At 64.7% G+C, this 114,353-nt stretch carries 104 protein-coding genes and 2 pseudogenes (1 of these 106 cut by a window edge); 55 read left to right on the forward strand and 51 right to left on the reverse strand.

Translation table 11 applies throughout. The features are described 5' to 3' along the window. The 8 genes and pseudogenes from DOM45_RS20250 to DOM45_RS00040 all read right to left on the reverse strand — a co-directional run. Positions 1 to 642, reverse strand: a pseudogene (locus tag DOM45_RS20250) (tripartite tricarboxylate transporter permease); the annotation flags it as partial. Beyond that, positions 642 to 1,088 carry a tripartite tricarboxylate transporter TctB family protein gene (locus DOM45_RS00010; RefSeq protein WP_110597473.1) on the reverse strand — a complete coding sequence of 149 codons (447 nt, stop codon included), beginning with the start codon at positions 1,086 to 1,088 and terminating at the stop codon, positions 642 to 644. The gene DOM45_RS00010 and the pseudogene DOM45_RS20250, both read right to left, overlap by 1 nt. Continuing rightward, positions 1,085 to 2,068, reverse strand: a complete 984-nt coding sequence (locus DOM45_RS00015; RefSeq protein WP_110597474.1) for a Bug family tripartite tricarboxylate transporter substrate binding protein — start codon at positions 2,066 to 2,068, stop codon at positions 1,085 to 1,087. The genes DOM45_RS00010 and DOM45_RS00015 overlap by 4 nt, the downstream gene beginning before the upstream one ends. A 161-nt stretch (positions 2,069 to 2,229) precedes the next feature. Further along, complete coding sequence (locus tag DOM45_RS00020) at positions 2,230 to 3,114, reverse strand: LysR family transcriptional regulator (RefSeq protein ID WP_110597475.1); 885 nt, start codon at positions 3,112 to 3,114, stop codon at positions 2,230 to 2,232. Positions 3,115 to 3,144: 30 nt separating this feature from the next. Next, positions 3,145 to 4,305: an Ldh family oxidoreductase gene (locus DOM45_RS00025; protein ID WP_205909352.1), complete on the reverse strand. Its 1,161-nt coding sequence runs from the start codon at positions 4,303 to 4,305 to the stop codon at positions 3,145 to 3,147. Positions 4,306 to 4,465: 160 nt separating this feature from the next. Further along, a complete protein-coding gene (locus DOM45_RS00030) occupies positions 4,466 to 5,977 on the reverse strand; it encodes a tripartite tricarboxylate transporter permease (protein WP_110597476.1) in 1,512 nt (503 codons plus the stop codon). 2 nt (positions 5,978 to 5,979) lie between these two features. Then, on the reverse strand, positions 5,980 to 6,438 hold the full coding sequence (locus DOM45_RS00035) for a tripartite tricarboxylate transporter TctB family protein (RefSeq protein WP_110597477.1): 459 nt from the start codon (positions 6,436 to 6,438) through the stop codon (positions 5,980 to 5,982). Then, positions 6,435 to 7,439 carry a Bug family tripartite tricarboxylate transporter substrate binding protein gene (locus tag DOM45_RS00040; RefSeq protein ID WP_110597478.1) on the reverse strand — a complete coding sequence of 335 codons (1,005 nt, stop codon included), beginning with the start codon at positions 7,437 to 7,439 and terminating at the stop codon, positions 6,435 to 6,437. The genes DOM45_RS00035 and DOM45_RS00040 overlap by 4 nt, the downstream gene beginning before the upstream one ends. Positions 7,440 to 7,626: 187 nt before the next feature. Here DOM45_RS00040 and DOM45_RS00045 point away from each other — a divergent pair, with 187 nt between their 5' ends. From DOM45_RS00045 to DOM45_RS00075, 7 genes are all read left to right on the forward strand, one after another. Further along, positions 7,627 to 8,319, forward strand: a complete 693-nt coding sequence (locus tag DOM45_RS00045) for a response regulator (protein ID WP_110597479.1) — start codon at positions 7,627 to 7,629, stop codon at positions 8,317 to 8,319. Then, positions 8,319 to 9,725 (forward strand): sensor histidine kinase, encoded by a 1,407-nt coding sequence (locus tag DOM45_RS00050; RefSeq protein WP_110597810.1) that lies wholly within the window; start codon positions 8,319 to 8,321, stop codon positions 9,723 to 9,725. Before DOM45_RS00045 ends, DOM45_RS00050 begins: the two co-directional genes overlap by 1 nt. After that, complete coding sequence (locus DOM45_RS00055) at positions 9,722 to 10,777, forward strand: ABC transporter substrate-binding protein (RefSeq protein WP_110597480.1); 1,056 nt, start codon at positions 9,722 to 9,724, stop codon at positions 10,775 to 10,777. The genes DOM45_RS00050 and DOM45_RS00055 overlap by 4 nt, the downstream gene beginning before the upstream one ends. 134 nt (positions 10,778 to 10,911) lie before the next feature. After that, positions 10,912 to 12,213, forward strand: coding sequence for a shikimate transporter (gene shiA, locus DOM45_RS00060; RefSeq protein WP_110597481.1), 1,302 nt, complete (start codon positions 10,912 to 10,914; stop codon positions 12,211 to 12,213). Positions 12,214 to 12,425: 212 nt separating this feature from the next. Then, on the forward strand, positions 12,426 to 12,662 hold the full coding sequence (locus tag DOM45_RS00065) for a hypothetical protein (protein ID WP_110597482.1): 237 nt from the start codon (positions 12,426 to 12,428) through the stop codon (positions 12,660 to 12,662). 2 nt (positions 12,663 to 12,664) lie between these two features. Further along, positions 12,665 to 14,164 (forward strand): sodium:solute symporter family protein, encoded by a 1,500-nt coding sequence (locus tag DOM45_RS00070; RefSeq protein ID WP_110597483.1) that lies wholly within the window; start codon positions 12,665 to 12,667, stop codon positions 14,162 to 14,164. Between the two features lie 116 nt (positions 14,165 to 14,280). Then, entirely contained in the window at positions 14,281 to 15,222 is a 942-nt protein-coding gene (locus DOM45_RS00075) for an AEC family transporter (protein ID WP_110597484.1), read from the forward strand. A 15-nt stretch (positions 15,223 to 15,237) separates the two neighbouring features. Here DOM45_RS00075 and DOM45_RS00080 read toward each other — a convergent pair whose 3' ends face one another. Next, complete coding sequence (locus DOM45_RS00080; RefSeq protein ID WP_110597485.1) at positions 15,238 to 16,053, reverse strand: sugar phosphate isomerase/epimerase family protein; 816 nt, start codon at positions 16,051 to 16,053, stop codon at positions 15,238 to 15,240. 103 nt (positions 16,054 to 16,156) lie between these two features. Here DOM45_RS00080 and DOM45_RS00085 point away from each other — a divergent pair, with 103 nt between their 5' ends. The 3 genes from DOM45_RS00085 (at position 16,157) to msrQ (ending at position 19,364) form a co-directional block, all read left to right on the forward strand. Then, entirely contained in the window at positions 16,157 to 17,539 is a 1,383-nt protein-coding gene (locus DOM45_RS00085; RefSeq protein WP_110597486.1) for an SLC13 family permease, read from the forward strand. 167 nt (positions 17,540 to 17,706) lie between these two features. Continuing rightward, the gene (gene msrP, locus DOM45_RS00090; RefSeq protein ID WP_110597487.1) at positions 17,707 to 18,726 is read left to right on the forward strand and encodes a protein-methionine-sulfoxide reductase catalytic subunit MsrP; all 1,020 of its coding nucleotides are present in this window, start codon (positions 17,707 to 17,709) and stop codon (positions 18,724 to 18,726) included. Next, on the forward strand, positions 18,726 to 19,364 hold the full coding sequence (gene msrQ, locus DOM45_RS00095; RefSeq protein ID WP_110597488.1) for a protein-methionine-sulfoxide reductase heme-binding subunit MsrQ: 639 nt from the start codon (positions 18,726 to 18,728) through the stop codon (positions 19,362 to 19,364). Before msrP ends, msrQ begins: the two co-directional genes overlap by 1 nt. Positions 19,365 to 19,393: 29 nt before the next feature. Here msrQ and DOM45_RS00100 read toward each other — a convergent pair whose 3' ends face one another. Beyond that, on the reverse strand, positions 19,394 to 20,665 hold the full coding sequence (locus DOM45_RS00100) for an NAD(P)/FAD-dependent oxidoreductase (protein WP_240612237.1): 1,272 nt from the start codon (positions 20,663 to 20,665) through the stop codon (positions 19,394 to 19,396). A gap of 240 nt (positions 20,666 to 20,905) precedes the next feature. Between DOM45_RS00100 and DOM45_RS00105 the strand changes: the two genes are divergently transcribed. The 9 genes from DOM45_RS00105 (at position 20,906) to DOM45_RS00145 (ending at position 29,044) form a co-directional block, all read left to right on the forward strand. Continuing rightward, positions 20,906 to 21,892, forward strand: coding sequence for a 2-hydroxyacid dehydrogenase (locus DOM45_RS00105; protein WP_110597489.1), 987 nt, complete (start codon positions 20,906 to 20,908; stop codon positions 21,890 to 21,892). Between the two features lie 189 nt (positions 21,893 to 22,081). Next, entirely contained in the window at positions 22,082 to 23,104 is a 1,023-nt protein-coding gene (locus DOM45_RS00110) for a LacI family DNA-binding transcriptional regulator (protein WP_240612238.1), read from the forward strand. After that, entirely contained in the window at positions 23,101 to 24,102 is a 1,002-nt protein-coding gene (locus DOM45_RS00115) for a TRAP transporter substrate-binding protein (RefSeq protein ID WP_240612239.1), read from the forward strand. The genes DOM45_RS00110 and DOM45_RS00115 overlap by 4 nt, the downstream gene beginning before the upstream one ends. A gap of 10 nt (positions 24,103 to 24,112) precedes the next feature. Beyond that, on the forward strand, positions 24,113 to 24,691 hold the full coding sequence (locus DOM45_RS00120; protein ID WP_110597491.1) for a TRAP transporter small permease: 579 nt from the start codon (positions 24,113 to 24,115) through the stop codon (positions 24,689 to 24,691). Further along, complete coding sequence (locus DOM45_RS00125) at positions 24,688 to 25,995, forward strand: TRAP transporter large permease (protein ID WP_110597492.1); 1,308 nt, start codon at positions 24,688 to 24,690, stop codon at positions 25,993 to 25,995. Before DOM45_RS00120 ends, DOM45_RS00125 begins: the two co-directional genes overlap by 4 nt. Positions 25,996 to 26,220: 225 nt before the next feature. Next, a complete protein-coding gene (locus tag DOM45_RS00130) occupies positions 26,221 to 26,901 on the forward strand; it encodes an HAD family hydrolase (RefSeq protein WP_110597493.1) in 681 nt (226 codons plus the stop codon). A gap of 165 nt (positions 26,902 to 27,066) precedes the next feature. After that, positions 27,067 to 27,441: a translation initiation factor Sui1 gene (locus tag DOM45_RS00135; protein WP_110597494.1), complete on the forward strand. Its 375-nt coding sequence runs from the start codon at positions 27,067 to 27,069 to the stop codon at positions 27,439 to 27,441. A 103-nt stretch (positions 27,442 to 27,544) separates the two neighbouring features. Next, a complete protein-coding gene (locus DOM45_RS00140) occupies positions 27,545 to 27,964 on the forward strand; it encodes a YbaY family lipoprotein (RefSeq protein WP_110597495.1) in 420 nt (139 codons plus the stop codon). Positions 27,965 to 28,051: 87 nt separating this feature from the next. Beyond that, positions 28,052 to 29,044 (forward strand): aldo/keto reductase, encoded by a 993-nt coding sequence (locus tag DOM45_RS00145; protein ID WP_110597496.1) that lies wholly within the window; start codon positions 28,052 to 28,054, stop codon positions 29,042 to 29,044. Between the two features lie 22 nt (positions 29,045 to 29,066). Here the strand turns inward: DOM45_RS00145 and DOM45_RS00150 are convergent, their stop codons facing one another. Beyond that, a complete protein-coding gene (locus DOM45_RS00150; RefSeq protein ID WP_110597497.1) occupies positions 29,067 to 29,960 on the reverse strand; it encodes an NAD-dependent protein deacetylase in 894 nt (297 codons plus the stop codon). A gap of 85 nt (positions 29,961 to 30,045) precedes the next feature. Between DOM45_RS00150 and DOM45_RS00155 the strand changes: the two genes are divergently transcribed. The 3 genes from DOM45_RS00155 (at position 30,046) to DOM45_RS00165 (ending at position 33,170) form a co-directional block, all read left to right on the forward strand. Beyond that, positions 30,046 to 31,131: a diguanylate cyclase gene (locus DOM45_RS00155; RefSeq protein ID WP_110597498.1), complete on the forward strand. Its 1,086-nt coding sequence runs from the start codon at positions 30,046 to 30,048 to the stop codon at positions 31,129 to 31,131. Positions 31,132 to 31,175: 44 nt separating this feature from the next. Further along, positions 31,176 to 32,090 carry a nuclease-related domain-containing protein gene (locus DOM45_RS00160; RefSeq protein WP_110597499.1) on the forward strand — a complete coding sequence of 305 codons (915 nt, stop codon included), beginning with the start codon at positions 31,176 to 31,178 and terminating at the stop codon, positions 32,088 to 32,090. Positions 32,091 to 32,195: 105 nt separating this feature from the next. After that, on the forward strand, positions 32,196 to 33,170 hold the full coding sequence (locus DOM45_RS00165; protein ID WP_110597500.1) for a sugar kinase: 975 nt from the start codon (positions 32,196 to 32,198) through the stop codon (positions 33,168 to 33,170). Here the strand turns inward: DOM45_RS00165 and DOM45_RS00170 are convergent. Together DOM45_RS00170 and DOM45_RS00175 are read right to left on the reverse strand one after the other, a co-directional pair. Next, positions 33,167 to 33,751 (reverse strand): hypothetical protein, encoded by a 585-nt coding sequence (locus DOM45_RS00170; RefSeq protein ID WP_110597501.1) that lies wholly within the window; start codon positions 33,749 to 33,751, stop codon positions 33,167 to 33,169. The genes DOM45_RS00165 and DOM45_RS00170 overlap by 4 nt on opposite strands. Further along, complete coding sequence (locus DOM45_RS00175; protein WP_110597502.1) at positions 33,744 to 35,369, reverse strand: sodium:solute symporter family protein; 1,626 nt, start codon at positions 35,367 to 35,369, stop codon at positions 33,744 to 33,746. Before DOM45_RS00175 ends, DOM45_RS00170 begins: the two co-directional genes overlap by 8 nt. A 192-nt stretch (positions 35,370 to 35,561) precedes the next feature. Here DOM45_RS00175 and DOM45_RS00180 point away from each other — a divergent pair, with 192 nt between their 5' ends. Then, positions 35,562 to 36,416, forward strand: a complete 855-nt coding sequence (locus DOM45_RS00180; RefSeq protein ID WP_110597503.1) for an ATP-grasp domain-containing protein — start codon at positions 35,562 to 35,564, stop codon at positions 36,414 to 36,416. Positions 36,417 to 36,498: 82 nt separating this feature from the next. Here the strand turns inward: DOM45_RS00180 and betT are convergent, their stop codons facing one another. The 3 genes from betT to DOM45_RS00195 form a co-directional block, all read right to left on the reverse strand. Then, positions 36,499 to 38,562: a choline BCCT transporter BetT gene (gene betT, locus DOM45_RS00185; RefSeq protein WP_110597504.1), complete on the reverse strand. Its 2,064-nt coding sequence runs from the start codon at positions 38,560 to 38,562 to the stop codon at positions 36,499 to 36,501. A 589-nt stretch (positions 38,563 to 39,151) separates the two neighbouring features. Next, positions 39,152 to 40,486: a deoxyguanosinetriphosphate triphosphohydrolase gene (locus DOM45_RS00190; protein WP_110597505.1), complete on the reverse strand. Its 1,335-nt coding sequence runs from the start codon at positions 40,484 to 40,486 to the stop codon at positions 39,152 to 39,154. A gap of 195 nt (positions 40,487 to 40,681) precedes the next feature. Continuing rightward, positions 40,682 to 41,545, reverse strand: coding sequence for an isocitrate lyase/PEP mutase family protein (locus tag DOM45_RS00195; RefSeq protein WP_110597506.1), 864 nt, complete (start codon positions 41,543 to 41,545; stop codon positions 40,682 to 40,684). A gap of 298 nt (positions 41,546 to 41,843) precedes the next feature. Here DOM45_RS00195 and DOM45_RS00200 point away from each other — a divergent pair, with 298 nt between their 5' ends. Next, on the forward strand, positions 41,844 to 42,953 hold the full coding sequence (locus tag DOM45_RS00200) for a cobalamin-independent methionine synthase II family protein (protein WP_110597507.1): 1,110 nt from the start codon (positions 41,844 to 41,846) through the stop codon (positions 42,951 to 42,953). A 27-nt stretch (positions 42,954 to 42,980) separates the two neighbouring features. On the opposite strand, the gene DOM45_RS00205 is transcribed toward DOM45_RS00200, so the two are convergent. The 10 genes from DOM45_RS00205 to glnA form a co-directional block, all read right to left on the reverse strand. Next, a complete protein-coding gene (locus DOM45_RS00205; protein WP_110597508.1) occupies positions 42,981 to 44,729 on the reverse strand; it encodes an alpha-amylase family glycosyl hydrolase in 1,749 nt (582 codons plus the stop codon). A 195-nt stretch (positions 44,730 to 44,924) separates the two neighbouring features. Further along, on the reverse strand, positions 44,925 to 46,427 hold the full coding sequence (locus DOM45_RS00210) for a tripartite tricarboxylate transporter permease (RefSeq protein ID WP_110597509.1): 1,503 nt from the start codon (positions 46,425 to 46,427) through the stop codon (positions 44,925 to 44,927). A gap of 13 nt (positions 46,428 to 46,440) precedes the next feature. Next, positions 46,441 to 46,914, reverse strand: a complete 474-nt coding sequence (locus tag DOM45_RS00215; protein ID WP_110597510.1) for a tripartite tricarboxylate transporter TctB family protein — start codon at positions 46,912 to 46,914, stop codon at positions 46,441 to 46,443. Next, positions 46,911 to 47,906: a Bug family tripartite tricarboxylate transporter substrate binding protein gene (locus DOM45_RS00220; RefSeq protein ID WP_110597511.1), complete on the reverse strand. Its 996-nt coding sequence runs from the start codon at positions 47,904 to 47,906 to the stop codon at positions 46,911 to 46,913. The genes DOM45_RS00215 and DOM45_RS00220 overlap by 4 nt, the downstream gene beginning before the upstream one ends. Positions 47,907 to 47,956: 50 nt before the next feature. After that, positions 47,957 to 49,162: a CaiB/BaiF CoA transferase family protein gene (locus DOM45_RS00225; protein ID WP_110597512.1), complete on the reverse strand. Its 1,206-nt coding sequence runs from the start codon at positions 49,160 to 49,162 to the stop codon at positions 47,957 to 47,959. 2 nt (positions 49,163 to 49,164) lie between these two features. After that, a complete protein-coding gene (locus DOM45_RS00230; protein ID WP_110597513.1) occupies positions 49,165 to 50,115 on the reverse strand; it encodes a hydroxymethylglutaryl-CoA lyase in 951 nt (316 codons plus the stop codon). 172 nt (positions 50,116 to 50,287) lie between these two features. After that, positions 50,288 to 51,697: a nitrogen regulation protein NR(I) gene (gene glnG, locus DOM45_RS00235; protein WP_110597514.1), complete on the reverse strand. Its 1,410-nt coding sequence runs from the start codon at positions 51,695 to 51,697 to the stop codon at positions 50,288 to 50,290. A 93-nt stretch (positions 51,698 to 51,790) separates the two neighbouring features. Continuing rightward, positions 51,791 to 52,834: a nitrogen regulation protein NR(II) gene (glnL, locus tag DOM45_RS00240; RefSeq protein WP_110597515.1), complete on the reverse strand. Its 1,044-nt coding sequence runs from the start codon at positions 52,832 to 52,834 to the stop codon at positions 51,791 to 51,793. Between the two features lie 178 nt (positions 52,835 to 53,012). Next, complete coding sequence (locus DOM45_RS00245) at positions 53,013 to 53,582, reverse strand: DUF4124 domain-containing protein (RefSeq protein WP_240612240.1); 570 nt, start codon at positions 53,580 to 53,582, stop codon at positions 53,013 to 53,015. A gap of 193 nt (positions 53,583 to 53,775) precedes the next feature. Then, complete coding sequence (gene glnA, locus DOM45_RS00250; protein ID WP_110597517.1) at positions 53,776 to 55,182, reverse strand: glutamate--ammonia ligase; 1,407 nt, start codon at positions 55,180 to 55,182, stop codon at positions 53,776 to 53,778. 425 nt (positions 55,183 to 55,607) lie between these two features. Here glnA and DOM45_RS00255 point away from each other — a divergent pair, with 425 nt between their 5' ends. Further along, the gene (locus DOM45_RS00255) at positions 55,608 to 56,597 is read left to right on the forward strand and encodes a polysaccharide deacetylase family protein (RefSeq protein ID WP_110597518.1); all 990 of its coding nucleotides are present in this window, start codon (positions 55,608 to 55,610) and stop codon (positions 56,595 to 56,597) included. 6 nt (positions 56,598 to 56,603) lie between these two features. On the opposite strand, the gene DOM45_RS00260 is transcribed toward DOM45_RS00255, so the two are convergent. Further along, positions 56,604 to 57,173 carry a nucleotidyltransferase family protein gene (locus tag DOM45_RS00260; RefSeq protein WP_110597519.1) on the reverse strand — a complete coding sequence of 190 codons (570 nt, stop codon included), beginning with the start codon at positions 57,171 to 57,173 and terminating at the stop codon, positions 56,604 to 56,606. 519 nt (positions 57,174 to 57,692) lie between these two features. On the opposite strand from DOM45_RS00260, the gene typA reads away from it, so the two are divergent. The 5 genes from typA (at position 57,693) to DOM45_RS00285 (ending at position 63,727) form a co-directional block, all read left to right on the forward strand. Further along, positions 57,693 to 59,546 carry a translational GTPase TypA gene (gene typA / locus DOM45_RS00265; RefSeq protein ID WP_110597520.1) on the forward strand — a complete coding sequence of 618 codons (1,854 nt, stop codon included), beginning with the start codon at positions 57,693 to 57,695 and terminating at the stop codon, positions 59,544 to 59,546. 284 nt (positions 59,547 to 59,830) lie between these two features. Next, positions 59,831 to 60,601: an ABC transporter ATP-binding protein gene (locus DOM45_RS00270; protein ID WP_110597521.1), complete on the forward strand. Its 771-nt coding sequence runs from the start codon at positions 59,831 to 59,833 to the stop codon at positions 60,599 to 60,601. Between the two features lie 55 nt (positions 60,602 to 60,656). After that, a complete protein-coding gene (locus DOM45_RS00275) occupies positions 60,657 to 61,361 on the forward strand; it encodes an ABC transporter ATP-binding protein (protein ID WP_110597522.1) in 705 nt (234 codons plus the stop codon). A gap of 63 nt (positions 61,362 to 61,424) precedes the next feature. Further along, positions 61,425 to 62,423 (forward strand): branched-chain amino acid ABC transporter permease, encoded by a 999-nt coding sequence (locus DOM45_RS00280; protein WP_110597523.1) that lies wholly within the window; start codon positions 61,425 to 61,427, stop codon positions 62,421 to 62,423. Further along, positions 62,423 to 63,727 carry a branched-chain amino acid ABC transporter permease gene (locus tag DOM45_RS00285; RefSeq protein WP_110597524.1) on the forward strand — a complete coding sequence of 435 codons (1,305 nt, stop codon included), beginning with the start codon at positions 62,423 to 62,425 and terminating at the stop codon, positions 63,725 to 63,727. The genes DOM45_RS00280 and DOM45_RS00285 overlap by 1 nt, the downstream gene beginning before the upstream one ends. 125 nt (positions 63,728 to 63,852) lie before the next feature. Here the strand turns inward: DOM45_RS00285 and DOM45_RS00290 are convergent, their stop codons facing one another. Then, positions 63,853 to 65,055, reverse strand: a complete 1,203-nt coding sequence (locus tag DOM45_RS00290; RefSeq protein WP_110597525.1) for an ABC transporter substrate-binding protein — start codon at positions 65,053 to 65,055, stop codon at positions 63,853 to 63,855. A gap of 235 nt (positions 65,056 to 65,290) precedes the next feature. On the opposite strand from DOM45_RS00290, the gene DOM45_RS00295 reads away from it, so the two are divergent. After that, on the forward strand, positions 65,291 to 65,593 hold the full coding sequence (locus DOM45_RS00295) for a hypothetical protein (protein ID WP_110597526.1): 303 nt from the start codon (positions 65,291 to 65,293) through the stop codon (positions 65,591 to 65,593). A gap of 137 nt (positions 65,594 to 65,730) precedes the next feature. Here the strand turns inward: DOM45_RS00295 and DOM45_RS00300 are convergent, their stop codons facing one another. Next, complete coding sequence (locus DOM45_RS00300; protein ID WP_110597527.1) at positions 65,731 to 66,105, reverse strand: hypothetical protein; 375 nt, start codon at positions 66,103 to 66,105, stop codon at positions 65,731 to 65,733. Between the two features lie 225 nt (positions 66,106 to 66,330). Here DOM45_RS00300 and DOM45_RS00305 point away from each other — a divergent pair, with 225 nt between their 5' ends. Then, positions 66,331 to 67,038 (forward strand): SIMPL domain-containing protein, encoded by a 708-nt coding sequence (locus DOM45_RS00305; protein WP_240612241.1) that lies wholly within the window; start codon positions 66,331 to 66,333, stop codon positions 67,036 to 67,038. Between the two features lie 106 nt (positions 67,039 to 67,144). Here the strand turns inward: DOM45_RS00305 and DOM45_RS20440 are convergent. From DOM45_RS20440 to DOM45_RS00320, 3 genes and pseudogenes are all read right to left on the reverse strand, one after another. Continuing rightward, positions 67,145 to 67,390 (reverse strand): annotated as a pseudogene (locus DOM45_RS20440) (GNAT family N-acetyltransferase); the annotation flags it as partial. 270 nt (positions 67,391 to 67,660) lie between these two features. Next, positions 67,661 to 67,894, reverse strand: coding sequence for a hypothetical protein (locus tag DOM45_RS00315; protein ID WP_110597530.1), 234 nt, complete (start codon positions 67,892 to 67,894; stop codon positions 67,661 to 67,663). Positions 67,895 to 67,990: 96 nt separating this feature from the next. After that, positions 67,991 to 69,088 carry a TIR domain-containing protein gene (locus DOM45_RS00320; protein ID WP_167404607.1) on the reverse strand — a complete coding sequence of 366 codons (1,098 nt, stop codon included), beginning with the start codon at positions 69,086 to 69,088 and terminating at the stop codon, positions 67,991 to 67,993. A 446-nt stretch (positions 69,089 to 69,534) separates the two neighbouring features. On the opposite strand from DOM45_RS00320, the gene DOM45_RS20150 reads away from it, so the two are divergent. The 9 genes from DOM45_RS20150 to DOM45_RS00360 all read left to right on the forward strand — a co-directional run bounded on the left by DOM45_RS20150 (position 69,535) and on the right by DOM45_RS00360 (position 78,204). Then, entirely contained in the window at positions 69,535 to 69,681 is a 147-nt protein-coding gene (locus DOM45_RS20150; RefSeq protein ID WP_167404608.1) for a hypothetical protein, read from the forward strand. Further along, positions 69,681 to 70,403, forward strand: a complete 723-nt coding sequence (locus DOM45_RS00325; protein ID WP_110597532.1) for a metal ABC transporter ATP-binding protein — start codon at positions 69,681 to 69,683, stop codon at positions 70,401 to 70,403. The genes DOM45_RS20150 and DOM45_RS00325 overlap by 1 nt, the downstream gene beginning before the upstream one ends. Beyond that, positions 70,400 to 71,284 carry a metal ABC transporter permease gene (locus DOM45_RS00330; RefSeq protein WP_110597533.1) on the forward strand — a complete coding sequence of 295 codons (885 nt, stop codon included), beginning with the start codon at positions 70,400 to 70,402 and terminating at the stop codon, positions 71,282 to 71,284. Before DOM45_RS00325 ends, DOM45_RS00330 begins: the two co-directional genes overlap by 4 nt. Before the next feature lie 40 nt (positions 71,285 to 71,324). Beyond that, the gene (locus tag DOM45_RS00335) at positions 71,325 to 72,374 is read left to right on the forward strand and encodes a metal ABC transporter solute-binding protein, Zn/Mn family (protein ID WP_110597534.1); all 1,050 of its coding nucleotides are present in this window, start codon (positions 71,325 to 71,327) and stop codon (positions 72,372 to 72,374) included. Between the two features lie 103 nt (positions 72,375 to 72,477). After that, positions 72,478 to 73,731 carry a winged helix-turn-helix domain-containing protein gene (locus DOM45_RS00340; RefSeq protein WP_110597535.1) on the forward strand — a complete coding sequence of 418 codons (1,254 nt, stop codon included), beginning with the start codon at positions 72,478 to 72,480 and terminating at the stop codon, positions 73,729 to 73,731. A 193-nt stretch (positions 73,732 to 73,924) separates the two neighbouring features. Continuing rightward, on the forward strand, positions 73,925 to 74,560 hold the full coding sequence (locus DOM45_RS00345) for an OmpW/AlkL family protein (RefSeq protein WP_110597536.1): 636 nt from the start codon (positions 73,925 to 73,927) through the stop codon (positions 74,558 to 74,560). A gap of 393 nt (positions 74,561 to 74,953) precedes the next feature. Continuing rightward, entirely contained in the window at positions 74,954 to 77,041 is a 2,088-nt protein-coding gene (locus DOM45_RS00350) for an FUSC family protein (protein WP_157958310.1), read from the forward strand. Further along, positions 77,031 to 77,246 (forward strand): DUF1656 domain-containing protein, encoded by a 216-nt coding sequence (locus DOM45_RS00355; protein ID WP_110597538.1) that lies wholly within the window; start codon positions 77,031 to 77,033, stop codon positions 77,244 to 77,246. Before DOM45_RS00350 ends, DOM45_RS00355 begins: the two co-directional genes overlap by 11 nt. A 13-nt stretch (positions 77,247 to 77,259) precedes the next feature. Continuing rightward, positions 77,260 to 78,204, forward strand: a complete 945-nt coding sequence (locus DOM45_RS00360) for an efflux RND transporter periplasmic adaptor subunit (RefSeq protein ID WP_110597539.1) — start codon at positions 77,260 to 77,262, stop codon at positions 78,202 to 78,204. Positions 78,205 to 78,355: 151 nt separating this feature from the next. Here DOM45_RS00360 and DOM45_RS00365 read toward each other — a convergent pair whose 3' ends face one another. Further along, entirely contained in the window at positions 78,356 to 79,558 is a 1,203-nt protein-coding gene (locus DOM45_RS00365) for a pyridoxal phosphate-dependent aminotransferase (RefSeq protein ID WP_110597540.1), read from the reverse strand. Further along, positions 79,555 to 80,361, reverse strand: a complete 807-nt coding sequence (locus tag DOM45_RS00370; RefSeq protein WP_110597541.1) for a LamB/YcsF family protein — start codon at positions 80,359 to 80,361, stop codon at positions 79,555 to 79,557. Before DOM45_RS00370 ends, DOM45_RS00365 begins: the two co-directional genes overlap by 4 nt. Before the next feature lie 200 nt (positions 80,362 to 80,561). Here DOM45_RS00370 and DOM45_RS00375 point away from each other — a divergent pair, with 200 nt between their 5' ends. Both DOM45_RS00375 and DOM45_RS00380 read left to right on the forward strand, forming a co-directional pair. Beyond that, on the forward strand, positions 80,562 to 81,545 hold the full coding sequence (locus DOM45_RS00375) for a hydroxyacid dehydrogenase (RefSeq protein WP_110597542.1): 984 nt from the start codon (positions 80,562 to 80,564) through the stop codon (positions 81,543 to 81,545). Further along, positions 81,542 to 82,795, forward strand: coding sequence for a Zn-dependent hydrolase (locus DOM45_RS00380; RefSeq protein ID WP_110597543.1), 1,254 nt, complete (start codon positions 81,542 to 81,544; stop codon positions 82,793 to 82,795). Before DOM45_RS00375 ends, DOM45_RS00380 begins: the two co-directional genes overlap by 4 nt. Before the next feature lie 27 nt (positions 82,796 to 82,822). Here the strand turns inward: DOM45_RS00380 and DOM45_RS00385 are convergent, their stop codons facing one another. The 7 genes from DOM45_RS00385 to DOM45_RS00415 all read right to left on the reverse strand — a co-directional run bounded on the left by DOM45_RS00385 (position 82,823) and on the right by DOM45_RS00415 (position 89,660). Beyond that, on the reverse strand, positions 82,823 to 83,500 hold the full coding sequence (locus DOM45_RS00385; protein ID WP_110597544.1) for a GntR family transcriptional regulator: 678 nt from the start codon (positions 83,498 to 83,500) through the stop codon (positions 82,823 to 82,825). A gap of 57 nt (positions 83,501 to 83,557) precedes the next feature. Next, positions 83,558 to 84,568 (reverse strand): 5-oxoprolinase subunit C family protein, encoded by a 1,011-nt coding sequence (locus DOM45_RS00390; protein ID WP_205909354.1) that lies wholly within the window; start codon positions 84,566 to 84,568, stop codon positions 83,558 to 83,560. After that, the gene (gene pxpB / locus DOM45_RS00395) at positions 84,565 to 85,302 is read right to left on the reverse strand and encodes a 5-oxoprolinase subunit PxpB (RefSeq protein ID WP_110597545.1); all 738 of its coding nucleotides are present in this window, start codon (positions 85,300 to 85,302) and stop codon (positions 84,565 to 84,567) included. The genes DOM45_RS00390 and pxpB overlap by 4 nt, the downstream gene beginning before the upstream one ends. Before the next feature lie 22 nt (positions 85,303 to 85,324). Next, a complete protein-coding gene (locus DOM45_RS00400) occupies positions 85,325 to 86,629 on the reverse strand; it encodes a TRAP transporter large permease (protein WP_110597546.1) in 1,305 nt (434 codons plus the stop codon). Beyond that, the gene (locus DOM45_RS00405) at positions 86,626 to 87,168 is read right to left on the reverse strand and encodes a TRAP transporter small permease subunit (protein WP_110597547.1); all 543 of its coding nucleotides are present in this window, start codon (positions 87,166 to 87,168) and stop codon (positions 86,626 to 86,628) included. Before DOM45_RS00405 ends, DOM45_RS00400 begins: the two co-directional genes overlap by 4 nt. A 91-nt stretch (positions 87,169 to 87,259) precedes the next feature. Beyond that, positions 87,260 to 88,261 (reverse strand): TRAP transporter substrate-binding protein, encoded by a 1,002-nt coding sequence (locus tag DOM45_RS00410; RefSeq protein ID WP_110597548.1) that lies wholly within the window; start codon positions 88,259 to 88,261, stop codon positions 87,260 to 87,262. Positions 88,262 to 88,520: 259 nt separating this feature from the next. After that, positions 88,521 to 89,660: a M42 family metallopeptidase gene (locus DOM45_RS00415; RefSeq protein WP_205909355.1), complete on the reverse strand. Its 1,140-nt coding sequence runs from the start codon at positions 89,658 to 89,660 to the stop codon at positions 88,521 to 88,523. Positions 89,661 to 89,783: 123 nt separating this feature from the next. Here DOM45_RS00415 and DOM45_RS00420 point away from each other — a divergent pair, with 123 nt between their 5' ends. Then, positions 89,784 to 90,677, forward strand: coding sequence for a polysaccharide deacetylase family protein (locus DOM45_RS00420; RefSeq protein WP_110597549.1), 894 nt, complete (start codon positions 89,784 to 89,786; stop codon positions 90,675 to 90,677). A 15-nt stretch (positions 90,678 to 90,692) separates the two neighbouring features. Here the strand turns inward: DOM45_RS00420 and DOM45_RS00425 are convergent, their stop codons facing one another. Beyond that, complete coding sequence (locus DOM45_RS00425; RefSeq protein WP_110597550.1) at positions 90,693 to 92,054, reverse strand: Na+/H+ antiporter family protein; 1,362 nt, start codon at positions 92,052 to 92,054, stop codon at positions 90,693 to 90,695. A gap of 363 nt (positions 92,055 to 92,417) precedes the next feature. Here DOM45_RS00425 and DOM45_RS00430 point away from each other — a divergent pair, with 363 nt between their 5' ends. The 4 genes from DOM45_RS00430 (at position 92,418) to DOM45_RS00445 (ending at position 96,144) form a co-directional block, all read left to right on the forward strand. Beyond that, a complete protein-coding gene (locus tag DOM45_RS00430; RefSeq protein WP_110597551.1) occupies positions 92,418 to 93,755 on the forward strand; it encodes an arylsulfotransferase family protein in 1,338 nt (445 codons plus the stop codon). A 5-nt stretch (positions 93,756 to 93,760) separates the two neighbouring features. Then, complete coding sequence (locus DOM45_RS20190) at positions 93,761 to 94,108, forward strand: hypothetical protein (protein ID WP_205909356.1); 348 nt, start codon at positions 93,761 to 93,763, stop codon at positions 94,106 to 94,108. A gap of 141 nt (positions 94,109 to 94,249) precedes the next feature. Beyond that, complete coding sequence (locus DOM45_RS00440; RefSeq protein ID WP_110597552.1) at positions 94,250 to 94,966, forward strand: hypothetical protein; 717 nt, start codon at positions 94,250 to 94,252, stop codon at positions 94,964 to 94,966. Beyond that, entirely contained in the window at positions 94,963 to 96,144 is a 1,182-nt protein-coding gene (locus DOM45_RS00445; RefSeq protein ID WP_205909357.1) for a sulfotransferase family protein, read from the forward strand. The genes DOM45_RS00440 and DOM45_RS00445 overlap by 4 nt, the downstream gene beginning before the upstream one ends. Before the next feature lie 135 nt (positions 96,145 to 96,279). On the opposite strand, the gene DOM45_RS00450 is transcribed toward DOM45_RS00445, so the two are convergent. After that, positions 96,280 to 97,932, reverse strand: coding sequence for an OpgD/OpgG family glucan biosynthesis protein (locus DOM45_RS00450; protein WP_110597553.1), 1,653 nt, complete (start codon positions 97,930 to 97,932; stop codon positions 96,280 to 96,282). Between the two features lie 255 nt (positions 97,933 to 98,187). Here DOM45_RS00450 and DOM45_RS00455 point away from each other — a divergent pair, with 255 nt between their 5' ends. Next, positions 98,188 to 99,444: an alpha-hydroxy acid oxidase gene (locus DOM45_RS00455; protein WP_205909358.1), complete on the forward strand. Its 1,257-nt coding sequence runs from the start codon at positions 98,188 to 98,190 to the stop codon at positions 99,442 to 99,444. Here DOM45_RS00455 and gloA read toward each other — a convergent pair. After that, complete coding sequence (gene gloA, locus DOM45_RS00460; RefSeq protein WP_110597554.1) at positions 99,441 to 99,974, reverse strand: lactoylglutathione lyase; 534 nt, start codon at positions 99,972 to 99,974, stop codon at positions 99,441 to 99,443. The two genes, DOM45_RS00455 and gloA, sit on opposite strands and share 4 nt — an antisense overlap. 226 nt (positions 99,975 to 100,200) lie before the next feature. Between gloA and DOM45_RS00465 the strand changes: the two genes are divergently transcribed. Next, positions 100,201 to 100,770 (forward strand): C40 family peptidase, encoded by a 570-nt coding sequence (locus tag DOM45_RS00465; RefSeq protein WP_110597555.1) that lies wholly within the window; start codon positions 100,201 to 100,203, stop codon positions 100,768 to 100,770. A 157-nt stretch (positions 100,771 to 100,927) separates the two neighbouring features. After that, entirely contained in the window at positions 100,928 to 101,620 is a 693-nt protein-coding gene (locus tag DOM45_RS00470; RefSeq protein WP_280951297.1) for a peroxiredoxin, read from the forward strand. Between the two features lie 204 nt (positions 101,621 to 101,824). On the opposite strand, the gene hutI is transcribed toward DOM45_RS00470, so the two are convergent. The 4 genes from hutI to hutU form a co-directional block, all read right to left on the reverse strand. Further along, the gene (gene hutI / locus DOM45_RS00475) at positions 101,825 to 103,030 is read right to left on the reverse strand and encodes an imidazolonepropionase (protein WP_110597557.1); all 1,206 of its coding nucleotides are present in this window, start codon (positions 103,028 to 103,030) and stop codon (positions 101,825 to 101,827) included. Positions 103,031 to 103,060: 30 nt separating this feature from the next. Then, positions 103,061 to 104,620: an HAL/PAL/TAL family ammonia-lyase gene (locus DOM45_RS00480; RefSeq protein WP_110597558.1), complete on the reverse strand. Its 1,560-nt coding sequence runs from the start codon at positions 104,618 to 104,620 to the stop codon at positions 103,061 to 103,063. A 4-nt stretch (positions 104,621 to 104,624) separates the two neighbouring features. Beyond that, complete coding sequence (locus DOM45_RS00485) at positions 104,625 to 106,226, reverse strand: BCCT family transporter (RefSeq protein ID WP_205909359.1); 1,602 nt, start codon at positions 106,224 to 106,226, stop codon at positions 104,625 to 104,627. Between the two features lie 108 nt (positions 106,227 to 106,334). Continuing rightward, positions 106,335 to 108,002 carry a urocanate hydratase gene (hutU, locus tag DOM45_RS00490; RefSeq protein WP_110597560.1) on the reverse strand — a complete coding sequence of 556 codons (1,668 nt, stop codon included), beginning with the start codon at positions 108,000 to 108,002 and terminating at the stop codon, positions 106,335 to 106,337. Positions 108,003 to 108,259: 257 nt separating this feature from the next. On the opposite strand from hutU, the gene DOM45_RS00500 reads away from it, so the two are divergent. Together DOM45_RS00500 and DOM45_RS00505 are read left to right on the forward strand one after the other, a co-directional pair. After that, positions 108,260 to 109,630, forward strand: coding sequence for a formimidoylglutamate deiminase (locus DOM45_RS00500; RefSeq protein WP_110597562.1), 1,371 nt, complete (start codon positions 108,260 to 108,262; stop codon positions 109,628 to 109,630). Positions 109,631 to 109,677: 47 nt separating this feature from the next. Next, positions 109,678 to 111,009, forward strand: coding sequence for a YjiH family protein (locus DOM45_RS00505; protein WP_110597563.1), 1,332 nt, complete (start codon positions 109,678 to 109,680; stop codon positions 111,007 to 111,009). A 69-nt stretch (positions 111,010 to 111,078) separates the two neighbouring features. On the opposite strand, the gene hutC is transcribed toward DOM45_RS00505, so the two are convergent. Further along, positions 111,079 to 111,795 (reverse strand): histidine utilization transcriptional repressor HutC, encoded by a 717-nt coding sequence (gene hutC / locus DOM45_RS00510; protein ID WP_110597564.1) that lies wholly within the window; start codon positions 111,793 to 111,795, stop codon positions 111,079 to 111,081. A 51-nt stretch (positions 111,796 to 111,846) separates the two neighbouring features. After that, a complete protein-coding gene (locus DOM45_RS00515; protein ID WP_157958311.1) occupies positions 111,847 to 112,512 on the reverse strand; it encodes a HutD/Ves family protein in 666 nt (221 codons plus the stop codon). Between the two features lie 205 nt (positions 112,513 to 112,717). Here DOM45_RS00515 and DOM45_RS00520 point away from each other — a divergent pair, with 205 nt between their 5' ends. Continuing rightward, a complete protein-coding gene (locus tag DOM45_RS00520; RefSeq protein ID WP_110597566.1) occupies positions 112,718 to 113,578 on the forward strand; it encodes a glycine betaine ABC transporter substrate-binding protein in 861 nt (286 codons plus the stop codon). A 73-nt stretch (positions 113,579 to 113,651) separates the two neighbouring features. On the opposite strand, the gene DOM45_RS00525 is transcribed toward DOM45_RS00520, so the two are convergent. Next, a complete protein-coding gene (locus DOM45_RS00525; protein WP_110597567.1) occupies positions 113,652 to 113,858 on the reverse strand; it encodes a hypothetical protein in 207 nt (68 codons plus the stop codon). Positions 113,859 to 114,014: 156 nt separating this feature from the next. On the opposite strand from DOM45_RS00525, the gene DOM45_RS00530 reads away from it, so the two are divergent. Then, positions 114,015 to 114,353, forward strand: the 5' portion of a protein-coding gene (locus DOM45_RS00530; protein ID WP_110597568.1) for a flavin reductase family protein. It continues 216 nt past the right edge of the window; only the first 339 of its 555 coding nucleotides appear in the window; the start codon lies at positions 114,015 to 114,017; its stop codon lies beyond the right edge, outside the window.

Raw genomic sequence — 114,353 nt, forward strand, 5'->3', positions numbered from 1 at the left:
ATCTCCCGCCACTTCAGCTTGAGCGGATTGACCTTGATCATCTCGCGCCCCTTGCCGGCCTTCTCCTCGATGAAGAACAGCAGCTCGGAGACCGCGAACAGACCGACGATGGCGATGATGAAATCGACCCCTTCGTAGAGCTCCAGCACGTTGAAGGTGTAGCGCTGGGTGCCGGTGGAGAGATCGATCCCCACGGTGGCGATGATCAAGCCGATGGCTGCCGCCATCAGCGTCTTCATCGGGTTCTTGCCGGTGATACCGCCAAGCGTCGCGAAGGCCAGTACGAACAGGGCGAAGTACTCGGCCGGGCCGAACGTCAACGCGAACCGGGCCAGCAGCGGCNNNNCCGTCGAGGCAGGTCATCATCGCCGGTTCGTCACCGGGGATGTTCAACAGGATCGACGAAATTCGTCCGCCGTACATCGCCCCGGCGTAGACCGCGGTGAGCATGATCAGGGCGGTCTCGGGCTTGAGCCCGAGGGTGAAGGCGAGCGGAATCAGGATCGCCACGCCGTTGGCCGGGCCGAGACCCGGCAGCGCGCCGATCAGGGTGCCGATGAAACAGCCCATCAGGGCGAACATCAGGTTCTCGGGCTGCAGCGCCACGCCGAAGCCGAGCGAGAGATAGTGCAACGTCTCCATCAGTGGATCTCCAGCAGGCCGAGCGGCAGCGGCAGTTCGAGCCCGTAGGTGAACAGCACGAACACCACCACGCCACTGATCAGTCCGGTGAGATAGGCCTTCACCGGGCGCGCGCCCATGCGCCAGCACAGCGTGCCGACGGCGAGCATGGTCGAGAGGATGAACCCGAGCGGCTCGAGCAGCAGCGCGTAGGCGATCAGCACGACGACGGCAATGCCCAGCTCCAGGAAGGTCCTGGCCACCGGCCAGTGGTTGTCCGGGTCGGGCTTGACGATCATGTACAGGCTACAGATCGCGAGGATGACGGCCAGCAGCTTGGGAAAGGTCTCGGGACCCACGGCTTCCGATCCCCCGAAGGGGACCGGAAACTGGGTGGCGCCGTAGTAGTAGGCGACGGCGATCACCAGCATGACCAGGCCGAAGACGCGGTCGTTGAACTTGCTCATTGAATCAGCCCGATTTCCTTGGAGAGCGACTGGATATCCTGGATCTGCTGCTTGACGAAGGCTTCGAACTCGCTGGAGTCCGGGTGGAACGGCATCAGGCCGTTACTCTTCATGACCTTCTTCCACTGGTCGCTGGCATAGAGCTTGTCGATGGCATCGACCCAGTACTGCTTGGCGTCGTCATCGATGTCGGCCGGCATGTAGAAGCCGCGCCAGTTCGCGCCGATCGCATCGATACCCTGCCCCCTGGCAGTGGGAATCGTGGAGAACGCTCCTGGAAGGCGATCCTCGGAGAGCACGGCCAGCACGCGGATGTCACCGGACTCGAAGAACCCCTTGGCTTCGGTGATATCACCGGTGAACGCGCCCACATGACCACCGACAAGCTGGGTCAGCGCTTCGCCGCCGTTGTTGTAGGAGAGATAGGGAATCCGCGGCAGGTTCTCGACCCCGGCCGCCTTGGCCGCGATCAGCACCTTGAGGTGATCCCAGCCGCCGTTGGCGCTGCCGCCGGCGAACTTGACCGCTCGCGGATCCTGCTTCATCGCGTCCATCAGCTCGTTGAGGTTATGGTAGGGGGAGTCCTTGGAGACCGCGATCACGCCGTAATCGGCGCCGATCGTTCCCAACCAGTTCACCATGCTCGCATCCATACCCGGAAACTGACCCTGAGCCAGACGCGTCACCGTCGATGTGGAAGCCGCAACGAGCAGGTCATCGTCTCCACGGCGCTTGCTCACGGTGTGAGCGAAGGCAACGCCACCCCCCGCCCCTGCCATGTTGATAGTCTGCATGGTCTTCGGCATGAGCCCGAGCTCTTGGAAAACGTTGGCTGCGTTTCTGCAGGTGAAGTCCCATCCTCCACCCGGATCCGCTGGCGCAATGCACTCCGTCTTGCTGCCCGGCTCGTAAGCCAGGGTCAGCGAGCTGAAAATCAGAAGGGGAAAAATAAGAAACGTTTTAATGATGGCGTGCTTCATTGTCGAACCCTCAGTTAATTATCTGCACCAACACGATCATTACCGCACCGAAACATTGGAAACAGAGAAAAACTAAACACTCGAAAACCGCCTGAGAATTCTCTATCAGATAAGCCTGTCTTTCCCAAACAGAAAACTAAAAAAAGACAAGATCTTAGCACTCAATGTTGGGTCAGGTGTTCCACTAAAGACTTAACCGCCGGGTCAAGATATCGATTGGTCTTGACGCCGACGACGAGGTCGCGCTCGGCCCAATCCTCATTCAGCGAAACCGCAACGATGGGTATGGATTTCGCATAGACCTCGATGGTCTCTCTTGGCATTATCGCCAGGCCGTATTGACAGGCAACCAGTTGGCACATGCAGTCGAAACTGCTGACTCTGACGCCAATCTTCAACTGGAAGCCGCGGATTTCAGCCTCTTTTTCCAGGTGTTCGTACAATAGACTATCGACGTGCTGAGCGACCATCGAATACTCGGCCAGCGCCTCATATCGTATGGGCGAACCATTGGCCAGCGGGTGGCCCACGGGAACTGCCAACGCCAGCTCATAGGTTCGATACCGAAAGATCTCGATATCGGGAGGAGTGGATTCCGCGGAAAAAACGCCTAGATCCGCTTCACCCTCTCTCAAGGCGCGAAGGATGGCGCCCCCCACCCTCCCTTCGATATCCAGGTTGATTTTAGGGTACTTATGTCGAAAAGAAGCGATATCGAATGGTAGAAACTGCGAGAGGGCGGAGGTGGTAGCGCAAATCCTGACATTCCCACGAATCTCTTCGGAAAAGCTCGCCAGCTCCTCGTCCATTTCTTCGATTCGGGCAAAGACACGGCGCACGTGAACCAGCAGCGCCTCTCCCGCCGTGGTCAATTCCACCCCGCGCGCAAAGCGCACGAACAGGGGCGTTCCGACCCTGCCTTCGAGTTCGGCTATCCTCTTGCTGACTGCGGAGACGGCGATATGGGCTCTCACGGAAGCCCGGGTCAGGCTTTTCTCCTCCGCCACACAGAGAAAAATATTCAACGAGGCAAGGTCGTGTTTCACCGGTTCCTCTAGACGGTTGATCGCTCCTGACTAATAGGCCCGAAGCGCGTTCAGCTGTAGAGCATCGTAATCCAGACCATGCTCGAGATGATGCCGGAAGGCTGCAAGCTCCCTCTCACCCGGCAACTGCACGGGCCTTTCGTCATCGATAGCCGGCGTATCGTGGATGATATCGAAAAAGTCGCTCATCCTCTCGCCAAGCCAGCCCTCTCCGCCCAATCCTTGAGTATTGATGGTCAAAAAGAAGTGGCCCAGATTCTGTGGCTGGTCGGGCTGCTTGTCCCAGGCTTTGACATGATTGAGATAGGCCGCCCCTGACAGAACCCCCGCCAGCATATCCACGGCGAGTGCCAGGCCGTAGCCTTTATGCCCCCCGATCGTCTGCAGCATACCGGCAAGCGCTTCGTTGGGGTCGCTCGTCGGAGCACCGCTGGTATCCACCGCCCAGTCGAGCGGAATCGACTCTCCCCGGTCCCTCGCGGCTCGAATCTTCGCTCGGGCGACCGTGCTCAGCGCCATGTCCAGCAGAAAGTGCTCCCCGCAGGGATTGGGAAAACCGAAGCCGAGCGGGTTGTTGCCCAACTTTGGGGAAGTGCCACCATAAGGAGCTATCGTCGTCGTGGCATTGCTGGCGATGAAGCTCATGAACCCCTGCTCGGCGGCCATGAACGAGTACGGCATGACAGGGCCGAAGTGATTGCTTCCCCTGACGAAAACCATGCCGACACCGAACTCCGAGGCCATCTTCATGGATTGAGAAAGTGCCCTCTTGCCGAGCAATGGGCCAAGCGCATTATCCCCGGCGAGCGTAGCGACGGTAGGGTAGGATTGGTGCCATTCGATCCGAGGATTGGCGTTGATCCCGCCGACTTTTATCCTCTCGCCATAGGACATGATGCGCGCCACGCCATGGGTGTGAATCCCCATCATGTCAGCCATGACCAGCACATCCGCCACGTCCTCGGCTTCGTCCGTCACGAGACCGAGGCGCACCAGTGCCTCGATCGCGATACCTTTCAATTCTGCCTGTCCAATCTTTCCCTTGGGCATATCCGCCATCGCCATTTCCCCTATCAAAGTGCCAACGAGAGCTGGCAGATTATCCCCCGCATCGGACAGGGAGAATTTCTTTCTGGGAAAGGGAGCTTTCTCGTAATCACAAGCAGCGTCAGGAACGTCGACCGTCGGCAACCGCCCTCGTGGTGACCAGCGGTTTATCGATAGCTCGACCGTTTCCCGTCGCGGGCGTTTCGACCCGCCCGAGTCGCGCCTTCCCATCCCGACCCGAATGAAAAAGGCCCCGCCAAAGCGGGGCCATCCAGTGCTGCCAGCGCGTCACGCCATCCCGACATCAGGACGGCCTGGCTGCCGGCAGAAATTTCGCCTTGAGCTTGCCCGCGAACATCGGCACCAGCACCACCAGGGCGGCGGCGATCCAGAGCCCGATCGACAGGTTGGACTGGAACAGGATGCCGACGTCACCACCGCTGATCGAGAGCGCCCGGCGCAGGTTCTCTTCCATCAGGCCGCCCAGCACGAAGCCCAGCACCACCGGTGCCAGCGAGAAGCCGAACTTGCGCAGCAGATAGCCGAAAACGCCGATGACCAGCATCAGGTAGATCGCCATCAGATCGGAGTGCAGCTGGTAGACGCCGACGAAGGCGAGAATCGCCACGCTCGGTACCAGCAGCCAGCGCGGCACCTGCAGTACGCGGGCGAACACGCCGGCCAGCGGCAGGTTGAGCAGCAGCAGCATGACGTTGCCGATATAGAGCGAGGCGATCAGGCCACCTACCACCACCGGCTGTTCGCGGAACATCATCGGGCCGGGGTTGATGTTGTAGAGCATCAGCGCGCCCAGCAGGATCGCGGTGGTGCCGGAGCCGGGAATGCCCAGCGTCAGCATCGGCACGAAGGAACCGGCGGCGGAGGCGTTGTTGGCCGCTTCCGGCGCCGCCAGGCCGCGCATGTCACCGGTTCCAAAGGTATTGTCGCGGTCACTGATGCGTTTTTCGGTGGTGTAGGCCACGGCACTGGCGACGGAGGCGCCGGTGCCCGGCAGCACGCCGATGACGAAGCCGATCACGCTGGAGCGCAGGATCGCCCACTTGCAGTAGAGGACCTCGCTCATCTTGACCATCACGCGGCCGATTGGCGCCATCTCGCCATCCTGGTCGTGGCGGAAGGCGTGCTCGAGCATCAGCAGAATCTCGCTGACCGCGAACAGGCCGATGATCATCACCACGAAATCGATGCCATCGTAGAGTTCGGGCATATCGAAGGTGAAGCGCAGCACGCCGGTGCCGGAATCGACACCGACGGTCGAGATCAACACGCCGAGCACGGCGCCGATCAGCGTCTTGATCGGATCCTTGCCCATCATCGCGGACATGGAAGCGAAGGCGAAGATCATCAGGCCGAAGAATTCGGCGGGACCGAACTTGACCGCCACGATCGCCAACAGTGGCGCAAACAGGGTCAGGCCGATGATCGCGATGGTCGCTCCAATGAACGAGCTGACGGCGGAGAGTCCCAGGGCCGGCCCAGCCAACCCCTTTTTGGCCAACGGATGGCCGTCCAGCGTGGTCATGACCGCGCCGGCATCGCCGGGCACGTTGAGCAGAATGCTCGACATGCGCCCGCCGTACTCGGAACCGGTGTAGATGCCCGCCAGCAGGATGAGTGCGGATTCCGCCGGCAGGCCGAGGGTATAGGCCAGCGGCATCAGAATGGCGATGCCGTTGATCGGGCCGATACCCGGCAAGGCACCGAACAGGGTGCCGAGCAGCGCGCCGAGGAAAGCGAGCCCGAGATTGAGCGGCGTCAGCGCGACGCCGAAGCCCTGGATCAGAAAATCGAACATGGTTAGTTGCTCCCCAGCAGCGGCTCGATCCAGCTACCGGTCGGCAGCGAGATTCCCAGTCCGTAGGTGAATAGCAGATAACTGCCCACCGCCAGCAGCAGGCCGCCGACGACCGCTTTCAACGGCGCGGCACCGAACAGCCAGGCGATGATGATGCTGACCAGGGCGGTCGTCACCAGGAAACCGAGGTTAATGAATAGCGCCGCATAGAGACCCAGCACCGCCATGGTGAAGAGCAGGCGCAGCAACAGCGCGCCGGTCGGCCACTCACCGCTGGCGCCCGGGCGCACGAACAGCACGACGGCCAATACCGCCAGCAGACCCGACAGTATCAGCGGAAAGGCTTTAGGCCCGACCGGGTCGTAACTGAACGGCACTTCCAACTGCCAGGCCTGGACGGCGACGAACGCCGCCAGACCGAGCAACAGCAAACTCAGGATTCGGTCGGCGGCGAGTTTCATTGGGTCAGACCCACTTCTTTGGCCAGTTGCTGGAAGTCGGCAACCTGGTCTTTCACGTACTGATGGAAGTCTTCACCGAACTTGGCCATCGGGAACAGACCGCGCCCTTCACGCAGCTTGGCGAAGCTCTCTGTCTCGCTCAGCGCTTTCAGGCGGTCGGCCCACGCCTGATAGTCTTCGTCGCTGACATCCGGCCCCATGTAATAACCGCGCCAGATCGGCCATTCGACGTCGTAGCCCTGCTCCTTGGCGGTGGGGATGTCCGCGTAGGGCCCACCCATGCGCTCTTCGGAGAGAGACGCCAGAATCCGGATCTCACCGCTGTCGAGCTGTGGTTTCAGCTCGGCCAGGTCGCCGGTGAAGACCTGAATGTGCTCACCCAGCAGTGCGGCCAGCGCTTCACCGCCACCCTCGAAGGAGACGTAGCGCAGCTTGCGTGGATCGACGTCGTCGGACTTGGCCATCAGCGCCGCCTTCATCCAGTCCTGGCTGCCGACCGTACCACCGGCACCGATGACCACGCTGGAGGGGTCCTTCTTCAGCGCTTTCATCAGTTCGTCAAGGTTGGTCCACGGCGCATCCTGGCGGACGACGACCGCGCCGTAGTCCACGCCCAGCGCACCGACCCAGCGCACGTCGTCGACAGTGTGCTGCTGCCCGAACTTGCCCAGCGCCAGGTTGAGCGCGGCACCGGTGCTGGCGGCCACGATAAGGTTGGGATCGTCGTCACGTACGCCGGTAACGTGGTTGTAGGCGACGGCACCGATACCGCCCGGCATGTAGCTGACCATCATCGGCTCGTCGATCAACTTGGCTTCCTGCAGGCCATTGGCTGCCAGCCGGCATGTCAGGTCGTAACCGCCCCCCGGTTTGGCCGGCGCGATGCACTCCGGCGGCTTGGCCTGGGCCTGGACGGCACCGGCCAGTAGCGCACCACCGGTAACGGCGGCGACCAGCCAGCGATGAAAGCCTTTCGCTTTGGACACGTGATTGTGAGGCATGCTGTGCGTCTCCTACCTGGGTTGTTATGCTCGCAACGCTCATGGCGGGCACCGGACTCGGGCCGGTTTTGCCCACCGACAGCGCGATGCTAGAGCGCTAACCTTTCATCAACCTGTCATCTAAACCTTTGTCGTATAGAACATTAGTCGCATAAGGCATGGGGATCCGATGACGCGAGACACCGTCATGCATCTGCTCGTGATCGAGGATGACCCGCTGCTGTCGCGCTCGCTGACCCAGGCGATGACCCGCCATGGCTATACCGTCGATGCCCTGGCCCGCATCGACGATGCCATCCAGGCGTTGCGCCAGGGTCGTTTCGATCTGGTACTGCTCGACCTCGGCCTGCCTGACGGCAGCGGCCTCGACGTGCTGGAGTGGATGCGCGCCCATACCGACTCGACGCCGGTGATGATTCTCACCGCGCGGGATGCACTGGCGGATCGGGTACGCGGGCTGGACCTCGGCGCCGACGACTATCTGGCCAAGCCGTTCTCGATCACCGAACTCGAAGCCCGGGTGCGGGCCCTGCTGCGCCGCAGCCAGCAACGGCTCGACAACAACGTTCGCTTCGGTGGCCTGGTACTGGATACCCGGTCGGCCAGCGCCTGGCTGGACGGGACGGCACTCGATCTGCCGAGGCGCGAGTTCAGCCTGCTGGAAGCGCTGATGCTCAACGCGGGGCGTATCGTGCAGCGCGAAGCCCTGGAGAACCGCCTGTTCGGCTTCGAGGCGGTGGGGGCCAACGCCCTGGACGTCTATGTCAGCCGGCTGCGCAAGCGCCTGGCCGGCTCCGGCCTGTCGATTCGGACGCTCCGCGGCCTGGGGTATCGGCTCGAGGAGCCGCGGGCGCCCTTCGAGAAGGGGCGGCCCGAGTGATGCCACCTCGCACCTCGCTCAAGCGGCGGCTGACGCTATGGCTCGTGGTGATCGTCGCCGGGCTGGGAACGCTGCTGCTGATCGAGGCCTACACCAGCGCCCGCAAGGCGGCGGACCGCGCCATGGATGGCCAGCTCGAGGCTGCCAGCCTGACCATCGCCGAGTCGCTGCAGTGGCCGGAAGGCAATCCCACCCTGGAGATGCCCGCCTCGGCGCTGCAGATCCTGGCCACCCGCTGGCAGGAGAGGGTCTTCTACTGGTTGCAGGCGGATAACGGCACCACGATCACCCAGAATGCCGACCTGCCGATCACCGAGGCGATGCGGGCCGAAGCCCGGCAAGGACCGGTCTATCTCGATGCCCGCTACGACGGCCAGCCGATTCGCCTCAGCGGCCGCGAGGTGGACTCCGCCGGCTGGGATACCCAGGAGCCGGTGCAGTTGTGGGTGGGCCACACCCGCCATGGGCGCGACCTGCTGGCGCGGGAGCTGTTCCGGAAGAGCGCGACCCGCTTCGCCGCGATGGTGCTGATCACCGCGGCCCTGGTGGGGATCGCGATGCACACCATGCTGGCGCCGTTGCGACGCCTGCGCCAGGCGCTGCGCGATCGTCGCGCCGAGGAGAACAGCCCGTTGATGCTCGACGTGCCGCGGGAGATGCAGGAACTGGTCGAAACGCTCAACCGCTTGTTCGCCGACCAGCGCCATCATCGAGACGCGCTATTGCGCTTCATCGCCGACGCCTCGCACCAGCTCAAGACCCCGCTGGCGGGGCTCCAGAGCACCAGCGAGCTGGCGCTGACCAGCCACGAGCCCGGCGTCTGGCACCAGGCCCTGGTCACCGTCCACGACAGCGCCGGGCGTACCAGCCGCCTGGCCGGACAGATGCTGAGCCTGACCCGCCTGCAGCATCTGGGGCCATTGCATGAATGTCAGCCGCTGGCACTGGATCAGTTGATGCGCGAGATCACCGTCGACTGGGCCGATCGCCAGGACAGCCGCGATCACGACCTCGGGCTCGCCATCGAGGCACCGGCTCCGGTCTGGGTCGAGGGCGAGAGCTGGGCCCTGCGCGAACTGCTCAACAACCTGATCGACAATGCCTTTCGCTACACGCCACCCGGCAGCGAGATCACGCTGGCGCTCCGCGGCGATGATGCGTGGGTGACGCTGGCCATCGAGGACGACGGCCCCGGCGTCGACGCCGAATCCCTCGACCGTCTGACGCGACCCTTCGAGCGCGGACATCGCCAGGACACCCACGGTTCCGGGCTCGGCCTGGCCATCGCCGACTCCATCGCCGGGCGTCACGGCAGTCGGCTGGAGGTATCCAACCGCGCTCCTCGAGGGCTCAGAGTCTGCCTGACGCTGCCTCGCTGTCAGCCGCCCGAGGGGGGCGCGGGATGACCAGACAGCTCCACCTCGGCCTAGGTCTAATGCTGTCGCTCTGTCTCGGTGTCGGCGGCAGTGGCACGGCCCGCGGGGCCGAAAGGCTGATCATCGAAGCGGCCCTGGATCGGCAGATCGTCGAGCCGGTGCTGGCCGCCTTCGCTGCCGAGAACCCGCAGATCGACCTCGACTACCGCGATCGCTCCACGCTGGAGGTCGACCGCCGGGCTCGGGATCCAGAATCGCCGCCGGACGTGGTGATCAGCTCGGCCATGCCGTGGCAGCTGGCGCTCAGCAACGACGGGATGGCCCAGCCCCTCGACGCCCCGGAGGCCGATCAGTGGCCGGCGTGGGCCAAATGGCGCAACGAGGTGTTCGGCTTCACCTTCGAACCGGTGGTGATGGCCTACCGGCTCGAGCTCGCCTCGCACATGCCGCCGCCGGAGACCCACCGCGACCTGCTCGACCTGCTGACCCACTATCGCCAGTGGCTCGACGGCCGCGTGGTCAGCTATTCACCGCGCGAGAGCGGCGTGGGCTACACCTTGTTTCAGCAGGATGCCCGCTACACGCCCCGCGCCTGGGACCTGATCGCCGCCATGGGCGCCGCCAATGTCGACTTCGAAGCCACCACCCAGCGCATGCTGGAGGGGCTCAGCGACGGTCGCTACTGGCTCGGCTACAACCTGCTGGGCTCCTATGCCATGGTCTGGGCCCAGAGCCATCCCGATATCATCGTCCAGGTCCCCAACGACTACTCGCTGGTAATGATGCGGATGGCGTTCGTCCATCGCGACGCCCCTCATCCGGCGGCGGCCAGGCGCTTCGTCAGCTTCCTGCTGAGCCAGCGGGGCCAGCACATCCTGGCCGGCCAGACGCCGCTGTTCAGCGTGCGCGACGATGTCGTCGGCCCCTACACCGCGCAGCGGCTGCGCGATCAGGTGGGCGATCACCTCTATCCGATCCCGATCAACGCCACGCTGCTGGCGTTCGTCGATCCGCTGCGCCGCCAGGCCTTTCTGCGCCGCTGGGATCGCGAACTTCAGATCCTGGAACCGCCGGAACAGTAGTCGTCTCGCGCCAAGGGGCGCGATCCACCCGCCGAGGTCTGTGTCCGGCAGCGCAATGCCGTAAGATATGCCGCCGCGACGTCGCAGCGCCTGCCAGCGCTGCGATCAAAGACATAGATCACCGAGAGTTCCGGATGAGCACGCCAGCCACGACCACCGCCCACTCGACAAGCCAGGCCCGACGCGCCGCCATCGGCAGTTTCGTCGGCGCCGTGGTCGACTGGTATGACTTCCTGCTCTACGGCATCGTCGCTGCGCTGGTCTTCAACTCGCAGTTCTTTCCCAACGTCAGTCCGGCCGCCGGCACCCTGGCAGCACTGGCCACCTTCGGCGTCGGCTTTCTGTTTCGTCCGCTCGGCGGTCTGGTATTCGGTCATTACGGCGACCGCCTGGGTCGCAAGCGCATGCTGATTCTTACCGTCATCCTGATGGGCGGTGCGACGGCGCTGATCGGTCTGCTGCCGACCTATGCCCAGATCGGCGTGTGGGCGCCGATCCTGCTGGTGACGCTGCGCGCGGTGCAGGGCTTCGCCGTCGGCGGGGAGTGGGGCGGCGCCGCCTTGATGGCAGTGGAGAGCGCGCCACGCGGTCGCCGCGCGTTCTACTCCAGTGGCGTCCAGGTCGGTTACGGCGTGGGCCTGATCCTGGCCACCGGCAGTGTCTCGCTGCTCAGCTACTGGCTGAGCGATGCCGATTTCACCGCCTGGGGCTGGCGCCTGCCGTTTCTGTTCAGCGTGGTGCTGGTACTGGTGGCGCTGAAGATCCGTTCGAGCCTGGAAGAGTCGCCGGAGTTCGTCGAAGCGGTCGAGCACAACGACCAGACGCCGGCCAGACCGCCGATCCTCGAGGCGCTTAGACGCCACCCCAGCGCTTTCGTCACCATCATCGCCATGCGCCTGGCCGAACTGTTCACGATGTACATCGTCACCACCTTCGCGCTGAGCTACTCCACCGGCTATCTCGACCTGTCGCGGGATCTGTTTCTCCACATCGGGCTGCTGGTCGGCGCGATCAGCTGCGTCACCATCCCGCTGTTCGCGTTCCTCGCCGACACGCTGGGGCGTCGGCGCGTCTACATCACCGGCGCCATCGTCGGCGTGCTGGCCGCGTTCCCGTTCTTCATGGCGCTGCAGGCCGGTTCGATCCTGTGGATCGTGGTATTCGCCGTGGCGCTCGCCAACCTCGCCCACGACATGGTGGTCAGCGTGCAGCAGCCGATCTTCGCCGAGCTGTTCGGCACCGCCTACCGCTACAGCGGCGCCGGAGTCGGCTACCAGGTCGCCAGCGTGATCGGCGGGGGGTTCACGCCGTTCATCGCCGCCGCGCTGGTGGATTTCTACGCTGGCAGCTGGACGCCGGTCGCGATCTACCTGGCCGCCGGCTGCCTGCTCTCCGCCGTGGGCGCGGCGTGGATGCTGCGAAAGCGAGGGGCATGACGCGATCGAGCCCCGGCCGCTGACCATCGCCCGCCCCGAAACCCCTTACGACCAACGTCGCACTGCTTCGCCATAGACGAAGCCTCGCTTTGCCAACCGGTAATGGCCAGCCGTCGCCGCGGCTGGCTATAGTCCTTCGTTTGCTGCCGCGCCATGTCGGCCGTGCCGCGCCGAATTCGTGTCGCCATCGTGCACGCCATCGAGGTGCCTTGATGAAAAGAAGAATCAGTGAACCGGTCAAGAAGCCGCTGGTCTGGATCGGCTTCGTCATTCTGTTCGCCCTGATCAATCCCTGGTATTTCCCCGCCGGCTCCTGGTCGCCGCTATTCTTCGGCGTCCCCTACTGGGCCCTGATCATCCTGCTCGCCTCGCTGGCGTTGTCGATCTTCATCACCTGGGTGGTGAAGACGCAATGGGAGACCGGCGCCGACGAAGACGAGGAGCCCTGACGATGGAAGTGGAACTGGCCTTCAGCGGATGGTCCGGCATTCTGGTGCTGATGCTCTACGGCGGCCTGATGCTGGCCGTGGGCATCTTCGCTTTCCTGCGCAATCGCAAGGTTCGTGAAAGCCTCGACGAGTACTACCTGGGCGGACGTGGCCTCGGGGTCATGGTGCTGTTCTTCACCTTTTTCGCCACTCAGTACAGCGGCAACACCGTGGTCGGCTACCCGCCCACGGCCTACCGGCTCGGCTACCAATACCTGGTTTCCGTACCGTTCTTCATCATGATCATCATGGTCTACCTGCTGTTCGCACCCAGGCTCTATGCGCTGGGCCGACGCTTCAACCTGCTGACGCCGGTGGACTGGATCGATCTGCGTTTCCGTTCGAAGAAGGTCACGATCCTGGCCGCGATCCTGATGCTCTACGGTCTCGGCAACTATCTGCTGGAGCAGTTCGTCGCCATCGGCCAGGGCGTATCCGGCCTGACCGGTGGCACGATTCCCTATCAGGTCGGCGTGGTGTTCTTCATCGTGATCATGGTCGCCTATAGCTGGCTGGGTGGCATGCGCTCGGTGGCCTACACCGACACGATCCAGGGCATCGCCCTGCTGTTCGGGGTGTTCACGCTGCTGATCGGCTCATTGATCTACCTCGGCGGGTTGCCGACGGCAGCCGAGACGATGATCGCCGAGGCGCCGGAGAAACTGGGTGCGCCAAGCGGGGGTAGCCTCACCACCTGGTTCTGTCTGCTGGTGCTGGTGGGTATCGGCGCGGCGATCTACCCGCACGCTTTCCAGCGGATCTTCGCGGCTCGCAGCGAGCGTACGCTCAAGCGCTCCTTCATCCGCATGGCCTACATGCCGTTTCTGACCGCCGGGGTGGTGTTCATGGTCGGGATCATCGGCATCTCCGCCTTTCCCGACCTGACCACCGCGGAGTCCGAGCAACTGGTGGGTATGATGGCCAACGCGCTGGCCAACCAGAACGCCTTCTTCTATTGGGCGATGGTGCTGCTGTTCGGTGGCGTGATCGCGGCCATCGTGTCGACGGCCGACTCGGTACTGCTGACGTTCTCGTCGATCGTCTCCAACGACCTCTACGGACGTTACATCGCGCCCGGCGCCGATGAGTCGCGCAAGATCCTGGTAGGCAAGCTGGTGGGCGTGGCCGCCGTCGTCGTACTGGTACTGATCGCCTGGTATCCACCGGGAACGCTCTATCAGATCTTCGTGCTCAAGTTCGAGGTACTGATCCAGACCGCGCCGGCGCTGATCCTCGGCCTCTACTGGAGCCGACTCAATACCCAGGCCGTCTTCACCGGCATGCTCGCCGGCACCATCCTGGCCGCCGTCTTCACCTTCGCCGGCTACCGTCCGCTGGGCGTCTACAGTGGCCTGTGGGGATTGCTGCTCAATCTGATCGTGTGCGTGGGCGGGAGCCTGCTCAGCCAGGCCACCGAGGCAAACCGACAGCGGGCACTGGAGGTGATCGGCTGGCAGCGCTGACCGGGGACATCCGCTGATCGCGGAGGACGGGCACCCTCGAGTGAATCCACTTGCCGGTGGCCCGTCCGACGCTCATGCTACTAGACTTAAGTCTAATTCGTAGTGATCAGAGCCTCGTGAATACCATCCTCGGCGCCATCATCCCTATCTTCATCCTGCTGGGCATCGGCTACCTGGCCGTGCTCAAGCGGGCCGTGAACAAGACGCACATCCAGGGCATGGGCCGCTACGTGATCAACATCGCCCTGCCCGCGCTGGTGATCCAGGCACTGCTGCAGCGCCCGCTGGACGAAGTCTTCAACGTACCCTACCTGCTCGTCTATGGGCTCGGTTCCGGGCTCGCCTTCGCCATCACCTTCCTCCTGGTGACGCTGCGCGGCGATGCGCCGCTGGAGCGCCGGGCGATGTATGCACTCGGCACCTCGGCCTCCAACAGCGGTTTCATCGGTTATCCGGTGGCGGTGCTGGTCATCGGCCCCGCGGCGGGTATCGCCCTGGCGCTCAACATGCTGATCGAGAACCTGCTGGTGATTCCCACGGCGCTGGTGCTCGCCGAGCTCGGCCGTCAGGCCCGCAGCGGCATTTGGGAGACGGTGAAACCGGTGGTCGTGCGCGTTCTGCGCCACCCCCTGATCATCGCCATCGCCGTGGGCACGCTACTCGCCTCGCTGGACCTGCATCCGCCGGCACCGATCGCCCGGGTGCTGGAGATGCTCGCCGCGTCATCGTCACCGGTGGCGCTGTTCGTGATCGGCGGCACGCTGTGCGGCCTGCGCGTGCGCGGCATGGTCAAGCGCGTGACCCGAGTCGCGCTCGCCAAGCTCACCCTGCACCCACTCTGCGTACTGCTGATGATACTGCTGGTGCCGGGGCTCGATCCGGTCTTCGCCACCGCCGCCATCGTCTTCGCCTGTGCGCCGATGCTCTCGATGTACCCACTGCTTGGCCAGCGCTATGGCTTCGGCGAGCTGGGTACGGCGGCGATGGTGATGGCGACGATACTCTCCGCGCTGACTCTGGCGCTGGGTATCTGGCTGAGCCATCTGTGGTTCGTCTAGCGCGAGCCCGCTCACCTAGCCCCTCGGGGAGCGCAGCGACTCCAGCGCCTGCTTGCCCTGCAGGGCAGCCATGCCCGTCGGCGTGACATCGAGCGTGTCGCTGAAGATTTCCAGTGACAGCGGCCCCGAGTAACCGGTCCGTTCCAGTGCGGTCATGAAGGCGTCGATGGGCAGCTCACCGTCGCCGGGGAAGGCGCGTCGATGGCGACTCAGCGCCTGCAGGTCCTGCCCTCGCGGCCACGGCGAGTCGGCCAGTTGCACCAGGCCGATCCGGTCGCCCGGGATCGTGGCGAGGGTTTCCAGTTCCAGCTCCCGGGCAAGAATGTGGTAGCTGTCGAGCACGATGGAGAGCGCCGGATGATCCGCCTGACGGACGATCTTCCAGGCATCGCGATAATCGAAGAGATGGCGCGCCCAGGCCAGCGCCTCGAACCCGATCCGCATCTCTCTTGCGGCAGCCAGCTCGGCCAGTTCGTGCAGGGTTTCGGCTGCCCGGCCATGATCGTGATCGGCCTCCTCCCGCGTGTTGCTGCAGGCAAGCAGAAAGTCCCCACCGAGTTCGGCCAGGGTATCGAAGTGGCGCTTGGCCTGGTCCAGCCTCTTTCGATGCAGCTCGGGCGGCAGCGCCTCGGCATCGCGAAAGGGCTGCAGCGCCACGACCGTCAAGCCGAGTTCGCGGCAGCGATCGCCGACGGCCCGCGGCGACAGCCCGCTCGACCGCAGGTCGTCGACGAAAATCTCCACGCCATCGAACCCGGCCCGCGCGATCGCCTCGAGCTTGTTCATCAACTCGCCACTCAGGCAGAGCGTCGCCATCGCTCCCGTCGTCATCTCTCCTCCCGATCGTTGCCAGACGGCCCCCGCTTAGCGTAGTCGATCCGCCACCCTCTCGAGGCGCTGGTATACTGCCGCCTCGCTCGTTTCTGGAACCGCCATGATCTCCTCCTCGGTTACCGCTCCTCCCTGGCGTCAGGGCGTGTCGTTACTGGCCCTGCTGGGCGCCCTGGGCTGGCTGTTGCTGGGAAGCGCCGACGGCTCGGTACTGCAGGCCGGTATCGTCGTGGTGCTCTGCATCGGCCTGTGGGCCACCGGCTGGCTACCGCAATGGCTGACCGCACTGATCTTCTTCACCCTGTGCACCGTGGCCAAGGTGGCCCCGGCCTCGACGGCATTCGCCGGTTTCGAGTCGGCTGCGACCTGGCTGGTGTTCTCGGGCATGGTGATCGGCGCCGCGATCAATCACACCGGCCTGGGTGAGCGCGTCGCTGCCAGGATCGGCCCCCACCTCGCCTCGGGTTATCCACAGGCGGTCGTGGGGATCGGTCTGCTAGGATTGATCGCGTCGTTCTTCATGCCGTCGGCGATGGGCCGGATCGTGCTGCTGGTGCCGATCCTGCTGATGCTGGTCGACCGCTTCGGCTACGCGCCGGGCGATCCAGGCCGCATCGGCATCCTGCTCAGCGGCATCATGTCGAGCTTTCTGCCCACCTTCACGATCCTGCCGGCCAACGTGCCCAACAATGTGCTGATGGGCGCCAGCGAAGCGGTTCTCGGGTATTCGCCCAGCTACGGCGAATACCTGCTGCTGCACTTTCCCGTGCTGGGGCTGCTCAAGTGGGCACTGATCATGGCGTTGATCCTGTGGCAGTTCCGCGCGGCGCCACCGTCACCGTTCACGGCCGAGGCACCTTCCCGGCTGGGGCGCGGCGGCAACCTGATGGGCGTGCTGCTGGGCTTTGCCGTGCTGATGTGGATGACCGATGCCTGGCACGGCATTTCTCCGGCCTGGATCGGCATGCTGGTGGCCCTCGCCTGCCTGTTCCCCGGTAGTGGCCTGCTGCCGGCCCGTCCCCTCCAGCAGATGAATCTCGAGCCATTCATCTACGTGGCGGGGATCGTCAGCCTGGGGGCGCTGGCGCATCAGAGCGGGCTGGGCGAGGCGATCGCCGGTCGGCTGCTCGACGTGCTGCCGCTGTCACCGCAATCGACCGCCGGTAACTTCACCTGGCTCGCCGTGATCGCCACGATACTGGGCATGCTGGTCACGCTACCCGGCGTGCCCGCGGTGATGACACCCCTGGCGCCGCAGCTGGCCGACGTCACCGGATGGTCGCCATCGGCCGTGGTGATGTCCCAGGTGATCGGCTTCTCGACCGTGGTATTCCCCTATCAGTCGCCACCCCTGATCATCGGCCTGCTCACCTCCGGCGTGACCATTCGTCAGGCCATGCGGATCACGGTGCCGCTGGCACTGATCACCATCGTGCTGCTGTGGCCGCTCGACTTCGGCTGGTGGCGCTGGCTGGGCGTGATCTGAGCGGGCCGCGATTTTTTGCTCCGGAGCCGGGAATAGATCACCTAGACTGAACGTCATACGAGACGCGAGCTGCAACTCGCGGCGCGCGGCGAGTGAAGCGATACGCATCCAGCCGCGCGCTGCCAGCGTATCCACAACATGCCACTGTTGGCGGTTGGAGACTCATCATGTTGATCAAGATTGCCAAGCCCGGCGACCTGCGCGAATCGGACGTCACCCCGGAATCGGTCTATCTCTCGCGTCGCCGCTTCATGGGCGGCGTGATCGGCGTCGGTGCGGGGCTGGCACTGGCCGGCCGCGCCCAGGCCGCCGCTTCCGACTACCAGGACGTACCGGCCGGCAATCCGCCGGACTGGTTCGGCCCCAAGCTCGAGAATGCCGAATGGGACAGCGTGGTTCCCGCTGACCCGAAACTGGACAAGCTGACGCCCTTCGAAGACGCCACCCACTACAACAATTTCTACGAGTTCGGCACCGGCAAGAGCGACCCTGCCCGCAATGCCGACTCGCTCGAGACCCAGCCGTGGAGCGTGGTGATCGACGGCGAGGTCAACAACGGCGGGCGCTTCGCCCTCGAGGATATCGTCAAGCCCTCTCGACTGCAGGAGCGCATCTACCGGCTGCGCTGCGTCGAGGCGTGGTCGATGGTGATCCCGTGGCTGGGCATTCCGCTGGGTGACGTGATCCAGCGTGCCGAGCCGACCTCGAAAGCCAAGTACGTCAAGTTCGAGACCCTGGTCGCACCGCAGCAGATGCCGGGGCAGAACTCCTCGTTCGCGCTGATCGACTGGCCCTACACCGAAGGCCTGCGCATGGACGAGGCGATGCATCCGCTGGCGATTCTCGGCCTCGGCATGTATGGCCGCGAGCTGCCCAACCAGAATGGCGCGCCCTTCCGGTTGATCGTGCCGTGGAAGTACGGTTTCAAGAGCATCAAGTCGATCGTGCGCATCTCGCTGGTGGAGCAGCAACCGGTCAACTCCTGGCAGGCGATCGCCCCGAACGAGTACGGCTTCTATGCCAACGTCAATCCGCAGGTGGATCACCCGCGCTGGAGCCAGGCCACCGAGCGCCGGCTGCCCAACAGCCTGTTCAATCCCAACATCATCGATACCCGCATGTTCAACGGCTACGCCGACGAGGTCGCGAGCCTCTATCAGGGCATGGATCTGAGGAAGAACTTCTGATGGCGATGCCGCGCTATACGCTGACGCTCTGGCGCATCATGGTGTTCATCGCCGCGCTGGCGCCGCTGGGCTGGTGGAGTTACCAGGTCGCGATCAACGCGGCCGGGCCGGAGCCGGGAAGGTACCTGTTGCTCAATATCGGTCAGGGCATTCTATGGATGCTGCTGCTGACTCTTTCCCTGACGCCGCTGACCAAGTTGACGCGCTGGAAAGGCTTCACCCTGATCCGGCGCCAGCTCGGCCTGTGGACGCTCGCCTACGCCGTGCTCCACCTGTTCTGCTATGCCGTCTTCATTCTCGGCCTGGATCTGTCACGCCTCGGCAGCGAGATCGTTCGCCGTCCCTACATCATCGTCGGCATGCTCGCCCTCGCCGGGCTGATCGTGATGGGCGTGACCTCCAACAAATGGTCGATGCGCAAGCTCGGCAAGCGCTGGAAGACCCTCCACAAGATCGTCTATCTGGTGCTGGGCCTGGGGCTTTTGCACTTCCTGTGGGTGGTTCGGGCCGACCTGGAGCAGTGGAGCCTCTATGCCGCCGTCGGCGCGCTGCTGATGATTCTGCGCATTCCGCCCATCGCCCGGCAGTTGCCGAAATTCCGCCAGTTGATCAAGCGACCCCACCGCGCGCACGCCTGACCTCTTGGGTGTACGCTTGCGGCCTGCGCTCAGAACCGCGTCGCGGCGTAGGGCGCGGGATCGACATAGGGTGTCTCGCCGCAGATCATTTCCGCCAGCAGCCGCCCGGACGCCGGCCCCAGGGTAAAGCCCTGATGGGCGTGCCCGAAGTGCAGCCACAGCCCCGGGTGCCTTGGCGCCGGGCCGATGATCGGTTTCATGTCGCTGGTGCAGGGGCGAGCCCCCAGCCAGGACGCGGCTTCGACCGCCTCGCCGAGCTCGAGAATCTGGCGCGCCGCGACCTCGGCCCTGCCGGACTGCAGCGGGGTGGCGCGGGCATCCAGACGTGCGAATTCGGCGCCCGTGGTGATGCGCAGCCCACGGTTCATCGGCGCCAGCATGATGCCGTTTTCCGCATCCAGCATCGCCATGCTGAGCGGCTTCCGCATCGTGTAGTGGCGATGATAACCGCGCTTGACGAACAGCGGCAGGCGATAGCCCAGCCGCCGGGTCAGCGTATCCGCCCAGGGGCCGAGCGCAATGACCGCCTGTTCGGCATCGATCACACCGTCCTGGGTGGTAACGCGCCAGCCCTTACCGTGTTGCGCCAGCGTCGTCGCGTCACCGTTGACGAAATGGCCGCCACGCTGCCGGAAAAGGTCGGCATAACTGGCGACTAGGGCACCGGGATCGCGTACCGACCAGGGTTGGGTCCAGTGCACCGCCCCAGCCATGGGATGTCTCAGCCCCGGTTCCAACCGACCGAGCTCGGCGCCGTCGACGACCGTATGCTCGACGCCATATTCCCGCTGCAGCCGTTCGGCGTGCGCGATGCCCTGGGCCATGGCGCTCGGTGTCCGAAACGCCGTGCGCCAGCCGGTCTGGCGCACCAGCGCATCGGCACCCGCCTCTCGAATCAGGCTATCGTGCTCGCTCAGGCAGTGCTCGATCAGCCGGCTGTATTCACGTGCGACCCGGGCGTAGCGAGACGGCGACGACCACCACCAGTACTGCGCCAGCGGCGAAGCCAGCCTGGGCAGCGCCAGCGGGTGATAGTTGACGTCGATGCCGCCCTTGCGCATGACCTTGAAGATCATGCGGCTGTCGTGGGGAAACGGGTAGGGCTCGACGGCCTCGCGCTGAATCAGTCCGGCGTTGCCATAGGAAGTCTCCTCCCCCGGCGCCCGCCGATCGATCAACGCCACCTGCCTGCCACGGCGCTGCAACTGCAGCGCCGTCGACACGCCGATCATGCCAGCCCCCAGCACCAGAACATCCGCTTGCATCACCACGCCTCGCGTCATCACCAACAGTGCTTCCACATTACAACGTTCCGTCGCCAGCGCCACCCGTCAACCCCACTTCGATGCCTCCAGGCGACGCCGCTCAAGGCTTTCGGCCACACTCCCGGTCCCGCCTCCCCTGGCTCACTGGTCTAGACTTTCGTCGAAGCGCCGCCTCGGGGAGCCGGATTTGTCGGTAAGCTCGTCCGTCCCCCACCGTGGCAGACATCGACATCGTCGCCCGTGGACATCATCCATCCTTCAGCCGGAGAGTCTTTCATGAGCAAGCGCATCCTGGCGTACCGCCGCCTCAACGACCAGCAACTCGAGCAGCTACGCGAACGCTTTCACGTCGACTACTTCGGCAAGCTCGAGTCGCCCGACGATCCGGCGTTTCGCGAAGCCCTGGGCGAGGCCCACGGTCTGATCGGTGCCGGGGTCACCCTGACGCCGGCACTGCTCGACGCCGCCCCCAACCTGGAGGCGGTCGCCAGTATCTCGGTGGGCGTGGACAACTACCCGGTCGATGAGCTGACCCGGCGCGGCATTCTGCTCTGCAATACCCCGGACGTGCTCACCGAGACCACCGCCGATACCGGCTTCTCGCTGATCATGTCGACCGCTCGGCGGGTGGTAGAGCTGGCCGAATTCGTCAAGCGCGGTGACTGGAAAGCGAGCATCGGGCCCGAGCAGTTCGGCAGCGACGTCCATGGCAAGACGCTGGGCATGGTCGGTTTCGGTCGCATCGGCCAGGCCGTGGCTCGCCGCGGCGCCCTCGGCTTCGGCATGAAGATTCTCTACTCCAACGCTTCGCCCAAGCCGGCGCTGGAGGCGGAACTGGGCGCCCGCCACTGCGAGCTGGACGAACTGCTGCAGCAATCCGATTTCGTCTGCGCGATCGTGCCGCTGACCCCGGAGACCCGCCAGCTCATCGGCGCCCGCGAGTTCGGGCTGATGCGCGAAAGCGCCATTTTCATCAATATCTCCCGCGGTCAGGTGGTCGATGAGGCGGCGCTGATCGATGCCCTGACCAGCGGCCAGATCCGTGGCGCCGGTCTCGACGTGTTCGAACAGGAACCGCTGCAGGCGGACTCTCCGCTGCCCAGGATGTCCAATGTCGTCGCCCTGCCGCATATCGGCTCCGCCACCCATGAGACGCGCACGGCGATGGCGCAGCGTGCCGTGGACAACATCATGCTGGCGCTGGATGGCAAGCGTCCGCTCAGCCCGTTCAACGAGGAAGCCTGGGCAGGCCGCTTCGACTGACCTCACGACCACGTTCTCGATGGCGCCTCGACTATTCGACCGGGGCTTTCCATCGGGGATCCCGACTGCCGGTAAGGCGATATACCACCAAAGGGGGATAGGCGACATCGTCGTGGCGCACTAGTCTTTCCGACACTTTTGGATCGATCCAAAAACGGGGCCACGATGGTATCCACTGCTCGAACTCGCGTGACGCTCAAGGACATCGCTGCCCATGCTGGCGTGTCTCGCTCGACCGTATCGCTGGTGATGCAAGAGAGTGAACTGGTGGCGGGGGCAACCCGCAAGCGGGTGCAGGAAGCCGCCGTCGCGCTGGGCTACGTCTACAATCGCGGCGCGGCGACCTTGAGAAGCTCGCGCACCGCCACCGTCGGCGTCGTTGTCCACGATATCGCCAACCCGTTCTTCGGTGCCTTGATGGCGGGGATCGACGAAACCCTACAGGCCGCCGACTACATCCCCTTTCTGGCCAGCAGCGGCGACAGCCTGGATCGTCAGGCGCGTTTTCTCGCTCGCATGCGTGAGCATCGCGTCGACGCCTTGCTGTTATGCCCGGCAGAAGAGACGCCGGCGTCTTCGATCGAGGCGATCGCCGACTGGGGCATGCCTTGTATCGAGGTCATGCGCCACGTCGGCCAATCGCCGCTCGGAGACTATGTCGGTGCCGACCTCCGCGCCGGCGTCATCAATGCCGTCCGTCATCTCGTCACTCAGGGACACCGCCGCATCACGCTGCTCGCGGGCATTGCCGATCACTCCGCCGATCGGGAGCGCCTCGCGGGCTATCGACACGCCATGCACGAAGCCGGTCTCGACGAGCTGGCGAGCGTCGACCGCGGACCCTTGACCCGTTGCGCGGGACGCGAGCGAGCCCTGGCGCTGCTGCGCGGCGACACTGCGCCTACCGCACTGATCTGCCACAACGACCTGGTCGCGCTCGGCGCCCTGCTGGCGCTGTCGCATCTCGGGCTTCACGCGGGACGGGATTGCGCGGTGATCGGCGTCGACGACATCGAGGAAGCCGCCCTCGCCGAGCCCGCGCTGAGCAGCATCGCGACGCATCCTCGCGCGATCGGCCGGAACGCTGCCGAACTGGCCATACAGCGAATAGCCCATCCCGAAGGCGAGCGACAGCGCATCGTGCTCGAGGCCCCCCTGGTGATTCGCGCCAGTTCCCGAATTTCATCCGCTGTCACGCAGGAGTCGACATGAACCATCGCCCCCCGGCCTTTCGCGGGTTAGCCACCGTTCTGCTGACGACAATGGCGCTGACGGCGCTCGTCGCCATCGTTCCCGCCGCCCAGGCTCGCGAGCTGATCTTCGGCCATGGCGCCACCGAGGATACCGCCTATCACCTCAGTGCGGAGCGCTTCAAGCAGCTGCTGGAGGAGAAGACCGGCGGTGACCTGACGGTCAGTATCTACAGCAACTCGGTGCTGGGTCACGAAACCGAGATGTTCGAGCAGCAGACCGCGGGCGCGCTGGACCTCTCGATCGTCAATCCGGGCCTGATCTCGGAGTTCTCGCACACCGCCACCATCTTCTCGATTCCCTTCCTGTATCGCGATCTCGACCACTGGCGTCACGTGCTGGATGGCGAGCCGGGCCGGGAAATCGCCCGGCGTATCGAAGAGGAGACCGGGGTCAAGGTGCTTGCCTACTACGGCGGGAGCACGCGCCAGATCGTCAGCACGCGACCGCTCGAGAATCTCGATGCGCTCCAGGGCATGAAGCTGCGCACCAATCCGACCCGTCCGGTCATCACCGCCTGGGCGGCGCTGGGCACCCAGCCGACGGTGATGGCCTACAAGGAGATCTACACCGGCCTGCAGCTCGGCGCCATCGACGGCCTGCTCAACGAAGCGGAGTGGATCTACCGCATGCGCTTCCACGAGGTCGCGCCCTATATCGGGCTCTCCGAGCACGACATCACCGTACGCTTGCTGACGATCTCCGACGACACCTGGGAGTCGCTGACACCGGACCAGCGGCAGGCGGTGCAGGCGGCTGCCGACGAGAGCGAGCAGTACGCGCGCAACCTGCAGATCCGGCTCGACAAGGAGTCCCGCGACAAGCTGAAAGAGGAAGGTGCCACTTTCTATCCCATGGACCGCCAGCGCATGCAGCAGATCGTCGCCGAACCGCTGGGGCGGGTCATCGACGACATGGGGCTACGCGATCTTTACGAACTCATCATCAACACGGATTGAGGAGCACCTCATGGCATTCGCAATGACCCTGGGCCGCGTCAACCGTCAGTTGGAGCGCTTCCTCAATGGCGTGTTGCTGCTGCTGCTGGCCAGCTTCATCGTGCTGATCGTCTATCAGATCGCGAGCCGCAATCTGGGCTTCATGCCGCGACTCTACTGGACCGAGGAGATGAGCCGTTTCGCCTTCCAGTGGATGATCATGCAGGGCACCTCGATCGGGGTGCTGCATGCCGACCACTTCGTGCTCGAGGCATTTCCGCGCGGTTCCCGACCGGACCGGATAACGCGAGTGATTCGCGACGTCGCCTGTCTGCTGGTGGGCATGATCTTCGTCGTCTTCGGCTTCGGCTTCCTGCTCTCCGGCTTCGACCGCATCGCCAGCGCCTCGCAGTTGCCGATGGTGGTGACCTATTCGACCTTCTTCGTCAGCGGCGTGCTGATCGTGCTGTTCAGTCTGCAGCGCCTGCTGTTGACGATGCGCCACGGCGTCGACGCCATGGAACGCGAGCTGGACACCCCTTCCGAGATAGATGAGCTGGGGGCCGCCCCCCCGACGCAGACACTCGATACCCCGGAGAACCGATCATGATGCCCACCGACTGGTTACCCCTGCTGCCGTGGCTCCTGTTCGTGCTGCTCGGCGTATTCATCATTCTCGGCGTCCCCATCGCCATGTCGCTGGTGCTGACGTCATTCTCGATCATCGTGCTCGACCCACGTCTCGTCCCCTGGATCATGTTCCAGCGCATGTACTACGGCATGGATTCGTTCGTGCTGCTGGCGGTCCCGCTGTTCCTGCTCGCCGGCAACCTGATGAATGCGGCCCGGATCACCGATCGCCTGATCACGCTGTGTCTCAATCTGGTCGGCCACGTCAAAGGGGCACTGGCCCATGTCAACGTACTGGTGAGCATGCTGTTCGCCGGGGTTTCGGGATCCTCGACGGCGGACAGTGCCGGCATCGGTACGGTGCTGATCCCGGCGATGAAGAAAGAGGGCTACCCGACCCATTTCAGTGTCGCGGTCACCGCGGCCTCGTCGGTGATGGGCATCATCATTCCGCCGTCGATCAACATGATCGTCTGGGGCGCGCTGACCAGCACCTCGATCGCCGGCCTGTTCCTGGGGGGCATCGTTCCCGGGGTCCTGATCGCGGTGGCACAACTGCTGCTCAACCTGGGCTACGTGCGCCGCTACGACGTGCCGACGCGCAAGCGGGCCACGCTCAAGCAACTGGCCAGTTCGGGCAAGGATGGCCTGCTCGCCGCTGGCATCCCGGTGCTGATCATCGGTGGCATTACCCTCGGTATCGTCACGCCAACCGAGGCGGCGGTGATGGCGGTGCTCTATGCCCTGCTGCTGGGTTCCATCGTCTACCGCGAGCTGACCTTCAAGAGCGTGCTGGACGCCTCGACCGACACCGTCCGGCTCTGCTCGCTGTCGCTGTTCAGCCTGGTGGGCGCCGCGATCTTCGGCTACCTGATCAGCTTCTACCGCATCCCGCCGCAACTGATGGCTGGCGTCGAGATCACCGACCCGACCACCCTGCTGATCATCGCCACCATCGTCATGCTGCTGGTCGGCACCTTCATGGATTCGCTGCCGGCGATGGCGATTCTGGCCCCGATCTTCCAACCGCTGGCGGCCCAGGCGGGCGTCGATCCGCTGCAGTTCGGCGTGATCAGCGTCATGGCGCTCGGCCTTGGCCTGATCACGCCGCCCTACGGCCTGTGCCTGATGATCTCGGCCAAGATCGGCGGCATCCCCCTGCTCAAGGCACTGGGTACCACGATGGTCTATCTGCTGGTGATGCTGGTGGTGATCGGCCTGCTGATCGCCTTCCCAGACCTGGTCCTCTACCTACCCCAGACTTTCGGCCCGGACGCGGGCTGAGACAGGGCGATCAAAAAGTGTGCAATTTCTGGGGACTCGTTCGCTCCGGCTTGTGATTTCCAGCCGGGGCGACTAAAGTTGCAAGATAGATTAAAAACAGTGTTCCGTAATCCTACAGTCTTCGATCACGGGGCCGATAATCAGAGAACTGGAGTCAACCGCAGCGGCCAGTTTCACCCAAGGCCGGCGTCACATCCACTGACAGCGCCCTCGAGGCGACCCACCATGCCCGATCCCCTCTGCCTGCTTTTCGATTGCGACGGCACTCTGGTCGACAGCGAACCCCTCCTCGCCGAGATCATGGCGAAGTATCTCAATCAGGCGGGCCTACCCTTCCAGCCCAATGACTATCTGACGGAATTTCGTGGCGCGCGTTTCGCCAGCATCGTCTCCCATCTGGAACGACTGCACGGACGCCTCGAGGATTCCGTTCGCCAGCGAATCGAGACGGCGATGCGCCAGGAGATGCACGAGCGCATGGTCGACGAGCTCGTGCCCATCGCTGGCGTACCGGAAGCGCTCGACGCGCTCGGAGCCCTGCCGCGCTGTGTCGCCTCCAACGGGCCCGAGGCCAAGATTCGGCGAGCGCTGGACAGCACCGGATTGCGTGGCTTCTTCGGCGATCATATCTACAGCGCCTACACCGTGGGCAGCTGGAAGCCGGCACCGGGCCTGTTCCTGCATGCCGGCCGCGACATGGGCTTCGAACCCGCCGACTGCATCGTGATCGACGATGCCCAGGTGGGCGTCCGCGCCGCGCTGGCCGCGGGCATGCGGGTCGTCCATATCAATCGCTTCCCCGACCTCGAGCCCTCCCCGTCAGAGGCCATCGAAATTCGCGACATGCGCGAATTGCCGGCGGTGATCGACAAGTTGATCCCGGCCCTCGCGGTCGGCAACCTCTAGCGGCTCGACCGAGCGCACTCGGCGACGGCCACTACTGGAGGTTCCACCGCCTACGGCGATGATCGCGGCCCGAGCCCATGGCTCGGGCCGCGATCGTTTCGGATCGCTCGTTACCGGCCGGATGGCCGCGTTATCATGTGTTTTTCACGTCTTATCGGAGTTCCCATGCCTTCGTTACAGGATCAACTGCGTGGCCTGGTCTATTCGACCGAACATGGCGAGACCTGTCCCGACTGCCGTCGGCCTGTCGCCGAGTGCGAATGCCGGGCCCGGGAGGAGGCCGAACGGATCGCCGCGCTCGACGGCATCGTTCGTATCCGGCGCGAGACCAGCGGCCGCAAGGGCAAGGGTGTGACGACGATTCAAGGCGTGCCGCTGGACAGCGAAGCGCTGAAGATGCTGGCCAAGACGCTCAAGAAACGCTGCGGGACGGGCGGTGCGATCAAGGATGGGGTGATCGAGATCCAGGGCGACCATCGCGACGTACTCAAGCGCGAGCTGGAATCGCGAGGCTACAAGGTCAAGCTCGCCGGGGGGTGAGCCCGAGGGACTCCCGCACCTTGTCCGGCGCGTGGAATTTAGGCCGTGTTCCCTTGTCACACCCTTATCGCGCGCTTCAACGCTCAATCTTCGAGGGGATTCGATGTTCTCGTTCAACGCTTCACGCTCGCTCCGACTCGGCACTGCCGCACTGGCACTCGGGATGCTGGCAGGCTGCGCCAGCGGCCCCCAGTTCGACACGCTGGCGGCTCGCGTGGTTGCCGACAAGCCGGTCACGTTGCCCGAATCCGCGGTACTGGAGGTTCAGCTGAAGGACATCTCCACCGGCGACGTCCTGGCCAGCAGTCGCTACGAACAGCTGGGGCGACTGCCGATTCCGGTCACGCTGCAGTACGCAGCCGAGGCGATCGATCACGACGATCTCTATCGTCTCAGCGCGCAGATTCGCGACGACGACCGTATTCTCTACCTGAATCCCGAACCGGTCTCGGTATTCGGCGACGGTGACGCCGCCGAGCCCGATATTCCGGTCACGACCACCGGCGCGGCACCGACGCACTGAAGAGACCACCCACCGAAGGTACGGCTTGTGGCGGTCGGGCTGGCGCCTCACTCTGTAGGGCTTCGCTTCGCCACCAAGGAGGGCAGGATGGAAACACTGACATTACCGGGCACGGACATCGTCACCTCGCGCATCGGCCTCGGCACCTGGGCCATGGGTGGACGCATGTGGGGCGGCACCGACGACCCCAACGCGATTCGTACCATCCACGCCGCCATCGACCGGGGCGTCAACCTGATCGATACCGCTCCGGCGTACGGCTTCGGCCATTCGGAGGAGGTCGTCGGCAAGGCGGTTGCCCAGTCGGACCAGCGCGATAAGCTGGTGCTGGCGACCAAGGCCGGTCTCGAGTGGTACGACGACAACACCCTGGCCCGCAACGCCACCGCCAAACGCCTGGAGAAGGAGCTCGACGACTCGCTGCGGCGACTGCGAACCGATCATATCGATCTCTACCAGATTCACTGGCCGGATCCACTGGTCGACCTCGAGGAGACCGCCACGGCGATGGCGCGCTTCCACCGCGAAGGCAAGATCCGGGCGATCGGCGTGAGCAACTTCTCCCCCGAGCAGTGCGACATCTTTCGCCGCTCGGCGCCGCTACATACGCTGCAGCCGCCCTATAACCTGTTCGAGCGCGACATCGACGGCGAGATCCTGCCTTACGCAGAGAACAACGACCTGACGCTGCTGACCTACGGCGCGCTCTGTCGGGGGCTGCTCACCGGCAAGATGCACTCGGACTACCGCTTCAGCGGCGACGATCTGCGCAACAAGGATCCCAAGTTCCAGCCACCGCGCTTTGCCCAGTATCTGGCCGCCGTCGACGCGCTGACGGAGCTGGCTCGCACCCGCCACGACAAGAGCGTGCTGGCACTGGCGGTGCGCTGGATCCTGGATCGTTCGCCCAACGTCGTCGCGCTGTGGGGCGCACGCAAGCCGGACCAGGTCGATCCGCTGGGCGACATTACCGGCTGGCAGCTGAGCGAGGAGGACATGGCGGATATCGACGCGATTCTGTCGAAACAGGTGAAGGATCCGGTGGGCCCGGAATTCATGGCACCACCGACGCGCCAGTGAACGTCCGATACCACCTGCGATATCAGAACCCGGCCGAGGCCGGGTTCTCTCGTTCCGGAATCATGCCACCCCGCCGCCGTTCCAGTGCATCGACCAGTGCCATCAGCGTCGGCCCGATCGGCGCCGCGATCTTGAGCGCGAACAGCTCGTCGGCCCGGGTGACGCCGAGATTGACGCAGGCCATCGGCTTGCCGTCCCTAGCCGCCCGACGAGCGAAGCGGAACCCGGAATAGACCATCAACGACGATCCGATCACCAGCATCCCCGCCGCCGCCTCGAGGGCAGCCAAGGCCCGTTCGACCCGTGGCTTGGGGACGTTGTCGCCAAAGAACACCACGTCCGGCTTGAGAATGCCGACATGACAACGATGGCAACCGGGTACCTGGAAGGTCGAAAAATCGTGGCCGTCGAGATCGGCGTCGCCGTCCGGCCCCACCTCCGCGGGCAGCGACAACCACTGCGGGTTGAGGCGGGCCAGCTCATCATGGAGCGCATGGCGCATCATCGTCGCGTCGCAGCGCATGCACTTTACCACGTCGGCCTGGCCGTGCAGGTCGATGACGCGGCGGGCACCGGCGCGCTGATGCAGACCATCGACGTTCTGGGTCACCAGCGAAGTGATCCGCGACTGCTCCTCCAGCGTCGCCAACGCCCGGTGCGCCTGACCCGGATGAGCCCCGGCGAGGGCACGAAAGCCGACCAGACTGCGCGCCCAGTAGCGCTGGCGCACGCCATGACTCGCCATGAACGCCTGATGGCTGACCGGCGGCGGCCGTTTCCAGTCGCCCCGCGCATCGCGATAGTCGGGAATACCGGAGTCGGTGCTGACACCGGCACCCGTCAGCACGAACAGCCGCGGATGGCGCTCGACGAAATCGGCCAGCGCCGCGACGTCCGGAATTGAGTCGTTGGGCATACTGTTTTCCACCGATCGATGTTAGATATGAAAGCTACCATTCATGAACACAACATAGGCGTCCTGAACGCCGGTGGCTTCCGATATGCCCGATACGCCTCTGGATCCTGTGGTCGAAAAGCGTTTGAGAGGCATCCGTCTCGCTAGACGGATCTACGCACCACGGACCCTGGGTCTCCTGATTGGCGGGCTGTGTATTGGCAGCGCGCTCCACGAATTGCCGACCCCGCCCTGGGTCTGGACGCTGTGGGCCCTGCAGATCCTGTTCTGGTCCCATCTCGCCTATTGGCGGGCGAGGTATCACGCCTCACCCTATCATGCCGAACGCTGGAATCTCGGCGCCGACAGTCTGCTGGGCGGTTTCTGGACGGCGGCCATGCATTTCAATGTACTTCCCTCCGTGGTGGTGTTGACGATGATCAGCCTCGACAATATCGCGGTTGGCGGGATACGCATGCTGCTGCGGGGTTTCGCTCTGCTGGCCGCCGGTGCGGCGATCGGCATGTGGGTGATCGTGCCGGGTTTCCCCAACGTCGTCCCGTCGTCGACCGTGCTGCTCTGCAGCCTGCCGATGATCATCATCTATCCCCTCGCGATCGGCTACATCACCTATCTCCAGGCTCGCAAGCTCAACCGCCAGAAGACGACGCTGATGGAGCTGAGCCGCGCCGACGGCTTGACCGGGCTGTTCAACCGCCGCTTCTGGGAGGGCCAGGTGGCGACCCACCTGCCAACCGATTCGCCCGCCACCATCGCGCTGCTCGACCTCGACCACTTCAAGCGCATCAACGACGAACATGGTCACGGCATCGGCGACCAGACACTGCGTACGCTGGCGGCTCTGCTGCGCCAGTCGTTCGGCGATGACGTGCTGCTCGGCCGGTACGGTGGCGAGGAGTTCGGCCTGCTGATGCCGTCGACCACCCTGGAGCAGGCCATGGCCAGGCTTCAGCATTTCCAGCAACGGCTGGGGCGCTACCCGCCACCGCCGCCGCTTCTCAGGATGCCCACCTGCAGTATCGGCGTGGCCGCCAAGAGCCCGCTGATGATGAACCACGAACAGTGGCTGCTGCAGGCAGATCAGGCGCTCTACGCGGCCAAGCATGCCGGACGCAACCGGATCTGCGTCGACGGCGTTCCAACATCGCAGACCACGCTCGACCTCGGCTAGAATGGAGCCTCTTCCCGCCCACGCCACTGCAAGGACAACCGCTCATGGCCTGGTTGGAGTACGTGCTGCCGCTGATCTTTCTCGCCCCGCTGGGCGCCGCCGCGCTGGTGGCGATCACCCTGCGCGACGTGCAGACCGTCGGTCTCCGCTCCCCGCACGACGGCAAGCCGATTCGTGAAATTGCCCAGGCCCACCGGGACCGGCTGGAAAAGGCCCGCATGGTGTTCTTCCTCGACGCCACGCTGGCGCCGACGCTCACCCTGATGCCGCTGGTCTACGGCATGGGCCGGATGCTGTTCGCCGAGGAGCAGAGCTGGCTGGAGTGGTCGCTGTACGGCGTGGTCAGCACCCTGCTGGCGATGCTGTTCTGCTTTTTGATCCTGCGCGACGTGCAGCGAGTGCGCCGCCTGACCCGCAGCCTCGCCTGTGAACTGGCGGTGGGCCAGGCGCTGGATCACCTGATTCGCCCGCTGGCCAAGCCCTACTTCGTGTTCCACGACTTCCCCGCCGACTCCTACACCATCGACAACGTGCTGGTGACGCCGCAGGGGGTGTTCGTGATCCAGACGGTGGCCCGCGAATTCCCGCTCGATCTCGAGGGCCGCCCCATCAATACCGTCTCGGTGGAGAGCGAACGCCTGCGCTTTCGCGGCTGGAACGAGCGCCAGGTCCTGCGCAAGGTCCGGCTTTCGACGGTCTGGTTGCGTCAGTGGCTGGCTCGTCACGCCAAGTTGAGCGTGCCGGTGAGTGGCATCCTGGTGCTGCCCGGCTGGGAGATCGATGACGAAACCGAGCATCTCGGCGACAGCCGCGACGTCCGGGTGGTCGATGGCGTCGATCTTGCCACCCAGTTGGGTACGGCCCAGGGCGAAGCGATCGACGACGCCCAGCGCCAGCACCTGGTGGAGATCCTGAACCGGCGCCACCAGTGCGGCGTGAACAAGCCTCCAAGCCAGTGACATCGCCGGGGCGACGTTTCGCGCCGGCTTCCCGGACGCCATCTTCCCACTCTTTTTCCACATCACGTTCTTGACGAAGCGTGCTTGCACCCAACAGGAGACGCCATGCCCCGTTCCGATTCCCGCACCGCCTACGATGTCCTGACCTTTGGCGAGGCGATGGCGATGTTCATCGCCGACGATCAAGGTCCGCTCGACCAGGTGACGAGATTTCATCGCCGCACCGCCGGCGCCGATACCAATGTCGCGATCGGACTCTCGAGGCTGGGCTTCGACGTGCGCTGGCTCAGCCGGGTCGGCGCGGATCACAACGGCACCTTCCTGCAGCGGGCACTGGAGGCCGAAGGTCTCGACTGCCGGCATGTTCGACGTGATGCAGCGAATGCCACCGGATTGATCTTCAAGGAGCGTGCCGTCGACGGCGCCGACCCTCACGTCGAGTACGTCCGCCGGGGTAGCGCCGCCAGCCACCTGAGCATCGCCGACGCCAGCGATGTCGAGTTGGAAGCGGCCCGCCACCTCCACGCCACCGGCATCCCGCCCGCCATTTCCGAATCGGCGCGCGAGCTCTCCTTTCATCTGCTGCGACAGGCCCGCCGCGACGGGTTGTCGGTCTCGTTCGATCCCAACCTGCGCCCCAGCCTGTGGCCCAGCGAAGCGGTCATGATCGAAACCCTCAATGCGCTCGCCGCCGAGGCCGACATCGTCATGCCAGGTCTGAGCGAAGGCCGCCTGCTGACCGGCCGCGAGACGGCCTACGACATCGCCGGCGACTACCTCGACCGCGGCGCCAGGGCGGTGGTGATCAAGCTCGGCCCGGAGGGTAGCTACTTCCGCACCGCCGACAGCGAGGGCACCGTCGACGGCTCACCCGTCGAGCAGGTCGTCGACACCGTCGGTGCCGGCGACGGCTTCGCGGTGGGCATCGTCAGCGCCTATCTGGACGGGCTGGACTGGCACGCGGCGCTGCATCGCGGCAACTTGATCGGCGCCCGCCAGGTTCAGGTGATCGGCGACATGGAGGGCCTGCCCAACCGGGAGCAGCTGGTCGCCATGGAGCGCGGCGGCGACGCCCGCTAGCCGGGAACGCGCTCGTCGTCCCGCGCCGCCGGACCGCTGGCGGCCTCGGCGCGCGCTCGGTGGCGAAGTCCGGCCAGCACCGCCGGCTTGAGTGCTCCCAGCGCCTCGCCGGAGAGGCCGCTGAGAACGATCAGCCGGGCATGGCGACGCCCTGGCGAATACCCCAGCCACAGCGGGAATTCGACCGCTCGCAACGTCGCGGGCTGAACCCGCAGCGACCAGCGGCGCGGCCGGGCCAGTCGCTCCCATAGCCACCAGCGCTCGAACTGCGATAGCGTCGGCGGTCGACCGCCTTCGAGGGCCAGCACGCCGTCGTGGTCCGCCGAATGGAGGGGCAACTCCCCCGCCATCAGCATGGCTCTCGGCAGATTGTCGGCCGCCAGCAGCCAGGCCATTGGTGGCCCCGTCTCGCGACCGATCGCCACTGCCCACAGCGACAACCACGCCGGTTCGAACCGTTCGGCACCGTAGCGCCGCAGCCTCGGCTCGGCGGCGACGGCGCCCAGCCGCCGAGGCAGCCTCGACGCCGGCGCCGTCTTATCCACCGCCATCATCCGCCGCTCGCCTTCGCGATCAGCCATTGGCCCACCCCTGCAGCAGCGCCAGTGCGGCCAGCGACACGAAGAACCACACGACCAGGCCGATGCAGCGACGCCGTGTCAGGCGCGCATCGCGACCGATCTCGGCGGCACCTTCGCTACGTCCCTTGAGGATCGCCTGCATGTCGGGCGCGGTCTCGTCGATCACCACGTCCGAGAGCTGCACGGCCGACGGCGCCGGCGCGGTCAAACTCACCGCATAGCCGACCACGACCGAGACGATCAGCCCGACGAAATTCTGGTAGAGCCAGGAGACATCGGTCTGGGAGACGGCCCATACCGCCGCCATGCCGACGATGATCCCGCTGACCGCCCCTCTGCCGTTGCTGCGATGGCTGAGCACGGCCAGCAGGAAGGTTCCCAGCAGCGCGCCGTAGAACCAGGAACCGATGCGGTTGACGGCTTCGATGACCGGGCCGAGATTACCGGCGAAGAACGCGAACGCGGTGGCGTAGAGCCCCCAGAAGATGGTCGCCCAGCGCGACGCCTTGAGGTAGTGCTTCTCGTCGGCATCGGGCCTGACGTAGCGGGCGTAGAAATCGCGCACCGTCACCGCGGACAACGAGTTGAGCGCGGAATCCAGGCTCGACATGGCGGCTGCGAAGACCCCGGCGATCACCAGCCCGGTCACCCCGACGGGAAAGGCGTTGACCACGTAGCGCGGGAACAGCTCGTTCAGGTTCTCCGGCGCGGTGAGGCCGTGCTGCTGGTAGTAGGCGGCGAGCATCACGCCGATGAACAGGAACAGCAGCATCTGCGGCACCAGCAGGTAACCACCGATCAGCAGCGAGCGCTGCCCCTCGGCGATCGAGGGGCTGGTCAATACCCGCTGGATCTGGCTCTGGTCGGTGCCGAAATAGGCCACGTGCATGACCACGCCGCCGATCAGCCCCGCCCATAGCGAGTAGGTCACGGTGGGATCGAGCGACAAATCGATGGTGTCGAACATGCCGTTGGCGGCGCCGTAGGCGAACACGTCGCCCCAACCGCCGGGCAGGCTCGAGACCATCAGCACCATGCTCAGGATCGCGCCCAGCCACAGCACGAACATCTGGATCACGTCGGTCCAGATCACCGCGCTGATGCCGCCGAGCACGGTATAGCTCACCGCGATCACCGCCATCAGCACGATGGTCAGGTTGACGTCCCAACCGGTGACGACCGAGAGCACCAGCGCCGGTGCGTAGAGCACCACGCCCGTGGCGAGGCCGCGCGCGACCAGGAACAGCAGCGCCGCCAGCGATCGGGTCAGCGCCCCGAAGCGACGCTCGAGCAGCTCGTAGATGCTGTAGATGCCGGCTCGATGGAAGATCGGTACCAGCACCAGAATCAGAACCGCCATCGCCAGCGGCACGTTGATGAAGGTCGCCAGGCGCTCCAGGCCGCCCTCGAACCCCCAGCCGGGTGCGCCGATGAAGGTGATCGCGCTGGCCTGGGTCGCCATCACCGACAGGCCGATGGCCCAGCCGGGAATCTTGCGGCCACCGAGAAAATAGTCCTGCGTGCTCTCCTGATCCTTGCCGAAGCGGGCGCCCACCCAGGCAATGCCCACCACGTAGACGATCAGAACCGCGGTATCCCACCAAGTGAAAGCGCCCACATCCCGTCCTCGCTTTTTTGTTATCGACAAAAATGAGCGTAGCACGTCGTTGATATGTCACCCCGGCGCCGGCGGCGGGGGATTGTTCCCATCGCCCGGTCGCGAAGGACTTGCCAAGCCCCCCAAACGGCCCGATGATAGCGCGCTTTTTTCTCCCTCCCACCAGCGGGCTGGTATTTCAAGAGGCATCCGATGCGTCTGATCTCCTTCGACGTTTCTCGCACCCTGCACATCCCCGGCGTTCGCTACATCAAGCCCGAGCGCATGTTCGAACATCTCGACGAGATCCAGGCCGCCGACTGGCTGCTGTTTCCCAGCTACTGGCAGGTCAGCACGCTGCTGCATGCGATGCACAAGCGCATCTTCCCGTCGCCTGCCACCTACTACCTGGGCCACGACAAGGTGGAGCAGACCCGCGCCTTCCAGGCCATCTGCCCGGACAACCTCCCGCGGACGACGATTCAGGCCAGCACCTGCCACGGTATCGATATCGCCGAGGCGGAAGTCGGCTACCCGATGATCGTCAAGGAGATCCGCAGCGCCCGTGGCCAGGGCGTGCACCTGATCGAGAGGCGACGCGAACTCGAAACGCTGGCCGCGTCCCAGGAGGTGCTGTACGCCCAGACCCTCCTTCCCATCGACCGGGACCTGCGCATCGTCCTGATCGGCGATCGGATCCTCGCCAGTTACTGGCGGGTGACACCGGCGGGGGGATATCGCGCCAACGTCGCCCAGGGCGGCACGATCGATCACGACGACATCCCCCCTTCCGTGCTGGCGCTGGTCCAGCGTGTGGCCGCCAGACTGGGCGTCGATCACGCCGGGTTCGACGTTGCCATGGTCGGGGATCACCCCTTCCTGTTCGAGTTCAACCGCCTGTTCGGCACCCAGGGCATCGCCGACCCCGGCAGGACGACGGCCACGGCCATCCTGGAATGGCTCAACCGCAGCCAGGGAACGCCCGCCGCGAACGACGCCGGTATCGCGGCGGAGCCGATCGAGGGCTTTCCGGAAGGGCTTCTTGACGTCGCGCCAGCGATGGTCTGAATGACGATCGCCAGGGATGGCGGGCACAAAAAAGACCCCGGCCAGATGGCCGGGGTCGTGGTCAGCGAGAAGCCGGGCGATCTCAGCCCGGCGGCTGTTCCGGACTGTCAGGCATGTTGATGCTGCCCGGCTCTTCCCGATTGAGGTGCAGGAACTGCAGGTGGCGCTCGTACTGGTCAAGGATGTCATCGATGACCTGCTCGCGGGTGTAGCCCATCAGGTCGTAGCCCTGGCTACCTTCCAGCAGATACACCTCCAGACGATAGTACCGACTGCTGCTACGCGGTGTCCGCATGGCGAAGGACGGCGTCGAAAACGGGTGCGTCCAGATCTGGTAGGCGAAGTTCTGCTCGCTGCCGAGATCGACGTAGAGCGACAGGTAGTCGTCATCGTTCTGCGTGCCAGTGCTGATGTCGACCTCGACGCCCTGCTTCATCAGCTCCTCGCGCACCGCCTCCATTGCCGGCCGCCCGGTCTCTTCCAGGAACTGCTGGGCCTGCTGGCGATTGGGGAACGACATGGCACGCTTGAGCCGGGTCTTCCAGTCGTGAGCGCGATCGCGCCCGCCGGCGGACATGCGTCCCGACAGCGAGCCGGACAGGCTGAGGCGGTGACTGTCCTCCTTGAACGCCTCGACCTTCAGCGCCTTGTAGAGCCCCGCGATCATGAAGAACAGCACGATCGAGAAGGGCAGCCCGGTGATGACCACCGCGCTCTGCAGCGTCGACAGGCCACCGGCCAGCAGCAGTGACAGGGTCAGCACCCCGATCACCGCCGACCAGAGGATGCGCATCCAGATCGGCGCGTCGCTGTTGACGTCCTTCAGCTTGGAGGTGAAGTTCGACAGTACCAGGGCGCCCGAGTCACCGGAGGTGACGAAGAACACGATCGCCAGGATGCTGACCGCGATGGTCGAGAAGACCGGGAACGGATACTCCTGCAGGAACAGATAGATACCCGCCGGCGGCGTATTCATGACCTGCTCGCCGAAGTCCGTCGCGCCATTCATCGCCATGTCGAGGGCACTGTTACCCAGGATCGACATCCAGATCATCATGAAGGCGATCGGCAGCGTCAGGGTGCCGGCCACGAAGGTTCTGATGGTGCGGCCACGCGAAATCCGCGCCAGGAACAGACCGACGAACGGGCCCCAGGCGATCCACCATGCCCAGAAGAACAGCGTCCAGGCGTTGAGCCAGTCCGTCGGCTGATCGAAGGCATAGGTATCGAACGACATCGAGATGAAGCCGGAGAGGTAGTCGCCGATGTTCATCACCAGCGCATTGAGCAGGAACACCGTCTTGCCGGCAAACAGCACGAACAGCAGCAGCGCGATCGCCAGCAGAATGTTGAACTCGGAAAGGCGACGAATCCCCTTCTCGACACCGGTCACCGCGGAGATCGTCGCGAACAGCACGATCAGCAGTACCAGGATGGTCTGGGTCCAGGCACTTTCCGCGATGCCGAACATGAAGTTCAGCCCGTAGTTGAGCTGGATGACGCCGATGCCGAGACTGGCAGCGATACCGAACACCGTGCCCAGTACGGCGGCGATGTCCACCACGTGACCGATGGGGCCGTAGATCTTCTTGCCGAAGATGGGATAGAGCGCGCTACTGATGGTCAGCGGCAGGTTGTGTCGATAGCTGAAGAACGCCAGCGACATGCCCACCAGGGTGTAGATCCCCCAGCCCGAAAGCCCCCAGTGGAGGAAAGTCAGTTGCATCGCGTGACGGGCGGCCGCCACCTGGTCGCTCGGCGCGTTGGGCGCGTTGTAGAACTGGGTCAGCGGTTCCGCCAGGGCGAAGAAGATGACCCCGATGCCGATACCGGCGGAGAACAGCATCGCCGACCAGGAGAAGATATTGAAATCCGGCCTCGAATGCTCCGGCCCGAGACGAATCTTGCCGAAGCGGGAAAAGCCCACGAACACCACGAAGGCAAGGTAGATGACGACTGTGAGAAAGTAGTACCAGCCGAAAGTGTTGGAGATCCAGCCCAGCAGCGCGTTGATGATGCCATTCGCTTGCTCGGTAGCGATCATCGCCCACAGCGAAAAGGCGACGATGCCGATGACCGACCCATAGAAGACGACTGGATTCAGTCTGTCCTGGGTCGTGGAATTATTATCGGGGCTTGTGCTCATGCGGCTCCCATCATGGTCAGATAGTTTGCGTTGACGAGCAGCGACGCCCCTGGCGGCTGACATGACCTGTAGAGGCGCAGGGCGTTTGAGACCCTTGGCTCGTTCCCGTGTTCCCGCCGCGAGGTCATCTGACCTCGAGTTGAGTTAAGTCGACTTCAGTCGTTGAATCCAGCCATGTGTTCAACGGAAGACTCGACCCACTCCGTAGCCCTGACGCTTGGCTGTCATCTGCCGATCCCGGCGTCAGGTCGTGGAACCGCCGGCCCACGCGTCGCGCGTTTTTGCCAGCCTGGCGATGCCGGCTGGCGTCTGAAATATGGCTCATCGCCGGGTAAAAGCGAGAATGGTTTTTCCCAGCGGGCAGTGGCGACGTTGGCCGGCGGCCTGAATCGGCGATCGAGTGCTCGCTCTCGACCCTGGCGTGCGGTCGAACCGATCTTTATTGATTGACCGTTCAATTAAAATACGGAGTTGTGAGTCTGGTTTCAACAGCCATACCCGACACTCGCCCGAGGCAATGGTCTAATGGGTGCCAGATACGACGACGCCGGGAGCGGGCCCGGCGACGAGAGGAGAAGCGGGAGAGCGTTCAGTCTCCCTTGAGGCGGCCACCCATCTCCTGGGCCAGCTCGACCGCGTAGTGATCGGTCATGCCGCCGATGAAATCGAGCATCCGACGATAGCTGTCGTAGAGCGGCCAGTTCGGCTTCGGCGTGTTCTCGCCGATCAGCGCCAGCACGCGCTGGTGCTTGAAGGAAGAGTGCCCGGTGTGATGCAGCTCATGCGCCGCACCGATGAAGGCCTCCAGCAGAATACCGAGCGTGGTGTAGGCGCCGATCTCGAGCTTGGCCTTGCGCTCGTTCTGGAAGATGCGCTCGCGAGCCAGCTGCTTGGCCGAGGAGACGCCCCAGGTGAGATCCGGGTGGCAGAGCTCGAGCAGATCGTCGTTGAGGGTGCCGTTGAGCAACGCTTTCTCGTGTTGAACGAAGACATCGCCGACTTCGTTGACCGCCCTCTCCATCGCCGCGCCGCGCAGCGCCGCGATCCGCCGACGCTGCGACACACCGTCGGCGGCCATCTGTTCATAACCCCTCGGCGGCTCGCCGGCAATCTGCAGCAGTACCTGAGCGACCTCCTCGTAGCGCAGGATGCCCATCTCCAGACCATCCTCGAGATCGAGCAGCGCATAGCAGATGTCGTCCGCCGCCTCGACCAGATAGGCCAGGGGATGCCGGCACCACTTGGAACCATCGACCGACTTGAGACCGAGCCGCTCGACGACCTCGACCAGCAGGTGCTTCTCGGACTGATAGCAGCCGAACTTGCCCATCTGGCCACCATGCTCGACCGTCCACGGATACTTCAGCAGCGTACCCAGCGTCGCGGCGGAGAGCCGCATGCCGCCGCGAAACTGGTTGTACTCGATCTGGGTCACGATCCGGAAACCCTGGGCGTTGCCCTCGTAGGTCAACAGATCCCGGCGCTGCGCCTCGTCGAGCCCCTCCAGCAGACCGCTCCCCTGGGCCTCGGCCCACTTGAACCAGTCGCGAATCGCGTATTCGCCGGCATGCCCGAACGGCGGGTTGCCGATGTCGTGCCCCAGGCAGGCCGCCTGGACGATGACGCCGAGATCGGCGGGCGTGACCCAATCCGGCAGGCTGTCGCGCAGCTGCTCGCCGACGATCATGCCCAGGCTGCGACCGACGCAGCCGACCTCGATCGAGTGGGTCAACCGGGTGTGGATATGATCGTTGTCGGTCAGCGGATGGACCTGGGTCTTGCGCCCCAGACGCCGAAACGAGCCGGAGAAGACGATGCGGTCGTAGTCCTTGTGAAACGGACTCCGGCCGATTTCGCCGCGCGACGTCCGGGCATCGTGCAGCCGGACAGGATCGAGCAGGCGCTCCCACTGCATGACAGTCATCGTGATCTCCGTTAACACTAAAGGCAGCTTCGGGCTTCGGGCTTCGGGCTTCGGGCTTCGAACCGACTAGAATGCCGTCCGGGTCGCGGAAAGAAAAGCATCCACCTCCCGCTCGCGAGCCCATCGCCCCTGCTCTCGGCTCGTAGTTCGTAGCTCGTAGCTCGTAGCTCGTAGCTCGTAGCTCTTGGCTCGTGGCTACTCTTTCACATCCATGTATTCGCGGGCCCAGATTCGATACTCCTCGAGCGTCGAGTAGCGCGTCGACAGCTTCGAAGCATCCAGGTCGTTGGTCGCGATATCGCGCTGCTCGCGCAGGCAGTCGTAGGTCGCCTTGATCGCGGCGAAGTAGGCAGCGTGACCGTTGACGACGATGCGCACGCCCAGTGCCGCGAGGCGCGCGCGATCCCGCAGGGCCGGGTTGTCGTAGGTGACCAACATCAGCGGCACCGTCAACGGTGCCGCCAGCTTCTCGAGGTGCTCGAAGTCCCGGACCCCGACCAGGCAGATGGCGTCGACGCCGGCCGCCTGGTAGGCGCGAATGCGGGCAATGGCGGCATCGTCGTCGAGCTGGCCGGCGTTGGTTCGGGCGATGATCGACAGCGCCGGGTCGATCCGGGCCTCGAGTGCGGCGCGCATCTTGCCGACGCCCTCCTCCACGGGAATCAGGTCGGTCGACTTGTGGCCGTACTGCGCCGGCAGCAAGGTGTCCTCGATGGTCAGCGCGGCGACACCGGCCCGCTCCAGTTCGGTGATCGTGCGCATCACGTTGAGCGCGTTGCCGTAGCCATGGTCGGCATCGGCGATCACCGGCAACCGTGCCACCCGGCCGATCCGGGTCGCCTGTTCGACGAATTCGCTCAGGGTGATCAAGGCGAAATCGGGCGCCGCCAGCACCTGCAGCGAGGCGACCGACCCTCCCAGAATGCCAACCTCGAAGTCGAGGTCGGCGGCGATGCGAGCCGACATCGGATCGAACACCGAGGCCGTGTAGTAGCACTCGCCACTGGCGAGCAGTTCGCGGAAGGCGTTGCGTAGATCATGCTGAGAGGGGGTCGTCACGGGACACTCCTGTTCTTTACCCCGGCGTTCGACGTTGGGGCGCGATGGAAAAAGACTCCCGGCCGATGCCGATGGCACGTCGGTGAATGCGTCGGCGGGGGCCGACAATCCTACCACTAAAGTTTGAGGGCGCGACGCCGGTCACATCGGCCACCCACCTCACGATGAACGATACACATGCTCAGCTTGAACTCGCTTCATTGGTCGAATGGCCGCCCAGCCCGCATCATTGGCGACCTCGCCATCGCCAGCCGCCGATGACACCGCATGGCGAAGTCCCAGCACAGGAGGCAAGTTCATGTCGCAAGCGCATCCCCCATTCCGAGCCGATATCGTCGGCAGCTTTCTTCGCCCGCAGGCGCTGAAGGAGGCCCGGACCCTCTTCCATCGAGGCGATATCGACGCCGCCGCGCTCGCGGCCGTCGAGGATCGCGAGATCCGTCAGGTGGTGGAGCAGCAGGAAGCCGCCGGCCTCGAGGTGGTGACCGACGGCGAGTTCCGTCGCGCCTGGTGGCACTTCGATTTCCTCGAACGGCTCGCTGGCGTCACCGGTTTCACCGGCGACCAGGGCATTCAGTTCCAGGGCGTGCAGACGGGCGCGAAGCAGATCCGGGTCGACGGCAAGGTCGGCTTCGACGATACCCACCCGATGCTGGATCACTTCCGCTATCTGGCCAGCGTCGCCAGCGTCATGCCCAAGATGACGATCCCGAGTCCCAGCGTGCTGCACTTCCGCGGCGGTCGCAAGAAGATCGACAGTGGCGTCTACCCCAGCCTGGACGCCTTTTTCGCCGATACCGCCGACGCCTATCGCGACGCCGTCCGCGCCTTCTACGATGCCGGCTGCCGCTATCTGCAACTGGACGACACCGTGTGGGCCTATCTCTGCTCGGAAAAGGAGCTGCAGGCGGCCCGGGACCGCGGCGACGACCCCGACCGCCTGCAGGCGATCTACGCCGAGATGCTCAATCATGCCCTCGCCGGCAAGCCGGACGACCTCCATGTCTCGCTCCACGTCTGTCGCGGCAACTTCCGCTCCACCTGGATCAGCGAAGGCGGTTACGAGCCGGTGGCCGATACCCTGTTCGGCCGCGTCAACGTCGATGCCTGGTTCCTGGAATACGACAGCGACCGTGCTGGCAGCTTCGATCCGCTGCGCTTCGTCCCGGAGGGTCACCAGCAGGCGGTGCTGGGGCTGATCACCACCAAGGTGGGCGAGCTCGAGGAGCCCCAGGCCGTCAGAGCGCGTCTCGACGAAGCCACGCGATTCGTCGACCGGCAGCAGCTCTGTCTGAGCCCGCAGTGCGGTTTCGCCTCCACCGAGGAGGGCAACGAACTCGCCGAACGGGCACAGTGGGACAAGGTGCGGCTAGTGGTCGACCTGGCCCGCGACTACTGGGGCGGGTGAGCCGCCGGCCGGTCTTGGGGCGCGGGCTCAGCCCTGCCGCGCCCCGCCCTCGTCCTGCCCCATCAGCGACCCCAGCAGCCGGCTGAGAAAGCCCTTGCGCTCGGGGTCGGGCTCCTGGTCGATCAGCGCCCGGGGGTCGATGCTAGCCCGGTCGACATGCACGAACGCCGCCTGGAAGGCAGGCAGAGTCAGCTCGCCGTTCTCGAGGTGCGCCGTGAATCCCGCCTGATAGACGATCTCGCCAGCACCGTCCGGGAGACTGGTGTGGCGCGTTTCATCGGTGAGATTGAAGACCGCCAGGATCGCCTGGTCCCGGGAGACCCGCAACCAGCCCAGCAAGTCGTCGTCGAAGTCGCCCAGAATCAAGGTGCCGTCGACCATCGCCGGCTGCGACTTGCGCCAGTGCAGGAACTCGCGCGTCACGCGCAGGGTGCTGTCCGCGTCGGCGAGCTGCCGCTCCACCGACAGCTGACGGTGATGGCCGTCCACCGGCAGCCAAGGCTCCGTCGAGGTGAACCCCCCGTACTCGCCGCTCGTCCAGGGCATCGGCGTGCGGCAGCCGTCGCGCCCCTTGTAATCCGGCCACAGCGCCAGCCCGTAGGGGTCGACCAGACGCTCGTAGGGGACGTCCGCTTCCGGCAACCCCAGCTCCTCGCCCTGATAGAGGCAGAGGCTACCGTAGAGCGAACAGAGCATGACCGTCGCGAGCTTGGCCACCAGCGGCCCTTGCTGCTCCAGGTTCTCGTGCTGGGTCCAGCGCGAGACGACACGCATGACATCGTGATTGGAGAGCGCCCAGCAGGGCCAGGCGTCGCCCGCGTAGTACTGGAAATGCTCGATGATGTCGCGCAGCCGCTGGGCGCTGAACTCGGCATCGAACAGGTCGAAGGTGTAGGCCATGTGGAGCCGGTCTTCGCCGATGGTGTACTCGACCATGCGCTCCAGCGGGCGATCGTCGGATATCTCGCCCACCGTCATGGTGCCGGGGTACTCGTCCATCAGGGCGCGCAGTTCGCTCAGGAAGCCGAGATTCTCCGGCTGGCTGATATCGAACTGGTGGCGCTGCATCGAATAGGGGTTCGATGCCGGGACGCTGGGCGTCTTGAGCTCGCCGCTGCCGAGCGCGGGGTTATCCTGCAGCGCCAGGCTGTGGAAGTAGAAATTCGAGGTATCCAGGCGAAAGCCGTCGACCCCGAGATCGAGCCAGAAGCGGGCGTTGTCGAGCTGCTCCTTACGCACCGCCGGGTTGTGAAAGTTGAGGTCCGGCTGGCAGGAGAGGAAGTTGTGCAGGTAGTACTGGCGGCGCCGACTGTCGAAGGTCCAGGCGCTGCCGCTGAAGAAGGAGAGCCAGTTGTTGGGCGGGGTGCCATCGGGCTTGGGATCGGCCCACACGTACCAGTCGGATTTCTGGTTTTCCCGCGAACTGCGACTCTGGACGAACCAGTGGTGCTGATCCGAGGTGTGACTGAGCACCAGGTCGATGATCACTTTCAGCCCCAGCCCGTGGGCCCGCTCGAGCAGCATCTGGAAGTCGTGAAAGGAGCCGAACATCGGGTCGACACCGCGATAATCGGTGACATCGTAGCCGAAGTCCTTCATCGGCGAGGGGAAGAACGGCGAAATCCAGATCGCATCGACACCCAGTTCGGCGACATAGTCCAGCTTCGCGGTGATCCCGGGCAGATCGCCGATGCCATCGCCACGCGCGTCCATGAAGCTTCTGGGATATATCTGATAGATGACGCTGCCACGCCACCATTGGGTCGAATCGGACATGCGAGTCCCCGTGTTGGTGTCATCTATTTCACGCCGGTAACGATCAGCCAGCGACGACGACGCCCGACCTGGCATGGAAGCCAGCGCCGGGCGTCGTGTCAGACTAGCGGTTTTTGTGATCGAGGTTAAATTCGGGAGGCAGCCGAGGCCACTGCCTGGCCCGCCGACGTCCCCAGCGGGCGGTGCCGGCAAGGGTCAGCGCCCGGCTTCCTCCCGCTTCAGCCACCAGGCGAAAAGCAGCCCGGCCGCCATCAGGGCGACGGCGAACGCGTAGATGCCGATCGAGATACCGCTGGAGACCAGAATGCTCCAGTCGCCTCCCGAGATGGACATGGCCCGGCGCAGGTTGAACTCCATCTGCCCGCCCAGCAACAACCCCAGCACCACCGGCACGGAGGGAATGTCCAGCTTGCGCAGCACGTAGCCCAGCACCCCGAAGGCGAGCATGACGTAGAGGTCGAAAGCGCTGTTGTTGAGCGAATAGACGCCCACGAACGCCACCAGGATCACCACCGGCATCAACAGCCAGGTGGGGGCCCGCAGTACGCGGGCAAACAGGCCTACCAGCGGTACGTTCAGTACCAGCAGCATGATGTTGCCGATGAACAGCGCCGCCACCAGTCCCCACACCATGTCGGGCTGCTGTTCGAACAGCAGCGGCCCAGGGGTGATGTTCATCGACAGCAGCAGCGCCAGCAGGATAGCGGTCGTGCCGCTGCCCGGAATGCCCAGCGACAGCATGGGAATCAGGGCACCGCCGGCGGCGGCATTGTTGCCCGCCTCGGGCGCGGCCACGCCGCGCGGGTCTCCGTTGCCGAAATCGCCCTTGCGTCCCAGCCAGCGCTTCTCCAGCGTATAGGAGAGAAAGCTGCCCAGCGAGGCCCCGGCCCCCGGCAGCACGCCGGCGACGAAGCCGATCAGCGAACCGCGCGCGATGGTCGGCGCGCACTGTCGGGCGCTCTTCATCCCGGGAATGGCCGATCCCAGCTCCTGGTTGGTGGCGGTCTCCCGGCGGCGATCCTCGAGCAGGATCAGGCATTCCGAGATGGCGAACAGCCCGACCAGCGCGGCGATGAAGTCGATGCCGTCGTAGAGTTCGTAGAGGCCGAAGGTGTAGCGCGACACGCCGGTCGCCGGATCGAGGCCTACCGTGCCCAGCAGCAGCCCGAGGCCGGCGGCGATGAAGCTCTTGGTGAAGCTGCCGCTGGTCACCCCGCCGATGGTAGCGAACGCCAGCATGAACAGCGCGAAGTACTCGGCAGGCCCGAACCGGATGGCGAACCCCACCAGTAACGGCGCAAAGAGCGTCAAGCCGATGGTCGCCACGGTCGCGCCGACGAACGACGCCACCGCGGACAGCCCCAGCGCTTCGCCGCCCCGCCCTTTCAGCGCCATCGGGTAACCGTCGAGCGTGGTCATCATCGCCGGCTCGTCGCCGGGAATGTTGAGCACGATCGAGCTGATGCGCCCGCCGTACATGGTGCCGTAATAGACACTGACCAGCAGGATCAGCGCGGCTGTGGGCGACAGCCCGAAATTGAACGCCAAGGGGATCAGCAGCGCCACCCCGTTGACCGGCCCCAGCCCCGGCAAGGCACCGATCAAGGTGCCCACGGCGCAGCCGATCAGGGCCAGGAAGAGATTCTGGGGTTCGAGGGCGATCGCGAAACCGTGCAGGAGAAAGGCGAGAATATCCATGGCATGTCGGCCCTCAAACGCCGAGTCCGGGGACGGCGGGCAGCGGAATGCCCAGCGCGTACTCGAACAGCAGGTAGAGGATCACCGTCAACGACAACCCGCTGACCAGCGCCTGTCGCCACGCGGCATCGAACAGCCGAATCAACAGCACGCTGCAGACCAGCGTTGCCGGCAGAAACCCCCAGGGCTCGAGGAAACCGGCATAGCCGCCGAGCACCACCAGCAGTCCCGCCTGCCGCAGCAGCGCCACGCCGCGCGGCCAGCGCTGATTGAGCCCGGGCCGGCACATCAAGTAGAGCGCCAGCACACCCAGCGGCACGCAGACCAGACGCGGAAACAGGTCCGGCCCCACCGGCTGGCGAAAACCGGAGACAAAGGTCTGGGCGTGCCACCAGGCGGCCACCGCCAGCACGGCCAGCACGGCCCCGGCGATACGATCGCCGAGCGCCGCCGTGGAGGGCGCGGCGCCCGATGCTTCCGCCGTCACTGGATGACCCCGATCTCCTGGGAGATGCTCTCGACCTTGTCGGCCGTGTCACGAACGAAGGCGTCGAACTCGTCACCGCCGCGCCACAGGGGTACCAGGCCGTTGCGCTCGGCGACCTGCTTCCATTCCGGCGAGTCGTAGAGCGTCTTCAGAGTCTCGACCATCGACTGGTAGTCGGCATCCGAGACCTCGCCGCCGGTGTAGAACCCCCGCCAGTTGTAGCCGGTCACGTCATAGCCCTGGGAGATCGCCGTCGGCAGGTCGTCGAAGGGCGGAGCCAGCGGCTCGTCGGCGAGCACCGCCAACACCCGGACGTCGCCCGAGTTGATGAAGCCGGCAATCTCGCCCAGGTCCGTGGACACCGCGTCCACGTGCCCGCCCATCATCTGGGTCACGGCGGGGCCGCCGCCATCGAACTGCACCCAGCGCACGCTGCCGCTCTGCTCGCTCGACAGGCCCGCGGCCTTGGCCAGCATCAGGGCGCGAACGTGGTCCCAGCCACCGATCCCGCTGGATCCGGCGATGACGACCGAAGTGGGATCGTCGACCATCGCCTCGAGCAGCTCGTCGAGGCTCTGGTAGGGGCTGTCGTCATCGACCAGGATCACCCCGACGTCAGTGCCCAGCATGGCCAGCCAGCGCATGGTATCGACATCTCCCGGATAGCGCCCCTGGGCAATCTGGGTCACCCCCACGGTGCTGGTGGCCACGATCAGGTTGCTGTCGCCTGCACGCTTGCCGGCCACGTTGGAGAAGGCCACGGCGCCGACGCCACCCGGCATGTTGATCACTCGCACGGGGCTGTCGACCAGGCCGAGTTCGTGGAGCAGCTTGCCCACGGATCGGCAGGTGAAGTCCCAGCCACCGCCCGGGTCGGCCGGTGCCAGGCAATCGCTGATCGGCAACGCCTGACTCGGGGCACTGACCGTCAGGCCCCCCGCCAACAGGAGCGAGACCGCCAGGGTGTGCAAAGGTCGCAGAGAGATAGCCATGTTGTTGTTCCTTGTGTCGGTGTCATGCCTTCGCCAGCGTGTCGGGGAGGTCAGACGACCCCCTCGTCTTGAAGTCGTTGCAGCTCCGTCTCGTCGATGCCCAGTTGGGTCAGAATCTCGCGGGTATGCTCGCCCAGGGCCGGCACGTGGCGATAGATCGCCGCCGGCGCTTCGCTCATCTTCACCGGGAAGCCCGTGGTCGGCACCCGGCCGTGTTCGCCCTGATCGAGCTCCAGGCGCATCTGCTGGGCCTGGACCTGGGGGTCGTCGAAGGTGTCGCGCAGGCTGTGGACACGGCCGCAGGGGACCCCGGCCTCGTTGAGATGCGCGATCCACTCCGCCACGCTGCGAGTGCCGATCACGGCATTGAGGCGATCGCGCAGCGCCTCGCGATGGATCATGCGGCGGCGATTGTCGGCAAAGCGCTCGTCCTGAAGCAGTTCCAACCGGTCCAGCGCGCCCAGCAGTCGCGCGACCATGGCGTCGTTGCTGGGGGCGATCGCCACGTCGCCGTCGCTGGCCTGGAACAGGCCGTAGGGATAGACCATGGGATGGTCGTTGCCGGTCCGGGCTGGCATCTGGTCGGTGGCGAAATACTCGGCGGCGAGGTAGCCCATCATCCCGATCAGACCATTGGTCAGGGCGGTCTCGACGATCTCCCCCCGACCGGTGCGCTCCCGCCGCACCAGCGCGGCGCAGAGCCCGAAAGCCAGATTCTGGCTGGCGACCATGTCGCTGAGCGGCGGGGCCGCCCGCATGGGCTCGCCATCACTCGTGCCGTTGACGCTCATGAAACCGCTCATCGCCTGGGCGATGAAATCGTAGGCCGGTCGATCGCGATAGGGCCCCTCGGAGCCGAAGCCGTTGATTCGCCCGACCACCAGGCGCGGAAAACGCTCGCGGAGCGTGGTGTCGTCCAGCCCCATCCTGGCCAGCACGCCGGGACGGAAATTCTCCACCAGCACGTCGGCATCCTCGAGCAGTCGCCAGAGCACCGCCTTGCCGCTCTCGCTGCGAAGGTCCAGGGTCAAGGAGCGTTTGTTGCGGTTGAACTGGGCGAAGTACCAGCTCAAGCCCTCGACGATGTTGCCCTGGGCGCGCACCACGTCGCCGCGCCCGGGCGGCTCGACCTTGATCACGTCGGCTCCGTGATCGCCGAGCATCTGGGTACAGAAGGGGCCGGAGATGACCCGCGTGAGGTCGATGACGCGGATGCCATCGAGTGAGCCGGCGGTCGGGAAGGACAACGGTGGCATGCTCACCCCCGTGCCGTGGCGACGGTGTCGCTGCCGTTGAGCGCGAGTCGCCGTCCGGCCTTGGTAACCTGCGCGGGCAGCGGCCGCCCTATCAACTGGGTGGCCAGTTGACCCGCCTCGATCAGCGCCGCCAGCTCGATACCGGTGTCGATGCCCATCTCGGTGAGCAGATAGACCAGGTCCTCGCTGGCGATATTGCCGCTGGCGCCGGGGGCGAAGGGGCATCCGCCCAGCCCGCCGATGGCGCTCTCGTAGCGGGCAACACCGAGCGACAGGCCCTGCATCACATTGGCTAGCCCGATGCCCCGGGTATTGTGGAAATGCAGCGTCGGGGAGAGGGAGGGTGCCACCTCGCGCAGGTTAAGAATTCGCTCGCTGACCAGGGGCGGCGTCGCCATGCCGGTGGTATCGCCCAGGGCTACGCGGCGAGCGCCCAGATCGGCAAAGGCGCGGGCGATGTCGCCAACCTTGGCGACGTCGATGTCGCCCTCGAACGGGCAGCCGAAGGCCGTGGCGATGGCGCCGCGCAGTTCGACCCCGCTACCGTCGAGCAGACGCCCGATCTCGGCGAAACCCGCTAGCGAGGTGACAATGTCGCGGTTGACGTTCTTGGCGTTGTGGGTCTCCGAGGCCGACACGAACAGCACCACCGAGTCGATACCCGCCTCGAGCGCGCGCTCGGCGCCGCGGACGTTGGGAACCAGCGCCGACCAGTGCACGTTGGGGATGTCGGCCAGCGCCCTCACCAGTTCCGTGGCATCAGCCAGTGCCGGTACCGCTCGCGGGCTGACGAACGAGGTCAGCTCGAATTCGCGCACCCCGGCGGCGACCAGCGACCGTACCAGGGCCACCTTCTCATCGGTGCTCAGTCGTCTGGCTTCGTTCTGCAGCCCATCGCGGAGTCCCACCTCGGTGACCTGCACCCGGGCGGGTATCGACTGATACGGATCCATGGCAGGAGCGGCCTCGTCAAACCAGTTTTCAGTTGGTTACGCGAGCCTACTCTGGCCAAGCCATGTCGAAAAAGCGCGACTTTGGTCGCTCCTGGTCCCATCGGCCCCTGACGTCAACGCCGACGGAGTTCACCCTCGGGCGCTCGATCGAGCGCGCTGGCCAGCACTGGGCCTATTCGTCCGCTAGCGCCGGCAGGAGCACTTTCACCTTCCGAGTCAAGGTGTTGCGGCCCCAGCCCAGCAGCTCGGCGGCCTCCCCCTTGCGCCCGCCGGTATGCTTCAAGGCGGTCTCGATCAGGATCCGCTCGAAATCCGGCATCGCCTCTTCGAGCAGATGCGTGTGGCCCGAGGCCAGGGCCCGATCCGCCCACTCGCGAAACGCGTTGCGCCAGTCTCCGCTGGGCGCCTCGGTCCCCTCGAGCTCGCGCAGCTCCGGCGGCAGATCGTCGACCAGCACTTCCCGACCGGAGGCCATGACGGTCAGCCAGCGACAGGTGTTCTCCAATTGCCGCACGTTGCCCGGCCAGGGGAGATGCGTGAGATGCGTCTCGGCTTCGCGGGTCAGAACCTTGGGCTCGGTGGAGAGCTCCTTGGCGGCCTCGGCGAGAAAATGCTGGGCCAGCCGGGGAATGTCCTCGCGTCGCTCCGACAGCCGTGGCAGATGGACGCGAATGACGTTCAGCCGGTGGAACAGATCCTCGCGAAAACGGCCTTCCGTCACCAGTTTTTCCAGGTTCTGGTGGGTTGCGGCGATGATCCGCACATCCACCTTGACCGGCACGTGGCCACCGACCCGGTAGAATTCACCATCCGCCAGCACGCGCAGCAGCCGCGTCTGCGTATCGGCGGGCATGTCGCCGATCTCGTCGAGGAACAGCGTGCCGCCGTCGGCCTGCTCGAAACGCCCGCGGCGCTGGGCGGCGGCGCCGGTAAAGGCCCCCTTTTCATGACCGAACAGCTCCGACTCCATCAGGTCCTTGGGAATCGCCGCCATGTTGAGCGCGATGAACGGGTGACCACTGCGCGGACTATGCTGGTGCAGGGCCTGGGCGACACGCTCCTTGCCGGTGCCCGACTCGCCGTTGATCAGCACCGTGATATGCGACTGCGACAGCCGGCCGATGGCGCGAAACACCTCCTGCATCGCCGGCGCCTCGCCGATGATCTCGGCCGAGAGCCCTTCCGGCATCGCCGCCGGCGAGCGCCGCTCCCGGGCATGGGCAACGCCGCGCCGCACCAGCGCCAGTGCGTCGTCCACGTCGAACGGCTTGGGCAGGTACTCGAAGGCACCGCCCTGGTAGGAAGCGACCGCACTATCCAGATCCGAGTGCGCCGTCATCACGATCACCGGCAGATCGGGATGCATCTCGCGCACCTTGGCCATCAGGTCGAGACCGTCGAGCCCCGGCATGCGGATATCGGTCAGGAGCACGTCCGGGGGCTGTCGCTCGATCGCTTCGAGCGCCGCATCGGCACGCTCGAAGGACTGCACCTCGAGATCCGGTTGTGCCAGCGCCCTTTCCAGGACCCAGCGGATAGCGCGGTCATCATCGACGATCGCGATACGGGCGACTTCAGTCATGGCAGTTCTCCAGCAGAACGGTGAATCGTGTGCTTGGCGGCGTCGATATGGGCCACTCGCCAGACTCGGCAGCGATATAGCGAGCCGACACGCTCACTGTGGCGCCTCGAAGGGGATCAATAACCGGAACTCCGTGATCCCCGGATGGGAGTCGCACTCGATCAGGCCTTGATGCTGATGCAGGATCGACTGCGCGATGGACAATCCCAGACCGCTGCCCTCGGCACGCCCGGAGACCATCGGAAAGAACAGCGTTTCGCGGATGTGCTCGGGGATGCCGGGGCCGTTGTCGATCACCGCGACCTCGCATACCAGCCGGTGGCGCTCGGCGCCGAGGGTGAACTGACGGCGGACGCGAGTCCGCAGCAGCAGCCGCGGCTCGGGCGTCCCGAACTCCTCCATCGCCTGGACGGCGTTGCGCGCGATGTTGAGAACCGCCTGGATCAGTTGCGCCTCGTCGCCGACCAGATCCGGCACGCTGGGATCGTAGTCGCGTTCGAAGCTCAACCGGTGATGCTCCACCTCGAGAAGTGCACGAACGCGCTCCAGCACCTTGTGCACGTTGAGCGGCTCGTGACGCACCAGCGTGTTGGGGCCGAGCATGCGGTCGACCAGGTCCCGCAGGCGATCCGCCTCCTCGACGATGATCCGGGTGAACTCGGTGAGCTGCGGGTCGGGAAGATCACGCTCCAGCAACTGGGCGGCGCCACGAATGCCGCCCAGCGGATTCTTGACCTCGTGGGCGAGTCCTCGCATCAGCACCTTGACCGTCTCCTGTCGCGCGATCAGGGCCTCCTCCCGCGAGATGCGCAGCAGTCGATCCCGCGGTTCGATCTCCAGCAGCAGTTCCCGACTGGTGATCGGTGTCGCGGTGAAATCGACCGTGATCACGTCCCCCGCGGCCAGCACCAGTGCCGCTTCCCGTTGTGTATAGGGATGGAACTCCTGCATGGCCTTGTGCAGCACCTGACGCACACTGCCATCCTCGCCGTTGAGGCACTCCAGCCACTGACCGACCACCCGGGGCCGGCTAGCCGCCAACAGTGCTTCGGCCGCGGGGTTGAGCCAGCGCACGTGAAGCCGCTCGTCGAGTAACAGGACGGCGGTCGTCAGATGCTCCAGCAAACGTTGATACATGCGTTGTTCCATCGTGGTGATCCGGTACGTGCTTATACAGTGCAAAAACCGCGCCACTCCCCGATTTCGCCCATGGACAGGGAGGTCCGGATAAAAATTGGAAATTCATTCACCAAAATAGTGCAAACGCTGGAGGCTGTGGCTACCGATTGGAGGCACGACGCCGCTGCAGACGGAACTACTTGCCACGATTGGGATTGTTGGGATTGGCCGGCAGGTTGATGCTGGCACGCTGCACGTAGAGCGTCACCGATGGCGTCGAAAGCCTCACCTGCCCCTGGGCATCGACCAGGTCGGCCTGAAGCTGATGCTCGCCTCGCGGCAACTGAGTCAGCACGAAGACGCTGGTGTGCATCGGCGACTGGCTCACCTTGCCATCCACCCTTAGCTGGACACGGTCGCCCCGCTGCAGCGCGGGCTCGATCGCCAACCTGACCTGGACATTTCCCGCCTGTCCTGTCGGCAGCGTCTGCTGGTTCTCCGGACGGGTGATCACGAAACGCTCGTACTCCACTGCCGGGGTCTCGGGCGTGATCGACTGGCGCGAGTCCGCACGTGGCTCGACCTCGGTGGGATCGACCACCGTGATCGGCTTGAGATCGACGCGCGTGCCCGTTCCCGGCTCGTCGCTGTAGACCACGTTACCCTCGGCATCGACGTGTCGATAGACCGATGCCGCCATCGCGGGCAGGACGGCCCCGGCCACCAGGCAAATCGATATCACCGATACCACCATCCTCGTGCGCATCCGTTGGCGCTCCCTTGTCGATCACCCTGTTATCGGCCGGCGGCTTCGATCCTTCACCTGGCCGGTATCTCCTGCCACTCGCCCCGCTTTCCAAGGTCCGCTTCATGGCCACCATTCCGGGAGACGGCCCCACGAAAAAGCCCCACCGAAGTGGGGCTCTCTTTCTGCAAGGCATCGGGCCTGGGCTCGAGCTTCAGACGCTGTAGTAGAGATCGAATTCGACCGGATGCGTCGCCAGACGCAGGCGCTCGACGTCCTCGCTCTTCAGCGCGATATAGGCATCGATCATGTCGTCGGTGAACACGCCACCTTCGGTCAGGAAGGCGCGATCGGTGTCGAGCGCTTCCAGGGCCTGATCGAGGCTGGTCGCCACGGTCGGGACCTTCTTGCCTTCTTCCGGCGGCAGGTCGTACAAGTTCTTGTCCATGGCATCGCCAGGATGAATCTTGTTCTTGATGCCGTCGATACCGGCCATCAGCATCGCAGAGAACGCCAGGTACGGGTTGGCGGTCGGGTCGGGGAAACGGGTCTCGACGCGCTTGCCCTTCGGGCTGGCGGTGTACGGAATTCGAATCGACGCAGAGCGGTTACGCGCACTGTAGGCCAGCATGACCGGCGCTTCGAAGCCCGGCACCAGACGCTTGTAGGAGTTGGTCGAAGCGTTGGTGAAGGCGTTCAAGGCACGTGCGTGCTTGATGATACCGCCGATGTAATACAGCGCCATCTCGGACAGGCCGGCGTACTCGTCACCCGCGAACTGGTTGGTGCCGTCCTTCCAGAAAGACTGGTGAACGTGCATCCCGGAACCGTTGTCGCCAACCAGCGGCTTGGGCATGAAGGTTGCCGTCTTGCCGTAGGCATGCGCGACGTTATGGATGACGTATTTCATCTCCTGAACTTCGTCGGCTTTCTTCACCAGCGTGTTGAACTTGACGCCGATTTCGTTCTGACCGGCGTTGGCCACTTCGTGGTGATGCACTTCGACGCTCTGGCCGATCGCCTGCAGCGTGTTGCACATCGCGCTGCGAATGTCGTGGAAGCTGTCGACCGGCGGCACCGGGAAGTACCCACCCTTGACGCGCGGACGGTGTGCCAGATTGCCACCTTCGACCTGACGGTCGGTGGACCAGGCGCCCTCTTCGGAGGAGATCTTGTACATGGAGCCTTCGATATCGGTCTTCCAATGCACTTCGTCGAAGATGAAGAACTCGGGTTCCGGACCGAAGAACGCGGTGTCGCCCAGACCGGTGCTGTTCAGATAGGCTTCGGCGCGCTTGGCGATGGAGCGCGGATCACGCTCGTAACCCTGCATGGTCGCCGGCTCGATGATGTCGCAGCGCAGGATCAGCGTGGAGTCTTCGGTGAACGGATCGAGAAAGGCGGTGCCGTCTTCCGGGCGCAGAATCATGTCGGACTCGTTGATGCCCTTCCAGCCTTCGATGGAAGAGCCATCGAACATCTGGCCGTCTTCGAAGAATTCCGCATCGATGGCGCTGGCAGGAATGGTGACGTGCTGCTCCTTGCCCTTGGTATCGGTAAAGCGCAGATCCACCCACTTGACGTCGTGTTCTTCGATAAGGGCGAGGGTTTTCTCAGACATGTTGTCCTCCACTGTGAGCCATGGCTCGATTCGTTGGCGAATATCCAACACCGTTTTGTGGCATGCGTGTTTTGTAGCACGAAGTCGACGCTCTTGCCCACGCGCACACCGTTTTTACATAACTATGCAGAGAATGTGCCAAAATGAGGCAAGGACCGTACGCCCGATAATAAGTATTTGATTGAAATTGCTTTATCGAAAATCTGCCTGACGCCCCCAGACGTCGTTTCCGCCTCTTCCTTCCCAAGGGAACAGCTCAAACCTCTTAGACGCACCAACTTGGAGCACATAAACGCCTCGTTGCACCAAAAAAGAAAGCTCGCGAATCCGCTTCGCAACCTTTGCCGAAAATCGATAGGCAACGGATACTGTAGAGAGAAGCCATGTGTTGATGGCGATCGACGACTCGAGTAATGGAATGGCCCATGTCTAGGCTGGATCGCACACAGGATGTGGTACAGCGTCTACGCGGTCACTGGCGTCTCAGCCTGAGTGAGCCGTTGTGGGGGCGGAGCGCCATTCTCGCGCTGAATCGCGTGCTGGACGATGAAGCCGAGGCACGCTTGCCCCACAGGGCCGACTGGTGCCTGGGGCCGGACAGCTTTCGTCATCTGCTGGAGAGCCTCAGCGAGAGCGCGCAGATCGTCAGCCTGGAGAGCGTGTTGCAGTTGCATCACGACCAGTTGCCGCGCATTGCCCTCACCTTCGACGGTGGCTGGCGCGATACGCTGAAACAGGTGTCGCCGACCCTGGAGCGCCTGACGTTGCCGGCCAATGTCTTTCTTCCCGGCCCGGTCACCAGAAGGGCCTGGAGCTCATGGCACGAAGCCATCGGCGAAGCCCTCTGGAGCCAGGAGACGGCCGACCACGCGAAGCGCCTGCTCGCCGAGGCCGGCCTGCCGGCGCCGCCCGCCGCCGGAGCGCAGCGTGACGAGCGCTACAGCCAGGCGATCAGGAACTATGTCGCCGAACTCGATCACTCGCAGGACGCCATCACCTTGCATGCCGTCGCCTCGGCGCTGGATAGCGATCCGGCGTTCGCCGACGAAACCCTGGACGCCTTCAGTATCCGCCGTCTGGAGCAGGGCGGCCTGTTCCGCTTCGGCAGCCTGCTCCCCGCGCACGCCACGAGCGGAGACGCTTCCGCCCTCGTGCAGCTCCGCGAGAGCCAGCACCAGCTGGCGGTGCTGTGCCGCCATCCGCTTCGCATCGCCACCAGCGCCTCGACAGAGACAGACGAAAGGCTGGCGCGGCTGGCGACCAGCGCCGGCATCGAACGTGTGCTGACGCACCGCACGGGCTGGCTCGAACCCCCGATCGACACGGTGCTATTGCCGCGCTTCGTCATTACGCAGCCGGTCGCCAACAGCCAGGGGAGACTGTTCGACTGGCTGCTGGGCAACCTGCCCTCGTAGCGCCTCTCAAAGTCCCCGGATCTCGAGTTCCGGCCAGCGGCGCTGCCACCCCTTGGCAACGACGCGGCGCCGAAACACTTCGCTATCGCCATGCCGCGGGTTGGGCGTCACCTGACCCGTCAGCAGCGAGGCGGTGCCAAGGGGGGCCGTCAGGCGAATGCCGTCATCGTCATCGAGGGTCACCGCCACCGCCGTTTCACACTCGACCCACACGCTCAACGCTTCCTCTATAGAGGTGTAGGGGCGATGCCCATGGCGCTCGTGCATCCGCGCCTGGTTCTTGATCGACCAGGGCAGCGGGGCGACGCGCCGGAGTTCGCGCTCGAGGGCCCGGTCGACAGAGGTATCGACGTGGGTCGCATCGAAGTAGACCAGATCGATATCGTTCAGCGGCGTCGATGACGAATAGCCATGCAGGCGATCCCAGACCAGGTTGCGCACGAAACCGGCGGCCAGCCACCAGTCGGGGAGACGCAACGCACGCGCCTGGCGCAGCGCATTCAGGCGCCAGGCGTCGGCACGGATCCATCCGATGATTCGTGCCGCGCGCTCCCGCTCTCCTTCCTCCGACGACATGAAACCCTCGCTTTTCAATGGATTGGCTCGCCGCTTTCGAAGTCGTCGAGGCGCACGGGCGGCGACGGGATCGTCGTCGAAAAAGCCCGCGAATGGCACCGATAGACTAAAGTAGCCAGTGTCGCGCGCTTGCCTGTACAATGCGCGCCCGACCCTCCTACTCAGTGCCCAGGGGACTCGTCGATCCAGCGCTAGAGCGCGGATCATCGACTTAGGGGCTGTCGGCGTTTCATGCACGGCCGCGCCGGAGCCAGTGATTGTGCGGGGCAAGGCGTGAGGAGCGTAGTTTGGTCATTCCGAATGAATGACGAATAACGCAGCACCACGCAAACACTGGCCCGGCCCTTCGGGTTGCGCGGCAAATGGCGCCATGCGGCGTTGCGGGATTGAAAAAAGGGAACCACCCTTCTCTGCATCCCGCGCCTGGCCTGGCGCCACTTGGCGCAGCACCGCGGTTCGCGCTGAAACGTCAACAGCCCCTAGACATGGGCGCACACATTTTACGATGGAAACCGCCCCATGAGTGACAACGCCTCTAACGCTCGCATCGAGAGCATTAGGAACATTGCCATTATCGCCCACGTCGACCATGGCAAGACGACACTGGTCGACAAGCTCCTGAGCCAATCCGGCACCCTGGACCGCAAGGCCGAAGGCCAGGAGCGGATCATGGACTCCAACGACCAGGAGAAGGAACGCGGCATCACCATCCTGGCCAAGAACACCGCGATCCGCTGGAACGACGGCAACGGCCGCGACTACCACATCAATATCGTCGACACCCCGGGACACGCCGACTTCGGTGGTGAAGTCGAACGCGTCATGTCCATGGTCGATTCGGTACTGCTGCTGGTCGATGCCGTCGACGGCCCGATGCCGCAGACCCGCTTCGTGACCCAGAAGGCCTTCGCCCAGGGTCTCAAGCCGATCGTGGTGGTCAACAAGGTCGACCGTCCCGGCGCGCGCCCGGATTGGGTCGTCGATCAGATCTTCGATCTGTTCGACAACCTCGGCGCCACCGACGAGCAGCTCGACTTCCCGATCATCTACTGCTCCGCGCTCAACGGCATCGCCGGCATGGAGCCGGACGACATGGCCGAAGACATGACGCCGATGTTCAAGAGCATCGTCGACATCGTCGAGCCGCCCAAGGTCGAACTCGACGGCCCGTTCCAGATGCAGATCTCGGCGCTGGACTACAACAGCTACGTCGGCGTCATCGGCCTGGGCCGCATCAAGCGCGGCAGCGTCAAGCCGAGCCAGCAGATCAGCGTCATCACCAAGGAAGGCGCCGTTCGCAAGGGCAAGATCGGCCAGGTCATGACCCATATGGGCCTGGAGCGGGTCCAGACCGACGAAGCCACCGCCGGTGACATCGTCTGCATCACCGGTATCGACAACCTGGCGATCTCCGACACGCTGTGCGACGTCAACAACGTCGAAGCGCTGCCGCCGCTCTCCGTCGACGAGCCGACCGTCTCGATGACCTTCCAGGTCAACGATTCGCCGTTCGCCGGCAAGGATGGAAAGTACGTCACCAGCCGCAACATCAAGGATCGCCTCGAGCAGGAGCTGATCCACAACGTCGCGCTGCGCGTCGAGCAGGGTGAGTCCTCCGAGAAGTTCAAGGTCTCCGGACGTGGCGAACTGCACCTGTCGGTGCTGATCGAGACCATGCGTCGCGAAGGCTTCGAACTGGCCGTCGGCCGCCCCGAGGTCATCATCCGCGAGATCGATGGCGTCAAGCAGGAGCCCTACGAAGAAGTCATCATCGACTGCGAAGAGCAGCACCAGGGCGCCGTGATGGAAGAGCTCGGCTACCGCAAGGGCGAGCTCTCCAACATGAACCCGGACGGCAAGGGCCGGGTGCGCCTGGACTTCATCATCCCGGCTCGCGGCCTGATCGGCTTCCGTGGCCAGTTCCTGACGCTGACTTCCGGTACCGGCATCCTGACCAGCCGCTTCGATCACTACGGCCCGCTCAAGCCGGACGCCGCGATCGAACGTCGTAACGGCGTGCTGGTGTCGATGGTGCCGGGCAAGGCGCTGGCCTATGCGCTCTACACCCTGCAGGAGCGCGGCAAGCTGATCGTCGACCACGGCACCGAGGTCTACGAAGGCATGCTGATCGGCATCAACAACCGCGCCAACGACATGGTGGTCAACCCGACCAAGGGCAAGAAGCTCGACAACATGCGCGCCTCCGGCAACGACGAGAACATCGTGCTGACGCCGCCGATTCGCTTCACCCTGGAGCAGGCGATCGAGTTCCTCGACGACGACGAACTGGTCGAGATCACCCCGAGCTTCATTCGTCTGCGCAAGAAGCACCTGACCGAAAACGAGCGCAAGCGGGCCGGCAAGAAAGGCTGATCGCCCCGCGAGCCTCCCCTGCCGTCAGATCGCAGTGGCAATAACGACGACACCCGCCCTTCGGCGGGTGTCGTCGTTTGGGCCAGCGTAGCGTTGATTAAGAAAGACTACTCATGGCGACCGACGGCTGTACAATCGGCAACATCAAGGCTACAAGACACCGGCATTCCGTCTCTCCACGCACGCCGCCAGCGGGCGCAACGAGGTCGAGATCGCGGTAGACAGAGACAGGCGCCCCCAACGGCGCGCCAGGACAATATCAATAAATGCTCGGGGGAGACGCGATGACGCCGATCATCGATGTCCGCAACATCCGCAAGTCGTTCGGCGGCCTCACGGTCATCGACGACTGCTCCATCCAGGTCGCCAAGGGCTCCATCACCGGCATGATCGGTCCCAATGGCGCCGGTAAATCGACGCTGTTCAACATCATCGCCGGCAGCCTCGCGCCCGACAGCGGCGAGGTCCTGCTCAACGGCCAGGCGATCACCCATCTCTCCGCCAACCAGCGCTTCCACCGCGGGCTGCTGCGCACCTTCCAGATCGCCCACGAGTTCAGCCACCTGACCTCGCTGGAGAACCTGATGATGGTCCCGCCGCGGCAGGAGGGCGAGAACCTGTTCAGCACCTGGCTGAAACCCGGCGAAGTGCGGCGTCAGGAGGCCGAGGTCCGCCGTCGCGCCCTCGAGGTGCTCGATTTCGTCGGCCTGTCCCATGTCCGCAACGAGCTGGCCGGCAACCTCTCCGGCGGCCAGAAGAAGCTGCTCGAACTCGGCCGGACCATGATGACCGACGCCGAGGTGGTGCTGCTCGACGAGATCGCCGCCGGGGTCAACCGCACCCTGCTCGGCGACCTGATGGGCAATATCGAGCGGCTCAATCGCGAGCTGGGTTATACCTTCCTGGTCATCGAACACGACATGGACATGATCGGTCGCCTGTGCGACCCGGTGATCGTGCTGGCCCAGGGCCAGGTGATGATGGAAGGCTCGATCGGCGAGATCCAGAACAATCCGGAAGTGATCGAAGCCTATTTTGGTTCCGAGACCGCCTAGGCCAGGACCGAGACACGACGGCAACCCATTGCCAAGCAATAACAAAGAGCACCCAATGCCACTACTCGAAGCAGTTGACGTTCATGGCGGCTACGGCGGCATGAACATTCTCAACGGGGTCAACATGACGATTGAAGCCGACGAAATCGGCGTCATCGTCGGCCCCAACGGCGCCGGCAAGTCGACCATGCTCAAGGCGGTCTTCGGCCTGCTGACGATCACCCAGGGCGAGATCCGGCTGCGCGGCAAGCCGATCACCAATCTTTCACCGCACAAGCTGGTGGAGATGGGCATGGGGTTCGTGCCGCAGGAGAAGAACATCTTCCCGAGTCTCTCCGTCGAGGAGAACCTGGAAATGGGCGCCTTTCTCAAGCCCGCCACCGTCTCGCGGCTCAAGGCGCAGATCTACGAATTCTTCCCCCCGCTACGGGAGAAGCGCCGCCAACCCGCCGGCGAGCTTTCCGGCGGCCAGCGCCAGATGGTGGCCATGGGGCGGGCGCTGATGAACGAACCCAGCGTGCTGCTGCTCGACGAGCCCACCGCCGGGCTCTCGCCACGCTACATGAACGAGATATTCGACCGGGTGAAAACCATCAGTGCCGCCGGCGTCGGCGTGCTGATGGTGGAGCAGAACGCCAAGCAGGCGCTGCGCATCGCCCACAAGGGCTTCGTGCTCGCGGCCGGCCAGAACCGGTTCAGCGATACCGGCGAAGCGCTGCTCAACGATCCTCAGGTGGCCAAGAGCTTCCTCGGTGGTTGAGCGCCGTCGTCCCGCTGGCGAGCCAAGGCTTGCGAGAGCCCGTCTTCAACAAGAGATTTCGTCGTGAATGAGCTGATCTACTTCTTCAACTATGTGGTGGTGGCCGGCAGTGTCACCGGCTGCATCTACGCCATCGGCGCCGTCGGCGTGACGCTGATCTACAGCATCCTGCGCTTCGCCCATTTCGCCCACGCCGACATGATGACGCTCGGCACCCTCGCCGTGCTGCTGCTGACACTCGCATTCCCCCACGCCGGTGATCCCCTCGGGCTGCCCACCGCGATCGTCATGCTGCCGGTGGCGATGGCGTTCACCTCGCTGGTGGCCGTGGGCATCGATCGCGCCTTCTACCAGCCGCTGCGAAGCCATGGCGTCAAGCCGATCGTGATGGTGATCGCCTCGCTCGGTGTCACGCTGATGCTGCAGGGGCTGATCCGGCTGTTCGCCGGCACCGGCTCGCAGAACCTCTACGTCGATGCGCGCAAGGAGATCTTTCGTATCGACGTGCCCGGCGTGACCCGGCCGATCATCCTCACCGAGCCGCAGATCATCCTGTTCGTGATCACCATCGTCGCCGTGGTGGGGCTGCACCTGTTCCTGACCCGGGCCCGCCTGGGCAAGGCGATGCGGGCGATGTCGGACAACCCCGACCTGGCACGCGCCTCCGGCATCAATACCAAGCTGATCATTACCCTGACCTGGGTCATTGCCGGGTCGCTGGCCACCATCGCCGGCACGCTGCTGTCGCTGGATGTCGCCTTCAAGCCGGACCTCAGCTTCTTCCTGCTGCTGCCGATCTTCGCCGCCGCCATCGTCGGCGGCGTCGGCCATCCCTACGGCGCCATCGCCGGCGGCTTCCTGGTCGGCTTCGCCGAGACACTGGCGGTCTTCAACTGGTCGGTACTGCTCAGGCCGCTGAGGGACAGCCTGCCGACCTGGCTGGAACTGCCCAACAACCTGGCGCTGGTGGGTACCGAGTACAAGATCGTGGTGCCCTTCTTCATTCTGGTGGCGGTGCTGATCTGGCGCCCGACCGGCATCTTCAAAGGGAAGGTGATCTGATGACTGCCCCCTCAACGCAACGCCCCTCAACTTCCGATCGTCGCACGCTCCCGATCCGCGAGCTGGTGCTGTTCGGCGGCCTCGCCCTCGTGGTTCTCGCCGTTTTCGCGACCATGGGTCCGGCCTACTCCACCCGCATGCTGGTGGAGGCCTCCTGCTACGCGATCCTGGCTCTCGGCCTGACCATCCAGTGGGGCTACGCCGGTCAGTTCAACGCTGGCATCATGGGCTTCGTCGCCCTGGGCGGTTTCTCGGCGACGTTCTTCAGCATCCCGGTCAATCATGCGTTCTGGTCAAGCGACCTTCCCGGTCGGCTGGGCTGGGTGCTGCTGGCGATGGTCGTGGTCACCGCGATCGTGTTCGCCATCAGCCGGCTCGACCGCATCGGCGTCCCCAAGTTGCTGCGCACGATCCTCGCCATCGTCGCCGGGCTCATCGGCTACCTGGTCGTGATCAGCTGGTTGCGCAGCGTCACCGGCGATATCGAGTCCCAGGTGGAGTTCATCGGCGGGCTGGGGCTGCCGGTGTGGCTGGGCTGGATCGTGGGTGGCGCCCTGGCCGGCGGTGTCGGCTACTTCATCGGCCATATCTGCCTGGGCCTGCGCAGCGACTATCTGGTCATCGCGACCTTGGGGATCGCCGAGATCATCAAGGCATTTCTCAAGAATTCGGACTGGCTCACGCGCGGCACCGCGACCATCTCGCCCCTGCCCTGGCCGGTACCGGACCCCGGCCAGGTCGGCTTCCTGACCGCCCGCTCGCTCTACCTGTCGGTGACCGTGGTCATGATCGCGGTGATCTTCTTCCTGCTCCATCGCGCCTATCACGCCCCCTGGGGGCGCATGATCCGCGCCATCCGCGACAACGAGGTTTCCGCCGCGGCCATGGGCAAGTCGATCAATCGTCGCCGTCAGGAGATCTTCGTCTTCGGCTGTATCCTGATGGGGATCGGTGGCGCGGTGCTTACCAGCTTCAACGGGCTGTTCGACCCGCAAGGCTACCTGCCGCTCAACCACACCTTCCTGGTGCTGGTGATGGTGATCCTCGGCGGCCCGGGCAACAACCTGGGCACGCTGTTCGGCGCGGTGCTGGTCTATGTGATCTGGATCATGTCGGGGCCGATGGCGCTGGCCGTGATGCACGCCATCGTCGCACTGGGCGCGCACTGGTTCGACTGGCAGCCGGGAAATCTCGACAGCCGCGCCCTGCAGGCGAGAGTATTCGTGATCGGGCTGCTGATCCTGCTGGTGCTGCGCTTCGCCCCGCGCGGGCTGATCCCGGAGAAGGTCGCGCACCACCATTGAAGCCCACCGCACCTAGACCTGCCGATTCGGCAGGCCAGAACGCAAAATCCCGAGCCAAGGCTCGGGATTTTGCTGAGTGGACGCCGATAATGGTCAGTCGGCGATCAACCCTTGGGTCACACTAGTCATTCACCAATAGGACCCTTGGTCACGAACTTGCCATCCTCGACCGCCATTTCGACCACGATGCCCGGCACGTCGCCGTTGTCGTCGAACTCCGCGCTGCCGGAGGCGCCTTCGTAGTTGATCTCCTTGCCTTCATCGATCAACTTCTTGGCCTTCTCCCACTCTCCCGGCAGGATCGTCTCGCCCGGCGCCGTGGCAACGTCACGCAGCGCCTCGGAAAGGCCCTCACGGTCGGCACTGCCGTTCTTCTCGATGGCAAGCGCCAGCAGGAACGCGGCATCGTAGGCCTGCGCCGCGAACACCGCGCTGGGGTCGATGCCGGCCTTCTCGGCCAGGTCGTTGAAGATATCCGAGCCAGGCACGTCCGGCGAGCCAGGACGCGTCGCGATCATGCCCTCCAGCACGTCGGCGCCCACCGCATCGACCAGCGCGTTCCCGACCATGCCGTCGCCGCCGGCATATTGGGTGAAGGCGCCGCTCTCGTAGGCCTGGCGCAGGATCGTCTGGCCGGACGTATCGGCGTAGGCCAGCACCACCAGCGTCTGCGAGCCGCCGGAGGAGAGCTTGCCGATCTCCGACCGGTAGTCCGCCCGGTTGTCCTCATGGGCCAGGTTGGCGGAGATCGAACCGCCTTCGGCCTCGAACGTCTTGGTGAAAGCGTCGTCCAGGCCCTGGCCGTAGTCGTTGTTGACGTAGGTCACGGCGACGTCCTCGATCCCCTTGGAGAGCAGCAGCTTGGCCAACTGCTCACCCTGGAAGGCGTCGGAGGGCACGGTGCGGAAGACCAGATCGTTGTCATCGAGATCCGTCACCGCCGGTGCCGTGGAAGCCGGCGACACCATTACCACGCCGCCGGGAATCGCGGCATTGTTGGCCGCGGCGATGGTGGCACCGGTGCACAGCGCGCCGACGATCGCGGTCACCTTCTCGCTGTTGACCAGCCGGTCGGCGGCGTTGGAGGCGGCCGAGGCATCCGAGCAGGTGGTGTCACCCGAGGGCATGACCATCTTTTCACCATCCAGCAGGCCGCCCTGATCGTTGATCTCCTGCACCGCGAGTTTGGCGCCATCGAAGATCGGCGGCGTCAGGCTTTCGATACCGCCGGTGAAGCCCCCCAGAAATCCCACTTTGACATCCGCCTGCGCGACACCGGCACATGCCGTGGTTGCCGCAATGGCGAGTGCAAGTACTGTCTTCTTCATCGCTGTTGTCGCTCTTTGTTGGGTTGCGAAAGACCACGTTCACTCTGCTGGCAAGCCGTCCAAAAGACAAGCGTCCGTAACCGTTCGTGTCTTCACCTTTCGGCGTGCTCGAGCGGCCCGATCATGGCACCGCGGCGATCTCGCCGAGCATGAAGCAACCTGCGATGCCGGCGGCAAATCAATCGATTAGCGGCTACGCTGAAACCGCGACAACGCTAACGGCAAGGAGAACGCCATGCACAAGCATATCGAGTGGGATGCGCCCGGCGGCGCCAGTGTCGACGCCCACTACGCCAAGGACGAACAGCATCGTGTCACCCCGCAACCGGGAATGATGCTGACCGCGCGCTACCACGGCGCCACGGTGCGCGTTCAGGTCGAGGCCTACAAGGATGGCGTCAGCATCGGCAAGGTCGCGGCACTGATCGGCGATGACGGTGAGCGTCATGACAGCTTCGGGGATCTCGCCAAGGGCGACATGGTCCGCCTGCCCGACGACAAGCGCGCTTTCCAGGCGTCCGAGGATGACGAGGACTGAACGCAAAAAGCCCCGGTCCAGAGGGTGGACCGGGGAAGTTGGAGGTACTGGAAGGTCGCGGGACCCGAAGCAGTGCCTACCGATTCGTTGCGCCCGTCAGCACGAGCGCAACGCAGGGATATCGTGTGTCGTCGGTATCAATCGAGGCTGGCGAAGGACATTTCCACGCTGCCCCGCTCGCTATTACCGCCCCCATTCACATTCTTCAGCGCCTGGGCAGCGGCCGCGCTCTGGCCTTGGCCTACGAGGCTATCGTTGCCACCCGCGATGTCGGTTGCACGCTGGGTCGTGGCAGCGACATAGGCCAGGGAATGATCGGCTGCGGTGCTGTGGCCACCGCTGACGGTGTTGATTCGATACTCGCTCGGCAGCAGCTGGTACTGGGAAGTCACCTGGGTATTGAGGGCTTCATGCTGCTGAGCGAAAGCGCGTTGTTCCATGACGCTGTTGGCCTGAGCGGCAGCGGGAAGTGCGATAGCCAGAGCGACAGCGGCGAGAATGCGAGTTTTCATGGTAAACCTCCAATCATCTTCGTTTGCGTGGTTGGCCTCTTGGCCTGACCGTTGAAGAGATTATGGGGGTCATTTAATTAGGTGGCTAATCAGTTGCCTTGAAGTCGTCTATCACCGAGATTGATAGAAAAATATCCGCACCCGCCACGCGGGGGCTGCCCTGTTGCACTGCCAACCGGCTACGATAACGGAGCCAGCCGGCGTATGGGAGACAGGGGAAAACGAATGGGACAGGCACGGAGCGCGATCATTCTGGGCGGATTGCTGGCCATCGGCATGATCTGGGGCGGAAGCTACATCGAGGACGCCGCCGAAACCTGGCGTGACGCCGGCCGCAGCGTCACGGTCAAGGGCCTTTCGGAACGCGAGGTGCCGGCGGACATGGCGCTCTGGCCGCTGCACTACACCGTCACCGCCAACGAGCTGGAAACGCTGCAGCAGGAATTGACGACACAGGAGAGCCGCATTCGCGAGTTTCTCACCCAGCGAGGTTTCCAGACCGACAACATCACCGTGACCTCGCCCCAGGTGACCGACCGATTCGCCAATCTCTACGGCGCCGACCGGCCCGACGAGCGCTACCAGGCCGAAGCCACGGTGCTGCTGCGCACGCCGGCGGTGGATAGCGTCAAGAAAGCGATGCCCCAGACCGGAGAACTGGTCCGCGCCGGGGTCGTGCTGTCACCCAACTACGACTACCGCACCGAATTCCTGTTCACCGGCCTCAATGGCATCAAGCCGGAGATGGTCGCCGAAGCCACCAAGGATGCACGCGGCGTCGCCCAGCAGTTCGCCAGAGACTCAGGCAGTCGCGTCGGCGAAATCCGCAGCGCCAACCAGGGCTACTTCTCGATCGAAGATGTCGACAGCTACACCCCCGACATCAAGCGGGTTCGGGTGGTGACGACGATCGATTACGCGCTGGAGGAGTAAGGTTGATTCGAGGGGCAGCTTTCGGCCAGAAGCGGACATTTAGCCAAAGCAGGTATAGCGGATGAGTTAAGCCAAGCCGCGAAGCGGCGTCGGCTTGAATGAATTGTTAGAGCGCACCAAGGCTGCCAATGTGCTTCTCCAAAATTTCGCTCGATTTTTTGGTTCTCAAGTAGCCAATACTACGATACCAATCAAAAAGTTGACCAGTATTTGGCTCTTGGTTTAATGCATATGGCTTTATCTGCACCAATCTGCAACCGAGCTGAAGTGCGTGCTTCTCTCCGTACTCAATCAGGGATTTCGCGATGCCTTGCCTCCGAAATCGAGGAAGCACGTATATTTCATATATGAATCCAAGATTCTTCTCTTTCTAATCTTCGTAAGATAGAAGTCCCGCTTCTTGTCCATTGACTAGCGCCGCGAACTCACATGACCTTCCGGCATGACCTCTTAAAGCACGCTCGCGAAGAGTTTCGTCATGAAGATCTTCCGGGGCGTTGATTGCTGAGATAAGCAACATGCTCATGTCGTGCGCTCTAATGCCAAGCTTTGGGGCGGCTGAAGCGCAGCGTAAGCCTTCCCAGCCGCGATAGCGGCGACAACAGCGCCTTGTTAGAAAACCTTACCATGTTACATCTACTACGATTTTTCCATTCGCATCGCGCTGCTCAACTGATTGGGTGCGACTGAAGCCTTTAATTGAAGTGTGATCCGTATGGACTACAGAACCTACTTTGTTCCCGCTTGAATCCAAAACTGCATATGTCCAGATATCGGTCTCAGCCATAGTACCTTTTGAACGATGGCTTTTTTGCTTTAAGGCTTCGCCTGGATTCAACTTAATTCTATCTTTCAATGCTCAATCTCCATTGGTTTTCTAATAACGCCGTGCTCTGCGGCAAATTTGGAGCGCAGCGAGTAATTTTTCCGAGTGAGCAAATTGCTAGGCGCTTTATTCTGTAATGCCCTCTCGCTCAAGAACTGCCCTAATATCTTCAAATATTGCGGAAATATTTCCTTTAGGAAACCGGATTTGGCCAAGTCCATGAATATTGCTGAACTCTTCGCAGCCTTCTTCTAGTAAAACAATAGCTCGTTCAAACCCAAGCCTACCTTGAAAAAGGCCAACTTCGTGAATCACATTCATTCGAGCATGGTGATTTCCATCAGCTTGTTCGTCTTCTGCGGTCATGACAAGAAATGCAAAACTTGCCTGCTCAAGCATCTGAGCGAGCCTAGTGATATTTGTAACACCTGCAACGGGAACTCTATTGAACTCATCCCAAGGTAAGCCTAGCCTGTCACTTACAAAGTCTTTCAGCTCTCTCCAGTGATGAGATCTTCCATGCCCAATAAATATATTTGTGCCTATTCGCTCTTCTTTCACTTCTTTACCTTCAATATTCTTTACGTGGTTGGCTAGTGTGATAATTAGCTTTTTCAGCTCTTTACAGGCTTGATAAGGGAATCTTATCGCATGAGCACTGGCCAGAACTGAAAAATGAGGAGGAACAACAAGTCCTTTCTCAATAGCCACCATATCTCTTGACATCATTTGACCGCTAGGCTGCCAATATTTGATGAAGTCTTCTTCATCTAAGATTTTGGCTGCTTCAATTTTCTCAATAATCCCGTTTGAGAATTTGTCATCAAGGTTTAGTGAAGAGTGGATCAAAGATAGGACAGATGACTTAGCTTTATCGAAAGCTTCATTCGCCTCCCTAGACTGGTCTATATAATTATTTAGATCTGGGGAGCCAGCTTTTTGTTTTATTGTAGCGACAACATCATCAAACAGATATTCATGCCAGGCACCTCGTGATCCCATAGAGAATGCATCTTGAAACCCCCACTCTTGACTGAAAACAGCGCCTGGAGGCGGAGTTTGGAAATTCTCGTAATAAACTCTCGAATGGTAGCCCAACCAAGAACCAGACCATGATTTTCCGAACAGAGAAGCAACTTCAATCAACTTCTCGATTTCTGGTGAATCCAATTCAGTAAAATCATCTAAATAATTTGCGATTCTGAATAACTCTTTCGAACTCAATCGATACTCCTTATTGATCGCCTAACAGGTATTAGGCTGCCAGCTCGTTTATTGATTTGAACGCGCTGGCACGTCCATTCGTGTCGTGCCGCATGCCATGTTCGATCTACCCCTCTGAAATTAAAAAAAATTAGGTTCGGCTAGGCAGCATAACATCAATCATCGTGCCGGCTGTATAACACGACTGAACGAGCATGCCGCGTTTGCCGGAAGCGCCGCTTTGGGTCGATTGCAGTCATTCGCCGAGCTTGTCGCGTGCACGCATCTCGTCAGGCACCCATTAGCCTTCCGCACCACCCTGTAACTCTAAGTAACGCAGACCCCGCCGTACCACAACCCCGCCAAAGGACTGTCAGCGATCTCCTACAAGATCGCGTCGTTCACAATCTCCCCTTTCCACATCATTTGTTATGTTATAACCTTTGCCTCCGTTTCAGGAGATCGTCATGTCACACCGTCACCGGCACCGCCCCGATGGGCCGTGCCATTTTTCGTTGATGTCGCTGGGCGCCGGGCGGCGCGTGTTGCTGGCGCTGTTGCCGCTGGCCGTGCTGTGGCTCGTCGCGGGCTGGGCTGCCGGGGTGTTCGGTTGATGGGGCAGTGGAGAACAGAGGCGCAGGATGAGCCCAACACCCTGCTGACGCTGGAATCGTTATCGCTGGCGCAGGGCAACCGCATGGTGCTGGAGGGTATCGACGGTCATTTCGAGGCCGGCACCATCACCGCGCTGGTGGGCGCCAACGGCGCCGGCAAGAGTACGCTGGTCCAGGGGATCATGGGCGAGCTGCGCCCCGTCAACGGCCGGGTTCATTGTCGGGTACCCAATGCCCGGCGCGCCTGGCTGCCGCAGCAGCTGGCGCTGGACCTGACCTTCCCGATGAGCGTCGAGGAGCTGGTGATGAGCGGCTGCTGGCCGACCCACGGCAGTTTCAAGCGCTACGGCCCGACGGAGTACCGTCGCGGCCAGGCGGTGATGCAGCGCCTGGGCCTGCAGGCGTTCGAACATCGCCCGCTGGGCGAGCTGTCCGGCGGCCAGCGCCAGCGCGCCCTGCTGGGCCGTACCTTGATGCAGGAAGCCCAGTTGCTGCTGCTGGACGAGCCGTTCGCCAATGTCGATGCCGCCACCGTCGAGGTGCTGATCGAGGTATTGCAGGACATGGCGGCCAAGGGCGCGGCGATCATCATCGTGCTGCACGATCACGATCAGATGACCCGGCTGGCCGACCGGATCCTGCACCTGGAGCGCGGGCATGGCACCTGGTCGACGCCCGCCCGGGTCGGCGACGCCTCCTCCACGGCGGAGACGCTGGCATGATCGACTGGTTGTTCTCTCCGTTAATCGATTTCGGTTTCATGCGCCGCGCGCTGGTGGCCGGCCTGGCGTTGTCGCTGGTCGCGCCGCCACTGGGGGTTTTCCTCACCCTTCGCGGCATGAGCCTGGTCGGCGACGCCATGGCCCACGCCGTGTTGCCGGGCGTGGCGGTGGGTTTCCTGCTGGCCGGGTTCTCGCTGCCGGCAATGAGCTTTGGCGGCCTGATCGCGGGGCTGCTGGTGGCAGGGCTGGCGGGCAGCGTGTCGCGCCTGACCGGCCATCGCGAAGACTCCGCCATCGCCAGCTTCTACCTGATCTCGCTCGCCGCCGGGGTGATGTTGATCTCGATGCGCGGCAGCAGCGTCGATCTGACCCACGTGCTGTTCGGCTCGATCCTGGCGGTGGACAGTACCGCGCTGTGGCTGATCGTCAGCGTGTCGAGCCTGACCCTGATCGTGCTCGCCGCGATCTTCCGCATCCTGGTGGTGGAGTGCCTCGACCCGCTGTTCCTGCGCGGCCAGGGCATTCGCGGCGGCGCCGTGCACGGCCTGTTCCTGGGCTTGATGGTGCTCAACCTGACGGCCGGCTTCCAGACGCTGGGGACACTGATGGCGGTCGGCCTGATGATGCTGCCGGCCACCGCGGCGCGCTTCTGGTCGAAACGCCTCGAAGGCCTGATGGGGCTGGCCATCGCCATCGGCATGATCTCGAGCGTGGGAGGCCTGCTGCTCTCCTATCACGCCGGCCTGCCCTCCGGTCCCTGCATCATTCTGCTCGCTGGCGTCATCTATCTGTTTTCCGCGCTGTTCGGGCGGTACCACAGCGTCTTTGCCCGCTGGCGTCGGCGCGTCCAGCCCATGCTGCCGCCGGACGCCCACGGCTGACTCGGCACTCCATCGTTCAACTTCATTCGAGGAATTCAAGATGTCACGTCAATCCATCGCTTCCACGCTGCTCAAGGGCCTCATTGCCGGCGGTCTGAGCGTCGCCGCCCTGTCACCGATCTATGCCCAGGCGGAGCCGCTCAAGGTCGTCACCAGCTTCAGCATCCTCGACGACATGGTCGAGACCATCGGTGCCGATCACGTCTCGGTCACCTCGCTGGTCGGCCCGGATGGCGACGTGCACGCGTTCTCGCCCAAGCCCTCTGACGCGCAGTCGCTGGCCGACGCCGACCTGATCGTGGTCAACGGCCTGCAGCTCGAAGGCTGGATCGATCGCCTGATCGACGCCAGCGAGTACCAGGGCGACATCGTGGTCGCCAGCGACGGCGTCAAGACGCGGCCGTTCGAGGGTCATGGCGACGAGGACGAGGGTGACGGTCATGATCACGATCATGATGACCACGACCACGACCACGACCACGACCACGACCACGACCACGACCACGACGAACATGATCAGGCCGCGAATGGCGGTGAGGAAGGTCACCACCACCATGGCGATGTCGATCCGCACGCCTGGCAGGATCTCGAGAACGGCGAGCAGTACGCCCGCAACATCCGCGATGCGCTGGTGAAGGCCGACCCGGATCACGCCGACGACTACCGCGCCAACGCCAAGCAGTACATCGAGAAGATGGAAGCGCTGGACACCGAGACCAAGCAGCGCATGGCGCAGATTCCTGAGCAGAATCGCCTGATCATCACCAGCCACGACGCCTTCGGCTACTTTGCCGACGCTTACGGCCTCGAGCTGCTCTCGCCGGTGGGTATCAATACCCTGGCCGAACCCAGCGCCAGCGACATGGCCCAGTTGACGCAGCAGATCGAGAGCAGCCACGCCAAGGCACTGTTCCTGGAGAACATGAGCAACCCGGCGCTGATCAACCAGTTGCACGAAGAGACCGGCATCGCCATCGGCGGCACGCTGTATGCCGACGCGCTGACACCCGACGGCGAAGGCAGCACCTATCTCGGCATGTTCCAGCACAACGTCGACACGCTGATCGAGGCGTTGACGACCAACGACTGACGCGGCGAGGCCGGCGGCACCGCCGGCCGTTTCTCGCACTGGTCAATCAAGGCCACCTGAACGACACTGCTTCTCGAACCATCGCCGAGACAGTGTCGTTTTCATGCCGCCAGTGACTGCTCCCCACCGTCATCTCTCTCTTGCCCAGGCCCGGCGGCTCGCCCTGAAGGCCCAGGGATTCAGCGCCTCCTCCCCCGAGACCGTCAACCGCGGCCATCTCAACCGCCTGTTGAGTCGACTTGGCGTGTTGCAGATCGACTCCGTCAACGCCCTCGCACGCTCCCACTACCTGCCCGTTCTGTCGCGGCTCGGCCCGTATCCGACGGCACTGCTCGACGAGGCGGCCTGGAGCCGCAATCGCCATCGGTCGTTGTTCGAGTACTGGGGCCACGAAGCCTCGCTGCTGCCGCTCTCGCTCTATCCGGCGATGCGCTGGCGCATGCGCCGCGCCCAGGACGGCATCGGCATCTACAAGCACCTGGCGAGATTCGGGCGGGAGCGGCGCGACGTGATCGAGCGCGTGCTGGCCAGCGTGCGCGAGCAGGGGCCACTGGGGGCGGGGGCGCTGAATACGCGGGAAGGGCCGTCCGGCCCGTGGTGGGACTGGAGCGAGGAGAAACAGGCGCTGGAGTGGCTGTTCGCCGCCGGCGAGGTCACCGTTGCCCGCCGCCGGGGCTTCGAACGGCTCTACGATCTCCCCGAGCGGGTGCTGCCGGCGACGGTGCTGAACCAGCCCGAGCCCGACCTGCTCGAAGCCCATCGCCAACTATTGGCCCAGTCCGCCGCCGCCCTGGGAGTGGCCACCGAGAAAGACCTGCGCGACTACTATCGGCTGGCACCGAACGATACCCGCGCCGCGCTCGAGACGCTGGTCGAGGACGGCACCTTGACGCCGGTCACGGTGCAGGGCTGGCGCCAGTCCGGCTATCTGCTCGGCGACCCCAGCGTGCCGAGGCGCATCGAAACCGCTGCCCTGCTGTCACCGTTCGACTCGCTCGTCTGGTACCGCGAGCGAACCGAGCGACTGTTCGGATTCCACTATCGCCTCGAGTTCTACGTACCGCCTCGCAAGCGCGTCTACGGCTACTATGTCATGCCCTTTCTCCACGGCGACCGGCTCGTCGGCCGCATCGATCTCCGCGCTCGTCGTGCCGAGGGCGAACTGACGATTCTCGCGATCCACCCGGAACCGGAGGTCCGCTTCGGGGAGGCGCAACTCACCGCCCTGGCGCAGCAGTTCGAGCAACTGGCAACTTGGCTGGGGCTGCCCCGCATCCATCTCGCCTGCGAGCGCCCATTGGCCCAGCGGCTCATGGCCCACTGGCCGATGGACCCGCAGCGGCGGCGCCATCTCTGAAGCCGGCACGGCGCTTCCCGTTTCCCGTTTCCCGTTTCCCGTTTCCCGTTTCCCGTTTCCCGTTTCCCTAAGAATACTTCTGCGACCAATAACCACATTCTTTTTGTGGTTATTCGGTCGTAGCCTGATCCCGATGCCACGACCCGAACCGGTCGCGGCGAGTACACCAAGGGCCATCAAGGGAACGCCACTCATGAACACGATCCTACGCCGCTTGAGCATCGCCGGACTGGCGGTAGCGACATCGCTCGGCGCCAGCAGCGCCTTCGCTTACGGTGCCGGCGACTGGTTCACCCACTTCGGTATCGCCAAGGTCTCGCCCAAGAGCGACAACGGTGACTTCGATGCCATCGGCGTCGACAAGATCGACGTCGACGACGAAAGCGGCTTCGCCTTCACGCTCGGTTATCGCTTCCTCGACAACTGGGGCGTCGAACTGCTGGCCGCCCAACGTTTCAAGCACGACATCAATCTGGATGGCACCCAGATGGGCTCCACCAAACATCTGCCACCGACCCTGACGCTGCAGTACTACCCGCTCGGCGGCACCGATGCCCGGGTTCAGCCCTATGTCGGTGCCGGCCTGAACTACACCCACTTCTCCGACGAGAAGGTCGACGGCGGCAGTCTGAAGATGGATGACTCCTGGGGCGCCGCGGCGCAACTGGGCATCGACCTGCTGATCGATGACCACTGGTCGTTGAATGCGGCGGCCTGGTACCTGGATATCGACTCCGACACCACCGCCACGATCGGCGGCGAGTCCTACGACACCACGGTCCATATCGACCCCGTCGTGGTGATGGGCGGCATCGGCTACCGCTTCTGAAGCGAGCCACCGCCACACGATCGGATCCTCCCTGGCCACCGCCCGGTGGCCAGGCATAGGGCTCGCCTCCCGGTTTCGTCCCTCGAGAGGGGGCTGGCAAAAGCCTGAGCTCGACGATAGGGCGTTGGAATCGACCTTGCACGCGAGCCCGAACTCGGCGCCCGCGTCAAAATGCGCATTTCTCCAGCGCGAACTGGTGCGTCAGCACGGTCCTTCTCCCATTCGATGTTGCCTGGTCCCGCCTTCACTCACCGAGTGGGTTAACACCCCATCAGCGATTTTTGCCCAAAACTGTAGACTTGCGGCGAAGAGAATGTGATCATTCGCAGCCTAACTTTTACTCCGCTTCAATACTGACCCATGGGTGAGCGCACCCATGGGCGCTGGTCATTCATGATTCGAATTCCTGCCGATCACTGGCTACTGGCGTTGAGAACGGTGCTGGCCGTCTGGCTGGCCCTGTTCCTGGCCATGCGTCTCGATCTCTACCAACCCGCCTGGGCGATCCTGGCGGTGATGATCGTGACCCTGCAGCCGGTCATGTTCACCGGCGGCACGCCGCCGCTCGGGATCATCATCGGGCGCAGCGTCGCACGGCTTTTCGGCACCCTGTTCGGGGCGGTCGTCGGGCTGGCGCTGATCGCCCTGTTCGGCCAGCAGCCCATGCTCTATCTGCTGTTCTCCGGCGGCTGGCTCGCCTTCTGCATGTACTGGGTGATGCTCGAGCAGGACGAGTATCTCGGCTACGTGATGATGCTCAGCGGCTATACCGCGACCCTGGTCTCGCTGACGGCCATCGGTACCGGCGTCGACCAGATCTGGACGATCGCGCTGGCACGCTTCACCGAGACGGCGCTGGGGATCGGCTGCGGACTGCTGATGCACGTGGTCATCGCGCCGCGCTTCGGCAGCCGCGCGCTGCCCGGCGCGCTGTCATCCTTCCTCTCGCTGAGCGCCCGGGAAACGCTGGCCTCGCTGGACGCCCCGCGCTCACGGGCGCAGCGGGACGACGGGCTCAAGGCGTTGCTGGCGACCTACCAGCAGTTCGAGAAGTTGCGGGGCTTGACGCGTCTCGAGACCCGTCGGCTCAGCCACTTCATTCCCGCGCTGGATCGCTTTGCCGCCGACGGCCTGGCCCTGCTCACCGCCGTGAGAGAACTGCAGACGGCGCTCGATTACCTGCGCGCCTGCGACGATGGCGAACACTGGCTGAACCAACTCGCCACGGCGGCGGTCCCGCTGCTCGAGACGATCGAGTCGGCGCCGGATGGCGAACCCAGCGAACGCCTGGTGCTGGCCGACTTCGACTGGGACGACACCACGGTCGAGCCGCGCAGCCGCGCCCGCGCCGAGCTGGTGCGCCAACGTCTCGGCGAGGTGCTGGGGCTGCTCCAGCACGGCCGGCGATTGCGCCACGCGCTCGACGACCCGGCCTCGTCGCGGATCGAGACGCTACCCCGCGAGCGCCGCTCGCGAACCACCCACAACGAGCACTTCGTGGCCCGCTTCAACGCCTTCCGCGTGTTCGTCGCCTTCGAGCTGCTGGGCCTGTTCTGGATCCACAGCGGCTGGCACTCCGGCTATCTCGCCATGATGCTGCTGGGCGTCTTCACCATGCTGTTCGCCAAGGCGCCCGATCCCGCGGCGGTGGTCTATCAGTTCCTGTGGGGCTCGATCGCTGCGGTGATCTTCGGCGGCGTGCTGCTGTTCCTGGTGCTGCCGGTGATCAACGGTTTCCCGCTGCTGGCGCTGGCGGTGGCAATACCGGTGACCATCGGCACGCTGCTGACCCCTCATCCGCGCTGGTCGGCGATCGGGCTGGCCGGCGCCATCACCATGATGACGCTGCTCAACCTCAACTCCACCTACACTTTCGCCCCGGCGCGCTACATCAACGGCGGGCTGGCCTCGATCATCGGCACCCTCTGCGCCATGTTCACCTACTCCCTGCTGCGCCAGCGCTCGCCGGACGAGCGCATCCGGATCCTGATGGCCGCCTACTGGCGCGGCCTGAGTCGGCTGATGCGGGAGAAATCACTGCCCAACCGTCCCCGCCTGGAGAGTCGCCTCTACGACCGGCTGGGCCGGCTGGTCGCCCTCGGCGGCAGCGACCACGCCCTGCGCGAAGCCATCGACCTCCATGCCATGGCGCTGTGCGTATGGCGCATCCGCCGTCTGCGCGGCGCCCTCGGCCCCCACCGTGCCGAGATCGAAGCCTGGCTTGCCGGCATCGGCGCACGACTGATCGCCCGCGAACGCCACGACCCCGCCGTCTGGCAAAGCCTGGCCGACGAGGCCATCGCCTGGGTCGAGCGGCTCTATCACGAGACCCACCTGCCGATCGCCAGCATCGGGGAGATCGCCATGCTGGGCCACCTGATGCGCGAGGCGCCGGGCGTGACCCTCGAAGCCCGCGCCAACGCCGAGACGGCAGACGTCTCGATGACGGCCACCACCGGAGAGTCGCGACATGCTGGCTGAATGGTCCTTCCTGGGATTTCTGATGCCGCCGCTGGCCCTGCCGGTCCTGGTGGCACTGGGGCTATACCTGATTCTCCGGCGTCTCTTCGTGCGCCTGGGGCTCTATCACTGGTTCTGGCAACCGGTGCTCGCGGATATCGCGATCTACGCTTTGCTGTTGTGGTCGGTGCTGGCCCTGACGGGCTCACTACCGATCGCTGGATGAGGAAAAGACCTTGATGAACTGGCCTACCGGACTCCGCAGGAGTATGCGGCTGCTGCTGACCCTCGCCCTGGTCGTCGCGGCGATCGTCGCCGTCGCCCAGCTCTGGAATCACTACATGCACGACCCGTGGACCCGCGACGGTCGGGTCCGTGCCGACGTCGTCAATCTCGGCACCGATGTCGCCGGGCTCGTCGACAGTCTCGAGGTACACGACAACCAGCGGGTAGCGAAAGGCGACGTGCTGTTCACCATCGATCAACAGCGCTACCGGCTGGCCCTGGACGAGGCCCAGGCCAACCTGCACCAGCTGGTGCAGAAGCGTGACGAGGCCCAGGCCGCCAACAGCCGTCGCCAGCGGTTGAAGAACTACGTCTCCCAGGAGGACAAGGACAACGCCCGGTTCTCGCTGGCCACGGCCCAGGCCGCAGTCGAGCAGGCCAAGGTCGAGGTCGATCAGGCCAAGCTGGACCTGGAACGTGCCACCGTGCGCGCGCCGGTCGACGGCTACGTCACCAACCTGCTGCTGCGCCCGGGCCAGTACGTGAACGTGGGAACGGATGCCATGACCCTGGTCGATGCCCACAGTTTCTACGTACTGGGCTATTTCGAGGAGACCAAGCTGGACCGCATCGACATCGGCGCCCCCGCCAGGATCCAGCTACTCTCCAGCGACCGGCCCGTGTGGGGCCATGTGGACAGCTTCGCTCGCGGCATCAGCGACAGCAGCCTGAGCAGTCAGCAGAACGGCCTTGCCACGGTCAACGCCTCCTTCGACTGGGTACGCCTCTCCCAGCGCATCCCGGTGCGTATCGCACTCGACGACATTCCCGAAGGGACCAAGCTCTCCGCCGGCCTCACCGCCACCGTCTATCTCGACGGCGACCGGCACGAGCGCGAAGACGCTCCCGGCTGGTGGAAGCCGATTCGCCAGTGGTGGGAGGGATTGGTCGGTATCTGAGCGCCGCAAGCTACGAGCTACGAGCTACGAGCTACGAGCTACGAGCTACGAGCTACGAGCTACGAGGCAGCATCCCGACACATCACTAAACGTTCAAGGGCGGCAGGTCATCCTGCCGCCCTTCCGTTTTTCCACGCCCGACGATGGCGAGTCAGTGCAGCGCCTGGCAGGCCTCGTCGATCCGACGACACGCTTCGAGCAGTGGCTCGGTACCGGTGGCGAAGGAGATCCGGAAATGACCGGGCAGACCAAAAGCGCTGCCCGGCACGACAGCGACCCGGGCGGACTCGAGCAGATAGAGCGCCAGCGCCTGGTCGTCCTCGATCTTCACCCCCTCTGACGTTTCGCGTCCCAGCAGCCCTTCGCAGTTCGGGAACAGATAGAACGCGCCCTCCGGCAGTCGGCAGACCAGCCCCTCGACCGCATTGATCGCCTCGGCACAGCGCGTGCGCCGCTCGGCAAATATCGTATTGCGCCGCTGAATGTCGTCCTGTGGCTGGGCGAGTGCCGCGATCGCCGCCGCCTGGGAAACCGAGGCCGGGTTGGAGGTCGTCTGCGACTGCATGACCGCCATCGCCCGAATCAGCTCTGCCGGACCGGCGCCGAAGCCGATTCGCCACCCGGTCATGGCGTGGCCCTTGGAGACACCGTTGATGGTCAGCGTGCGCGACTTCAGCCGCGGTTCGACCTCGGCCAGGGTGCAGAACTCGAAGTCGTCATAGACGAGATACTCGTAGATATCGTCGGTCAGGACGACGATATCGGGGTGATCCAGCAGCACCGCCGCCAGCGCGGTCAGCTCGCTACGGGTGTAACCGGCCCCGGTGGGGTTGCCGGGTGAGTTGAGGATCAGCACGCGGGTTTTCGGGGTGATCGCGGCCTGCAGCTGCGTCGGCGTCAATTTGAAGCCGGTCTCCGCCGGACAAGGGACCGCCACCGGCATGCCACCGGCCAGGCGCACCATGTCCGGATAGGAGACCCAGTGCGGCGCGGCGAAGATCACTTCGTCGCCCGGATCGACCAGCGCCATCAGCGCGTTGAAGATCACCTGCTTGCCACCGGCGCCGACGCTGATCTCATCGGTGCGGTACGCCAGGCCGTTGTCGCGGCGGAATTTCTCGACGATAGCCTGCTTGAGCGCGGGGGTGCCGTCGACGGCGGTATAGCGGGTCTCCCCCGCATCCAGTGCGGCCTTGGCGGCCTCGCGGATGGCGACTGGCGTCTCGAAATCGGGCTCGCCCTGGGAGAGCGAGATGACATCGATCCCCTCGGCGCGCATCGTTGCGGCGCGCCCGCTGATTTCGATGGACGCGGAGGGGCGAACGACGGACAGGCGTCCGGCCAATCGAATCATCGACGGAGACCTCCCGACGGTTGGCGGGCGGCGACGATGTCGGCCATCGGCCGGATCTCGACGCCGGCGTTCTCGAGGCGCCGACGCAGCACGGCTGCCATCTCGACGGCGCCGGGCGTATCGCCATGAACGCAGATACTGTCGATCTCGAGCGGGATGCGCTTGCCGGAAACCGTGGTGACGGCCTGCTCCTCGAGCATGCGCAGGACCCGGTCGGCAGCGACGTCGGGGTCGTGAATCACCGCGCCGGGCAGCTTGCGCGACAGCAGGTTGCCGTTGTCGGCGTAGGCCCGGTCGGCGAAGACCTCGTTGCCCACCTGCAGCCCCAGCTCCTGCGCGGTCAGCGACGTCTGCATGCCCGGCATGGCCAGATGGATCAGGGCGGGGTCGACGGCGACGATCGCCCGGGAGACGGCCAGTGCCAGTTGCCGATCCTCGGCCGCCATGTTGCCGAGCGAACCATGTGTCTTGACGTGGCGGATGGGGTGCCCCACCACCTCGGCCATGGTGCGCATGGCGCCAATCTGATAGATCAACTGCTTTTCCAGATCCGCCGGGGTCTCGCCCTCGATCCGGCGCCGTCCGAATCCGACCAGATCCATGAAGCTCGGATGCGCGCCGACCTGGACCCCACGCTCGCGGGCCTGGGTCAGCGTCTCGTGCATCACCATCGGGTCGCCGGCATGAAACCCGCAGGCAATGTTCGCGGTGGTGACGATATCGAGCATGGCGAGGTCGTCACCCATGCGCCAGGCGGCAAAGCTCTCGCCCATATCGCAGTTGAGGTCCACGCGGGTACTCATCTGGTGTCTCCTGAAGTCGTTGCGTCATTTGTTGTTGAAAGATCGCTCGAGACCAAGGCGGTGTCGTATGGCCTTGCGCCATGGTATACCAATAGTATGCAATGCGCGTATTCCCCTGGCCATCGCCAACGAAAAGATCCATGGCGAGTGGCGAGACACTTTATCCATGACGCGATCAATAACAATACGAGGAGCTTTGCGTGACCGATTTCACCTGCGTGATCGCCCAACCCATCCACCAGGACGGCGTCGACGTACTGCGTCAGGCAGGCATCCGCGTCATCGACGCCCCGGCCGCCGATCCGGGTTCGGTCGGGTCGCTACTCGGCGATGCCGACGCGCTGATCGTGCGCAGTGCCGCGGTCAACCGCACCATGCTGGCAGGTGCACCCCGGCTCAAGGTGATCGGCGTCCACGGTGTCGGCGTCGACGCGATCGATATTCCCGCCGCGACGGACCATGGCACCGTCGTCGCCAACACGCCGGGCAGCAACGCCCAGGCGGTGGCGGAACAGGCCATCTCGCTGATGTTCGCCGCGGCCAAGCGAGTGCCGCTGGCCGACCGTACCGTACGGGAAGGCGACTTCTTCGCCTTCAAATACAGCGTGCCGATGCTCGAGCTCGACGGGCTCACCTTCGGCGTGGTCGGCTTCGGCAACATCGGCCAGCGCGCCGCCCGCATGGCAACGGGGCTGGGCATGCGCGTGATCACCTATTCGCCCAACGCCCCGGACAGCGCCCTGGCCGAGGTGGGCGCCGAGCGCGTGGATTCGCTGGAGGCGCTACTGACACGCGCCGACGTGGTGTCGGTGCATGTCGGCCTCAACGCACGGACCCGGAATCTCATCGGCAGCCGGGAACTGGCATTGATGAAATCCTCGGCGCTGTTGATCAATACCGGCCGTGGCGGCACGGTGGACGAGATCGCCCTGGCCGAGGCGCTGGCGACACAGCGCCTGGCGGGCGCCGGGCTGGATGTCTTCGCCGTCGAGCCAATGCCCTACGATCATCCACTGCTGGCACTGGACAATGTCGTCGTCTCGCCCCACAACGGCGGCTCCACCGCTGCCAGCATGTCGCGCACGGCGCGGGCGGTCGCCCAACACGTCATCGACGTCAGTCGCGGAGAAGCGCCGACCCCGATGCTCAATCCCACTGCCTGGAACGACAGGTTGAGCTCATGAACGATATCCCGCCCGACATCGCCCTGGCCAAGCGGCTGTTCACCGAATTGGCCGCGCCCTACGCGCAGCAGGTCGGCATCACCCGGGATGCCTACGGCCCCGGCGAGCAAGCCGCTCACGAACGGTTCGTCGACACCGCAGAGGCCCTGGGACTGGAAACCCATGCCGACGCCGCCGGCAACCACTTTGCGGTGTGCCGTGGTCGTGACCGGAGCCTGCCCGCGTGGCTGATCGGCTCGCACCTCGACTCCGTCCCCCAGGGCGGCAACTACGATGGTGCCGCCGGTGTGGTTGCCGGCCTCACGGCGATCGCCGGGCTGCTGAGCGCGGGCATCACGCCCCGACGCGACATCATCGTGGCGGCGTTTCGCGCCGAGGAGAGCACCTGGTTCCCCGCTTCCTACCTCGGCAGTCGGTCGGCGCTGGGCCAACTGCGTGCCGAGGATCTGGAGGTGACGAGAGCCGACACCGGGCGCTCACTCGGGGATCACATGCGGGACTGCGGTGGCGACCCCGAGGCGGTGTCGGCCGGCCATAGCTGGCTCGGGCAGCGCGCCCTGCACGCCATGCTGGAGCTTCACATCGAGCAGGGCCGCACGCTGGAGACAGAGGAGTTGGCCCTGGGTATCGTCACCGGGATCGCGGGCAGCTTCCGCTATCGCCAGGCCCGCTGTCTCGGCGAGTGGGGGCACTCCGGCGCCGTGGCCAGGGCGCACCGCCACGACGCCCTGATGGCTTTCTGCGAACTGGCACTGGCCCTGGAGCAGGAGTGGGCCGCGCTCGAGGCGCAGGGCCGAAGCGCCACCGTGACCGTCGGCCAGATCGCGACTCCGCCGGCGCAGCACGCCTTCAGCAAGATTCCCGGAGAGGTCGGTTTCTGTCTCGACGTGCGCAGCGAGAGCCCCGAGACGTTGGGCCATCTGGAGCGCTTCCTGTTCGCGACCGCCGAGCGGATCGCGGACGAGCGCGGCGTCCGCTTCGACCTGGGCCCGCGCACCGCCAGTCAACCGGCGCCGATGAGCCCCGCCCTGACCGAGCGCTGTCAGACGCTGGCCTCGGAGCTCGGCATCGCCCATCGCCTGCTGCCGAGCGGCGCGGGCCACGACGCGGCGACCTTCTCCAACGCGGGAATACCGGCGCAGATGCTGTTCGTGCGCAATCAGCACGGCAGCCACAATCCCGACGAGGCGATGCGCCTGGCGGATTTTGCCGAGGGGGTTCGCGTGATAGCGGCGCTGATCCAGGCGTGAACGACGACCACGGTGTGGCAGTTCGGGTCAGATGTACGCCAGACGGTTGATGATGCTCCGGCGGACGTTGTCGATGTGAGCCTCCATCGCCTCCCGCGCCCCTTGGCTGTCCCGCGCCCGCAGCCGTTCCAGAATGGCCAGGTGTTCGTGGCAGCCGGGCTCGAAGCGCTCGGGTACCTGGGCCAGATCGAACACCCGGGTCTTGAGGCGCAGGTCGGCGACCATCCGGGCCAGCAGCCGGTTGTCGCTGGCCAGCGCGATGCCGTTGTGCAGAGCATCGTCGACACGGTGCAGCTGCTCCGACGTGCGGGCCTCCTCGGATGTCTCCAGCAGCGTGGTCACCTGCTGCACCAGGACATCGATAGCCTCGATGGCGAGGCGTTGGGCAGCGTGCCCCGCCGACTCGCCCTCCAGCAGGGCCCGCACCCGCAGGATCTCCATGTACTCATGTACCGAGGGCGCCTTGACCGCCAGTTGCCCCCTGGCCACGCGGACCGCAAAGCCCTCGTGCTCGAGCCGGCTCAGCGCCTCGCGCACCGGCGTGCGCGAAATATCGAGCGCTTCGGCCAGGTTGCGCTCCTGCAGCAGCGTACCGGCCGGCAGGCGCCCCAGCTGAATCATCTCGAACAGCTGCTGATAGGCCTGACCCGACAGACTCCGGATGCGCGTCCCTTGCAGTATGCGGTCGATATCCAGCGTTTGCATTGCCGCGTTCCCTGCCAGTGAATGGTTAAACGTCGTCGATGTTCGAGTATACGTAACTCAGGTCGCAAGTCCCGCCAGATAGCGACGAAAGGCCCGCTGGCGCCCGCGCCACAAGGTCTCGGCATGGGCGGGCTCGATCGCCTCGAAGCGCAGCCGATCGCCGGGCTTCATCTGCCCGAGCCGAGCCAGATCCGCCCGGATCACCGTGGCGATCTTGGGGTAGCCGCCGGTGGTGCCGCGGTCGTGCATGGCGATGATCGGCCGGCCGTCGCCGGGAATCTGCACGCTACCGGTCAGCAACGCATCGGACACGATGTTGTGCCCTGCGGCACTTTTCAACTCGGGGCCGTGGAGACGATAGCCCATGCGATCGGCAAGCGTCGAGATCGTCCACTCGGCGGTCAGGAAGCGGGTGATACCGGCATGGGAGAAGGCGCCCGACTGCGGTCCCAGTACCACCCGGACGGGCCGTTTCTCCCGCTGCGGCAGATGCCGTTCCCCCACGCGCCCGGCGTGGTCGATGCCGGCCGCCGGGTCGCTCAGGGGCAGCCGGTCGCCGGCCTCCAGAGCGCGCCCGTCGAAGCCCCCGACGCCGGCGCGCACCAGCGTCGACACGCTGCCGAGAAACGGCGTCGAGGCAAAGCCCCCGCCCACCGCCAGATAGGCCCTGGCCCCGGAGAGGACGCGCCGGACGTGCAGTTCGTCGCCCGCCTCCAGCGCCAGGGCGCGAAAGGTCTCGACGCGCCGGCCGTTGACCAGCACCTCCGCGTCACCGGTCACCGCGACCACGCAACGGCCGCCCGAGAGTCGCAGGCGCGGGCCCAGCAGGGTGATCTCCAGCGCGCCGAACTCCTGGGGCTGGCCCGTCTGGCAGTCCGGCTTCGGCGCATTCCCGACCAGGGCGTTGGCCTGCCCCAGGCTCATGCCATCGAGTGCTCCCGAGGGCGGCAACCCGAGATGGCCTTGCCCGAGGCGTCCGGCATCCTGCAGCGTCGTCATCATGCCCGGCGCCTCGACCACGAATGCCACGCCGGCGCCCGGTTCCGGAACCCCCATCGCGGTGCTCATGGGTTCGCCTCCCCACTCTCGATCCACTCCCAGTCGGGAAGCCAGTCACGATCCTGCTGGAGCGTCTCGAAGCGTGCGCCGTCGATCGCGTCGAAACGGACGCAGTCGCCGGCCTCGATCAGGATCGGCGGGGTTCGCCCGACCGCGAAGTTGCGCACGGGTGTACGACCGAGCAGATGCCAGCCGCTGGGCGCTTCCACCGACGCGAAGGCGGTCTGCTGGCCGCCGACGCTGATGCTGCCGGCCGGCGTCCTGGTCCGCGGCGAGTCGCGACGCGGCGTGTGCAGGCGCGGGTCGAGGCCGCCCAGATAGGCGAAACCGGGCATGAATCCGATCATGAACACGCGGTAATCCGGCGCCGTATGGCGGGCAATGAGCTCATCGCGCGAGAGCTCGTGGCGGCGGCGGAAGTCGTCGAAATCGATCCCGAACTCCCCGCCGTAGACGACCGGAATTCGCCAGCGTCGGCTGCGGCGCTGGCCGACACTCAGTGCCGCCAGCAGTGCATCGAGGCGCGCGGTCAGCTCGCGCTGGGTGATCGTCGCACTGTCGTACTCGATCGCCAGCGAACGGTAGGTCGGCACGATGCCGATCACGCCGGCGATTCCCGCCGCCCGTACGGCCAGGGCGGCGGCTTCTATCCAGCGGTTGACCTCGATGTCGATGGTCTCGCCGCAATCGATCAGTACGCCCTGATCGGCCAGCGGCACGATGTGATAAGTCGGCGTCATCATCGGAACACTCGAAGATTGATCGTCACTGGCGCGGCGACAGGTGATCCGGAAGCCAGGTCACGATCTCCGGCACGATGGCCAGCAGCAGCGTGAAAGCGACCATGATCAAGAAGAACGGGAATACCGCTCGCGCAATCTGGCTGATCTTCATGCCGGTGATACCGTTGATCACGAACAGGTTGAAACCGACCGGCGGCGTGATCTGGGCCATCTCCACCACCAGCACCAGAAAGACACCGAACCAGATCGGATCGAATCCCGCCTGCGTGATCAGTGGCAACGTGATCGGCAACGTCATGACGATGATCGACATGCCCTCGAGCAGCATGCCCAGCACCACGTAGAAGATCAGCAGCACCACCACCAGCGCCAGTGGCGACAGCCCCAGCGAGCCGATGGTATCGGCGATGGTGCGCGGCACGTTGAGAAATCCCATCGCGACCGACAGAAACATGGCGCCGACGATGATCAGCCCGATCATCGACGTGATCTGTGCCGCTCCCATCAGCGCGCTCCACAGGCTCCTGAAGCTCAGACAGTGCTGCAGCAGGCAGACTAACAGCGCCCCCAGCACGCCCACCGCGCCCGCCTCGGTGGGCGTCGCCATGCCCGTGAGCATGCTGCCGATGACGAATGCGATCAGCAACGCCACCGGCCCCAACTGGACCAGTGCGCGCAGGTAGTCCCGCACGCCCAGCCCCCGCTGACGCGGCGGCAGCTGGTTGGCGTGGGTCAGCGCGTAGACGCCCAGGTAGGTCATGAAGGCCAGCGCCAGCAGCAGCCCGGGGACGATCCCGGCGACGAACATCTTGAGGATCGATACCTGCGCCAGTACGCCGTAGATGATCATGATCGTGCTGGGCGGAATCAGGAATCCCAGGGTGCCCGCCCCGGCCAGGGAGCCGGCGGCGATGCGGGCGTCGTAGCCCCGCCGCATCAGCTCGCTGGAGGTGATGCGCCCGACCGTCGCCGTCGTCGCCGCCGAGGAACCGGAGATCGCCGCGAACAGCGTGCAACCCAGCACGTTGGTGTGCAGCAGCCGCCCCGGCACGCGATCGACCCACGGCGCCAGTCCGTCGAACAGCAGCTGGGTCAGACGGCTGCGGAACAGCAGCTCCCCCATCAGGATGAAGAGCGGCAGCGCCACCAGCTCGGCACTGGTGGTGGAGTTCCACACCGTCTGGGCGAGCAGCTTCTCCACCGGCATGAAGCCGCGGAACGTCTCCAGCGAGACGATACCGACACCGGCCAGCCCCAACCCGACCCAGACGCCGCTGGCCAGCAGCGCCACCAGCAGCGCGAACGCCGTCAACATGATCGCGGTCATGACTCGCCCTCCGTCGGCAGCGCCGAGTCCAGCCGCTTCTGATCGCTCATCAGTTCCGGCGCGGCGACCAGCACCAGGGCGCGCACGATCAGCGTCGCCGTGAACACGATCAGCCCCAGCGCCATCAACGCACGCGGGTAGATCAGCGGAATCTGCTGGGGAGTGCTCGACACCGTGCCGCTGTGCCAGGTCTGCAGACAGAACCCGATGAACGCCGCCGCGAAGAAGCCGGCGATGATCACGCCGAGCAGTGTCGCCAGCAGATCGAGCCAGCGCACGCCGCCGGCAGGCAGATGCTCGCGCAGCAGCGTGATGCGGATGTGCTTTTCATGGCGCAGCGCCCAACTGCTCGCCATGAAGATGATCAGCCCGAGCAGGTAGCCGCTGACCTCCCAGCTGAAACCGAGACTGGTCCCGAGCAGATTGCGCGAGACGATTTCCGACAGCATCAGCACGAACAGCAGCGCCATGGCGAGCGCAGCCAGTGCCGCGCTCGCCCAGGCCAGGCGATCACTCCACTGCAGCAAGAGAGAGATCATGGGAAGACTCCCCAGAAAGATCGGGCAAGAAAGCCGGTGGGTCAGCCGCGAACCGGCAAGCCGATTCGCGGATTGTCGGATGGCGATGCGCTCAGGGCGCGTCGCGGGCCTCGAGGTAGCGCGTCATCAGCTCGTCGGCCTTGGGGCCGGCCGTGTCGCGGAACTGCTGCCACTGGGGCTGCGCCGCCTCGGTCAACTGCTCCGATAGCGCGGCATCGGGAGCGGACATGTGGATGCCGTGATCGGCGAGAATCTTCGCGTTGCGCGTATCCTCGTCCTGGGAGATCTGCTGGAATCGGGGCTCCATCTTCCGGGCCAGCGATTCGATCGTCTGCTGCTGCTCGCCGGTCAGCGAATTCCACGCATCGAGATTGATCGAGACGACGTCCGGTGCGAGCTGCCAGTCGAGCTTGTTGAAGTAGTCGGTGAACTCCCAGAAGCTGCCGTCGACGCCGGAGGGCGTCGAGGTGGTCACGCCATCGATCGCCCCGGAGGCCAGCGCCGGCACCACCTCGCCCCACGGCATCTGCACCGGGGAAGCACCCAGCGCCTTGAAGAATTCGGTGCCGTTCTTGTCGACGGTGCGCAGCTTCACGCCCGCGAGATCATCGACGGTCTTCACCGGCTGCTGGGTGAAGACGCCCTGGCCGGGCCACGGCACGGTGTAAAGGAATTTCTGGTTGAACTCGGCCGCCACGGCTTCGTAGTAAGGCCAGGCGGTGTCGCGCAGCAGCGCCGCATCGTCCTGGTTGCGAGTGAGATACGGCACGGATTCGATACCCAGCAGCGGCGCCTCGCCGACCTGCTGGGTCAGCAGCATGTCGGCGCCCTGGACGATGCCGTCGCGCACCGCAGAGAGCAGCTCGGGACCTTTCAATCCCAGATCGCCGCCGGCGTGGATGTCCAGCTCGACTTCACCGTCGGTGGCTTCCTTGACCGCGTCCGCGAACTGATTGAGCGTCTTGACCTGGAAGTTGCCCTCCGGCCACGGCGTGACGATCATCAACTGCGTCGCCGCCTGGACGCCGAATGTCGCCAGGGAGAGGACCGCTGCCGTGCCGCAGGCAGCCAGACGGGAGAGGGTCGCTTGCATGTTCGACTCCTGAGAGTTGTTGTTGTCGTGTGCCACCGGGAGGCAGCCTTTCGGATCGAAGCGACTGTTTTATATTGTGGCGTCGCCTTGGCATATCTTTGGCATACCATAGCAGACAAGTCAATTCATATAGTGCAATAGGGCTTTGGTCTATCGACCGCTCCCGGCCTTGTCGTGGGTGACGCGGGGCCCGGCAACCGAGAGTGCGGTGCTCGACGACGCCAGCCCGAGTTCCCGACTCGGGCCGGCATCGTGACACCTACTCGAAGTAGCTGAAGGTCTCGCCGGGCTTGATGTCGAGCAGTGCGTGGTAGATCAGCTCGATCACGTTCTCGACGTCCTGCTTGTGGACCATCTCGACGGTGGTGTGCATGTAGCGCAGCGGCAGCGAGATCAGTGCCGAGGCGACACCGGAGTTGGAGTAGGCGAAGGCGTCGGTATCGGTACCGGTGGCGCGCGAGCGCGGCAGCCGCTGGAACGGGATCTTCTGCTCGGTGGCGACCTTGATCAGCCGCTCGCGCAGCTTGTTCTGGATCGCCGGGGCGTAGCAGATCACCGGGCCGTCGCCGATCTTGTTGGCGCCCTCGCGACGCGGTTCGATCATCGGCGTCGAGGTGTCGTGACTGACGTCGGTGACGATCGCCACGTTCGGGTCGAGCCGTTCGGCGATCATCTCGGCACCGCGCAGCCCCACCTCTTCCTGCACCGCATTGACGATGTAGAGACCGAAATCGAGCTTCTGCTTGCGCGCCTTCAGCAGCCGCGCCACTTCCGCGATCATGAAGCCGCCGATGCGGTTGTCGATCGCCCGGCAGACCAGCTTGTCGCCGTTGAGCACGAAGAACTCGTCCGGGTAGGTGATCACGCAGCCGACGTGCACGCCCAGCGCCTCGACCTCCTCCTTGGTGCTGCAGCCGACGTCGATGAAGATGTTGTCGAGCTCTGGCGGCTTTTCCTTCGGGCCCTGGCGGCGGGTATGGATCGCCGGCCAGCCGAACACGCCCTGGACGATGCCGTTGTCGGTATGGATATTGACCCGCTTGGAGGGCGCGATCTGGTGATCGCTGCCGCCGTTGCGGATGACGTAGATCAGGCCGTTGTCGGTGATGTAGTTGACGTACCAGGAGATCTCGTCGGCGTGGCCTTCGATCACCACCTTGTACTCGGCGTCCGGGTTGATCACGCCGACGGCGGTGCCGTAGGTGTCGGTGATGAACTCGTCGACGTAGGGGCGCAGGTACTCCATCCACAGCTTCTGCCCCTCCCACTCGTAGCCGGTGGGCGAGGCGTTGTTGAGATAGCGTTCGAGGAACGCCATGGCATCCGCGTCGAGCGGCTTGGCGCTATTTCGGCCGCCCTTGGCGGTTCTCTTGGGGCTCTTGCCGGTGCTTTTGCTCATGCATCTTTCCTAAACGAGTCATGAAGGTGGCTCTAGCTTAGCAGCCCCTGACGCGAGATTGCCTCATCGGCGCCCGTTCGCGTCTACGCTAGTGGTCTCACTCGATCCACCGGAGAGACAAGGATGACTCGACGCCCGCTACGCCACCACCAACGCTTCGCCTACCGTCCGATCACCGATCGGGACGACTGGCACTGGCCCGGCAATACCGACCTGGCGGTCTACATCGGGCTCAATCTGGAGCATTACGCCTTCGGCGAGGGTCGCGGTGTGGGGATCGCGCCGCCCGCGCCGGCAGGCGAGCCGGACGTGCTCAATTACGCGTGGCGCGAGTATGGCAACCGGGTAGGGGCATGGCGCTGTCTCGAACTCTTCGAAGCGTTGAACCTGCCGGCGGGCGTTATCGCCAACACCTCGGTTCTCGATCACTGCCCCGAGCTGCTGGATGCCTTCGTTGCACGCGGCGACGAGATCATCGCCCATGGCCATACCAACGCCGAACGCCAGGGCCAGATGGATGAAACCCGGGAGCAAGAGCTGATTCGCAGCTGCCGCGACCGTCTCGCCGAGCGCTACGGCCAGGCGCCTGCCGGCTGGCTGTCACCGTGGATCTCGGAAAGCGAAGCGACGCCGGACCTGCTGGCGGGGTCGGGCTTCGACTACGAGCTCAACTGGGCGCACGATGACCGGCCGATCGCCATGAGCACTCGCGCCGGCACGCTCTGGTCGATCCCCTACCCGCAGGAGCTCAACGACATTCCGACCATCTCGACCCATCGCGTCTCGATGGAGGAGTTCACGACGATGATCCGCGATCAGTTTCGGGAACTGCTGGAGCAGTCACGCCGGCAGCCTCTCGTCATGGGCATCGCGCTGCACCCCTGGTTGATCGGTCAGCCGTTCCGGTTGCGTCAACTGCGGGAGGTGCTCACCGAGCTGGCCGACTACCGCGAGGCCCAGGGCGTGTGGTGGACGACACCGGGCGCCATCGCCGATTACGCCAGCCAGCGCTCTTAGCCCGCGGCTCGCGGCTCACAGCGTCATCGCGGCGATCCAGCCGAAGACCAGCAGCGGCACGTTGTAGTGCAGGAAGGTCGGCACCACGCTGTCCCAGATGTGGTCATGCTGGCCGTCGGCATTGAGTCCGGCGGTGGGGCCTAGCGTGGAATCCGAGGCCGGTGAGCCGGCGTCGCCCAGCGCCGCCGCCGTCCCCACCAGCGCGGTGGTCGCCAGCGGCGAGAAGCCGAAGCCCAGCGCCAGCGGCACGTAGAGCGAGGCGATGATCGGGATGGTGGAAAACGACGAGCCGATCCCCATGGTGATGAACAGCCCCACCAGCAGCATGATCAACGCGGCCAGCCCCTTGTGGTCGCCGATCATCGCCGCCGAACTCGTCACCAGGCTGTCCACCGCACCGGTCGCCTGCATCACTCCGGCGAAACCGGCGGCCGCGATCATGATGAAGCCGACCTGCGCCATCATCCGCATGCCTTCGGTAAAGACGTCGTCCTGCGCACGCCAGCGAAACACGCCGCTGACCGACAGCAGCGCAAAGCCGAACAGTCCGCCGAGCACCATCGAGTCGGTCAGCAACTGCACCACCACCGTGCCGACCAGTGACGCCACCAGCACGATCTCCTGCCAGCCGCGGAGACCGGCTTCTCCATCGAGCGTGGTCGCGGGCTGCTCGTCGTCCCGCTGCCCCACCAGCGCGCGGTCCTCGTAATGCCGCCGACGGCGATAGCTGAAGAACACCGCCACCAGCAGCCCCAGCGCCATCCCGCCGATCGGCATCGCCATGGCCAGCGGCACCTGGGCCGCCTCGACCTGGAGGCCGAGCTGGGCACCGCTGCTGTTGAGGTTGTTGAGCAGGATATCGTTGAGAAAGATGGCCCCGAACCCCACCGGCAGCAGCATGTAGGGGGCGGTGATGCCGAAGGTGATCACGCAGGCCACCGCGCGGCGATCGAGCTCGAGACGGTTCATCAGCGTCAGCAGCGGTGGCACCAGGATCGGAATGAAGGCGATATGCACCGGAATCAGGTTCTGCGAACTGATCGCCGCCAGCAGCAGACAGCCCAGCAGCGCCAGTACCACGCGACGCGGGCGAGCGCCGGCGCCCTCGAGATGGAATCGCTGGACGGCGCGCCGAGCCAGGCCCTGGGTGATACCCGAGCGCGAAAGCGCTACCGCGAATGCCCCCAGCACCGCATAGGAGATCGCCACCGTCGCCCCGTTGCCCAGGCCGCCGTTGAAAGCCTCCAGAATGGCATCGAGCGGCATGCCCGCATAAAGCCCGCCCGCGATGGCGGCAACGATCAGCGCAAATACGACCGACACCCGCGCCAGACTCAACGTGACCATGATCAGGATGGCCAGCACCACAGCATTCATGCATCGCCTCTTTTCGAACCGTGAACGGTATCCGCCGAACGCTGCCGACGAACGAAGCGGACGATGATATCGACCCCGTCACCGAACGCCAGGAAAAATCCGGGACGCGGGCCCACTCGTCACCGAGGCCGGCCGCGGGAGACGACGCCGTGGGTTACCGGACTCACCACCGGTAACCAAACGCCCCCATACCGGCAAAGCCGCTGACAAAAAACCTCATCCATTTTCGATCCGGTCGCCTTAAGCTCGATTGACGATAACGACCGGCGCAGGAAGCGTCGGCAGAGAGTGCTCGCCAGGTGACAGACCGGCGGGCTCCGGGGTGATTGAAGGGGCTGGCTCAGCAACTTCAGGAACGGCGACATGCACAATGCGGATCGTGCCGGCTTCGCCATCTTCTGCGTGGCGATTGCCTTCATGGCTTTCATCGGGGGCGCCTTCGTCATTCTGACGAAGTCGTTCCCCTATACCTATCTCGACGATGCCCACAAGGCGGCGGTTGCCGTCATCGCGCAGCGGTCCGATGACGACCTCTACACCGGGACCGATCTGTGGCGCGACGCCCGCCGGGATGATCGAGGCACCACCATCGACGACCCGGAGAAAGCCTACGAGGGTCTGACGCTCTACACCTCGGGGGACGGCCCCTACGCCAACCTGGTCGATATGCACGGGAAGGTCGTTCACCGCTGGGAACTGCCCTACAGCGACGTCTGGGAAACCAGCCCGACCGGCCGCGATCCCCGTCCCGACGACCGCATGTACTGGCGCAAGGCCAAGGTCCTGCCCAACGGCGATCTGGTCGCCATGTACATCGCCGACAACGACACCCCGTGGGGATACGGCATCGTCAAACTCGATGCCGACTCCCGGGTCATCTGGAAGTATCACGCCAGCACCCACCATGACCTGGATATCACCCCGGACGGCGACGTGATCACCCTGACCCACGCGTTCACTCAGCGGAAGGTGCCAGACTTCCAGGCCCTCTCCTATCCGTGGCTCGACGACTACCTGGTCAGGCTGGACGGGGAGACGGGCGAGGAGATCAGCAAGGTTTCGCTCGGCGACGCCTTCATCGACTCCCCCTTCGCCGCTCTTTTCTACTCGGTGCCGAGCTTCGCCACCGAGGACCCGCTTCACACCAACAGCGTTCAATACCTGGACGACGAACTGACCCGGAATTTCGCGCCGGCCAACGGCCACGGCGGCCAGATCATGCTGTCGTTCCGCCACCCCGGGGCGGTGGCGCTGGTCGATCCGGACGCCGGGGAGATGACCTGGGCCATGAAAGGGCCGTGGCTGGGCCAGCATTCCGCCCGCGTCCAGCCCAACGGCAACTTCACGCTGTTCGACAACCTGGGCAATTTCGAGCGGGGCAATCGTACCCGCATCCTGGAAGTGAACCCGAACGACGATGCGATTGTCGCAAGCTATAGCGGCAATGATGAACACCCCTTCGACAGCGGCCTGCGCGGTGCCGCGCAGACACTGCCGAATGGCAACCGGCTGATCACCGAATCCGATGGCGGCCGGCTGTTCGAGACGACTCCACAGGGGGAGATCGCCTGGGAGTTCATCAATCCCGCTCGCGGGGGTGACAAGGAGCAGTACGTCCCCGTGGTCTCATCGGGTCAGCGCATCGCCACTGCCAACCTCGACGCGGATTTCCGCGCCGATCTCGACACCACTAGGAGGTGATCGTCATGACGCGTTTGACCAAGCGATACGACAAGTTCCTGCTGACGGGCATGCTGGCCGTCGGTGCCATCCTGCCGCTCACCGCCGAGGCCTACGTCGGCCCGGGCGCCGGCCTGAGCCTTCTCACGGCGCTATGGGGCATCATCGCCGCTGTCGGCATGGCGCTGTTCTTCGTCATCATGTGGCCGATCCGTCGCATGCGTCGGCGCCGCAAGGCCGAAGCCGCCGCGGCCTCGGCGGGCGAATCGTCCACGGCGCAGGCCCGCACCGCCCAGGACCCCGAGTCGCCGCCGACCACCACCCGCGTCGAACAGACGCAGCGCGAGACGCCGCAGGCCGACCAGCGCTCGTGAAGCCAGGGTGATGGGCCGGGACGTCCTGGCGCGTCCCGGTCATCGCATCGATCCCGAGCCACTTTCCCCTCGCCATGAAACGTCACCCCTGTCTTCGGCGCCGAGCGACGCGCCGAGGAGCGGCTCGTGTCAGGAGGACACATGGGTTTACTGAATCTGCCCGATCCGATCTTCGGCGCCATCGATGACGGGATGCAGTCGTTCCTGCCGGCCACCGTGCGCTTGATCGTATGGGCGACGATCGCCGGTATCGGCACGCTGTTCCTGTATCGACTGGTCTCGCCGCAAGGCAGAATCGGCCACGCCAAGCGCGAGGCCCGCGCCGCACGCCAGCGACTCAACGAGTTCGACGGTGAGTTCAGTGACGCCGGGCCCTTGATCCGCGACCAGTTTCTCGCCGCCTTCAAGCATCTCGGGCTGGTGTTCCTGCCCACGCTCGTCTCGATCCTGCCCCTGCTGGCGCTACTGACCTGGCTGGAGAGCTACTACGCGCACGCCTTGCCGGCGGCAGGCGACACCCCGACCGTGCAGGTCACGCCGGACACCTACGACGCGCAGTGGGTCCAGCAGGACGATGGCCCCCACGTGATCGTCAGCGACAGCGACAGCGAATTGGCCAACGTCGCCATCACGGCGCCGATTCCGGTGATCGAGCAACGCCACTGGTGGAACTGGCTGGCCGCCAACCCCTTGGGTTACCTGTCCGCGGAGAGCGGCATAACGCGGATCGCCTTCGACCTGCCGGAGCCCGAGTATCTTCCGTTCGGGCCGGGCTGGATGCGCCACTGGCTGGCGGTCTTCTTTCCGATCATGACGATCGTCTCTCTGATCACCTATCGCTGGGCGAAAATCGAATGAACCACACTGATTCCGACGATTCGGCCCCCCGGGCCGCCGGGGCAGGCAACGCCAGGAAAGGCGCGGCCGCCAGTGGAGACATCAGCGATCCGAGCTTCGTGGTCCCCGGCTGGATGCACTGGCTGGGGGGCTGGATCCACCGCAAACCTCGCACCTGGATCAAGCTTGGCAACCTGGAGACCCGCGCGGTCCGGGATGCGATCGCCGACAAGCGGGTCGACCGCCCCGTCTACGTCGCCGGCCTGGCTCGCTCGGGGACGACGATCCTGCTCGAGCACCTGGCCTCGCACCCCGATGTGGCAACCCACCGCTACGTCGACTTCCCTCCCCTGCTGACGCCCTACTGGTGGAATCGCTGGCTGGCGAAGGTGCCCAACGCCCAGGAGCAGGCCCAGGAGCGCGCTCACAAGGATGGCATCGAGGTGACCTCGCAGAGCCCGGAAGCGTTCGAGGAGATGCTGTGGATGGCGTTCTTCCCCGATACCCACGATCCGAGCCACAGTTCGGTGAAAGGCCGCGATGCCAAGCACCCCGAGTTCGAGCGCTTCTACGACGAGCACGTGCGGAAGCTGCTGGCGGTGCGCGATCGCCGGCGCTACGTCGCCAAGGGCAACTACAACCTGGTGCGGCTGGGCTATCTGCACCGGCTCTACCCGGCGGCGAAATTCATCCTGGTGATTCGCGACCCGGTTTGGCATATCGCCTCGCTGATGAAGCAGCAGCAGCTGTTCGTGGCCGGCGAGACCAGCGAACCGCGCGCCCTGGAGCACATGCGCCGAGTGGGGCACTACGAGTTCGGCCTCGACCGACGGGCGATCAACGTGGGCGACGACGACGAGACCCGGCACATCACCGAGCTGTGGCAGTCCGGCAACGAAGTCGAGGGGTGGGCTCGCTACTGGGCGGCGATCTACGCCCATGTCGCCGACACGCTGGACGCCGACCCGGAGCTCGAATCGGCTTGTCTGCTGATGCGCTACGAGGCGCTCTGCGGCGAGCCCCACGAGAGCTTGCGGGCGGTCTTCGATCACGCCGAGCTCGAGCTGGCGCCGCAAGCGCTGGCCGACGCCGCCAGCGGCCTGCATGCGCCGACCTACTACAAGCCCAGGTTCAGCGACGCGGAGCTGGCCACGATCGCCGAGATCACCGGCCCCGTCGCGGCCCGGTTCGGGTACTAGTCGCGGGCTTCGGCCTGCGCCGGTTTCGGGGTGCTTTAAAATCGGCTTCGGCCAGCGCCGGTTACGGGGCGCTTGAAAAGAAACGGGGCGGCCAGATGGCCGCCCCGCTTTCCGTCGTATCGACTCGCTCCGCCCTCACCCCTGGGCGGGATGTGCCGGATAGTGACGCTCCTCCGGCGGGGTCGGGAAGTACTGATAGAGCCAGGTCTCGCTCACCGTCTTGCCGTCGGCGAGCAGATTCAGGCGCATATTGATGGGATCGGTGGAGTCGCTGGTGGGGTACCAGTCAAACTGAATGCGGAAGCCCTCGATCTCCTCCACCCACAGGATATCGAGCTGCTTGACGTCGCCCTCGGGCACGTCGAGCTGGGTCTTGATGTCGATATCGTTGTCGTAGAGGTGCTTGAGCTCGCCGCCGATGAAGTCCACTGCGATCCGCTTGGCCCACACCTCGGGATAGTGCTCGCCCGGCGCCCAGCCCTCCGGGAAACCGCCGATGCCGGTGAAGGTCTTGCGCACGCGAGCCAGCTCGGGCTTCACCGGCGGCTGCGCACTCCAGTAGAGCTTGTAGCCGTAGTTGAGTTCCTGGCCCGGCTCGATCGGCTGTTCGGGCTTCCAGAACGCCACCACGTTGTCCATGGTCTCGCCGGTGGTCGGAATCTCGAGCATCTGGATCTCGCCCTTGCCCCACTGCCCCTTCGGCTCGACCCACAGGCTCGGCCGCTTGTGATAGTTGCCGACGATGTCTTCGTAATGGGTAAAGTCGTGGTCGGTCTGGAGCAGGCCGAAGCCCTTGGGGTTATCGTCGCCGAAGGTGTTGAACTGGACCCGCGGCGGATTGTTGAGGGGGCGGCAGACCCACTCGCCGTTGCCGAGCCACATCGACAGCCGGTCGGAGTCGTGGATCTGCGGATGGAAGGTCAGGCACATGTCGCGCTGCTGGGTGCCGCAGCTGAACATGCTGGTCATCGGCGTGATACCGAGCTGGGCGATCGACTCGCGCGGATAGAGGTGCTTGTCGATATCCATCACCACGCGCTCGTCCTCGCAGTGGATGACGAAGCGATAGGCCCCGGCGAGGCTCGGTGAATCGAGCAGCGCATAGGCGGTGAAGGTCGTCGCGCCGGGCTTCGGCGTCTCGAACCAGAACCGGGTGAAGGCCGGAAACTCCTCGGTCTTGCCGTCGCTGTAGGTGTTGACCGTCACGCCACGAGCGGACAGACCGTACTGATAGGTGTCGTCGACGGCGCGGAAGTAGCTGGCGCCGAGGAAGGAGACGATGTCGCGCTCGGTCAGTGAAGGCGCCTTGAACACCCGGAACCCGGCGAAGCCGAGATCGCCCTGGCCCTCGAGCTGGGAGACATCGACGTCGGCCCGGGAGTAATCGAACAGGTCCGGCCGGAAGTGGATCTCCTTGGCCTGCTGGGTCTGCGGATCGATGGAGTACATCCGGACCGGCTGGTTGAACGCCATGCCGACGTGGAAGAACTGGATGTCGAGCGGACCATTCATGCTCTTCCACAGCGAATGGTCGGGATCGTAGCCGATGGCGTTGTACTTCTGCGGCGTGAGGTCGGCCAGGGTCGGCGGTAGCTGCTCGACAGTGCTCTGGTAGGCCTTGGCAGCCAGGTCACGGGCAAATCCCTGCAGCCAATCGAAGCTGAAGGAAGAAGCCTCGCCATCGGCAATGTCACTGGTGGCACGCGCCGCCGCGAACAGCGGTGCCGAGGGCAACCCATACCAGGCCGCCAGGGCAATCGCGCTTTTCAGCACACTTCTACGATCCATGAACACCCCATCCTTATGTCTGTCGGCAGTCGAACTGGAAGCATACCCGATCGTCTCGGATCAGGCTGCACCGGAGAAAATCCCTTTTCAGACGCCAATGCCATCCGAGGGTTCCCCGGGAGCGGACCGACCCGTGTCCCCGCTCGCGCGCGCCGGTGTCCGCCCCCGGTCGACTCGCCGTTGGTGGCATCGTCGAGGAATGGTTGGCGTGCTAACGTCAACCCCATCATCGCTCCATTGCCATCGAGAGGCCCCGTGAAACGACGCTACTCCTCGCACCATGCCTGGCGCCGCGCCCAGAGCATCGACGAACTCGCCTGGATGGCGCGCCGGCGCCTGCCTGCCTTCGCCTGGGAGTATGTCCACGGCGGCTCGGAAGACGAGATCACCCTGCACGACAACCGCCGCGCCTTCGCCGCCTGGGGGTGGCAACCGCGAACGCTGGTCGACGTCGAGCAGCGCGACAGCCGCACGCGGCTGCTGGACGCTCCCGCCGAGCTGCCGCTGGCGATCGCCCCCACCGGCTACAACGGCATGCTGTGGCGGGACGGCGATATCGCGCTGGCCCGGGCGGCCGCCAGTCGCGGCATTCCGTTTACCCTGAGCACGGTCTCCTGCGCCAGCCTGGAAACCCTCGCCGACGCGGTGCCGGAGGCGCGGCTCTGGTTCCAGCTCTACGTGCTGGATGACGAGGCCGTTCGCAACGACATGCTCGAGCGGGCGAAGAACGTCGGCGTCGACACGCTGATGGTCACCACGGACACCGTGGTGCTGGGACGTCGCGAATGGGATTCGAGAAGCTACCTCAATCCCCGGCGCCTGGCGCTGCCCTATCTCGTGGACGCCGCCCTGCATCCGCAGTGGGCCTATCGAGCGCTCTGGCCCCAGGGCCTGCCGACGCTGGGCAACCTGATGAAGTATCTGCCCAAGGAACAGCAGAGCGCGGGCAGCGCCGCCGGCTACATCAATCAGCGCATGACCCGCCGGCTGACCTGGGAGGTGTTGGCCGACATTCGCCAGCGCTGGCCCGGCAAGCTGCTGATCAAGGGAATCCTCAATGCCGAGGACGCACTCGAGGCCAAACGCATCGGCGCCGACGGCGTGGTCGTCACCAACCACGGCGGCCGACAGCTCGACGGCGCGCCGGCGACGCTGGATGCGCTGCCCGAGGTCGTCGAGGCGGTGGGAGAGTCGATGCACGTACTGCTCGACAGCGGCATTCGCCGCGGTAGCGATATCGCCAAGGCCGTGGCGCTGGGCGCCGAGGGCGTGCTCTGCGGCCGCGCCACGCTCTACGGCCTGGCGCTGGGCGGAGAGGCCGGGGCGGCCCATGCCATCGACCTGCTCAAGGAGCAGTTGCACAACCTGATGGCGCAGCTGGGACGGCCGACGCTCGAGCAGATCGACCGCACCTGCCTGCGGCGCGCCCCCTATGCCGCTACCCGAGGAGACCTCCCCCGACGCCCGAGCGACGCCCTGCCGGGTGGAGAGACGCCGGGGGACATGCCCTAGGCTCCCAGCCCTTTCGACAGCGAGGGCTGCACGACCTCGATCCAGTAGCCGTCAGGGTCCTTGACGAAGATCACGTTCTTCATCTTGCCCTGGTCCGAGCGCTTCTTGAATTCGACCCCGTTGGCATCGAACCACTGCTCGGCAGCCGCCAGATCCGGTACCGCGAAGCAGATATGGCCGAAGCCCTGCGGTTCGGCATTGCCGTCATGATAGGAAAGCTCGGGGTCGTCCTCGCTGCCCCAGTTGTGGGTCAGTTCCAGTACGCCTTTCTGCGAAAAGGTGTAGGCGGTACGCTCGCCCTCCTCTTCGGGGATGGCGCTGTCGTCGTCGACCCGGGCCAGAAAATAGAGCGTGAACTGCATCTCCGGAAAGTCGAGCTTGCGCAGCAGGCGCATGCCGAACACGCGGGTGTAGAAGGCCAGCGACACCTCCGGATCCTTGGCCCGCAGCATGGTGTGATTGAACACGAAGCCTTGCGTCTCCGCCGGCGCGGCTTGTACGCCGGGAACCTGGTCTTCGGCAATGGACATGGGATCCTCCTGTGGATTCGGATGACGATATCGACAGACAGCCGAAACGCCGATGGGACACCAGAACAGTGGGGGCGACTTCTGCCGCTCTCAAGCCTTGCGGTTCCCGCTCCCGGCGAGAAGAGAACCCCGACGACCGCATACCGAAACGCCAGGGCCGGACGACTTTGCAGCACCGGGCCCCTGCTCTACACTCGGTTGAAACCGGCAGACAGGGCCCGCGGGCATGGCGACAGGCACCACTCCCCACCATTTCTCCCGATTCACCGCGGCGCGGCAGGCTCCCTCGACCCGATCAAATCGCCAGGCAACGCTCTCCCAGCCGGGCCTGCTGTTCCTCGCCCTGCTCCTGCTGCTGCTCGCCGGTTGCAGTACCCAGAAGGCGATCGTCACCCGCGACGATGGCCCGGCCATCGACGGCAACAATCTCTCCATCGACCGCATCCTGGTGATGTCCGCCGCCAAGGACGCGCTCGGCACGCCCTACCAGTGGGGCGGCAGCACACCCCGGGGCTACGACTGCTCGGGGCTGGTACAGATGGCCTACGGCAAGATCGGCATCTCGCTGCCGCGAACCTCCAACGAGCAGTTCCACGCCCTGAAGGAGATCGACGTCGCCCGTCCCGGCGACCTGCTGTTCTTCGGCTCGGGCAGCCGTGCCACCCATGTCGGCATCTACATGGGCGACCGCCAGATGATTCATGCGCCCGGTAGCGGCCGCACCGTCAGCGTGTCGTCGCTCGACATCCGCTACTGGCGCCAGCACTACCTGGGGGCAGCGGCGCCCGCGAACTGAAATCGTGCCCGAAGGTTCAGCCACCAAAACCGCACGGCGCCCTTGAGATATCGGGCGCTGGCTACCACGTTGTAGGAACGTCACGGACATATCGTGCGAGCGCGGGCATGTCGTTATCGCTATCGATTGTTTCACAGCACTGCCCGGGCTCGTCATGATGGAGTTCCGACCCCAGGCTTCGGAAGGAAGCCGTCAACGGCAACAGGAGAAAGTCATGGCGTTACAACTCGGCGATACCGCCCCGGATTTCACCCAGGAGAGCACCGAAGGGCCGATCTCGTTCCACCAGTGGGCCGGCGACAACTGGGTCATCCTGTTCTCCCACCCGGCCGACTTCACGCCGGTGTGCACCACCGAACTCGGCGAGGTCTCGCGCCTCAAGCCGGAGTTCGAGCGTCGCAACACCAAGGCGATCGGCCTCTCGGTCGACCCGCTGGACGACCACCAGCGCTGGGTCGGCGACATCGAGGAAACCCAGGGCTGCGGGCTCAACTTCCCGCTGCTGGCCGACGCCGACCGCTCGGTGAGCGAGGCCTACGGCATGATCCATCCCAACGCCAGCGGCACCAACACCGTGCGTTCGGTATTCATCATCGATCCGGCCAAGAAAGTACGCCTGACCATCACCTATCCGCCCAGCACCGGGCGTAACTTCGCCGAGATCCTGCGCGTGCTCGACAGCCTGCAGCTGACCGACGGCTACAAGGTCGCCACCCCGGTCAACTGGCAGGATGGCGACGACGTGATCATCGTGCCGTCGATCGACAACGAGAAAGCCAAGGAGCTGTTCCCCAACGGCTGGGACGAGAAAAAGCCCTACCTGCGCGTGACCAAGCAGCCGAACAAGTAAGCCGGCTGCCAGGTAGCAGAGGAAAAAGCCCGCGCTCGATGAGCGCGGGCTTTTTTTGGCTCCCGAGAACGCCTGCGCCGAACAGCAGCCGGGAGGCCACGCCGGCGGCCGGGAGCCCAGCCTCGACTCGCGGCGCCAGGCAAGTCCCGGCGTGGGGCGTCGGTACCAGTAAAAGCGTCGCTCCCCGGATCAAATGGCAGCGGTTCATGCGCTGACCTGCTCTCCATGATAGAAGCGGATGCCGGGTAGCTGGCCGCCCAGCCAGTAGGCGAGTTCCGCCGGCCCGGTCACCTCCCAGGCAACCGCGTCAGCCACCTTGCCCACCTCGAGCGAGCCGTGGCTGGCGTCGATGCCGAGCGCCCTGGCCGCATTCAGCGTCACGCCGGCCAGGGCCTCCTCCGGTGTCAGGCGGAACAGCGTGCAAGCGAGGTTCATCATCAGCCGCAGCGACAGCACCGGCGAGGTGCCGGGATTGAGGTCACTAGCCAGCGCCATGGCGACGCCGTGCTCACGAAACGCCTCGATCGGCGGCAGCTGGGTCTCCCGCAGGGTCAGAAACGCACCGGGGAGCAGCACGGCGGTCGTACCGCTGGCGGCCATGGCCCGTGCATCGTCGGCGTTGGCGTACTCGACGTGATCGGCCGACAGCGCGCCGAACTCGGCCGCCAGCTGGCAGCCCCCCAGGTGCGACAGCTGCTCGGCGTGCAGCTTGACCGGCAGACCGAGCCGGCGAGCCGTCTCGAAGACCCGCCGCATCTGGGCCGGAGAAAACGCTATGCCCTCGCAGAAGCCGTCGACGGCGTCGACCCATCCCTCCGCGGCCAGCGTCGGCAGCATCGTCTCGCACACCCGTTCGATGTAGTCATCGCTGCGACCGGCGTACTCCGGCGGCAGGGCGTGGGCGGCCAGGCAGGTCGTCTTTACCGTCACCGGCAGGCGTTTGCCCAGTTCGCGGGCGACCTGCAGCATGCGCCGTTCACTGTCGAGGTCCAGCCCATAGCCGGACTTGATCTCGAGTGTGGTCACGCCCTCGGCCAGCAGCACCCGCGCCCGCGCTTCGGCGCTTGCGTAGAGCGTCTCGAAGTCGGTCTCCCGGGTCGCTCTGACACTGCTGACGATACCGCCGCCCTGACGAGCGATCGTCTCGTAGTCGACGCCCTCCAGACGCTGCTCGAACTCACCGCTGCGGTCCCCCCCGAACACGAGATGGGTGTGGCAGTCGATCAGCCCCGGCGTCAGCCAGCGACCGCCGAGGTCGTGGATCGCCTCGAAATCCTGCTCGGCCAGATCGTCGGCCTTGCCGATCCAGTCGATCCGTCCATCGGCAATGACGAGCGCGGCGTCGGTGATGAGGGAGTAGCGGCCCTCGGCCATGGTGATGGCGTGACAGTGGTGCCAGAGCTGGGTCATGGGCGATTGCCTCCGTGCGGTCGGAAAAGATCAGGTCAAGGTGAGGGCGCGCGCTTCCGGCGGTGTACTCAGGGTCGCCGCCACGGACTCAGGGATCGCGGCGGAGCGCATCGCCGAGAAGGCTCGCTCGATATCCCGGGAGAGCGGATGCTCCTCCTCGTAGACGCCGACGAGAGTGCGCAGCCAGCGCCATGCCGCACTGGTGCCGGTGGCGAAGCGCTCGCTCGGCAGCAGGTCGAAGGCCTGCGCCGCGCACAGCCACTCGATGGCGATGATGCGAAAGGCGTTGTCCAGCGCGACATCCAGCTTCAGCGCGGCGCTGTCGCCGAGGCTGAGGTGATCCTCCTGCAGGGCGGAGGTCAGGTAGTTGTCGATCACCGCCGGCTGCGCCAGGCGCTTGTTGTCGGCGGCCAGCGAAGCGGCCGTGTACTGCGCGATCATCAGCCCGGATTTCATCCCGCTCTCCGCCGAGAGAAAGGGCGGCAGGCCACTGTGCAGGCTGCTCACTTCCGGCGTCACCAGGCGGTAGATGCGCCGCTCGGAGATCGCGCTCCACTCCGCCACCGCCATCGCCAACTGATCGCAGGCCAGGGCGATCGACTCGCCATGCGGGTTGGCTTGCGAGACGACCCGGTAGCCGTCGCCGCTCTTCAGCAGCAGGGGATTGTCGGTGGCACCGTTGAGCTCACGCTCGATCTGTTGGGCCGCGTGTGCCAGCTGGTCGCGACAGGCGCCGTGGACCTGCGGGATCGCGCGCAGACTCAGGGCGTCCTGCAGGTGCCCGCCACGGCGCGCGGCGAGCCATGGGCTGTCGTGCAGCAGCTCCCGCAGGGTGGCGCCACAGATCTGCATCCCGAGCTGCGGCTTGAGGGCGAGGACATCGGCATCGAACGCCGCCAGCTGGCCACCCAGCGCATCGAAGCTCATCGCCGCGCCGACGTCCGCCCAGGCGCTCAAGCGATTGGCGCCATCCAGTGCCAGGCAGGCCAACCCGGTCATGGCCGGGGTGCCGTTGACCAGACTCAAGCCGTCCTTGGCGCCCAGGGCCACCGGCGGCTTGCCGATCCGCGCCAGTGCTGCCTCGGCGCTCATGACCCGGCCCTCGTGGCGAACCTCGCCGATGCCGATCATCGCCAGGCCGATATGCGCCATGTGGGTGAGATACCCCACCGACCCCTGCCCCGGTACCACCGGGGTCACCCCGTGGTTGAGAAAGTCGAGCAGCCGCTCGACGATCTCCGGACTGATCCCCGAATGGCCGTGGCTGTAATTGACCACGGCGGTCGCCATGATGGCGCGGACCTGGTCGTCGCGCAGGGGGGCGCCGACACAACAGGCGTGGCTCATCAGGGTGTGATAGGAGAGCCGCACCAGCTGATCCGGCGCCAGGCGTACCTGGCAGAGCGCCCCGAGGCCGGTATTGATGCCGTAATAACGGGTGTCTTCCCGGGCGAACGCCTCCACCGCCTGGCGAGCCTCGCGAACCTTGGCCCAGCGCCCGTCACCGAGCGCCAGCTGCGCGCCATGGCAGGCCACCTCGACGATGATGCGCCAGGAGAGTGCCCCGTTGCCGAGCGTGACGGTTTTCATCGTCTCACCCCTCGCTCGCCGCTGTGGCGCCGCTGGCCGCGTCCCTGGGCAGCGCCGTGGCGATGGCGCTCTCGCGCCCGTAGATCAGCGCCTTGACGCTCGCGGCGAGGACCAGAACGAACAGGAAGACCACGAAGAAGCCGCCCGCCGCCGCGAGATACTTGATCCCATCGACGCCCTGCTCGCCACCCCCGAAGGCGACCATGACGAACGCGATGACGCTGATCGACACGCCCCACAGGATCTTCTGGAAGGTGGGCGATTCATCCTCAGCGGTCATGCCCCGGGTGCAGATCGTGGCGATGGTCGCCGACATCGAGTCCGCGGCGGTGGCGAATGACAGGATCAGCGCCAGGATCGTGGCCGGCACCAGCAGCCAGGCGAGCGGCAACTGATGGAGGAAGCCCCACAGGCCGGCCACGGCACCGTCCTGCTTGATGATCGCGGCCAGGTCCAGCGTGCCGTCCAATTGCCACTGGATCGCACTGCCGCCCCAGACCGTGAACCAGACGATGCCGAAGATCGCCGGCAGCAGCCAATTGATCATCAGGAACTCGCGCAGCGTCCGCCCGTAGGAGATGCGCGCCAGGAACAGTCCCATCAATGGGGCGTAGGCGATCCAGATCGACCAGTCATACATCGTCCACCAGGTCACCAGCGCTTCACCGCCCAGCTCCTTGGTGTCGAACGCCCAGGTGAAGAAGTTGTCGAGCCAGTAGCCCATGCTGGTGGTGGAGAGATTCAGCATGTAGATCACCGGACCGATGATCAGCAGCAGTGCCAGCATGGCGTAGTAGAGGTAGGCATTCAGCGAGGAGAGATAGCGAATGCCACGCTTGAGCCCGGAGACCGAGGAGGCGATGAAGATCACCGTGATGATCGCCACCAGTACCAGCCAGGTGGTGGGGCCGACACTCACGCCATACTCCCGCGACACCCCCGAGCCGATCAGGGCGACGCCGGCGCCCAGCGACGATGCGAGGCCGAGCGCGATCGCCAGCACCGACACGATATCGATGATGGCGGTGATCGCCGGACGACGGTGATGATCGCCGATGATCGGCGAGATGGCCGCCGAGATGGAGAAGCGTTGGTGTCGGTTGTAGTGCATGTAGGCGATCATCATGCCGACCACGGCATACATCGCGTAGGGAATGAAGCTCCAGTTGTGGAAACTGCGTGCCAGCGCGAAAACCGCCGACTCGCCGCTGCCCGGCGCGAAGGCTTGCTGGTCGATCTCGCCGTAGACATTGCCCATGTAGATGATGGGTTCATTGACGGCGTAGGTGACCACACCCGTAGCGATACCGCCCGTCAGTGCCATGGCGAAAGTCGACATCAACGAGAACCTGGGCTTGGCATCCGCGCCACCGAGGCGAATGTTGCCCACCTTGGAACAGAAGACATACCCGACGACGGCTAGAGCCACCACGGCGACCAGTTGATAGAGCCAGGCAAAGTCGGAGAGCGTCAAATAGAAGATATCCCGCGCGACGTCGATCAGCAGTTCGTTGTCGACCAGGCCGATGATCGCGGCGACGGCGACGATCAAGAACGTCGGGATGAATACGCTGAGCTTGAGGCTTCTGGGAGCGGGTTTTGACATTTTTATACCCTGACACGAGAGGCTGTCGGACCGCGTGAAACTACCACGCGGCCCATGTCGTCAATGCGGCCGGGGAGAGCCTCCCCGGCCACTGTCGACGTTCCGGAGCTACTTGATCATCGGCAGGTCGAGTCCCTGAGACTTGGCGCACTCGATCGCGATGTCGTAGCCGGCGTCGGCGTGGCGCATCACGCCGGTGGCCGGATCGTTGTGCAGAACCCGGGCGATGCGGCGCGCGGCGTCGTCGCTGCCGTCGCAGACGATCACCATGCCCGCGTGCTGCGAGAAGCCCATGCCGACACCGCCACCGTGATGGAGCGAGACCCAGGTGGCACCGCTGGCCGTATTGAGCAGCGCGTTCAACAGCGGCCAGTCGGACACGGCGTCGGAACCATCCTGCATGCTTTCGGTCTCGCGGTTGGGGCTGGCCACCGAGCCGGAGTCGAGATGATCGCGGCCAATGACTACCGGCGCGGAGAGCTCGCCGCTGCGCACCATCTCATTGAACGCCAGCCCCAGCTTCGCGCGCAGGCCCAGACCGACCCAGCAGATACGTGCCGGCAACCCCTGGAAACTGATCCGTTCGCGAGCCATGTCCAGCCAGCGGTGCAGGTGCGCGTCATCGGGGATCAGCTCCTTGACCTTGGCATCGGTCTTGTAGATGTCCTGCGGATCGCCGGACAGTGCCGCCCAGCGGAACGGGCCAATGCCCCGGCAGAACAGCGGCCGAATATAGGCGGGGACGAAACCGGGAAAGTCGAAGGCGTTGGCAACGCCCTCTTCCTGCGCCATCTGGCGGATGTTGTTGCCGTAATCGAAGGTAGGGATACCCTGCTCGGCGAACGCCAGCATGGCGCGCACGTGCTCCGCCATCGACGCCTTGGCCGCCTTGACCACCGCCTGCGGCTCGCGCTTGCTGCGCGCCCGGTAGTCTTCCCAGCGCCAGCCGGCCGGTAGATAACCGTTGAGCGGATCGTGGGCGCTGGTCTGATCGGTGACCATGTCCGGGCGCACGCCACGCCGAACCAGCTCAGGCAGAATTTCCGCCGCATTGCCGTGCAGGGCGATGGAAACCGCCTTGCCTTCGGCGGTGTAGCGCGCGATCCGGGCCAGCGCATCGTCCAGGTCGTCTGCCTGCTCGTCGACATAGCGCGTGCGCAACCGGAAATCGATGCGTGACTGCTGGCACTCGATATTGAGCGAGCAAGCCCCCGCCAGCGTCGCCGCCAGCGGCTGCGCGCCGCCCATCCCCCCGAGCCCCGCCGTCAGCACCCAGCGTCCTGCCAGCTTGCCATCGTAGTGCTGGCGCCCGGCCTCGACGAAGGTCTCGTAGGTCCCTTGCACGATGCCCTGGGAGCCGATGTAGATCCACGAGCCCGCGGTCATCTGGCCGTACATCATCAGGCCCTTGGCATCGAGCTCGTTGAAATGCTCCCAGTCGGCCCAGTGCGGTACCAGGTTGGAGTTGGCAATCAGCACCCGCGGCGCATCGGCATGGGTCTTGAACACCCCGACCGGCTTGCCCGACTGCACCAGCAGCGTCTCGTCCGTCTCCAGGCTCTCGAGCGACGCGACGATCGCATCAAAACACGCCCAATCCCGGGCCGCCCGCCCGATACCGCCGTAGACCACCAGCTCCTTGGGGTTCTCGGCCACATCCGGGTCGAGGTTGTTCATCAGCATGCGCAGCGGCGCTTCGGTCAGCCAGCTCTTGGCTGTCAGGGTGTTGCCACGAGGGGCGCGGATGTCGACGTCACGAAAACGGGAATCTGTCATGAGAGCTCCAGGCAAGCGATAGGCCACGAGATACGGGTGCCCGCGGTCGCGGATGGAGTCATTGAATATGTATATACATTAAGCTGTCAAACGAAAACGCATCGACCGACCGATTCTCCCCCTCGAGCACCAGAGAATCCCAAAAAAGGTGCATAAATGGGCCGATCGCACTGAAATGGCGCATGCAGGCCCCGTCTTGAACTGCCACGGCAAGCACGCTATATGTATATACAAACCGATACCAAGGATCGCCCACCGTGCCCAGAACCTACTTCGCCGCCGCCGCGCTCCTGCCCGACGGATGGCACCGCGACGTCCGCCTGAGCGTCGACGATCAGGGGATCATCGAGGGCGTCACCAGCGACGCCACCGACGAGGGTGCCGAGCGGCTGAAAGGGCCGGTGCTGCCGGGCATGCCGAACCTTCACTCACACGCCTTTCAGCGCGCCATGGCCGGCCTGACGGAGGTGGGATCGGCGCTGCCCGACAGCTTCTGGAGCTGGCGCGACCACATGTACGCGCTGGTCGACCGGCTGACACCCGACGAGGTGGCGATCATCGCCCGCGCGCTCTACGTCGAGATGCTCAAGGGCGGCTATACCCAGGTCAGCGAATTCCACTACCTGCACCACGCCCCGTCCGGGGCGCCCTACGCGGACCCGCTGGCGATGTCGGAAGCGCTGCTGGAGGCAGCGGCCAGCAGCGGTATCGCCATGACACTGCTGCCGGTGCTCTACGCCCACAGCGATTTCGGCGGCGCGCCGCCGACCCGGGGCCAGCGGCGCTTTGTTCATGGCGTCGACGCCTATCTGCGCCGGCTGGATGCGCTGCAAGGGCGCTGCCGGGCCGACTCGCGCCATACGCTCGGCATGGCCCTGCACTCCCTGCGGGCGGTCACTCCCGAGGAGATCGCCGCGGTACTCGCCGCCAACCCGGCCGGCCCACGCCACATTCATGTCGCCGAACAGCAGAAGGAGGTCCAGGCCAGCTTGGCCTGGTCCGGCCAGCGACCGGTACGGTGGCTGCTGGACAACGTCGAGATCGACGCGCGCTGGTGCCTGATTCATGCCACCCACCTCGATGACGGCGAAATCGACGATCTGGCGGCCAGCGGCGCCGTCGCCGGGCTCTGCCCGACCACCGAGGCCAATCTCGGCGACGGCCTCTTCCCCGGTGAACGGTATGCCGCCCGCCAGGGCCGCTGGGGTATCGGGTCCGATAGCCATGTCTCCCTGAACGTCGTCGAGGAGTTGCGGCTGCTGGAGTACGGGCAACGCCTGACAACGCAGCGACGCAACGTGCTGCAGAGTCCACGGCAGCGCAGCGTCGCGGAGTGGCTCTACACCCAGGCGGCCGCCGGCGGTGCCCAGGCCTCGGGCCAGCCGATTGGTGCACTGGCCCCCGGCAAGCGCGCCGACTGGATCGTGCTGGATGGCGACGATCCCTATCTGGCGAGCGCCAGCGACACGTCGCGGATGGGTCGCTGGCTCTTCGCCGGGAGCCAGGCCCAGATCCGCGACGTCATGGTGGCCGGCGTGTGGCAGATCGAAGAGGGTCGTCACGCCCGGGATGAAGACAACCGAAGGGAGCTGCGCGACGTCTTGCAGAGACTGCAACGGCGCGACTGACCGCCACGGCCGACGACAACAACCAACAACATTTTCAGGAGCCTCTTATGCCGTCATCATCCCAGGCCGAGTCCGAACAGGCGTCCAGGCCGTCGCCGACCCAGCTGTTCAAACTCATCATCCCCAGCGCACTGGGCATCCTGGTGTTTTTCGTCCCCCTCTCGATCGATGACCGGCGCACCATTCTGCTCGATCACTTCGTCATCGGCCTGCGCGCGCTGATGGGCAGTGGCGTGACCCTCTATGCCCTGGTGCTCGTTCTGGCCGGCGCCCTCTACCCCTTGTGGAGCGGACGATGGCGGGCCAGTCGCACCGAAACCGTGCTGACCCTATTCAAGCTCATCGGTGCAGGCGTGGCGATCATGGCCGTCAGCGGTTGGGGACCGGCGGCACTTTTCGCCCCGGACATGCTGCCGTTTCTGTTCGACAAGCTCGTCATCTCGGTCGGCCTGATCGTGCCGGTGGGCGCGATCTTCCTGGCACTGCTGATCAACTACGGGCTGATGGAGGGCGTGGGCGTGCTGTGCCAACCGTTGATGCGCCCGATCTGGCGCACGCCCGGGCGCTCGGCGATCGACGCCGTGGCCTCCTTCGTCGGCAGCTACTCGATCGGGCTACTCATTACCAACCGCGTCTATCTGGCGGGTCGCTACTCCGCGCGTGAGGCGGCGATCATCGCCACCGGTTTTTCGACGGTGTCGGCCACGTTCATGATCATCGTGGCCAAGACGCTGGACCTGATGGCGATGTGGAATCTCTACTTCTGGCTGACCCTGCTGATCACCTTCATCGTCAGCGCCATCAGCGTCCGCCTGCCGCCGCTGGCCAGGATGGACGACCGCAAGGCGGATGGCGAAGCCGAGGTCCCCCGCGGCCAGCGCCTGCGCCGGGCCTGGCACGAGAGCCTGATGGCCGCCGACCGCGCGCCGAGACTCGGCAGCAGCGTCATCACCAACCTGAAGGAGGGCCTGCTGATGACCATCAGCATCCTGCCCTCGATCCTGTCGGTGGGGCTGCTGGGTCTGCTGCTTGCCAAGTACACGCCGGTGTTCGCGTGGCTGGGGATGATCTTCTACCCCGTGATCGCCCTGTTCGGGATCGATGAGGCACGCCAGCTCTCCCAGGCGGTGGCTTCCGGGCTGGCCGAGATGTTCCTGCCGGCCCTGCTGACGGCCGACGCCTCGCTGCCGGCCCGATTCACCGCCGGCGTGGTATCGGTGTCCTCGATTCTGTTCTTCTCGGCATCGATACCCTGCATCCTGTCGACCCGCATACCGCTGTCGGTCGGGCAAATCGTGGTGATCTGGCTGATTCGGACGCTGCTGAGTCTCGCCCTGGCGCTCCCCGCGGCACTCATGGTGGCGGCGATCGTCGCCTGAACGGCGCGATGCCCACCGCCTCGACGGCCCACCCGCGGCGTCGAGCGTCATCAGGATGGAGCGCCTGGCTCAGCGCCCGCCGGTATGCGCCATCGAACGCAGCTTGTAGCGATCGCCGGGATGCAGCAGATGCGCATAGCTGATCAGGCGGTCCTTCGACCAGGTGCGGCGACGCACGCTCAGGCAGGGCGTGCCGACCTCCAGTTCGAGAAACCGGGAGGCGAGAGCATCCGCTGGCACGGCCTCGACGATATGCTCCATGTCGCTGATCGGACAGGCCGCCACCAGAATCTCGTTGGGTGTCTGGCGCTCGAAATCGGCGTCCAGGTAGCCCGGCACCCAGCGGGGATTGACGTACCGGATCTCCAGCTGGATCGGCATGCCATCTTCCAGGTGGACCAGGCGGGAATGGAACAGCTGGCTGCCGACCTTGACGCCCATGCGCATGGCGATCTCGTCGTCCGCGACCACCGCCTCACGCACGATCACCCGGTTGGCGTAGGCGTGCCCGCGCCCTCTGACCTCGTCGGCGATGTTGTTGATCTCCACCAGCGGTGACTCGGAGCGGCGATCGGCGACGAAGGTGCCGATGCCCGACTGGCGCCAGAGATATCCCTCCTGGACCAGGTCGCGAATCGCCTTGTTGGCCGTCATCCGGCTGACCCCGAAGGTGGTCGCCAGCGTCTCCTCCGGCGGTATCTGGTGATCCACCGGAAAATCGCCGCGCTGAATCTGCTCGAGTAGATACTGCTTGATGACCTGATAGCGTGGGGGCTGCCGATTCACGCCTGCTCCTTGTTGTAGGCAAGAGTCTGTGCCGGGCATCCTGACCGACCACTAGAACCGCTGCTGGACACTTGCGCCATCCGGCGCCAGCAAGCGTCTTTTCAGTTGGATATCAAAACCGATGACGCCGTGCTCGCCATCGTCGGCCGGGCAGAGGCGTGGCCCCCCTGCACTTGCGCCATGCTCGGCAGGGTAGCGCAGCGCATCGCCAGGCCCAATGGCTTCCTGGCCCCGCGACGATGCACCGACATCCAGCCGCCCTTGCGCCAGCACGAACCAGCGCTCCGCGAGCGTCTCATCGGCGATAGGCGATGGCCACGACCCCGACCTGCCAGATGCAAGAGACCCCTGCCATCGGCGGGGATCGAACATCAGGTTCAAGGCCCGGCTCGGGCCGGCGGGGAGCTCGCACGCGACCGGCTCGTCACCGTCGAACACCACCACGTCGCCGGTAGCGAGCGTGATCCGTCTATCACGGAAAGACAGCACGACGGGATTCGCCCCGAGCACGCCGAAATGGCGTCGATAGCCGCCGAAATGGGAGAACGCGCCCCAGCGCTCCAGATCGGCGACCGAGATCCGCCAGCCCGGCGGAAGATCGCCAAGCTCACACGCGACTTCGCGGGTGACGCCCCCACCGTTTTTCCAGGCAACGGCGACCATGTCCTGGCGCCGGAGGATACTCCACTCGTGTTGCTCGTCACCCCTGCTGGACATCGCGCCGCTCCTCGATCGCTCCTGGCCGCCCGGCAACCATGGCCCTTGCGACCTGCCGGCGGCACGCCGTCGCGATCGGTTCAGGCCCCGCCACGGGTAGAATCTCACGTACCGATAATGTATATACATTAAGAGCGCGACCTCCAAGCGACAACAACAACCTTGGGTCCGCGTCTGGAACGTCAATCTCTTAAAAGGATAACCCATGTCTTCTCTGAAAATGCTGCTGGCTACTGCGGGCCTCGCCGTGGTCGGTATCGCCCCCGCGAGCGCGGCGGACAAGTCGGTCACCATCGGCACCAACAACTGGGCAGAAAACATTGCCGTCTCGCATATGTGGCAGCAGCTGCTTGGCGAGAAGGGTTACGACGTCACCCTCAACGAAGTCTCGAAGCCGATTCTCTTCGGCGGCCTGGCCGAGGGCGACATCGATATCTCGCTCGAGGTGTGGCTCCCCAGCGACCACGCCTATGTCGACCCCTACCGCGACCGTATCGATCTTCACGCCACCTGGTATGACGACGCGCTGGATGCTCTGGTCGTCCCCACTTACATGGATGACGTCGACTCCGTGGCCGATCTGGCGAATCATGCCGCGGCGTTCGACTACCAGGGCAAGCCGACGATCTTCGGTATCGAGCCCGGTGCCACCATCGCCGATGAGGCCGACACGGCGATCGCTGAGTACGACCTGCCGTTTCGCCAGCTCAGTAGCAGCGAGTCGGCGATGATGGCGCAACTCAAGCAGGCCTATCGGGAGAAGAAGCCGATCGTCGCGACCCTGTGGCAGCCGCATTGGGCGTTTGCCGAGTACGATCTCAAGATTCTCGCGGACCCCAAAAAGGTGTTCAGTGCCGGCGAGGAGATCAAATGGGTGTCCCATCACGGTTTCAGCGCGAGCAACCCGGAACTCACGGCCATTCTCGACGCTTGGCACATGACGCCTGGGCAGCTCTCTCAACTGATGCTGGTCATCGAGAACGCGGGAGACCCTGACAAGGGCGCCGCCCAGTGGATTGCCGACAACCGCGAGCTCGTCGACGGGTGGCTCGACGCCACGCCGTGAGCAAAGCGACTCGCTGCCATCACGAAAAACCCCGGCATCGGCCGGGGTTATCGCTTCTCGCAACAGCCGTGGCTCAGCAGCGCGTGCAGTGCTTCAAGGTTTCGGCAGCGTCTTGCTCGAGCTGCGGCGTGCGTGATGGCAGTGCCGACGAGCGCCGCGAGGCCGGCAGCAGCGGCGTCGAGCGCAGCAGCATCATCACCATGGCGCGCACCACGTGCGCAAGCACGTAGATGACGACGGCCATAACGATCAACGCTTTGATGCGCCCGGAAATTTTCACGCTGCTTCTCCTTGGAGGGGGGAGTCGGGGGGATTGGCAGCAAGGATATAATCACAAGATTGTGACGGAAAATTGAAGGCATCGATAAACGGTATGCGGGTCATCGATGGCGGTGGTCTATTCTAAAGCCACAATGTCGGCCGAGAGGTACCTGGCTTGAGACCGTCGAAGACCGATTTCCCGCTGGACCAGTGCCGCTGCCATCTGGAAACGGGGCCGATCGTGCTGGTCGGCTCCCAATGGCGGGGCGAACGCAACCTGATGGTGATGGGCTGGCACCTGATGCTCGGCTTCGCCCCGGCACACTTCGGCTGCCTGATTACCGCCGGCAACCATAGCCATCGTCTGGTGCGTGAAAGCCGCGAATGCACGATCAACGTGCCAACGCTCGACCTGGTCGATGCGGTCGTCGGTGTCGGCAACAGTGACGGCGACGCCATCGACAAGTTCGATGCCTTCGGTCTGACACCGGAGGAGGGAGAGATCGTCTCGGCA

This window comes from Salinicola lusitanus (genome assembly GCF_003206045.1).
Lineage (GTDB): Bacteria > Pseudomonadota > Gammaproteobacteria > Pseudomonadales > Halomonadaceae > Salinicola > Salinicola lusitanus.

Bases quoted from the DNA above. Each gene is read 5' to 3' on its own strand.
- DOM45_RS00230 (WP_110597513.1), bottom strand. From the start codon at position 50,115: ATGGATCCGTATCAGTCGATACCCGCCCGGGTGCAGGTCACCGAGGTG.
- DOM45_RS00040 (WP_110597478.1), bottom strand. From the start codon at position 7,439: ATGCCTCACAATCACGTGTCCAAAGCGAAAGGCTTTCATCGCTGGCTG.
- DOM45_RS00245 (WP_240612240.1), bottom strand. From the start codon at position 53,582: ATGCGCACGAGGATGGTGGTATCGGTGATATCGATTTGCCTGGTGGCC.
- DOM45_RS00515 (WP_157958311.1), bottom strand. From the start codon at position 112,512: ATGTCCAGCAGGGGTGACGAGCAACACGAGTGGAGTATCCTCCGGCGC.
- DOM45_RS00015 (WP_110597474.1), bottom strand. From the start codon at position 2,068: ATGAAGCACGCCATCATTAAAACGTTTCTTATTTTTCCCCTTCTGATT.
- DOM45_RS00295 (WP_110597526.1), top strand. From the start codon at position 65,291: ATGCACAAGCATATCGAGTGGGATGCGCCCGGCGGCGCCAGTGTCGAC.
- DOM45_RS00130 (WP_110597493.1), top strand. From the start codon at position 26,221: ATGCCCGATCCCCTCTGCCTGCTTTTCGATTGCGACGGCACTCTGGTC.
- DOM45_RS00430 (WP_110597551.1), top strand. From the start codon at position 92,418: ATGCACAATGCGGATCGTGCCGGCTTCGCCATCTTCTGCGTGGCGATT.
- DOM45_RS00140 (WP_110597495.1), top strand. From the start codon at position 27,545: ATGTTCTCGTTCAACGCTTCACGCTCGCTCCGACTCGGCACTGCCGCA.
- DOM45_RS00070 (WP_110597483.1), top strand. From the start codon at position 12,665: ATGGAAGTGGAACTGGCCTTCAGCGGATGGTCCGGCATTCTGGTGCTG.
- DOM45_RS00050 (WP_110597810.1), top strand. From the start codon at position 8,319: ATGCCACCTCGCACCTCGCTCAAGCGGCGGCTGACGCTATGGCTCGTG.
- DOM45_RS00150 (WP_110597497.1), bottom strand. From the start codon at position 29,960: ATGCCCAACGACTCAATTCCGGACGTCGCGGCGCTGGCCGATTTCGTC.
- DOM45_RS00190 (WP_110597505.1), bottom strand. From the start codon at position 40,486: ATGACTGTCATGCAGTGGGAGCGCCTGCTCGATCCTGTCCGGCTGCAC.
- DOM45_RS00405 (WP_110597547.1), bottom strand. From the start codon at position 87,168: ATGATCTCTCTCTTGCTGCAGTGGAGTGATCGCCTGGCCTGGGCGAGC.
- DOM45_RS00125 (WP_110597492.1), top strand. From the start codon at position 24,688: ATGATGCCCACCGACTGGTTACCCCTGCTGCCGTGGCTCCTGTTCGTG.
- DOM45_RS20150 (WP_167404608.1), top strand. From the start codon at position 69,535: ATGTCACACCGTCACCGGCACCGCCCCGATGGGCCGTGCCATTTTTCG.
- DOM45_RS00080 (WP_110597485.1), bottom strand. From the start codon at position 16,053: ATGACGACGGGAGCGATGGCGACGCTCTGCCTGAGTGGCGAGTTGATG.
- DOM45_RS00275 (WP_110597522.1), top strand. From the start codon at position 60,657: ATGCCACTACTCGAAGCAGTTGACGTTCATGGCGGCTACGGCGGCATG.
- hutI (WP_110597557.1), bottom strand. From the start codon at position 103,030: ATGACCCAGCTCTGGCACCACTGTCACGCCATCACCATGGCCGAGGGC.
- DOM45_RS00180 (WP_110597503.1), top strand. From the start codon at position 35,562: ATGCGTCTGATCTCCTTCGACGTTTCTCGCACCCTGCACATCCCCGGC.
- DOM45_RS00225 (WP_110597512.1), bottom strand. From the start codon at position 49,162: ATGCCACCGTTGTCCTTCCCGACCGCCGGCTCACTCGATGGCATCCGC.
- DOM45_RS00415 (WP_205909355.1), bottom strand. From the start codon at position 89,660: ATGAGCAAAAGCACCGGCAAGAGCCCCAAGAGAACCGCCAAGGGCGGC.
- DOM45_RS00410 (WP_110597548.1), bottom strand. From the start codon at position 88,261: ATGCAAGCGACCCTCTCCCGTCTGGCTGCCTGCGGCACGGCAGCGGTC.
- DOM45_RS00055 (WP_110597480.1), top strand. From the start codon at position 9,722: ATGACCAGACAGCTCCACCTCGGCCTAGGTCTAATGCTGTCGCTCTGT.
- DOM45_RS00255 (WP_110597518.1), top strand. From the start codon at position 55,608: ATGTCTAGGCTGGATCGCACACAGGATGTGGTACAGCGTCTACGCGGT.
- DOM45_RS00160 (WP_110597499.1), top strand. From the start codon at position 31,176: ATGGCCTGGTTGGAGTACGTGCTGCCGCTGATCTTTCTCGCCCCGCTG.
- DOM45_RS00065 (WP_110597482.1), top strand. From the start codon at position 12,426: ATGAAAAGAAGAATCAGTGAACCGGTCAAGAAGCCGCTGGTCTGGATC.
- hutU (WP_110597560.1), bottom strand. From the start codon at position 108,002: ATGACAGATTCCCGTTTTCGTGACGTCGACATCCGCGCCCCTCGTGGC.
- DOM45_RS00260 (WP_110597519.1), bottom strand. From the start codon at position 57,173: ATGTCGTCGGAGGAAGGAGAGCGGGAGCGCGCGGCACGAATCATCGGA.
- DOM45_RS00330 (WP_110597533.1), top strand. From the start codon at position 70,400: ATGATCGACTGGTTGTTCTCTCCGTTAATCGATTTCGGTTTCATGCGC.
- DOM45_RS20190 (WP_205909356.1), top strand. From the start codon at position 93,761: ATGACGCGTTTGACCAAGCGATACGACAAGTTCCTGCTGACGGGCATG.
- DOM45_RS00385 (WP_110597544.1), bottom strand. From the start codon at position 83,500: ATGCAAACGCTGGATATCGACCGCATACTGCAAGGGACGCGCATCCGG.
- DOM45_RS00145 (WP_110597496.1), top strand. From the start codon at position 28,052: ATGGAAACACTGACATTACCGGGCACGGACATCGTCACCTCGCGCATC.
- msrP (WP_110597487.1), top strand. From the start codon at position 17,707: ATGTTGATCAAGATTGCCAAGCCCGGCGACCTGCGCGAATCGGACGTC.
- DOM45_RS00205 (WP_110597508.1), bottom strand. From the start codon at position 44,729: ATGTCCGATTCGACCCAATGGTGGCGTGGCAGCGTCATCTATCAGATA.
- gloA (WP_110597554.1), bottom strand. From the start codon at position 99,974: ATGTCCATTGCCGAAGACCAGGTTCCCGGCGTACAAGCCGCGCCGGCG.
- DOM45_RS00520 (WP_110597566.1), top strand. From the start codon at position 112,718: ATGTCTTCTCTGAAAATGCTGCTGGCTACTGCGGGCCTCGCCGTGGTC.
- glnG (WP_110597514.1), bottom strand. From the start codon at position 51,697: ATGACTGAAGTCGCCCGTATCGCGATCGTCGATGATGACCGCGCTATC.
- DOM45_RS00485 (WP_205909359.1), bottom strand. From the start codon at position 106,226: ATGTCAAAACCCGCTCCCAGAAGCCTCAAGCTCAGCGTATTCATCCCG.
- DOM45_RS00345 (WP_110597536.1), top strand. From the start codon at position 73,925: ATGAACACGATCCTACGCCGCTTGAGCATCGCCGGACTGGCGGTAGCG.
- DOM45_RS00325 (WP_110597532.1), top strand. From the start codon at position 69,681: ATGGGGCAGTGGAGAACAGAGGCGCAGGATGAGCCCAACACCCTGCTG.
- DOM45_RS00365 (WP_110597540.1), bottom strand. From the start codon at position 79,558: ATGATTCGATTGGCCGGACGCCTGTCCGTCGTTCGCCCCTCCGCGTCC.
- DOM45_RS00035 (WP_110597477.1), bottom strand. From the start codon at position 6,438: ATGAAACTCGCCGCCGACCGAATCCTGAGTTTGCTGTTGCTCGGTCTG.
- DOM45_RS00350 (WP_157958310.1), top strand. From the start codon at position 74,954: ATGATTCGAATTCCTGCCGATCACTGGCTACTGGCGTTGAGAACGGTG.
- DOM45_RS00300 (WP_110597527.1), bottom strand. From the start codon at position 66,105: ATGAAAACTCGCATTCTCGCCGCTGTCGCTCTGGCTATCGCACTTCCC.
- glnA (WP_110597517.1), bottom strand. From the start codon at position 55,182: ATGTCTGAGAAAACCCTCGCCCTTATCGAAGAACACGACGTCAAGTGG.
- msrQ (WP_110597488.1), top strand. From the start codon at position 18,726: ATGGCGATGCCGCGCTATACGCTGACGCTCTGGCGCATCATGGTGTTC.
- DOM45_RS00170 (WP_110597501.1), bottom strand. From the start codon at position 33,751: ATGGCTGATCGCGAAGGCGAGCGGCGGATGATGGCGGTGGATAAGACG.
- DOM45_RS00420 (WP_110597549.1), top strand. From the start codon at position 89,784: ATGACTCGACGCCCGCTACGCCACCACCAACGCTTCGCCTACCGTCCG.
- DOM45_RS00010 (WP_110597473.1), bottom strand. From the start codon at position 1,088: ATGAGCAAGTTCAACGACCGCGTCTTCGGCCTGGTCATGCTGGTGATC.
- typA (WP_110597520.1), top strand. From the start codon at position 57,693: ATGAGTGACAACGCCTCTAACGCTCGCATCGAGAGCATTAGGAACATT.
- DOM45_RS00085 (WP_110597486.1), top strand. From the start codon at position 16,157: ATGATCTCCTCCTCGGTTACCGCTCCTCCCTGGCGTCAGGGCGTGTCG.
- DOM45_RS00115 (WP_240612239.1), top strand. From the start codon at position 23,101: ATGAACCATCGCCCCCCGGCCTTTCGCGGGTTAGCCACCGTTCTGCTG.
- DOM45_RS00390 (WP_205909354.1), bottom strand. From the start codon at position 84,568: ATGAGCACCGCGATGGGGGTTCCGGAACCGGGCGCCGGCGTGGCATTC.
- DOM45_RS00270 (WP_110597521.1), top strand. From the start codon at position 59,831: ATGACGCCGATCATCGATGTCCGCAACATCCGCAAGTCGTTCGGCGGC.
- DOM45_RS00290 (WP_110597525.1), bottom strand. From the start codon at position 65,055: ATGAAGAAGACAGTACTTGCACTCGCCATTGCGGCAACCACGGCATGT.
- DOM45_RS00120 (WP_110597491.1), top strand. From the start codon at position 24,113: ATGGCATTCGCAATGACCCTGGGCCGCGTCAACCGTCAGTTGGAGCGC.
- DOM45_RS00380 (WP_110597543.1), top strand. From the start codon at position 81,542: ATGAACGATATCCCGCCCGACATCGCCCTGGCCAAGCGGCTGTTCACC.
- DOM45_RS00465 (WP_110597555.1), top strand. From the start codon at position 100,201: ATGGCGACAGGCACCACTCCCCACCATTTCTCCCGATTCACCGCGGCG.
- DOM45_RS00480 (WP_110597558.1), bottom strand. From the start codon at position 104,620: ATGAAAACCGTCACGCTCGGCAACGGGGCACTCTCCTGGCGCATCATC.
- DOM45_RS00305 (WP_240612241.1), top strand. From the start codon at position 66,331: ATGGGACAGGCACGGAGCGCGATCATTCTGGGCGGATTGCTGGCCATC.
- DOM45_RS00370 (WP_110597541.1), bottom strand. From the start codon at position 80,361: ATGAGTACCCGCGTGGACCTCAACTGCGATATGGGCGAGAGCTTTGCC.
- pxpB (WP_110597545.1), bottom strand. From the start codon at position 85,302: ATGATGACGCCGACTTATCACATCGTGCCGCTGGCCGATCAGGGCGTA.
- DOM45_RS00425 (WP_110597550.1), bottom strand. From the start codon at position 92,054: ATGAATGCTGTGGTGCTGGCCATCCTGATCATGGTCACGTTGAGTCTG.
- DOM45_RS00360 (WP_110597539.1), top strand. From the start codon at position 77,260: ATGAACTGGCCTACCGGACTCCGCAGGAGTATGCGGCTGCTGCTGACC.
- DOM45_RS00450 (WP_110597553.1), bottom strand. From the start codon at position 97,932: ATGGATCGTAGAAGTGTGCTGAAAAGCGCGATTGCCCTGGCGGCCTGG.
- DOM45_RS00440 (WP_110597552.1), top strand. From the start codon at position 94,250: ATGGGTTTACTGAATCTGCCCGATCCGATCTTCGGCGCCATCGATGAC.
- DOM45_RS00135 (WP_110597494.1), top strand. From the start codon at position 27,067: ATGCCTTCGTTACAGGATCAACTGCGTGGCCTGGTCTATTCGACCGAA.
- DOM45_RS00285 (WP_110597524.1), top strand. From the start codon at position 62,423: ATGACTGCCCCCTCAACGCAACGCCCCTCAACTTCCGATCGTCGCACG.
- DOM45_RS00165 (WP_110597500.1), top strand. From the start codon at position 32,196: ATGCCCCGTTCCGATTCCCGCACCGCCTACGATGTCCTGACCTTTGGC.
- DOM45_RS00030 (WP_110597476.1), bottom strand. From the start codon at position 5,977: ATGTTCGATTTTCTGATCCAGGGCTTCGGCGTCGCGCTGACGCCGCTC.
- DOM45_RS00210 (WP_110597509.1), bottom strand. From the start codon at position 46,427: ATGGATATTCTCGCCTTTCTCCTGCACGGTTTCGCGATCGCCCTCGAA.
- shiA (WP_110597481.1), top strand. From the start codon at position 10,912: ATGAGCACGCCAGCCACGACCACCGCCCACTCGACAAGCCAGGCCCGA.
- DOM45_RS00445 (WP_205909357.1), top strand. From the start codon at position 94,963: ATGAACCACACTGATTCCGACGATTCGGCCCCCCGGGCCGCCGGGGCA.
- DOM45_RS00505 (WP_110597563.1), top strand. From the start codon at position 109,678: ATGCCGTCATCATCCCAGGCCGAGTCCGAACAGGCGTCCAGGCCGTCG.
- DOM45_RS00335 (WP_110597534.1), top strand. From the start codon at position 71,325: ATGTCACGTCAATCCATCGCTTCCACGCTGCTCAAGGGCCTCATTGCC.
- DOM45_RS00155 (WP_110597498.1), top strand. From the start codon at position 30,046: ATGCCCGATACGCCTCTGGATCCTGTGGTCGAAAAGCGTTTGAGAGGC.
- DOM45_RS00220 (WP_110597511.1), bottom strand. From the start codon at position 47,906: ATGGCTATCTCTCTGCGACCTTTGCACACCCTGGCGGTCTCGCTCCTG.
- DOM45_RS00340 (WP_110597535.1), top strand. From the start codon at position 72,478: ATGCCGCCAGTGACTGCTCCCCACCGTCATCTCTCTCTTGCCCAGGCC.
- DOM45_RS00355 (WP_110597538.1), top strand. From the start codon at position 77,031: ATGCTGGCTGAATGGTCCTTCCTGGGATTTCTGATGCCGCCGCTGGCC.
- DOM45_RS00105 (WP_110597489.1), top strand. From the start codon at position 20,906: ATGAGCAAGCGCATCCTGGCGTACCGCCGCCTCAACGACCAGCAACTC.
- betT (WP_110597504.1), bottom strand. From the start codon at position 38,562: ATGAGCACAAGCCCCGATAATAATTCCACGACCCAGGACAGACTGAAT.
- DOM45_RS00400 (WP_110597546.1), bottom strand. From the start codon at position 86,629: ATGACCGCGATCATGTTGACGGCGTTCGCGCTGCTGGTGGCGCTGCTG.
- glnL (WP_110597515.1), bottom strand. From the start codon at position 52,834: ATGTATCAACGTTTGCTGGAGCATCTGACGACCGCCGTCCTGTTACTC.
- DOM45_RS00045 (WP_110597479.1), top strand. From the start codon at position 7,627: ATGCATCTGCTCGTGATCGAGGATGACCCGCTGCTGTCGCGCTCGCTG.
- DOM45_RS00470 (WP_280951297.1), top strand. From the start codon at position 100,928: ATGGAGTTCCGACCCCAGGCTTCGGAAGGAAGCCGTCAACGGCAACAG.
- DOM45_RS00200 (WP_110597507.1), top strand. From the start codon at position 41,844: ATGTCGCAAGCGCATCCCCCATTCCGAGCCGATATCGTCGGCAGCTTT.